Source organism: Micromonospora sp. NPDC002575 (genome assembly GCF_042889525.1).
GTDB lineage: Bacteria > Actinomycetota > Actinomycetes > Mycobacteriales > Micromonosporaceae > Micromonospora > Micromonospora carbonacea.
On sequence record NZ_JBIARA010000012.1, the window covers coordinates 153,439 to 262,361 of the forward strand.

Annotated in this window: 82 protein-coding genes, 1 tRNA gene and 2 pseudogenes; 34 read left to right on the plus strand and 51 right to left on the minus strand. The window is 73.1% G+C overall.

The genetic code is table 11. The annotated features are described in order from the left end of the window. Positions 1 to 137: 137 nt before the first annotated feature. Positions 138 to 5,192, minus strand: a complete 5,055-nt coding sequence (locus ACFYWL_RS19365) for an NAD-glutamate dehydrogenase (RefSeq protein WP_386974505.1) — start codon at positions 5,190 to 5,192, stop codon at positions 138 to 140. A gap of 288 nt (positions 5,193 to 5,480) precedes the next feature. Here ACFYWL_RS19365 and ACFYWL_RS19370 point away from each other — a divergent pair, with 288 nt between their 5' ends. From ACFYWL_RS19370 to drmC, 7 genes are all read left to right on the plus strand, one after another. Continuing rightward, positions 5,481 to 7,472, plus strand: a complete 1,992-nt coding sequence (locus tag ACFYWL_RS19370) for a penicillin-binding transpeptidase domain-containing protein (RefSeq protein WP_386974506.1) — start codon at positions 5,481 to 5,483, stop codon at positions 7,470 to 7,472. Positions 7,473 to 7,994: 522 nt separating this feature from the next. Next, on the plus strand, positions 7,995 to 11,225 hold the full coding sequence (gene drmD, locus ACFYWL_RS19375; RefSeq protein WP_386974508.1) for a DISARM system SNF2-like helicase DrmD: 3,231 nt from the start codon (positions 7,995 to 7,997) through the stop codon (positions 11,223 to 11,225). Then, positions 11,222 to 15,253 (plus strand): Eco57I restriction-modification methylase domain-containing protein, encoded by a 4,032-nt coding sequence (locus ACFYWL_RS19380; RefSeq protein WP_386974510.1) that lies wholly within the window; start codon positions 11,222 to 11,224, stop codon positions 15,251 to 15,253. Before drmD ends, ACFYWL_RS19380 begins: the two co-directional genes overlap by 4 nt. A gap of 4 nt (positions 15,254 to 15,257) precedes the next feature. Next, a complete protein-coding gene (locus ACFYWL_RS19385) occupies positions 15,258 to 17,363 on the plus strand; it encodes a DUF262 domain-containing protein (protein WP_386974512.1) in 2,106 nt (701 codons plus the stop codon). Beyond that, entirely contained in the window at positions 17,360 to 20,938 is a 3,579-nt protein-coding gene (drmA, locus tag ACFYWL_RS19390) for a DISARM system helicase DrmA (protein ID WP_386974514.1), read from the plus strand. Before ACFYWL_RS19385 ends, drmA begins: the two co-directional genes overlap by 4 nt. Further along, positions 20,935 to 22,782, plus strand: coding sequence for a DrmB family protein (drmB, locus tag ACFYWL_RS19395; protein ID WP_386974516.1), 1,848 nt, complete (start codon positions 20,935 to 20,937; stop codon positions 22,780 to 22,782). The genes drmA and drmB overlap by 4 nt, the downstream gene beginning before the upstream one ends. Continuing rightward, positions 22,779 to 23,570 carry a DISARM system phospholipase D-like protein DrmC gene (drmC, locus tag ACFYWL_RS19400; protein ID WP_386974518.1) on the plus strand — a complete coding sequence of 264 codons (792 nt, stop codon included), beginning with the start codon at positions 22,779 to 22,781 and terminating at the stop codon, positions 23,568 to 23,570. Before drmB ends, drmC begins: the two co-directional genes overlap by 4 nt. 6 nt (positions 23,571 to 23,576) lie before the next feature. Here the strand turns inward: drmC and ACFYWL_RS19405 are convergent, their stop codons facing one another. The 6 genes from ACFYWL_RS19405 to ACFYWL_RS19430 form a co-directional block, all read right to left on the minus strand. Next, a complete protein-coding gene (locus ACFYWL_RS19405; RefSeq protein ID WP_386974520.1) occupies positions 23,577 to 24,788 on the minus strand; it encodes an arginase family protein in 1,212 nt (403 codons plus the stop codon). A gap of 65 nt (positions 24,789 to 24,853) precedes the next feature. Beyond that, positions 24,854 to 25,765 (minus strand): tetratricopeptide repeat protein, encoded by a 912-nt coding sequence (locus ACFYWL_RS19410; RefSeq protein ID WP_386974522.1) that lies wholly within the window; start codon positions 25,763 to 25,765, stop codon positions 24,854 to 24,856. Positions 25,766 to 25,908: 143 nt separating this feature from the next. Next, the gene (locus ACFYWL_RS19415) at positions 25,909 to 27,597 is read right to left on the minus strand and encodes a methylmalonyl-CoA mutase (protein WP_386974524.1); all 1,689 of its coding nucleotides are present in this window, start codon (positions 27,595 to 27,597) and stop codon (positions 25,909 to 25,911) included. A 94-nt stretch (positions 27,598 to 27,691) separates the two neighbouring features. Next, positions 27,692 to 28,105 carry an Asp23/Gls24 family envelope stress response protein gene (locus ACFYWL_RS19420; protein WP_386974526.1) on the minus strand — a complete coding sequence of 138 codons (414 nt, stop codon included), beginning with the start codon at positions 28,103 to 28,105 and terminating at the stop codon, positions 27,692 to 27,694. An 88-nt stretch (positions 28,106 to 28,193) separates the two neighbouring features. Beyond that, positions 28,194 to 29,129, minus strand: a complete 936-nt coding sequence (meaB, locus tag ACFYWL_RS19425; RefSeq protein WP_386974662.1) for a methylmalonyl Co-A mutase-associated GTPase MeaB — start codon at positions 29,127 to 29,129, stop codon at positions 28,194 to 28,196. Between the two features lie 65 nt (positions 29,130 to 29,194). After that, positions 29,195 to 30,391 carry an acetyl-CoA C-acetyltransferase gene (locus ACFYWL_RS19430; protein ID WP_386974528.1) on the minus strand — a complete coding sequence of 399 codons (1,197 nt, stop codon included), beginning with the start codon at positions 30,389 to 30,391 and terminating at the stop codon, positions 29,195 to 29,197. An 81-nt stretch (positions 30,392 to 30,472) separates the two neighbouring features. Between ACFYWL_RS19430 and mce the strand changes: the two genes are divergently transcribed. From mce to ACFYWL_RS19450, 4 genes are all read left to right on the plus strand, one after another. Then, entirely contained in the window at positions 30,473 to 30,943 is a 471-nt protein-coding gene (gene mce / locus ACFYWL_RS19435; RefSeq protein WP_386974530.1) for a methylmalonyl-CoA epimerase, read from the plus strand. A gap of 406 nt (positions 30,944 to 31,349) precedes the next feature. Then, a complete protein-coding gene (locus ACFYWL_RS19440; RefSeq protein WP_386974532.1) occupies positions 31,350 to 32,603 on the plus strand; it encodes a cell division protein DivIVA in 1,254 nt (417 codons plus the stop codon). Between the two features lie 179 nt (positions 32,604 to 32,782). Next, positions 32,783 to 34,906 carry a hypothetical protein gene (locus ACFYWL_RS19445; protein WP_386974534.1) on the plus strand — a complete coding sequence of 708 codons (2,124 nt, stop codon included), beginning with the start codon at positions 32,783 to 32,785 and terminating at the stop codon, positions 34,904 to 34,906. A 124-nt stretch (positions 34,907 to 35,030) separates the two neighbouring features. Next, positions 35,031 to 36,269, plus strand: coding sequence for an AI-2E family transporter (locus ACFYWL_RS19450; protein ID WP_386974536.1), 1,239 nt, complete (start codon positions 35,031 to 35,033; stop codon positions 36,267 to 36,269). A gap of 22 nt (positions 36,270 to 36,291) precedes the next feature. Here the strand turns inward: ACFYWL_RS19450 and ACFYWL_RS19455 are convergent, their stop codons facing one another. From ACFYWL_RS19455 to ACFYWL_RS19475, 5 genes are all read right to left on the minus strand, one after another. Next, complete coding sequence (locus ACFYWL_RS19455) at positions 36,292 to 37,101, minus strand: alpha/beta hydrolase (RefSeq protein ID WP_386974538.1); 810 nt, start codon at positions 37,099 to 37,101, stop codon at positions 36,292 to 36,294. A 66-nt stretch (positions 37,102 to 37,167) separates the two neighbouring features. Further along, on the minus strand, positions 37,168 to 37,494 hold the full coding sequence (locus ACFYWL_RS19460; protein WP_043966091.1) for a hypothetical protein: 327 nt from the start codon (positions 37,492 to 37,494) through the stop codon (positions 37,168 to 37,170). A gap of 116 nt (positions 37,495 to 37,610) precedes the next feature. Continuing rightward, positions 37,611 to 39,284: a 3-hydroxyacyl-CoA dehydrogenase family protein gene (locus ACFYWL_RS19465; protein ID WP_386974541.1), complete on the minus strand. Its 1,674-nt coding sequence runs from the start codon at positions 39,282 to 39,284 to the stop codon at positions 37,611 to 37,613. Positions 39,285 to 39,464: 180 nt separating this feature from the next. Continuing rightward, positions 39,465 to 40,523 (minus strand): alpha/beta fold hydrolase, encoded by a 1,059-nt coding sequence (locus tag ACFYWL_RS19470; RefSeq protein ID WP_386974543.1) that lies wholly within the window; start codon positions 40,521 to 40,523, stop codon positions 39,465 to 39,467. Between the two features lie 120 nt (positions 40,524 to 40,643). After that, positions 40,644 to 41,072 (minus strand): FHA domain-containing protein, encoded by a 429-nt coding sequence (locus ACFYWL_RS19475; protein ID WP_386974545.1) that lies wholly within the window; start codon positions 41,070 to 41,072, stop codon positions 40,644 to 40,646. Positions 41,073 to 41,329: 257 nt separating this feature from the next. Between ACFYWL_RS19475 and ACFYWL_RS19480 the strand changes: the two genes are divergently transcribed. Further along, positions 41,330 to 42,832: an aldehyde dehydrogenase family protein gene (locus ACFYWL_RS19480; RefSeq protein ID WP_386974547.1), complete on the plus strand. Its 1,503-nt coding sequence runs from the start codon at positions 41,330 to 41,332 to the stop codon at positions 42,830 to 42,832. 44 nt (positions 42,833 to 42,876) lie between these two features. On the opposite strand, the gene nucS is transcribed toward ACFYWL_RS19480, so the two are convergent. Beyond that, positions 42,877 to 43,536: an endonuclease NucS gene (gene nucS, locus ACFYWL_RS19485; protein ID WP_043966085.1), complete on the minus strand. Its 660-nt coding sequence runs from the start codon at positions 43,534 to 43,536 to the stop codon at positions 42,877 to 42,879. A gap of 71 nt (positions 43,537 to 43,607) precedes the next feature. Here nucS and ACFYWL_RS19490 point away from each other — a divergent pair, with 71 nt between their 5' ends. After that, on the plus strand, positions 43,608 to 44,225 hold the full coding sequence (locus tag ACFYWL_RS19490; protein ID WP_386974549.1) for a DUF4126 domain-containing protein: 618 nt from the start codon (positions 43,608 to 43,610) through the stop codon (positions 44,223 to 44,225). A gap of 73 nt (positions 44,226 to 44,298) precedes the next feature. Here ACFYWL_RS19490 and ACFYWL_RS19495 read toward each other — a convergent pair whose 3' ends face one another. Next, the gene (locus tag ACFYWL_RS19495; RefSeq protein WP_386974551.1) at positions 44,299 to 44,913 is read right to left on the minus strand and encodes a hypothetical protein; all 615 of its coding nucleotides are present in this window, start codon (positions 44,911 to 44,913) and stop codon (positions 44,299 to 44,301) included. A gap of 551 nt (positions 44,914 to 45,464) precedes the next feature. On the opposite strand from ACFYWL_RS19495, the gene ACFYWL_RS19500 reads away from it, so the two are divergent. Both ACFYWL_RS19500 and ACFYWL_RS19505 read left to right on the plus strand, forming a co-directional pair. Next, positions 45,465 to 46,460 carry a polysaccharide deacetylase family protein gene (locus tag ACFYWL_RS19500; protein WP_386974553.1) on the plus strand — a complete coding sequence of 332 codons (996 nt, stop codon included), beginning with the start codon at positions 45,465 to 45,467 and terminating at the stop codon, positions 46,458 to 46,460. Between the two features lie 127 nt (positions 46,461 to 46,587). Then, positions 46,588 to 46,884: a DUF1540 domain-containing protein gene (locus tag ACFYWL_RS19505; RefSeq protein WP_386974555.1), complete on the plus strand. Its 297-nt coding sequence runs from the start codon at positions 46,588 to 46,590 to the stop codon at positions 46,882 to 46,884. Positions 46,885 to 46,959: 75 nt separating this feature from the next. On the opposite strand, the pseudogene ACFYWL_RS19510 reads toward ACFYWL_RS19505, so the two are convergent. Continuing rightward, a pseudogene (locus tag ACFYWL_RS19510) lies at positions 46,960 to 48,965 on the minus strand (protein meaA). A 96-nt stretch (positions 48,966 to 49,061) separates the two neighbouring features. On the opposite strand from ACFYWL_RS19510, the gene ACFYWL_RS19515 reads away from it, so the two are divergent. From ACFYWL_RS19515 to ACFYWL_RS19525, 3 genes are all read left to right on the plus strand, one after another. Continuing rightward, positions 49,062 to 49,910: an ABC transporter ATP-binding protein gene (locus ACFYWL_RS19515; protein ID WP_386974557.1), complete on the plus strand. Its 849-nt coding sequence runs from the start codon at positions 49,062 to 49,064 to the stop codon at positions 49,908 to 49,910. Then, positions 49,907 to 50,755, plus strand: coding sequence for an ABC transporter permease (locus tag ACFYWL_RS19520; protein ID WP_386974559.1), 849 nt, complete (start codon positions 49,907 to 49,909; stop codon positions 50,753 to 50,755). Before ACFYWL_RS19515 ends, ACFYWL_RS19520 begins: the two co-directional genes overlap by 4 nt. Before the next feature lie 189 nt (positions 50,756 to 50,944). Further along, positions 50,945 to 51,724, plus strand: a complete 780-nt coding sequence (locus ACFYWL_RS19525) for an alpha/beta hydrolase (RefSeq protein ID WP_386974664.1) — start codon at positions 50,945 to 50,947, stop codon at positions 51,722 to 51,724. Positions 51,725 to 51,821: 97 nt separating this feature from the next. On the opposite strand, the gene ACFYWL_RS19530 is transcribed toward ACFYWL_RS19525, so the two are convergent. Next, complete coding sequence (locus ACFYWL_RS19530) at positions 51,822 to 52,670, minus strand: 3-hydroxyacyl-CoA dehydrogenase family protein (protein ID WP_386974561.1); 849 nt, start codon at positions 52,668 to 52,670, stop codon at positions 51,822 to 51,824. 188 nt (positions 52,671 to 52,858) lie between these two features. Next, positions 52,859 to 54,295 (minus strand): UDP-N-acetylglucosamine 1-carboxyvinyltransferase, encoded by a 1,437-nt coding sequence (murA, locus tag ACFYWL_RS19535; protein WP_386974563.1) that lies wholly within the window; start codon positions 54,293 to 54,295, stop codon positions 52,859 to 52,861. On the opposite strand from murA, the gene ACFYWL_RS19540 reads away from it, so the two are divergent. Then, the gene (locus ACFYWL_RS19540; RefSeq protein WP_386974565.1) at positions 54,294 to 54,866 is read left to right on the plus strand and encodes a cob(I)yrinic acid a,c-diamide adenosyltransferase; all 573 of its coding nucleotides are present in this window, start codon (positions 54,294 to 54,296) and stop codon (positions 54,864 to 54,866) included. The two genes, murA and ACFYWL_RS19540, sit on opposite strands and share 2 nt — an antisense overlap. A gap of 286 nt (positions 54,867 to 55,152) precedes the next feature. Here the strand turns inward: ACFYWL_RS19540 and ACFYWL_RS19545 are convergent, their stop codons facing one another. Then, positions 55,153 to 55,851 (minus strand): response regulator, encoded by a 699-nt coding sequence (locus ACFYWL_RS19545; RefSeq protein ID WP_386974567.1) that lies wholly within the window; start codon positions 55,849 to 55,851, stop codon positions 55,153 to 55,155. Further along, on the minus strand, positions 55,848 to 57,020 hold the full coding sequence (locus tag ACFYWL_RS19550; RefSeq protein ID WP_386974569.1) for a sensor histidine kinase: 1,173 nt from the start codon (positions 57,018 to 57,020) through the stop codon (positions 55,848 to 55,850). Before ACFYWL_RS19550 ends, ACFYWL_RS19545 begins: the two co-directional genes overlap by 4 nt. A 162-nt stretch (positions 57,021 to 57,182) precedes the next feature. On the opposite strand from ACFYWL_RS19550, the gene ACFYWL_RS19555 reads away from it, so the two are divergent. After that, on the plus strand, positions 57,183 to 57,770 hold the full coding sequence (locus tag ACFYWL_RS19555; RefSeq protein WP_386974571.1) for a class I SAM-dependent methyltransferase: 588 nt from the start codon (positions 57,183 to 57,185) through the stop codon (positions 57,768 to 57,770). Positions 57,771 to 57,813: 43 nt separating this feature from the next. Here ACFYWL_RS19555 and ACFYWL_RS19560 read toward each other — a convergent pair whose 3' ends face one another. The 13 genes from ACFYWL_RS19560 to glyA all read right to left on the minus strand — a co-directional run bounded on the left by ACFYWL_RS19560 (position 57,814) and on the right by glyA (position 68,802). Next, on the minus strand, positions 57,814 to 58,269 hold the full coding sequence (locus ACFYWL_RS19560) for a DUF2550 domain-containing protein (RefSeq protein WP_386974573.1): 456 nt from the start codon (positions 58,267 to 58,269) through the stop codon (positions 57,814 to 57,816). Positions 58,270 to 58,281: 12 nt separating this feature from the next. Continuing rightward, positions 58,282 to 58,566, minus strand: a complete 285-nt coding sequence (locus ACFYWL_RS19565; RefSeq protein ID WP_077938542.1) for a F0F1 ATP synthase subunit epsilon — start codon at positions 58,564 to 58,566, stop codon at positions 58,282 to 58,284. Between the two features lie 125 nt (positions 58,567 to 58,691). Further along, on the minus strand, positions 58,692 to 59,837 hold the full coding sequence (locus ACFYWL_RS19570) for an LCP family protein (protein ID WP_386974575.1): 1,146 nt from the start codon (positions 59,835 to 59,837) through the stop codon (positions 58,692 to 58,694). Between the two features lie 213 nt (positions 59,838 to 60,050). Next, positions 60,051 to 61,487, minus strand: a complete 1,437-nt coding sequence (gene atpD, locus ACFYWL_RS19575) for a F0F1 ATP synthase subunit beta (protein ID WP_386974577.1) — start codon at positions 61,485 to 61,487, stop codon at positions 60,051 to 60,053. Then, positions 61,487 to 62,416: a F0F1 ATP synthase subunit gamma gene (locus ACFYWL_RS19580; RefSeq protein ID WP_386974579.1), complete on the minus strand. Its 930-nt coding sequence runs from the start codon at positions 62,414 to 62,416 to the stop codon at positions 61,487 to 61,489. Before ACFYWL_RS19580 ends, atpD begins: the two co-directional genes overlap by 1 nt. Positions 62,417 to 62,425: 9 nt before the next feature. Beyond that, on the minus strand, positions 62,426 to 64,066 hold the full coding sequence (gene atpA / locus ACFYWL_RS19585) for a F0F1 ATP synthase subunit alpha (protein ID WP_386974581.1): 1,641 nt from the start codon (positions 64,064 to 64,066) through the stop codon (positions 62,426 to 62,428). A 103-nt stretch (positions 64,067 to 64,169) separates the two neighbouring features. Beyond that, entirely contained in the window at positions 64,170 to 64,991 is an 822-nt protein-coding gene (locus ACFYWL_RS19590) for a F0F1 ATP synthase subunit delta (protein ID WP_386974583.1), read from the minus strand. Beyond that, the gene (locus ACFYWL_RS19595) at positions 64,991 to 65,530 is read right to left on the minus strand and encodes a F0F1 ATP synthase subunit B (RefSeq protein ID WP_386974585.1); all 540 of its coding nucleotides are present in this window, start codon (positions 65,528 to 65,530) and stop codon (positions 64,991 to 64,993) included. The genes ACFYWL_RS19590 and ACFYWL_RS19595 overlap by 1 nt, the downstream gene beginning before the upstream one ends. A gap of 30 nt (positions 65,531 to 65,560) precedes the next feature. After that, on the minus strand, positions 65,561 to 65,794 hold the full coding sequence (locus ACFYWL_RS19600; protein WP_386974587.1) for a F0F1 ATP synthase subunit C: 234 nt from the start codon (positions 65,792 to 65,794) through the stop codon (positions 65,561 to 65,563). A 67-nt stretch (positions 65,795 to 65,861) separates the two neighbouring features. Further along, on the minus strand, positions 65,862 to 66,659 hold the full coding sequence (gene atpB / locus ACFYWL_RS19605; RefSeq protein ID WP_282328028.1) for a F0F1 ATP synthase subunit A: 798 nt from the start codon (positions 66,657 to 66,659) through the stop codon (positions 65,862 to 65,864). Between the two features lie 11 nt (positions 66,660 to 66,670). Continuing rightward, the gene (locus tag ACFYWL_RS19610) at positions 66,671 to 66,907 is read right to left on the minus strand and encodes an AtpZ/AtpI family protein (protein ID WP_117665629.1); all 237 of its coding nucleotides are present in this window, start codon (positions 66,905 to 66,907) and stop codon (positions 66,671 to 66,673) included. Positions 66,908 to 67,088: 181 nt separating this feature from the next. Continuing rightward, the gene (locus ACFYWL_RS19615; protein ID WP_386974590.1) at positions 67,089 to 67,520 is read right to left on the minus strand and encodes a hypothetical protein; all 432 of its coding nucleotides are present in this window, start codon (positions 67,518 to 67,520) and stop codon (positions 67,089 to 67,091) included. Then, positions 67,513 to 68,802, minus strand: coding sequence for a serine hydroxymethyltransferase (glyA, locus tag ACFYWL_RS19620; protein WP_386974592.1), 1,290 nt, complete (start codon positions 68,800 to 68,802; stop codon positions 67,513 to 67,515). Before glyA ends, ACFYWL_RS19615 begins: the two co-directional genes overlap by 8 nt. Before the next feature lie 35 nt (positions 68,803 to 68,837). Between glyA and ACFYWL_RS19625 the strand changes: the two genes are divergently transcribed. After that, on the plus strand, positions 68,838 to 70,346 hold the full coding sequence (locus ACFYWL_RS19625) for an SDR family oxidoreductase (RefSeq protein ID WP_386974594.1): 1,509 nt from the start codon (positions 68,838 to 68,840) through the stop codon (positions 70,344 to 70,346). 290 nt (positions 70,347 to 70,636) lie between these two features. Here ACFYWL_RS19625 and ACFYWL_RS19630 read toward each other — a convergent pair whose 3' ends face one another. The 4 genes from ACFYWL_RS19630 to prmC form a co-directional block, all read right to left on the minus strand. Continuing rightward, the gene (locus ACFYWL_RS19630; protein ID WP_386974596.1) at positions 70,637 to 72,757 is read right to left on the minus strand and encodes a transglycosylase domain-containing protein; all 2,121 of its coding nucleotides are present in this window, start codon (positions 72,755 to 72,757) and stop codon (positions 70,637 to 70,639) included. 157 nt (positions 72,758 to 72,914) lie between these two features. Beyond that, positions 72,915 to 73,526, minus strand: a complete 612-nt coding sequence (locus ACFYWL_RS19635) for a phosphotyrosine protein phosphatase (protein WP_386974598.1) — start codon at positions 73,524 to 73,526, stop codon at positions 72,915 to 72,917. After that, positions 73,527 to 74,177, minus strand: coding sequence for an L-threonylcarbamoyladenylate synthase (locus ACFYWL_RS19640; RefSeq protein ID WP_386974666.1), 651 nt, complete (start codon positions 74,175 to 74,177; stop codon positions 73,527 to 73,529). A 122-nt stretch (positions 74,178 to 74,299) separates the two neighbouring features. Further along, complete coding sequence (gene prmC / locus ACFYWL_RS19645; protein WP_386974600.1) at positions 74,300 to 75,289, minus strand: peptide chain release factor N(5)-glutamine methyltransferase; 990 nt, start codon at positions 75,287 to 75,289, stop codon at positions 74,300 to 74,302. A gap of 77 nt (positions 75,290 to 75,366) precedes the next feature. On the opposite strand from prmC, the gene ACFYWL_RS19650 reads away from it, so the two are divergent. Then, positions 75,367 to 76,917 (plus strand): diguanylate cyclase, encoded by a 1,551-nt coding sequence (locus ACFYWL_RS19650; RefSeq protein ID WP_074472762.1) that lies wholly within the window; start codon positions 75,367 to 75,369, stop codon positions 76,915 to 76,917. A 106-nt stretch (positions 76,918 to 77,023) separates the two neighbouring features. On the opposite strand, the gene prfA is transcribed toward ACFYWL_RS19650, so the two are convergent. From prfA to thrB, 4 genes are all read right to left on the minus strand, one after another. Beyond that, on the minus strand, positions 77,024 to 78,112 hold the full coding sequence (prfA, locus tag ACFYWL_RS19655; protein WP_386974602.1) for a peptide chain release factor 1: 1,089 nt from the start codon (positions 78,110 to 78,112) through the stop codon (positions 77,024 to 77,026). A gap of 113 nt (positions 78,113 to 78,225) precedes the next feature. Next, complete coding sequence (rpmE, locus tag ACFYWL_RS19660) at positions 78,226 to 78,450, minus strand: 50S ribosomal protein L31 (protein ID WP_043966028.1); 225 nt, start codon at positions 78,448 to 78,450, stop codon at positions 78,226 to 78,228. Between the two features lie 361 nt (positions 78,451 to 78,811). Further along, positions 78,812 to 80,962: a transcription termination factor Rho gene (rho, locus tag ACFYWL_RS19665; RefSeq protein ID WP_386974604.1), complete on the minus strand. Its 2,151-nt coding sequence runs from the start codon at positions 80,960 to 80,962 to the stop codon at positions 78,812 to 78,814. A gap of 296 nt (positions 80,963 to 81,258) precedes the next feature. Next, positions 81,259 to 82,212 (minus strand): homoserine kinase, encoded by a 954-nt coding sequence (gene thrB / locus ACFYWL_RS19670; protein ID WP_386974606.1) that lies wholly within the window; start codon positions 82,210 to 82,212, stop codon positions 81,259 to 81,261. A gap of 98 nt (positions 82,213 to 82,310) precedes the next feature. On the opposite strand from thrB, the gene ACFYWL_RS19675 reads away from it, so the two are divergent. Beyond that, positions 82,311 to 82,727, plus strand: coding sequence for a hypothetical protein (locus ACFYWL_RS19675; RefSeq protein WP_386974608.1), 417 nt, complete (start codon positions 82,311 to 82,313; stop codon positions 82,725 to 82,727). Here ACFYWL_RS19675 and ACFYWL_RS19680 read toward each other — a convergent pair. The 7 genes from ACFYWL_RS19680 to argS form a co-directional block, all read right to left on the minus strand. Beyond that, complete coding sequence (locus ACFYWL_RS19680) at positions 82,646 to 83,887, minus strand: MFS transporter (protein WP_386974610.1); 1,242 nt, start codon at positions 83,885 to 83,887, stop codon at positions 82,646 to 82,648. The two genes, ACFYWL_RS19675 and ACFYWL_RS19680, sit on opposite strands and share 82 nt — an antisense overlap. A gap of 11 nt (positions 83,888 to 83,898) precedes the next feature. Then, positions 83,899 to 84,720: a polysaccharide deacetylase family protein gene (locus ACFYWL_RS19685; RefSeq protein ID WP_386974612.1), complete on the minus strand. Its 822-nt coding sequence runs from the start codon at positions 84,718 to 84,720 to the stop codon at positions 83,899 to 83,901. Between the two features lie 157 nt (positions 84,721 to 84,877). Continuing rightward, positions 84,878 to 88,129 carry an efflux RND transporter permease subunit gene (locus ACFYWL_RS19690; protein WP_386974614.1) on the minus strand — a complete coding sequence of 1,084 codons (3,252 nt, stop codon included), beginning with the start codon at positions 88,127 to 88,129 and terminating at the stop codon, positions 84,878 to 84,880. A 162-nt stretch (positions 88,130 to 88,291) separates the two neighbouring features. Continuing rightward, positions 88,292 to 89,341 carry a threonine synthase gene (thrC, locus tag ACFYWL_RS19695; protein ID WP_386974616.1) on the minus strand — a complete coding sequence of 350 codons (1,050 nt, stop codon included), beginning with the start codon at positions 89,339 to 89,341 and terminating at the stop codon, positions 88,292 to 88,294. 174 nt (positions 89,342 to 89,515) lie between these two features. Continuing rightward, on the minus strand, positions 89,516 to 90,823 hold the full coding sequence (locus tag ACFYWL_RS19700) for a homoserine dehydrogenase (RefSeq protein WP_282328548.1): 1,308 nt from the start codon (positions 90,821 to 90,823) through the stop codon (positions 89,516 to 89,518). Between the two features lie 8 nt (positions 90,824 to 90,831). Beyond that, positions 90,832 to 92,217 carry a diaminopimelate decarboxylase gene (gene lysA, locus ACFYWL_RS19705; RefSeq protein ID WP_386974618.1) on the minus strand — a complete coding sequence of 462 codons (1,386 nt, stop codon included), beginning with the start codon at positions 92,215 to 92,217 and terminating at the stop codon, positions 90,832 to 90,834. A 114-nt stretch (positions 92,218 to 92,331) separates the two neighbouring features. Further along, on the minus strand, positions 92,332 to 93,996 hold the full coding sequence (gene argS / locus ACFYWL_RS19710; RefSeq protein ID WP_386974620.1) for an arginine--tRNA ligase: 1,665 nt from the start codon (positions 93,994 to 93,996) through the stop codon (positions 92,332 to 92,334). 100 nt (positions 93,997 to 94,096) lie between these two features. Between argS and ACFYWL_RS19715 the strand changes: the two genes are divergently transcribed. The 5 genes from ACFYWL_RS19715 to ACFYWL_RS19735 all read left to right on the plus strand — a co-directional run bounded on the left by ACFYWL_RS19715 (position 94,097) and on the right by ACFYWL_RS19735 (position 98,449). Continuing rightward, on the plus strand, positions 94,097 to 94,912 hold the full coding sequence (locus ACFYWL_RS19715; protein ID WP_386974622.1) for a DUF3105 domain-containing protein: 816 nt from the start codon (positions 94,097 to 94,099) through the stop codon (positions 94,910 to 94,912). A gap of 34 nt (positions 94,913 to 94,946) precedes the next feature. Further along, positions 94,947 to 95,624 (plus strand): DUF305 domain-containing protein, encoded by a 678-nt coding sequence (locus ACFYWL_RS19720; protein WP_386974624.1) that lies wholly within the window; start codon positions 94,947 to 94,949, stop codon positions 95,622 to 95,624. A gap of 191 nt (positions 95,625 to 95,815) precedes the next feature. After that, complete coding sequence (locus tag ACFYWL_RS19725; protein ID WP_386974668.1) at positions 95,816 to 96,508, plus strand: winged helix-turn-helix domain-containing protein; 693 nt, start codon at positions 95,816 to 95,818, stop codon at positions 96,506 to 96,508. A 66-nt stretch (positions 96,509 to 96,574) separates the two neighbouring features. Continuing rightward, positions 96,575 to 96,646: transfer RNA gene (locus tag ACFYWL_RS19730), tRNA-Arg, on the plus strand. 1,530 nt (positions 96,647 to 98,176) lie between these two features. Beyond that, on the plus strand, positions 98,177 to 98,449 hold the full coding sequence (locus ACFYWL_RS19735) for a hypothetical protein (RefSeq protein ID WP_386974670.1): 273 nt from the start codon (positions 98,177 to 98,179) through the stop codon (positions 98,447 to 98,449). On the opposite strand, the gene ACFYWL_RS19740 is transcribed toward ACFYWL_RS19735, so the two are convergent. Next, positions 98,376 to 99,164 (minus strand): helix-turn-helix domain-containing protein, encoded by a 789-nt coding sequence (locus ACFYWL_RS19740; RefSeq protein WP_386974626.1) that lies wholly within the window; start codon positions 99,162 to 99,164, stop codon positions 98,376 to 98,378. The two genes, ACFYWL_RS19735 and ACFYWL_RS19740, sit on opposite strands and share 74 nt — an antisense overlap. 143 nt (positions 99,165 to 99,307) lie before the next feature. On the opposite strand from ACFYWL_RS19740, the gene ACFYWL_RS19745 reads away from it, so the two are divergent. Next, positions 99,308 to 100,063, plus strand: coding sequence for an SDR family NAD(P)-dependent oxidoreductase (locus ACFYWL_RS19745; protein ID WP_386974628.1), 756 nt, complete (start codon positions 99,308 to 99,310; stop codon positions 100,061 to 100,063). 225 nt (positions 100,064 to 100,288) lie between these two features. Here ACFYWL_RS19745 and ACFYWL_RS19750 read toward each other — a convergent pair whose 3' ends face one another. Continuing rightward, positions 100,289 to 101,035 (minus strand): SDR family oxidoreductase, encoded by a 747-nt coding sequence (locus ACFYWL_RS19750; RefSeq protein ID WP_386974630.1) that lies wholly within the window; start codon positions 101,033 to 101,035, stop codon positions 100,289 to 100,291. A 133-nt stretch (positions 101,036 to 101,168) separates the two neighbouring features. On the opposite strand from ACFYWL_RS19750, the gene ACFYWL_RS19755 reads away from it, so the two are divergent. The 3 genes from ACFYWL_RS19755 to ACFYWL_RS19765 all read left to right on the plus strand — a co-directional run bounded on the left by ACFYWL_RS19755 (position 101,169) and on the right by ACFYWL_RS19765 (position 103,759). Next, positions 101,169 to 101,732, plus strand: a complete 564-nt coding sequence (locus tag ACFYWL_RS19755; protein WP_386974632.1) for a TetR/AcrR family transcriptional regulator — start codon at positions 101,169 to 101,171, stop codon at positions 101,730 to 101,732. A gap of 68 nt (positions 101,733 to 101,800) precedes the next feature. Further along, positions 101,801 to 102,487: a TetR/AcrR family transcriptional regulator gene (locus ACFYWL_RS19760; RefSeq protein ID WP_386974634.1), complete on the plus strand. Its 687-nt coding sequence runs from the start codon at positions 101,801 to 101,803 to the stop codon at positions 102,485 to 102,487. Between the two features lie 105 nt (positions 102,488 to 102,592). Next, positions 102,593 to 103,759 (plus strand): FAD-dependent oxidoreductase, encoded by a 1,167-nt coding sequence (locus ACFYWL_RS19765; RefSeq protein WP_386974636.1) that lies wholly within the window; start codon positions 102,593 to 102,595, stop codon positions 103,757 to 103,759. 61 nt (positions 103,760 to 103,820) lie between these two features. Here ACFYWL_RS19765 and ligD read toward each other — a convergent pair whose 3' ends face one another. Then, complete coding sequence (ligD, locus tag ACFYWL_RS19770) at positions 103,821 to 104,786, minus strand: non-homologous end-joining DNA ligase (protein ID WP_386974638.1); 966 nt, start codon at positions 104,784 to 104,786, stop codon at positions 103,821 to 103,823. 127 nt (positions 104,787 to 104,913) lie between these two features. Further along, entirely contained in the window at positions 104,914 to 105,696 is a 783-nt protein-coding gene (locus ACFYWL_RS19775; protein WP_386974640.1) for an isocitrate lyase/phosphoenolpyruvate mutase family protein, read from the minus strand. Between the two features lie 189 nt (positions 105,697 to 105,885). Between ACFYWL_RS19775 and ACFYWL_RS19780 the strand changes: the two are divergent. Together ACFYWL_RS19780 and ACFYWL_RS19785 are read left to right on the plus strand one after the other, a co-directional pair. Continuing rightward, positions 105,886 to 106,422 (plus strand): annotated as a pseudogene (locus ACFYWL_RS19780) (TetR/AcrR family transcriptional regulator); the annotation flags it as partial. 139 nt (positions 106,423 to 106,561) lie between these two features. After that, entirely contained in the window at positions 106,562 to 108,793 is a 2,232-nt protein-coding gene (locus ACFYWL_RS19785; protein WP_386974642.1) for an MMPL family transporter, read from the plus strand. The last annotated feature ends 130 nt before the right edge of the window (positions 108,794 to 108,923 follow it).

Genomic DNA, 108,923 nt, shown 5'->3' on the forward strand with positions numbered 1-108,923 from the left:
GGCCCCCGGGGGGGGGCCTCCTTCCGGCACCGCCCCCGGGGGGGGCCCCCGGGGGGGGGGCCCCCGGGGGGGGGGGGCGGGGGGGCGGGGGGGCGGGGGGGGGCCCCCCCCCCCCGCGTCCCGCACCGCGTACGGCGTCAGGCCGCCGAGGTGCGTACCAGCGTGCGGATCTGGCGCAGCAGCACCGACAGCGCGGCGAGGTCCCCCCGCGACTCGTCGAACTCTCCCATCGCCCGCCGGGCCCGGTGGATCGACGTCGCGTTGGACTGCTCCCACTGCTCCACCCGCTCCAGCGGCGGCAGCGAGTCCGGCGTGGAGCCGAGCACCTCCGCGGTGAGCGCGGCAAGCGCGGCGTACAGGTCGTAGCGCAGCGCCATCCGGGCCAGGGTCTGCCAGCGGTCCGCCCGGGGCAGCAGGGAGATCTTCGACAGCAGCGAGTCGACCCGGAACCGGTCGGAGAGCACGAAGTAGACCGAGGCCACCTCGCCGACGTCCCGCCCGCTGGTCGCCGCCGTCTCCACCACGTCCAGCAGGCCGAAGCTGTACATCAGCCGGGTCGCCTGCTCGGCCAGCCCGCGCGGCAGCCCCCGCGACGTCATCGCGTCGATGTGTGCGGCGATGCCCTCCCGCTCGCTGCCGTAGAAGAGGTTCTCCAGGCCGGGCAGCAGCCGGGCCACCCCGTCGCGCAGCCGGGCGATCTCCGCCGGCACGTCCAGCGGCGAGCGCCGGTTGGTCACCAGCCAGCGCACCGCCCGGTCGAGCAGCCGCCGGGTGTCCAGGTAGACGGCGGTCTGCACCTCCGGGTCGACCTTGCTGTCGAGCGCCTCGACCGCGTCCCACAGCTCGCGCAGCCCGAACACCTCGCGGACGACCACGTACGCCCGGATCACGTCCGCCGCCGACGCCGCCGTCTCCTCGACCACCCGGAAGACGAACGTGATGCCGCCCCGGTTGATCGCCTCGTTCACCAGGACGGTGGTGACGATGTCGCGGCGCAGCCGGTGCTGACCCATCCGGTCGGCGAACCGCTCGCGCATCGGCGTCGGGAAGTAGTTGACCAGGACGTCGGTCGTCCACTCCTCGTCCGCGAGGCCCTCGGCCAGGATCTCCCGCTCCAGCACGATCTTCGTGTACGCGAGCAGCACCGCGAACTCCGGCGCGGTCAGCCCGTTCTCGGTGCGGGCCGCCAGCTCCTCGTCCGGCGGCAGCGCCTCCAGCGCACGGTTCAGCGCGCCCGAGCGCTCCAGCTCGTTGATCATCCGGCGGTGCACCGGGAGCAGCGAGGCGGCCTGCGCCTGCGAGTTGTTGATCGCGCGGGCCTGGTCGTAGTTGTCGCGCAGCACCAGCTCGGCGACCTCGTCGGTCATCCCGGCCAGCAGCTCGTCGCGCTCCGGCACGGTCAGTTCCCCGTCGGCGACCGCCGTGTTGAGCAGGATCTTGATGTTCACCTCGTGGTCGGAGCAGTCCACCCCGGCCGCGTTGTCGATGAAGTCGGTGTAGATCCGCCCGCCCGCGAGGGCGTACTCGATCCGGCCGAGCTGCGTGCAGCCCAGGTTGCCGCCCTCGCCGACCACCCGGCAGCGCAGGCTGCGGCCGTCGACCCGGATCGCGTCGTTGGACTTGTCGCCCACCTCCACGTTGGTCTCCGAGGACGCCTTGACGTACGTGCCGATGCCGCCGTTCCAGAACAGGTCCACCGGGGCCGTCAGGATCGCCTTCATCAGGTCCTGCGGCGAGAGCTGGGTGACGTCGTCGTCCAGCCCCAGCACGGCGCGGACCTGCGGCGACACCGGCACCGACTTCGCGGTACGCGGGTACACCCCGCCGCCGTCGGAGATCAGCTTCGCGTCGTAGTCCTCCCACGACGACCGGGGCAGGTCGAACAGCCGCTTCCGCTCGGCGTACGAGGCGGCGGCGTCCGGGTCCGGGTCGAGGAAGATGTGCCGGTGGTCGAACGCGGCCACCAGCCGGATGTGCTCGCTGAGCAGCATCCCGTTGCCGAACACGTCGCCGGACATGTCGCCGACGCCGACCACCGTGAACTCCTGGGTCTGGGTGTCGTGCCCCAGCTCCCGGAAGTGCCGCTTCACCGACTCCCAGGCGCCCCGGGCGGTGATGCCCATCTTCTTGTGGTCGTAACCGGCGGAGCCGCCCGAGGCGAACGCGTCGCCCAGCCAGAACTGGTGCCCCGCCGAGATCTCGTTCGCGATGTCGGAGAACGTGGCGGTGCCCTTGTCCGCCGCCACCACCAGGTACGGGTCGTCCGCGTCGTGCCGGACCACGTCCTCGGGCGGCACGATCTCGCCGGCGACGATGTTGTCGGTGACGTCGAGCATCGCGCCGACGAACTCCTGGTAGCAGGCGACCGCCTCGTCCCGGTCCCCCGGCTTCTGCTTGAGCACGAAGCCGCCCTTCGCGCCCACCGGCACGATCACGGCGTTCTTCACCATCTGCGCCTTGACCAGGCCGAGCACCTCCGTGCGGAAGTCCTCCCGCCGGTCGGACCAGCGCAGCCCGCCCCGGGCCACCGGCCCGTAGCGCAGGTGCACGCCCTCGAACCGGGGCGAGTAGACGAAGATCTCGAACCGCGGGCGCGGGGCCGGCAGGTCCGGGATGGCCTGCGGGTCCAGCTTGAACGCCACGTACGGCTTCGGCCGGCCGCCGACCGGCCTCGCGTAGAAGCTGGTGCGCAGGGTGGCCTGGATCAGCGTCAGGTAGGACCGCAGGATGCGGTCCTGGTCGAGGCTGGCCACGTCGTCCAGCGCCGCCTTGATCGCCGCCACCAGCTCGCCGCCGCGCTCGCGGCGCTGCTCCACGCTCGCCTCGCCGGGGGCGAACCGCACCTCGAACAGCTCCACCAGCAGCGCGGCGATCCTCGGGTACGCGATGAACGTCTGCTCCATGTAGTCCTGCGAGAAGACCGTCCCGGTCTGCCGCAGGTACTTCGCGTACGCCCGCAGCACCACCACCTGCCGCCAGGTGAGCCCGCCGCGCAGCACCAGCTCGTTGAAGCCGTCCACCTCGGCCTCGCCCCGCCACGCCGCCGCGAAGGCGTTCTCCACGTGCGGGCGCACCTCGGCCAGCTCCTGGTGCCCCTCGGGCAGCCGCAGCCCGAAGTCGTACAGCCAGATCCGCCCGTCGACGCGCTCCACCTCGTACGGGTGCTCGTCGACCACCTTCACGCCGAGCGAGTGCAGCACCGGCAGCACCGCGGACAGCATCATCGGCTCGCCGTAGCGGTAGACCTTGAACCGCACGTCCATCGTCTCGTCGACGTCGGCGTCGCGGCCGACGCCCGGCCGCGGGGCGAGCTGCTTGCGGAACAGGTGCATCTCCAGCTGGCCGGGCTCCTCCAGCAGCTCCAGCTTCGCCAGGTCCTTCATCGCCTCGTACGGCGTGTGCCCGTCCTTGTAGCCCTCCGGGAACGCGTCGGCGTACCGGCTGAACAGGTGCTTGGCCTGCTCGTCGCCGAGCTTGCGCTCCAGCACCAGGCGGTAGTCGTCGTCCCACAGCCGGGTGGCGTCGGCCAGCTCCTCGGCGAGCAGGTCCGCGTCGATGTCCCCCGGTGGGCGGGTCGGGTCCGTCCGCACGATGAAGTGCACCCGGGCCAGCATCGACTCGGTGACCCGGGTGGTGTAGTCCACCCCGACGCCGTTCAGCTCGCGCAGCAGGATGTCCTGCATGCGCAGCCGGTTTTGCGTGGTGAACCGGTCCCGGGGCAGGTAGATCAGGCAGGAGATGAACCGCCCGTACGCGTCGCGGCGCAGGAACACCCGCAGCTGCCGGCGGCCCGCCATCCGCAGCACGCCGATCACCGCGTGGTAGAGGTCCTCGGTCTTGATCTGGAACAGCTCGTCGCGCGGGTACGTCTCCAGGATCTGGAGCAGGTCCTTGCCGGAGTGGCTGCGCTGGCTCAGGCCGGAGCGGTCCAGTACCTCGGCCACCTTGCGGCGCACCACCGGCAGCTCCCGCACGCTCGTGCGGTACGCCGCCGTGGAGAACAGCCCGAGGAACCGCCGCTCGCCGACCACCTGACCGGCGTCGTCGAAGACCTTGAAGCCGATGTAGTCCAGGTACGCCGACCGGTGCACGGTGGCCCGGGAGTTCGCCTTCGTGATGATCAGCAGGCGCTTCTCCAGCACCTTCTCGTGCGCCTCGGGCGTCATCGACGACAGCGCCCGGGCCTCCGGGGAGTCCGACCGCAGGATGCCCAGGCCCGTGCCGAGGACCGCCTCCAGCGCCGGCCCCTCGCCGCCGGGGGCGTCGACCAGCCGGTATTCCCGGTAGCCGAGGAAGGTGAAGTGGTCGTGGGCGAGCCAGCGCAGCAGCTCCACCGAGTCCGTGATGTCCTTCTCCGGCACCGGCGGGCGGCTGTCCGAGGTGCGCGCGGTGGCCAGCTCGTCGGCCAGGGCCAGGGCCCGCTGGCGCATCCGCGGCCAGTCCTCCACGGCCTCCCGCACGTCGGTGAGCACGCGCTGCAACTCGCGGCGCAGCTTCTCCCGCTCGGCGGCGTCGCGGACCGGGTCGATCTCGATCCGCATCCAGCTCTCGACCAGGTCCCCGTCGATCGAGTCGTCGGGCTCCACGTCGGCGGCGACCTCGACGAGGCGGCCCAGCGGCTCGCGGCGCACCACCACCAGCGGGTGCACCAGCAGGTGCACGTCGAGGTGGTGGGCGTTGAGCAGGGCGGTCACCGAGTCGACCAGGAACGGCATGTCGTCGGTGACGATCTCGATCACCGTGTGGTGCTGGTCGGCGTCCGGCTCGTGGATGCGCAGCTTCAGCTCGCCCGGCACCCGCTGCTGGGCGAGGTCCCGGTGGGCGCGGGCCGCGTCGAGCATCTCCTCGGCGGTGAACCCGATCAGCTCCTCGTCCGGGGCGAACCGCCAGAAGCGGCTGACCAGTGTCGCCGCGTCGTGGTCGTCCCCGGCGAGCGCGACGGCCTGGGCGACCAGGCGTTCGGCGTTCGGGACCGGCTCGTCGAGCTCGGCGTCCTCGACGTCGTCGGCCAGCGCCTCCGCGGGCAGCCCGAGGTCGTAGAGGGTGTCGATGCTCGAACCGGTCATCCCGGTCACGCCTGTGTCGAGTCGGCCGAAGCCGTCCCCGTCGGTTGCCGAATCGAAACTGTCGTCCCGGCCGTTGTCGTCCTGCCGGAGGTCGGGTCCCGGTTTGATCGCCGGACGCCGGTCCATCGGTGCCACTCCCCTCGACCCACCGCGTTGTGGGTCACTCTGCCGCTCAGCCTAGGCCCTCCCGATCGGTGCCTTCGGTCTGACCTGTCGCCGGACGTACGGTTTCGGGACTCCGTCCTTTCACCCGTTGCAGATCCCTGGTAGGCCGGCTGGGGAATACCCCGCGCGGGATGTTCATGCACCTCCCCGCGACAGGTCTTCCCGCACGTGGCGGGTCCGGCGGGGCGATGCGCCGGGGCCGGTCGTACTACGGTGACGGGCAGTCGGAGATCCGGAGGGACCGCCCGCATGCACCTGACGCACCCGATCCGTCGCGGCAGCGCCCGCACCCACGGCCGCAGCCGCAGCCGGGCCCGGCGGTCGCTCGCGGCGTTCGCGGCCACCGTGCTGGCCGCCGGCGCGCTGGTCGGCTGCTCGTCCGACGACGGCCCCGAATCGACCGTCGACGCCTTCCTGTCCGGTTGGGGCAAGGGTGACCTCCAGGCCGTCGGCTTCGTGACCCCGGCCGGGCTGAAGGTGCCCGCCGCCGACGTGACGCGCCAGCTCCGCGAGCTCGCCGGCGAGCTGGCCGACACCCCGCCGACCCTGCGCCGCACCGGCGACCCGAAGGTCGACGCGAACACCGCCACCGCCGGGATCCGGGTGGCGTGGGCCCTGCCGGGCGGCGCCCGCTGGGAGTACGACCGGCAGGTGCGGCTCACCACCGGCGGCGACGGGCAGTGGCGGGTGATCTGGGAGCCCCAGGTGGTGCACGAGCAGCTCACCGACGGCGACCGGATCGCGTTGCGCCGCGACGCCGCGCCCCGGGCCGGAGTGCTCGACGGCGCGGGCGAGCCGATCGTCACGCCCCGGCCCGTGGTCCGCGTCGGGCTGCAACCGAGCGAGGTCACCGACGCGAAGGCCGTGGCGCGGCAGCTCGACGCCGCGTTCCGGGCGGTCCGGCCCGCCATCACCCCGCCGGTCGACCTCTCCGACCTGCCCAAGCGCCTCGCCGACGCCGACCCGGGCGCGTTCGTCGAGGTGGTGACGCTGCGCGAGGAGGCGTACCGGCAGATCCGGTCCCGCATCCACGACCTGCCCGGCACGAAGTTCCGGGCCGAGAAGCTCGACCTGGCCCCGACCCGGGAGTTCGCCCGCGCGCTGCTCGGCTCGGTCGACCAGGCCCAGGCCGACGACCTGGCCGCCCACCCCGACCGCTACCGGCAGGGCGACCTCGTCGGTCACGGCGGCCTCCAGGGCCGGCACGACGAGCGGCTGCGCGGCACGCCCGGGCTCACCGTGATCAGCGAGCGGGCCGGGCCGGACGGCACCGTCGCGCCGACCGGCACGGAGCTGTTCCGGCAGGAGCCGAAGCCCGGCCAGCCGGTGCGGACCACCCTCGACGTGGCCACCCAGAACGCCGCCGACGCGGCCCTGCGCGGCGAGAAGCGCCGCGCCGCCCTGGTGGCGGTGCGCGTCGGCGACGGCGCCGTGCTGGCCGCCGCGAACGGCCCGGGGGCCGCCGGCGAGAACCTCGCGTTCACCGCCCAGGTGCCGCCCGGTTCGACGTTCAAGATGGTCAGCGCCCTCGGCCTGCTCGACCGGGGCGCGGTCACCTTGGACGGCCCGGTCGCCTGCCCGAAGACGTTCACCGTGGACGGCCGCTCGTTCAAGAACTCCGACAACTTCGCCCTCGGCACGGTGCCCTTCCGCACCGACTTCGCGAAGTCCTGCAACACGGCGTTCGCCGCGCTCGCACCGAAGCTCGGCCCCGACGGCCTCGCCCAGACCGGCCGGGCCCTCGGCCTGGAGGCCGAGTGGGACCTCGGCCTGGACGCGTTCACCGGCAAGGTTTCCGCCAACGGCTCGCCGGCCGAGCAGGCCGCCGCCGCGTTCGGGCAGGGCACCACCGTGGTCAGCCCGCTGGCCATGGCCGCCGCCACCGCCACCGTCGCCCGGGGCCGCTGGGAGCAGCCGAAGCTGGTCGTCGACCCGGCCCCGGCCAAGGCCGCGCCCGCCGGGCCGCAGCTCAGGCCGGAGTCGGTCGAGCCGCTGCGCACGATGATGCGCGAGGTGGTCACCGCCGGCACCGCCACCGCCCTCGCCGACGCCCCTGGCGGGCCGGTGCACGGCAAGACCGGCACCGCCGAGTACGACGACGACCCGGCGCACACCCACGCCTGGTTCGTCGGCTGGCAGGGCGACGTGGCGTTCGCGGTGTTCGTGGAGCGGGGCGGGTCGAGCGGGTCGAGCGCGGTACCGATCGCCGAGCGCTTCCTGCGCGCCCTGGCCACCTCCTGACGGCCGACCAGGTCCTCGGGGGCAACCCTTCCCGCTGACCCGGCCAAGGGCAGCGGCGCTGCCGCACCGACCGACGCCGCCCATCCCAGTGCCAGGGGGCGTGCGCCTAACGGAGCTACCAGCACGAACGGGACAGTCGTCCCCCGCGGTCGCCAGGCGATTCCTCGGAGTCGGTCCGGACGTACGCCGATCTGTAGTGGCAGCCCTGATTCACCGCTATCACTGATAGCGCGTCGCCACAGATTGCTTCTGTCGGAAATCCGCCACTCTTCTGTCCTTGTCGACACCTAGGGCACGAGGGACTGCCCAAATGGGTACGTATGCGAATCATTTGAACCAGCGATATCGATAGTTCCGCCTTTCATCATCCGTTCGGCGAATATGTACGCCTATTCGCCGAACTTCGAAGCGTGGCAGCAGCGCCATAGGCCCGGTAGCGTGCCGAAGCCGGGGGGCGCGAAAGGTTTTCGCAAGAGGACCGAGACTCCCCGGTGACACGTTCGGCAGTGCGGGAGGGCACGAGTGTCGGTCAGCTCGAAGAAACACCGTCTACCCCAGTCCCGGCAACAGGACTCGGTTGTCATTCCGGCCCCGCCGCCAGGCCAACTCGTCACAGTTCGCGGCCGACGCTGGGTGGTGGCCGAACGAGTCGCCAGCACCATTGCCGCCGACCGGGCCGCGGACGGCGCAGCTGAGGCCGAGCACCTGCTGAGGCTGAGCTCCATCGAGGACGACAGCTTCGACGAGACGTTGGACGTGGTATGGGAAGTCGAGTCCGGCCCCCGCGCCCACGAGTCGACCGAACTCCCCACCCTCGTCGAGGGCCGCTCGTTGGACGACCCACAGACGCTGGATGCCTTTCTCGACGCCGTCCGGTGGGGAGCGCTCACCAGCGCCGACCGGAGCCTGCTGCAGGCGCCGTTCCGCAGCAGCATCGACATCCAGCCGCATCAGCTGGATCCCCTGGTCCGCGCGTTGTCCATGCCCCGGGCGAATCTCCTGATCGCCGACGACGTCGGGCTCGGCAAGACGATCGAGGCGGGGCTGGTCATCCAAGAAATGATCCTGCGCTACCGGGCGAGGACGGTGCTCATCGTCTGCCCTGCCAGCCTCTGCATCCAGTGGCAGGAGCAAATGCAGGAGAAGTTCGGCCTGGAGTTTCGGCTGCTGGACACCGAACTCGTCCGCAGCCTGCGCCGCGAGCGGGGTGTACGGGTCAATCCGTTTACCCACTTTCCCCGTCTCATCATGAGCATCGACTGGCTGAAGCGAGACCGGCCTATGCGGATGCTGCGCGACGTGCTGCCCAAGGAGTTCCAGCTACCCCGGGCCTTCGACATGCTCGTGGTCGACGAGGTTCACTCGTGCGCACCCACCGGCCAGGGGCGATACGCGGTCGACTCGCGGCGCACGCAGGCGGTCCGTGAGCTGGCGCCACACTGCGAACACCGGCTCTTTCTCTCGGCGACCCCGCACAACGGCTATCTGGAGTCCTTCACCGCCCTGCTCGAACTCCTCGACGACCAACGCTTCGCCCGTGGCGTACCGCCGGACGAGCGGCAACTCAAGCAGGTCATGGTGCGCCGGCTCAAGTCGGAGCTGACCAGCGACTTCGACGGGCGTCCTCTCTTCCCGCCCCGCCGCATCGTCGCGCTGCCGGTCGACTACACCGCCGAGGAGCGGCAGGTACACGAGGACCTGCGCGCCTACACGGAGTCGCGGGTCCGTCGTGCCGCCGTGGACGGGGACACGGCCCGGGTGGCGGTCGAGTTCTCCCTGACCACCCTGAAGAAGCGGCTCTTCTCCTCGCCCGCCGCCTTCGCCCGCACGCTGGCCACCCACATCGCCACTCAGGGGAAGGGGCGGGTCGGCAAGGAGCGGCAACCGCGCGTCTCGGTGCTGCGCGACACGTTCGCCGCCGTGGAGGACGCTCTCGACACCGGGGCCGACGACGACAGCTCCTACGAGAACCTGTCCCGACGGGCACTGCTCGCCGCCGGTGACGTCGAGCCGGTGCTCACCGCCGAGGACCGTGCGCTGCTGGGCCGGATGACGGCCTGGGCGGAACGCGCGAAGTACCAGGCGGACAGCAAGCTGACCCTCTTCCTCGACTGGCTGGGCGAGCTCGGCGGCCCCGATCGCGACGAGCGAGTCATCGTCTTCACCGAGTACCGGGACACGCTGCGCTGGTTGCAGGAACAGTTGGAGGCGCACGGCCACGGCGTCGACAACCGAATCGAGGTGCTGCACGGCGGGTTGGACACCCACGAGCGCGACCGGATCAAGAAGGACTTCCTCGCGTCGGACTCCCCGATCCGCATCCTGCTGGCCACAGACGCGGCCAGTGAGGGCATCGATCTCCAGGAGCGATGCCACCGCCTGGTGCACTGGGAGATTCCGTGGAATCCCAACCGGCTCGAGCAGCGCAACGGTCGCATCGACCGGCACGGCCAACGGGCGAGCGAGGTGCTCATCCACCACTTCGTCGGCACCGACTACCGCGAGGGCGCCGATTCCGACGTCCGACCCGGCTCGCTCGACGGTGACCTGCACTTCCTCGCTCAGGCGGTGCGGAAGGTCGAGCAGATCCGGACGGACCTCGGCAGCGTCGGGCCGGTCATCGCCGACCAGGTCACCGAAGCCATGCTGGGACGACGACGTGCCGCGCTGGACACGTCCGTGGCGGAGCGCGACGCCGCGAAACGTGCGGTGCTCGCGGTGGAGCGGCAGCTCGCCGCCGAGCTGGGGAAGCTGGTCGGCAGGCTGCACGAGAGCCGGGCCGGGCTCCGGCTGCAACCGGACTCGGTACGCCGGGTGGTCGACGTCGGCCTGCGGCTGGGCCGGCAGCAGCCGCTGCGCCCGACCACCGCACCCGGGTTCAAAGGTGAGTTCTTCACCGTGCCGCCGCTCGCCGACGACTGGGCCCGCGCGGTGGCCGGTATCGTGCACCCGCGCACTGGACGTGCCCGGCCGGTGACGTTCGACGACGCCGCCGCCAGGCCCGTCGACGAGCGGCGCAGTCGACAGGACGTGGTCCACCTGCACCTGGGCCATCCGCTGGTGCAGCAGTGCCTGCGCCTGCTGCGGGCCGAGGTCTGGTCCGGTGGGCGGGAGGCCAAGCTCTCCCGGGTCACCGCGCGGATCGTGTCGGACGACGCGTTGGCCGAGCCCGCCGTGCTGGCCCACGGGCGGCTGGTGGTGACTGGCGGCGCCGGCACCCGCCTGCACGAGCAGATCATCACCGCCGGCGGCTGGCTTCGGGAGGGACGCTTCGCCTCCTTCGGCAGCGTGCGGGAGACCGAGGCTGCGGTGGCGGCGGCGAGGGAGAGCAGCACCCCGTGCGGCCCCGAGTTCGCCGAGCGGGTGGCGACGCTACTGCCGAAGATCCGCAAGTCGCTCATCAGGGCACTGGAACGCCGACGCGACGAGCGGCAGGGCGGCATCGGCCGGATGCTGACGGCGAACGCGGAGCAGGAGGCGAACGCCGCCGAGGAAACCTTGCGCGAGCTGGACGCCGCGATCCGCAAGGCGCTGCACGACAACCCCCACGAGCAACTGGCGCTCTTCGACCTGACCAGCGACGAGCGGATGCAGCTGCACCGGGACCGGGAGGCGCTGCGCGACCGGCTAGACCGGATCCCGGACGACATCGCCCAGGCCCGCAAGGCCGTGCGACGCCGCTACGCCGACCCGACGCCCCGGTTCTTCCCGGTGGCGGTGGAGTTCCTGATCCCGAGGAGGGCCGCCCGATGACCGGCAAGTCCCGTCGCCCCGGCAACCGGACGGGGCAGCGGATCAGCCCGCACGCCGAGTGGCTGGCGCTGGTCGAGACGGTCGAGCCCTTCCTCGACCTGGACGTGCTCGACACCGCGCTGCCGCAGGGCTGCGCCCCCGTCCGCACCGCGCTGCGGGACCGGCTGGCGCTGGCGGTCGAGGAGCTGCGCGCCGAGCCCGCCAAGGCCGAGCTCTTCGTCGAGTTCGTCCTCCGCGAGGTGCTGGAGTGGGACCTCGACGGCGACCCGGCGTACGGGGCCGCGGTGCGGGACTCCGCGATTCCGGGCGCGCTGGCCTACCGCCCGCCCTCGACCGGCGAGACCCTCCGCCCGGACGTCGTGCTGATGGCGGGCAACTCCCCCGAGGTGCTGGTCGCCCGCTGGCCCGCCGGCACCCCGCTGGACAAGGCGGTGCCGGACCGGTCCTGGGCCGCTTCCCCCGTCGACCGGATGGTGGAGCTGTGCCGGGCCACGGGGAACCCGGTCGGCCTGGTCACCAACGGCTGGCGGTGGGCGGTGGTGCACGCCGCCGAGGGCCTGCCGGTCGGGGTGGCGACCTTCGATGCGGAGATCTGGGTCGACGAACCGGTCACCCTGGCCGCGTTCGCCGACCTGCTGGGCAACGCCCGCTGGTTCAGCCGCCCCGACGACGAGCACCTGAGCGCGCTGTTGCACGAGAGCGGCAACCGCGAGGAGGCGGTCACCGGTCAGCTCGGCGCGCAGGTCCGCGCGGCCGTCGAGCACCTGGTGGACGCTCTCTCCCGCGCCGACCGCGACCTGGACGGGACGGTGCTCGCCGACGTGTCCCCGCGCGAGGTGTACCGGGGCGCGGTCACCGCCACCATGCGGATGGTCTTTCTGCTCTACGCCGAGGACCGCCATCTGCTGCCGTTGCAGGGCCTCTACGCCGAGTCGTACGCCATGCACACCCTCTTCGACCGGCTGCGCGCCGACGCCGCCCGGCTGACCGAGGACATCTTGGAGCGGCGGCACTCCGCCTGGGGCCGGCTGCTGGCCACCTCGCGGGCCGTCCACGGCGGGGCGCGGCACGACGCGCTACGGCTGCCGGCGTACGGTGGCTCGCTCTTCGACCCGGAACGGTTCCCGTGGCTGGCCCGGCTGCGGGTGGACGACCGGACCATGCTGCGGGTGCTGGACCGGCTGCTGATGCTGCGCCGGGAAGGGCGGGCCAGCATCGAGGCGATGCCGCTGTCCTACCGGTCACTGGACGTCGAGCAGATCGGGTACGTCTACGAGGGGCTGCTCGACCACTCCGGGCTGCGCGCCCGGGAAACGGTGCTGGCGCTGCGCGGGCCGGCCCAGCCGGAGATCCCCCTCTCCGTGCTGGAGGCGCTGGACGACGCCGATCGGATTCCGTACCTGGTGCGGGAGATGTCGCTGGGCACCAAGCGCAAGGTCAACGCGGCCCAGGTGCAGCGCTGGCTCGCCGACCAGCCGGACGCGGCGAGCTACGCCGACCTGCGCGCGGCCTGCGGCGGCGACGACGCGATCACCGCGCGGGTGCTGCCGTACTGGGGCCTGTTGCGGCCCGACCTACGCGGCGGCCCGCTGGTGTACGCGCCGGGCGCCGTCTACGTCACCCAGGTGGGCGACCGGCGGGCGGCCGGCGCGCACTACACGCCGAAGCACCTCGCCGAGGAGATCGTCAAGCACACCCTGGACCCGCTCTGCCACTCCCCCGGCCCCGCCGACGGGCTCGGGCCGGACGACGAGTGGCGGGTCCGCCCCGCCGACGAGCTGCTGGCCCTGCGGGTCGCCGACATCGCCGTCGGCTCCGGGGCGTTCCTGGTCTCCGCCTGCCGCTACCTGGCCGCCCGGCTGGTGGAGGCGTGGCAGCGGGACGGCCTGCCGGACGACGTCCCGGACGGCGACACCCCGGACGCCCAGGAGGAGCGGCTGCTCCACGCCCGCCGGCTGGTCACCGACCGCTGCCTCTACGGGGTGGACCGGGACGACATGGCCGTGGAGATGGCCAAGATGTCGATGTGGCTGGTCACACTGGCCAAGAACCGACCCTTCGAGTTCCTCGACCACGCGGTGCGCCGGGGCGACTCGCTGCTCGGCATCACCGACCTCGACCAGCTCCTGCACCTGCACCTCGACCCCGTCCAGGGCAAGAAGATCGCCGGTCACGTCACGTTCTTCGAGGACACCGCCGGGATGATGTCCAGCGAGGTCAAGGATGCCCTCGGATACCGGCACGAGCTGGAGCGGATCCCGGTCCGCGACGTGCGCGACGCCGACGACAAGGCCCGGCTGCTGGCCAAGGCAGACGGGCACACCGAGGCGCTGAGGCTGATCGCCGACGGCGTGGTCGCCGCCGCGCTCGCCCGGGGCCGCTCGGCCACCGAGTACGAGCAGGCCCTCGCCACGGTCCGTGAGAACACCCGGGGCGTGCTGGCCGGCAAGGCGGCGGCCACGGAGCAGCTCCGCGTGCAGACCCGCAAATGGCTGGAGGGTGGACGGCCGGAGGGTGCGCCGGAGCGGGAGTGCATCCACTGGCCGCTGGAGTTCCCCGAGGTTATGGAGAACGGCGGCTTCTCCGCCATCGTCGGCAACCCGCCTTTCCAGGGCGGGCAAAAGATCACCGGGTCGCAGGGCACCGACTACCGCGACCACCTGGTCCGCTGGGTGGGCGGCGGCAAGCGGGGCAGCGCCGACCTGGTCGCCTACTTCTTCCTCCGGGCAGCCTCGGTGGCCCCGGCGGGCCGGGCCGGGCTGATCGCCACCAACACGATTGGCCAGGGCGACAGCCGTGAGGTCGGGCTGGACCAGTTGACCGAGGCCGGGTGGTCGATCGTCCGGGCGGTGAAGAGCACCCCGTGGCCGGGCGAGGCGACGCTGGAGGTGGCCAAGGTCTGGCTCGGCCAGCGCGGCGAGTCGGAGCGGGTGATGCTCGACGACGTCACGGTCCCCGCGATCACGCCCGCCCTGGACGCGGCGAGCCGGGTCACCGGAACGCCACACCGGCTCGCCGCCAACGCCGGCATCGCCTTCCAAGGGTCGATCGTCCTCGGGCTCGGTTTCACCATGACCCCCGACGAGGCCCAGGAGTTGATTGACCGGGACCCGCGCAACGCCGAGGTGCTGTTCCCATACCTCAACGGCGAGGACCTGAACAATCGGCCGGACGCCTCCGCCAGCCGCTCGGTGATCAACTTCCGTGACTGGCCCTTGGAGCGCGCCGAGCAGTACCCGGACTGCATGGAGCGGGTACGCCGGCTCGTCAAGCCCGAGCGCGACCGGAACAACCGCAAGGTCTACCGCGACTACTGGTGGCAGTATGCCGAGAAGCGCCCAGCCATGCTGCAAGCCCTCAAAGGGCTTGATCGGGTGCTGGCGATCGCGCGCGTCAGCAAGGTAGTGCTTCCGCTCTTCGTCTCACCTGAGCAAGTTGTCAGCGAAGCTGCGGTCGTGTTTGCGACTGCGGACGCGGCCGATCTCGCGCTGTTGTCCAGTGCGCCGCACTACTGGTGGGCGATCGACCGAGCATCGACGCTGGAGACCCGGATCCGTTACACCCCCTCCGACGTGTTCGAGACGTTGGTGCGGCCGGAGTCGACCGGGCGGATGCGGGTGGTCGGGGAGCGGCTCGACTCGTACCGGCGGGGGCTGATGCTCGACCGGAACGAGGGGCTGACGAAGACGTACAACCGGGTGCACAACCCGGGCGAGAGCGCCGCCGACATCGCGGAGCTGCGGGCGATCCACGTCGAGATCGACCACGCGGTGGCCGAGGCGTACGGGTGGCAGAACCTGGCGCTGGACCACGACTTCCACGAGACCCGGCAGGGCATCCGCTACACGGTCGGCCCGACGGTCCGGCAGGAGATCCTGGACCGGCTGCTTGAGCTGAACTTCGCCCGCTTCAAGGAGGAAGAGAAGCGCGGCCTGCACAACAAGGGCAAGCCCGCACGCGGCAAGCCGGCCAAGGTGCCGAAGCCGCGCGCCGCCGCCGATTCCGAACAACTGTCGATGTGGGGATAGCCGAATGCCCGAAACCCTCTACAAGGACGCTACCTACCCGGTCTCACTGCTGGTCGAGCTGATCAAGACGGGGAAGATCGCACTGCCGGACATCCAGCGGCCCTTCGTCTGGCAGGCCACGAAGGTCCGGGCGCTGTTCGACTCGATGTACAAGGGTTTCCCCGTCGGGTACCTGCTGTTCTGGGACACCGGCGCCGAGGTGGGCGCCCGGCAGATCGGGGTGGACACGGTCCAGGCCGCGCCCCACCACCTGATCGTCGACGGGCAGCAGCGCCTCACCTCGCTCTTCGCGGTGATGACCGGCGCGACCGTGCTGCACGACGACTACTCCGAGTCGCGGATCAGGATCGCCTTCCGGCCGACCGACGCCACCTTCGCCGTCACCGACGCGGCGATCGAGAAGGACCCGGAGTTCATCCCGGACATCAGCGTGCTCTGGCAGCCCGGCGGGATCTGGGCGACCAAGAAGGCGTACCTGAAGGCCCTCGCCGCCCGGCGCGAGGTCGACGACGCCGAGGAGCAGCGGCTGGAAGAGGCGATCCACCGCCTGCACGACCTCCAGCAGTACCCGTTCAAGGTGATCGAGCTGTCGGCGACGGCCAACGAGGAGCAGGTCGCGGAGATCTTCGTCCGGATCAACAGCGAGGGCGTCGCGCTGGTCCAGGCCGATTTCATCCTCACCCTGATGTCGGTCTTCTGGGAGAAGGGCCGGCGGGACCTGGAGGAGTTCTGCCGCGCCTGCCGGATCCCGAGCCTCGGCGACGCCAGCCCGTTCAACTGGTACATCCAGCCGCAGCCGCCGCAGCTGCTGCGCGCCACCGTCGCGGTCGCGATGCGGCGGGCGGTGCTCAAGCAGATTTACGTGCTGCTGCGCGGCAAGGACGTGGAGACCGGCAAGCCGTCGCCGGAGAAGCGGGACGCCCAGTTCGCCCGGCTCGCCGAGGCGCAGGAGCAGGTGCTGAACCTGACCAACTGGCACGAGTTCCTGCTCTGCCTGGAGCGGGCCGGGTTCCGGGGCAAGAAGATGATCTCCAGCGAGAACGCGATCATCTTCTCGTACGCGATCTGGTTGATCGGTCGGGTGGACTACCAGGTCCCGCTCGCCCGGCTGCGGGAGGTGATGGCCCGCTGGTTCTTCATGGCGCACACCACCGGCCGCTACTCGGGCTCGTTCGAGAGCCAGGTCGAGCGGGACCTGGCCCAGTTCGCCGGGCTGGCGAAGGGCGACGCGGACGGGTTCGTCGCGGTGCTGTCGAAGATCGTGAACGACACCCTCACCACCGACTACTGGGAGATCCGCCTCCCCAACGAGCTGGACAGCTCGGCCGCCAAGTCGCCGGCGCTGCTGGCGTACATCGCGGCCCTGAACATCGTCGACGCCGACGCCCTGCTCTCCACCGGCAAGGTCCGTGCCCGGCTCGACCCGGCGGTCACCGCCAAGAAGGGCATCGAGCGGCACCACCTGTTCCCCCGCGCCTACCTGCGCAAGCAGGGCATCACCAACACCAAGAAGATCAACCAGATCGCCAACATGGCGCTGGTCGAATGGCACGACAACATCAGCATCTCCGACCAGCCGCCGACGAAGTACTGGCCGGACGAGGTCCGCAAGAAGGGCCTCAGCCGGGCCACGCTGGAGGTGCAGTCGCACTGGCACGCCCTGCCCGAGAGGTGGACCAAGCTGTCGTACGACGCGTTCCTGAGCCAGCGCCGCAAGCTGATGGCCGGGGTGGTGCGGGACGCCTTCAACCGGCTGGCCGACTCCGGCTACGCGCCCGTCTACCCGAAGGCCGGCAAGCCGACCGGTCCCCCGGCCCCGGCCCGCACCTGGTACGGGGTGCGGATCGTCGACCTCATCGACGCCGGGCTGCTTTCGGCCAAGGCGGTGCTGATCAACCCGGCCGACGACGTCGAGGCGCGAATCCTCGCCGACGGCCGGATCGAGTTCGACGGCGTGCGGTATGACTCACCCTCTGGCGCGAGCGACGTGGCCCACGGCGGCAGCACTAACGGCTGGGCCTACTGGCTGGCCGACACCTCGGCCGGGCTGCGCCCGCTGGCCGCACTTCGGGACGAGCTGCGCAGGACCGACGACGGGGAGGACGGATGACCGAGTCGCCCGTGCTGGCCGTACCCTCCGGGGCCGAGCTTCGCGACAAGCTGGCCGAGCTGGTCCGACGCGACCTGGTCGGGCCGACCGACGTGGCCGAGGAGATCGTCGGGCCGCCCGGTGGCCGGCAGGTCCTGCTGCGCGACCGCTACCCGGTCGGTTGCCTGGCCCCCGCCGGTCTCCTGGTCAACCCGGCGGCCCTGGACGGCCTCGCCGAGGAGGGCGACCCCTCCGGCGATGACGAGGCGGGCACCGACGCCGCTCCCGCCACCCCCTCGTTCTACCCCTCCTCGCTGGGGCTGAGCTTCGCCGTGGCCGCACCGGAGACCGAACTGGTTGTCGAGGCGGAGTGGGGTCGGTACGTGCGGGAGCACGCCAGCGCCCCGCTCGACGACGGCAGCCAGCCGCTGGTGTGGCGGCGCCAGCAGCGCGGCGGCGAGGCACGGCTGACCCTGGTCGAGGGCGAGGTCACGCCGTTCGGGATCGACCGGGAACAGCCAGAGGTGGTCGTCCGGGGCCGGATCCGCCGGCACGACAGGCAGTGGGTCGTCTCGCTGTTCCTGGTCAACACCACCGACCCCGCCGGCAAGATGATGAACGCGACCTGGATCTTCCAGTGCGGCCTACGGGTTCGCGGCGTCATCGAGGGCTCGACGCCCTTCTGCCCCCGCGAGCTGCCGCTGCCGGACGACCGCGTCGTCGACCCGGCCATCCGCGAGTTGCGTACCCTCGCCATGCGCTACCGGCACACCCCGGCCTTCGCCGTCGGGCACGGCGTCGGCGTCCAGGTCAAGACCCTCGACGACGACCCCACCCGCGCGGTGAGCGTCCGCACCGACCCGATGCCGTGGTACGAGATGCCCGCCACGGACGCCACCCGTCCCAGGGACGAAGAGCGCCTCGCCGGGGTCGAGCTGGACATGGCCGCACTGGCCGAGGCGGAGCCGGCGAGGCTTCGGCAGATGCTGGAGCCGATCCTGGTCGCCTACCAGGCGTGGATCGAGGAGCGGGCCGGGCAGGCCGCCACCGACCCGTCCCTGGACCGGTTCCGGGTCGACGCGGAGCTAGCCCTCGACGACTGCCGGACGGCGGCCGACCGGATCCGGGAGGGCATCGAGGTGCTGCTCAATCCGGCCGATTCGGAGCCGCTCGCGGCGTTCCGCTTCGCCAACCGGGCGATGCGGTTGCAGCGGCTGCACACCATGGCCGCCGCCAAGCGGCGGGCCGATCCGAAGCTCCCGCTGCCCGACGCCGTCGCCGCCGCCGAGGCCGCCGACCGGCCGGCGTGGCGCCTGTTCCAGCTCGCGTTCCTGCTGATGGGGCTGCCCGCCCTGGCGGACCCGACGCACCGCAACCGCCGCCCGGACAGCGGCATCATGGACCTGCTCTGGTTCCCCACCGGTGGCGGCAAGACCGAGGCGTACCTGGGTCTGGCGGCGTTCGCGATGGCCATCCGGCGGCGCAAGCCCACCCTGGGCGGCCTCTTCGCCGAGGACGGCGTGGCCGTGCTGATGCGCTACACCCTGCGGCTGCTGACGGTGCAGCAGTTCCAGCGGGCCGCCGCGCTGATCTGCGCCTGCGAGACCCTCCGCCGCGAGGAGCCTGCCCGCTGGGGCGAGACCCCATTCCGGCTGGGTCTCTGGGTCGGCGGCAGCGTGACACCGAATCGCACGGAGGCCGCCGCCGACGCGGTGAAGGAGGCCCGGGGTCAGCTCAAGGGGCGTCCCGGTGGCGGCCAGGGGTCGCCCCACCAGCTCACCAGTTGTCCGTGGTGCGGCACGGGGCTGACCGCCGATCACAACATCGAGGTCGACCTGGTCCGGGGCCGCACCATCGTCTTCTGCGGAGACAGCACCGGTCGCTGCCCGTTCACCCTGCGCCGTAGCTCCGGTGAAGGGCTTCCGGTGGTGGTGGTCGACGAGGAGCTCTACCGGCTGCTGCCCGCCTTCATCATCGCCACCGTCGACAAGTTCGCCCAGCTGCCGTGGAAGGGGTCGGTGCAGGCGCTCTTCGGCAAGGTCACCGGCCGGTGCACCCGGCACGGCTACCGGACGCCGGAGACCATCGGGTGCAACGCCCTCGAGCACCGGCCGGCCGGTCGCCAGCCGGCGGCCAGTGTCGATCGGGTCGGCGGGCTGCGCCCGCCGGACCTCATCGTGCAGGACGAGCTACACCTCATCTCGGGACCGCTCGGCTCCCTGGTCGGCCTCTACGAGACCGTGGTCGACGAGCTGGCGACCTGGCTGCCCGACATTCCCGGTGCGGCGCCGGTGCGACCGATGGTGATCGCGTCGACGGCCACCGTCCGGGGCGCGGCAGCTCAGGTCAACGGGGTGTTCACCCGGCAGCTGGCGATCTTCCCGCCGCCCGGGACCGACTCACGGAACTCCTTCTTCGCCCGCGCCCGAACGGTCAGCGAACTGCCCGGCCGACGCTACGTCGGCGTCTGCGCACACGGCCGGAAGTTCAAGGCGCTGCTGATCCGGCTCTACGTCGCCGGCATGGCGGCAGCCCAACTGCTGCACGAGCGGTACGGCGAGAAGGCCGGGACCGACGCGTACATGACCATGATCGGCTACTTCGGCTCCCTGCGGGAGCTGGGCGGGATGCGCCGGGTCGTCGACGACGACGTGGCGACCCGCCTGTACGACGCACGGCAGCTCGGCCTCGCCCGGCGGGAGAAACCGGACGTCGCAGAGCTCACCTCGCGGCTGCACTCCAGCGAGATTCCGGAGATCCTCCGCCGGCTGGAGGTGCCGGTGCCGGCCCACCGTGGCAAGAAGGCCCCGGAGGTGCTGCCGATCGACGTGCTGCTGGCCACCAACATGATCTCCGTTGGTGTGGACATCTCCCGGCTGGGGCTGATGGTCGTCGCCGGGCAGCCGAAGTCCGCCGCCGAGTACATCCAGGCCACCAGCCGGGTCGGGCGTGCCTCGCCGGGCCTGGTCTTCACCGCCTTCAACTGGGCGCGGCCACGCGACCTGTCGCACTACGAGACGTTCGAGCACTTCCACAGCTCGGCGTACCGGCATGTGGAGGCCCTGTCGGTGACCCCGTTCGCCGATCGCGCGCTGGACCGGGGGCTGACCGCCGTCCTCGCCAGCCTGATCCGCCAGCACGACGCCACCTGGAACGCCAACCGGGACGCCGAACGGCTCGACCGGCACGCCAAGAAGGTCGCCGATCTGGTGGATTCGGTGGTGGAACGGGCCGCGACGGTGACCGGAGATAAGGACGCCGCCAGACACGTCCGGGCGCGGCTCGACCGGACGCTCGACCGCTGGGCCGACCTGGCCAGTGCCAAGTACCAGCACCTTGGCTACCAGGCCGAGCGGGACGGCCGGACGGTGGGCCTGCTCGCCGAACCGGACACCGGGCCCTGGAGCGAGTGGACCTGCCCGACCTCGCTGCGCAACGTGGAGCCGGGCATCCGACTGCTGATCCGCGACGGCGGCGCCCCCCTCGGCAACGAACGGGACAACCCGTACCGGCGGCCGACCGACGAGGCCCCCACGCTGTTCGACACCGGGTCGTACGAGACCGACGACGAGATCGACGAGGAGGCCACCGCGTGAAGGGCAACGGTCCCCGGATCAACCGGGTCGGCGAGTTGCGCCCCAGCCAACTCCAGCACACCTTCGGCATCGGCTCGATCGTCGATCTGCCCCGCTTCTCCGCCCTCGTCATGGGACTCGACGAGTGGGACATATCGCACACCGAGCAGATCAGCGAGCCCCGGCTGCTCGCGGCGGTCCAGGAGCGGGCCGGCAAGCAGGTGAGCACGCTGCGCTTGCCCCCGTACGTGCCGGAGGAACACGGCAACATGTTCGGCGAGTGGACCCGGGTCGGCGTGCCGGTCGAGGTCTTCCCCCGCTTCCTGCGCTGCCCCTACTGCCGGCACCTGGGCCCCATCGAGAGCACGCTGTTCAAGCTTCGTGCCAATCCGAACCGCCCCGACCTCGTCCGGGTGGTGCACGAAAGTTGCCCGGTCGCCAAGGCGAAGGCACCCGCCGCCATGCCGGTACGGTTCATGCTCGCCTGTGAGGCCGGGCACCTGGACGACTTTCCCTGGGACTACTACGTACACAAGGGCGCCAGCTGCGGCAAGACGCTGCTACAGTTCGGCGAGCGCGGGGTCTCCGGCGATGCGGCCAGCGTCTTCGTCACGTGCGTCAGCTGCAACGCCCGACGCAGCATGGCACCGGCGTTCGGTCGGGACGCGGCCAAGCACCTGCCGCGGTGCCGAGGTCGCCATCCGCACCTGCGGTCCTTCGACCCGTACTGCGACGTCACGCCGAGGGCGATCGGCCTGGGTGCCTCCAATCTCTGGTTCCCGTTCAAGGTGGCGGTGGTGTCGATCCCCGAGGCGGAGGACCCGCTGCTGGTCGAGGTCGAACGGCAGTGGACCCAGCTTCGCGGTCTCAGCAGCGTGGAGCAGGTGGCGGGAGCCCGCGCGTTCGCGCCCGAGAAGTTCGTCGGCTTCGGCATCGCCGACGATGCCGAGATACTCGCGGCGATCACCCGCTTCCGGCACCGGGCGACCGCAGCGCCCTCCGCCGACGCCGCCGACGTCCTCGGGCCGGAGTGGGAGGTCCTGACCGACCATCGCCGGGCGCCCCGGGACCACCCGGACTTCCGGATCGAGCCGCGGCGCGTCGCGTCGGAGTGGCGCGACCAGCTCACCGAGGTGCTGGCGGTGACTCGGCTGCGGGAGGTCTCCGCGCTGCTCGGCTTCACCCGCATCGTCGCGCCGAACGAGCTGGGCGATGGCCGCTACGAATCGGGGCTGAAGATCGCTCCCCTGTCCCACTCGACGCATACCTGGGTGCCCTGCGCGGAGACCCGCGGCGAGGGTGTCTTCCTTCGCCTTCTGGAGGAACGAGTGGCCGACTGGGAAAGGCGGGTCACCCGCCACGGGGCCGTCCTCCGGTTGCGGCAGGGACACCGCCAGTGGTGCGCACAACGCAACGTGGACGCGGACAGCGACTGGCGTCCCCCGCGCTACACCCTGCTGCACACCCTGGCGCATGCCCTGATCCGCGCCTTCGCCCTCGAGTGCGGCTACAGCGCCAGCGGCATCCGGGAACGGATCTACGCCAGGGAAGGCATGGCCGGTCTGCTGCTGTACACCGCCGCGCCGGACAGCGAGGGCACGCTCGGCGGACTGGTCCGGCTCGCCGACCCGGAGATGCTGGCACTGGTGCTCAAGCAGGCGCTGGGGGACGCCGGCCTCTGCTCCTCGGACCCGATGTGCGCCGAACACCGCCCGGACAACGACCGGACCGTCCACGGCGCCGCCTGCCACGCCTGCCTCTTCGCCGCCGAGACATCGTGTGAACGGGGCAACCGCTTCCTCGACCGTAAGCTCCTCGTCCCCACCTTCGGGGGCGCGGAGAGCGCCTTCTTCCCGGCACCATGAAGGACCTGATTCACGCGGTCGTGGCAATCGGCCGCGCCAGCCCGCACCAGCAGGTGCTGACCGCCCTCACCGAGGCCCTCACTGCCCGGCCGACCGCCGACGCCACGACGCTCGGTGCCCTCCGCGCCGTCGTGGCGACGACACCCGCCCTGCGCCCGCTGGTGGAGCAGCTCATGCTGGCCTGGCAAGCGTCCACCGGAGTGACCGGCGCGGCGCTAGCGGGCATGTTGGCGTGCGCCTACGAGGCGGCAGCCGCCGAACGGGCCGCGCTGCGGGTCGAGCCCGTGGTGACCGGCCCGCAGAGCCGGCACGTTCCCCTCCGGGCCACCCGGCAGGCATTCGAGAGCATCACCGTGGCGGCGCGACAGGAACTGCTGGTACTCACCTACTCCGCCCACACCGACGCCCGGATCGTCGCCACGTTGGGTGCGGCCATCAACCGGGGCGTACAGGTGCGGATCCTCGTCGAAACGACCCGTGCCGAGGGAGGAACCTTGAGCACCCCGGCCCTGGACGCATTGGCCGGGCTGTCCGCCCAGTTCTACGTCTGGGATCCCGCTCGCCGGCCGCGCCGGGACTCTCCCGCGTCCATGCACGCCAAAGGGGTTGTGGCTGACGGGCACAGTGCCTTTCTGACCAGCGCCAACCTCTCTGGACACGCCTTCGAAGCGAACGTCGAAGTCGGCGTCCGGATCGTGGGCGGTGACGTGCCAGCCCGGTTGCGGGACCACTTCAGAGCCCTGATCGCTGACGCCGTCTTCGTACCCGTCACGCCGAACCCGGTCTGACGGACCTCAAGCGATGTTGGTGGCCGAGGGCGACGATCCGTCGGTCACAGGTGAAACGCTACGCTCACCCAAGTTGTCCGCCGCAGGCTGAGGGCTACGGCGCAGCAGACCCGGCCCCGCCGATGCGGGTGGCCCGACCGGCTCCACTTCGACGGCCGGACCCAGCATTGGTGCCGGCAGCGGTTCGGAGGCACCGCACGACGCCTGCGCATCGTTGGGCGTCGAGATACCGCTCACCTCGACGGGCTCCACAGAACGGACGCGCTGCGGCTGCGCCGGGAGCAGGCGGGGCGGCACCGCGCTCGGGGCGGTCACCGGGGCCAGCCCGGCCACCACCGTGTTGACGATCTCGGCGGCGTACGCGCCGTCGACGTCGTAGTCGGGGTCGAAGACGGTCAGCTCCACGCCGAGGCAGTGCGGGGTGTCGACCAGGCCGGCGAGCAGGATCTCCAGCTCGGCGAAGGCGATCCCGCCCGGGTCCGGGGCGTCCACCGCCGGCATCACCGCCGGGTCGAGCACGTCCACGTCGACGTGCACCCAGTAGCCGGCGCAGTCGGCCAGCTCCTCGTGGGCCCACTGGGCGGTGCGGGCCGCGCCCTCGGCGCGCAGCGCCGGCACCGGGCGGGTGGTGATCCCGGCGGCCTGGAGGTCGAGGCGGTACTCGTCCTGGGCGCGGATGCCGAGGACCACCACGTCGATGTCCCGGAAGTAGGGCCGCCGCCCCTCGATCGCGGCCAGGTCGGCCTGCCCCCGTCCGGTGACCAGCGCCAGGTCCTCCCCGGCCGCCGCGCCAACGTACGAGGCGTTGCCGGGGTGCCGAAAGTCGGAGTGGCCGTCGACGAAGACGAGCCCGATCCGCCCGCCGACCGCCTCGCCGAGCCGGTGCATGGCCAGCGCCGAGCCGAGCAGGATCGAGCAGTCCCCGCCGAGGACGAGCGGGAACTCCCCCCGGTCGATGATCGCCCCGATCCGGTCGGCCAGCGCCGCCGAGTACGCGGCGATCTCCGGGGCGTGGCAGACGCCGTCGCCGGGACGCCAGTCGCCCGGGTCGTACCGGGGCGGGGTGAGGCAGCCGGCGTCGCGCGCCCGCAGCCGGGCGAGCAGGCCCTGGTCGCGCAGCGCTCCCGGTGCCTTGGCGCAGCCGGGGACGGCGGTGGGGGTGGGCGGGCGCAGCCCGAGGTTGGACGGCGCGTCGAGGACGGCGATCCGGCGCATCATGGGCTCCCGTCCTCGTGGGTCGGGCGGGCCGGCGAACGCCGGCCCGCGCTGGCGTGCGGCGGAACTCAGAACAGGGCGCTGGCCAGGGCCCGGCGGGCGGAGGCGACGGCGGGGTCGTCCGGGCCGGCGACGGTGAACAGGGCGATCAGGTGCTGGCGCGCCTTGTCCCGGTCGTCGCCGGAGGTGCGGCGCACCAGGTCGACCAGGCGGGCGTACGCCTGCTCGGCCATGCCGCTGAGCACCTCGATGTCGGCGGCGAGCAACTGGGCGGGCACGTCGTCGGGGTTGGCCTCGGCGGCGGCGAGCGCCGCGCGCGGGTCGGCGCCGGCGACCCGGCGGGCCAGCCCGACCTGGGCCAGGCCGGCCTCGGCCGCGGCGTCCGCCGGCGACTCGGCGAGGATCTTCTTGTACGCCTCCTCGGCGGCGTCCAGGTCGCCGCTCATCAGGGCGTCGTCGGCCTCGTCGAGGCGGGGGTCGCCCGGTGCGGCGACGTCGACACCGCCGGCCTTGAGCACCGCGCCGATCCACTGCCGCAGCTGGGCCTCGGGGACCGCCCCGGAGAACGCGTCGACGGGCCGGCCGCCGACCACCGCGTAGACCGTCGGGACCCCCTGCACCTGGAACATCTGAGCGATCCGCGGGTTGTCCTGGACGTCGATGCGGGCCAGCGCCCACGCGCCGCCCCCCTCCGCCGCCAGCCGCTCCAGGACCGGGGCGAACTGGTCGCTCTCCGGGTAGCCGGCCGCGCCGAAGAAGACCACGACGGGCATGGTGGTGGACCGTTCGAGCACCTCGGCCTGGAGGTTGGCCTCTGTCACGTCGATCACGGCGCTGCCGGCGGCGGCCGGCAGCCCGGAGGACGGACCGGCCTGAGCCGGTGTGCTGGGGCGGGCGGCGGCCGGTGCGGTGTTGCGCAGTGCGCTGAGGTCGACCGCGCCGCGCGTGAAGATCGACGAGGTGATCCGTGGGTCGCTCATGGTTATCTAGTCTCGCACGTGTCCCGCCGAACTCAGATCAACCGCGACGGCGACAGTTGCGACTCTCACCCCCGCCCCTGCCTGCAAGGAAGGGCCCCCTCCTAACGCCTTCTGCATAGGAAGGGCCCCTTCCTAACCCACCGTCAGAAGCGGGCCGGCTCGCGGTAGGTGCCCCACTCGGCGCGCAGCGCGTCGCAGATCTCGCCGAGGGTCGCCTCGGCGCGGACGGCGTCGAGCATGGCCGGGATCATGTTCTCCCCGGTGCGGCCGACCTCGACCATCCGGGTCACCGCCGCGCGCGCCGCCGCCCCGTCGCGGGCCGCCTTGCGCTCGGCGAGCACCCGGCGCTGCTCCACCTCGACCTCGTGCGAGATGCGCAGGATCTCCAGGTCCTTGGCGATGGTGCCGGTGTGGCAGTTGACGCCGACGATCCTCTTGTCGCCCTTCTCCAGGGCCTGCTGGTAGACGAAGGCGGACTCGGCGATGTGCCCGGTGAACCAGCCGTCCTCGATGCCGCGCAGGATGCCGGAGGTCATCGGGCCGATCCGGTGCGGGCCCTCGCCGCCGAGCTGCCGGATCCGGGCGAAGATCTCCTCCGCCTCCGCCTCGATGGAGTCGGTCAGCGCCTCGACGTACCAGGAGCCGCCGAGCGGGTCGGCCACGTTGACCACCCCGGTCTCCTCCATCAGCACCTGCTGGGTGCGCAGGGCGATCTCGGCCGATTCGTCGGTCGGCAGCGCGAGCGTCTCGTCGAGGGCGTTGGTGTGCAGCGAGTTCGTCCCGCCGAGCACGGCGGCGAGCGCCTCCACGGCGGTGCGTACGACGTTGTTGACCGGCTGCTGGGCGGTCAGCGACACCCCGGCCGTCTGGGTGTGGAACCGCAGCCACTGCGCCTTCTCGCTGGTCGCGCCGTAGACGTCGCGCAGCCAGCGGGCCCAGATCCGGCGGGCGGCCCGGAACTTGGCGATCTCCTCGAAGAAGTCGACGTGCGAGTCGAAGAAGAAGCTCAGCCCGGGGGCGAAGACGTCGACGTCCAGCCCGCGCGACAGCCCCAGCTCGACGTAGCCGAACCCGTCGGCCAGGGTGTACGCCAGCTCCTGCGCGGCCGTCGCGCCGGCCTCCCGGATGTGGTAGCCGGAGACGGACAGCGGCTTGTAGCGCGGGATCTCGCGCGCGCAGTATTCCATCAGGTCGCCGATGAGGCGCAGGTGCGGCTCGGGGTCGAACAGCCACTCCTTCTGCGCGATGTACTCCTTGAAGATGTCCGTCTGGAGCGTGCCGTCCAGCGTGGACAGGTCGGCGCCCTGCCGCTCGGCGGCGACGAGATACATGCAGAACACCGGCACGGCCGGGCCGGAGATGGTCATCGACGTGGTGACGCCGGCCAGGTCGATGCCGTCGAAAAGCACCTCCATGTCGGCGGCCGAGTCGACGGCCACCCCGCAGTGCCCGACCTCGCCGAGGGACTGCGGGTCGTCGGAGTCGCGACCCATCAGCGTCGGCATGTCGAACGCCACGGAGAGGCCGCCGCCGCCCGCGCCGAGGATCATCTTGTAGCGCTCGTTGGTCTGCCGGGCGTTGCCGAAGCCGGCGAACTGCCGGATCGTCCAGGTCCGCCCCCGGTAGCCGGTGGGATACAACCCCCGGGTGTACGGGAACTCGCCCGGCCAGCCGATCCGCTCGAAGCCGGGGTAGGCAACGCCCTCGGGCGGCCCGTAGACCGGGTCGACGGGCATCCCGGAGAGCGTGGTGAAGTCGGCGTTTCGCTTCCGCGCGGCGTCGTAGCGGGCCTGCCAGCGTGCCCGGCCGGCGGCGATCTCTTCGGCGTCCATGCGCAGGGCTCCTCCTCGAGTCCTCGTCAGGGGACCGAGTGTAATCCCCAGCCTGAACGATCGCTAAGGAGTCGCGTACCGGTGGGTAACCGGGTCAGGCCGGCGGCGTGGCGGGGTCGCCGAGCGCCACGTCGTCCACCCGGATGTTGATCTCGTCGACCCGCAGCCCGTACGCCTCGACGGCCCGGGTCACCGCCGCCCGCACCCCGTCGGTCACCTGCGGCACCGGCCGGCCGGCGTCGAGCACGATGACCAGGTTGACCACGGCCGCGCCGTTCGTGACGTGCGCCGAGCAGCCGCGCCGGGCGTCGCCGACCTGGTCCAGGCCGACCCGGTCGAAGACGGCGTTGAAGAACCGGGCCACGTCGCCGCCCAGGTCGGCCACCCCGGGGACGGAACGCGCGGCGGCCACCGCGATCTTCTCCACCACCTCGTCCGAGACGTGGGTGGTCCCGCCCGCCACCGCGTCCGGCGTCACCGACAGCTCCTGCGTCGCCTCGTCAGCCATGCCCTCTCCCCCAGTACGCTCGCACCGCCCCACGCCGGCCGTGGAGCGGTGCGAGCGTACTCGTTGCCGAGGGTCCGCAGTGGACGCGTCAGGCGCCGATCTGCGCCAGCAACTCGTCGGCGGCGGCGTACGGGTCGAGCGCCCCCTCGGCCACCTTCGCGGCGAGCGCCGGCAGCTGCGTACCGTCGCGAAGTGAGCCGATCCGGGCCCGCAGCACGCCCAGCGTGATCGCCTCGATCTCGGCGGCGGCCCGCTTCTCGCGGCGGCGGCGCAGCTCGTCGTGCTCGACCAGCCAGTCGCGGTGCTTGTCGATCGCGGCGGCGATGTCGTCGATGCCCTCGCCGCGCGCGGCGACCGACCGCACCACCTGCGGACGCCACTCGCCGGGCCCCCGCTCGCCGAGGGCGATCATGCCCTGGATGTCGCGGACGGTGGCGTCCGCGCCGTCCCGGTCGGCCTTGTTGACCACGAAGACGTCGGCGATCTCCAGGATGCCGGCCTTCACCGCCTGGATCGCGTCGCCCATGCCCGGGGCCAGCAGCACCAGCGTCGTGTCGGCCAGCGAGGCGACCTCGACCTCGGCCTGCCCGACGCCGACGGTCTCCACCAGCACCACGTCGCAGCCGGCGCCCTCCAGCACCCGCACCGCCTGCGGGGTCGCCGCCGACAGGCCGCCGAGGTGGCCCCGGCTGGACATCGACCGGATGTAGACGCCCGGGTCGGTCGCGTGGTCCTGCATCCGGACCCGGTCGCCGAGGATCGCCCCGCCGGTGAACGGGCTGGACGGGTCGACGGCCAGCACCCCGACCCGACGCCCGCGCGAGCGCAGCGCCCGGACCAGCTCGTTGGTGGTGGTCGACTTGCCGACGCCGGGGGAACCGGTCAGCCCGACCACCTGGGCCTGCCCCGCGTACGGCGCGAGGGCCGCCGCCACCCGGGGCAGCACCTCGTCGCCGGACTCGACCAGGGTGATCAGCCGGGCCACGGCGCGCGGGTCGCCGGCGCGGGCGCGCTCCACGAGCATCGGCACGTCCCGGCTGCGGCGCACCGACGGCACGCCGGCGGCCGGGACCTGCTCGACGGCTCCGCTCACTGCTGCTCGGCGGGGGCGGGGACGTGGATGATCAGGGCGTCGCCCTGGCCGCCGCCGCCGCAGAGCGCCGCCGCGCCGGTGCCGCCACCGCGCCGCCTGAGCTCCAGGGCGAGGGTGAGCACCAGCCGGGCGCCGGACATGCCGATCGGGTGGCCCAGCGCGATCGCGCCGCCGTTGACGTTGACCTTGTCCTCGCCGATGCCCAGGTCGCGCATGGACTGGATGCCGACCGCGGCGAACGCCTCGTTGATCTCGACCAGGTCGAGGTCCTCCACCCCCAGGCCGCCCTTGCGCAGGGCGTGGTTGATCGCGTTGGAGGGCTGCGAGTGCAGCGAGTTGTCCGGGCCCGCCACGTTGCCGTGCGCGCCGATCTCGGCGAGCCAGGTCAGCCCCAGCTCCTTGGCCTTCGCCTTGCTCATCACGACCACGGCCGCGGCGCCGTCGGAGATCGGCGAGGCGCTGCCGGCGGTGATCGTGCCGTCGGAGGTGAAGGCGGGCCGCAGCCGGCCCAGCGACTCGACGGTGGTGTCCGGGCGGATGCCCTCGTCCTCGGTGATCACCACCGGGTCGCCCTTGCGCTGCGGGATGACCACCGGGGTGATCTCGTCGGCGAAGTGCCCGTTCTTCTGCGCGGCGGCGGCCCGCTGGTGGCTGGCGGCGGCGAAGGCGTCCTGCTCGGCGCGGGTGATGCCGTGCCGCGCGCCGTGCCGCTCGGTCGACTCGCCCATCGAGCAGCAGTCCCAGGGGTCGGTCAGCCCGTCGAGGGCCATGTGGTCGGAGATCGTCACGTCGCCGTACTTGTAGCCGGCGCGCTGGCCCAGCAGCAGGTGCGGGGCGTTGGTCATCGACTCCATGCCCCCGGCCACCACGACGTCGAACTCGCCGGCCCGGATGAGCTGGTCGGCCAGGGCGATCGCGTCCAGGCCGGAGAGGCAGACCTTGTTGATCGTCAGCGCCGGCACGGACATCGGGATGCCCGCCTCGACGGCGGCCTGCCGGGCCGGGATCTGCCCGGCGCCGGCCTGGAGGACCTGGCCCATGATGACGTACTGCACCTGCTCCGGGGGCACCCCGGCGCGCTCCAGCGCGGCCTTGATCGCGATGCCGCCGAGCTTGGTGGCGGAGAGGTCCTTGAGGTTGCCGAGCAGGCGCCCCATCGGGGTCCGCGCGCCGCTGACGATCACCGAAGCCATGTGCCTGCCTCCGAGGGGGGGTGCCGAGCAGTGAACCTTAACGATTGTTCGGTTAGACGGGTGTTCGGTCAGACTAACGCCATGGTTGAGAACTCCCCCGTCGAGCCCGCTGCCGACTTCGTCACAGACATCGGCCTGCGCCGCATCGACCACGTCGGGATCGCCGTCGCCGACCTCGACGCCGCGATCGACTTCTACCAGCGCACCTTCGGCATGCGCTGCGTGCACACCGAGACCAACACCGAGCAGGGCGTCCGCGAGGCGATGCTGACGGTCGGGCCGACCGCCGAGGGCGGCTGCGTGCAGCTACTCGCCCCGCTCACCCCGGAGTCGACCATCGCCAAGTTCCTCGACCGCTCCGGGCCCGGCGTGCAGCAGGTGGCGTACACGGTGGCCGACGTCGACGCGGCGTGCGCGGCGCTGCGCGGGCGCGGCCTGCGGCTGCTCTACGAGACGCCGCGCCGGGGCACCGCCGGCTCCCGGATCAACTTCGTCCACCCGAAGGACGCGGGGGGCGTCCTCGTCGAGCTGGTCGAGCCCGCCCAGGGGTGAAGGAGGATGCGCGGTCGAGTTGATCGACTTCAGGTCGGCGGCACGGCGGTGTCAACGGAACGCGATACCCCCATCCGGCCGGCATGAAGTCGACCAACGACGACGCCGACCCGCCGACCCCTTTCGCGCGCTGCCGGCACGGTCGACAAAGGGCGGTGGCCCCCTTTCCCCCCGCGCCCGGCCACCCGCATCCGGCGCGTTCGACGGGGTGCCTCCCGCCCACCCGACAACCCACTCGACAACCCGCCCGACAACCGGTCGGGCGGGCCGCCGGACCCGCCCGGGAGCTGCCAAGATCGCCCACCGATCGGCCCGCCCGACGGTGGCCTGTTGACCATGTAAACAGGACACGAAAGCCGCGCACCGCTCTTGCGAAGCACCCCGGGGGGTCTGCGAGTATGTCCCAATGCCCCAGCAGCAGTCCTCCCCTCTTGCGTTCTTCGATAACGCGAACTCGCAGCCAGATTTCACCGTTGGCCTGCGCGGATACAACGTCGGGCAGGTCGATGACTTCATCGGTCGGCTGACCGCCGCGCTGACCCAGTCCGAGCAGGCCCGCGCCGAGGCCGAGCAGCGGATGAACGACGCCCAGCGTCGGCTCCGGCAGGCCGAGCAGCGCCAGAGCGCGCTGGAGCAGAAGCTCGCCGAGACCAACAAGCAGCTCGAGGAGAACAGCCGGCCGACCCTCTCCGGCCTGGGCACCCGGGTCGAGCAGATCCTGCGGCTGGCCGAGGAGCAGGCCAACGACCACCGCAACGAGGCCAAGCGGGAGTCCGAGGGCATCCTCTCCGCGGCGCGCCTGGAGGCGCGCGAGATCACCGACAAGGCCCGCGCCGAGGCCGCCGCGATGAAGGCCACCGCCGAGCGCGAGGCCGGCAGCGTCCGCACCGCCGCCGAGCGCGAGGCCGCCGAGGTGCGCGTGCAGGCCCGCCGGGAGGCCGACACGCTGCGTGCCGACGCCGAGCGGGAGACCAAGCAGCTGCGCACCGTCACCGCGCACGAGGTCGCCGAGCTGAAGTCGACGGTCGAGCGCGAGGTCGCCACCCTGCGCGCCACCGCCGAGCGGGAGATCACCCAGCAGCGGGCGAAGGCCGCGCGGGAGGCCGAGGAGAAGCGCGCCGAGGCGACCAAGCTCCTCACCGACGCCCGCGACAAGCGCGACAAGGACCTCCAGGCCCTGGAGCTTCAGCTCGCCGAGCGGCGCGAGAAGGCCGAGCGCGAGGAGTCCGAGCGGCACGCCGCCCAGGTCGCCCAGACCCAGAAGCTCGTCGGCGAGGCCGAGCAGCGCGCCCGGGCGGCCCAGGAGCGGGCCAAGGAGATCGAGCAGCGCGCCGAGGCCCGCCGGGTCGAGTCCGAGCGCACCGCCAACGACACCGTCGAGAAGGCCAAGGCGCTGTCCGAGAAGACCCTCAACGAGGCCAAGGCCGAGGCGAAGCGGCTGCTCACGGAGGCCCGCACCGAGGCCGACCTGACCACGCAGGCCGCCCGCCGCGAGGTCGAGGACCTCACCCGGCAGAAGGACGCCGTCACCTCGCAGCTCGGCCAGATGCTCTCCGGCCTCGCCGGCATCGTGCCCGGCGTGCCGCCGGCGCAGGCCAAGTCGGAGCCGGCCAAGGCGGACGGCAAGGACGAGCGGGTGAACGCGGAGTCCGCCGGCTGACCGACCGCACGGCCAGGGGGCATGGACACGGCGCGGGGTGACACCGGGTAACCGGTGGGACCCCGCGCCGTATGCTTTTCCCACGCTCCGGCACGAGCGTCGGTAACGGCAGTGAATCAGCTCCCATCCGGGGCGTCCGTATCGCCCCAGCCGAGCCGGATGCGTGTGAGGATGGGGGCATGTCGCACGGCGAGGAACTGTTCGCTCTCGGCGGGGACGTGACGACGGAGCCCAGCTTCGAGTCCGCCCTGCGGGGGTACGAGAAACGACAGGTCGACAGGTACGTCGCTCGCGCGGAGCACGAGATCGCGACACTGGCGGCCGAGCGGGAACAGGCGTACACCCAGATCCACAAGCTGGCCGGCCAGGTCGAGGTGCTGCAACGCGACCTCGCCCAGGTGCGCAAGCAGGTCGGCGTGGTGGACCGGGCCTCGTTCCGGCATCTCGGCCCGCGGGTGGAGCAGATCCTCGTCCTCGCCGAGGAGCAGGCCGACGACATCCTCGCCGCCGCCAGCGAGGAGATCGAGGCGCGGCGGGCCGCCGCCGAGCACATCGTCGCGGAGGCCAAGGAGCAGGCCGCCCAGGCGCTCAAGGACTTCGAGATCGCCCTCGCCGCCCGTCGGGCCGAGGAGGAGCGGCACGGCGCCGCCCGGCGCGCCGAGGCGGACGCCACGCTGAAGGCGGCCAAGGACGAGTCCGCCCAGCTCCGTGCGGCGGCCAAGGACGAGTCGGCCCGGCTGCGCAAGGCCGCCCAGGAGGCTCTGGAGAAGGCCCAGCAGGAGGCCACCCAGCTCCGGGACGCCGCGAAGGAGATCCACACCCGGGCCCAGCAGGAGGCGACCAAGCTGCGCGAGGCCGCCAAGGAGGCCCTCGCCAAGGCCCAGCAGGAGGCCACCCAGCTCCGCGAGGCGGCCAAGGAGGTGCACGCCAAGGCCCAGCAGGAGGCGAAGCGGCTCACCGACAACGCCACCGAGGCCAGCCGGGCCACCCACGCCAAGGCGTTGCAGGAGGCCAAGCGGATCACCGACGACGCCGAGGGCGCGGCGAAGGCCACCCGCGAGCGGGCCCGGCAGGAGGCCGAGCGGCTCACCGCCCAGGCGGCCGAGGCCAGCAAGCGCCAACGCGCCGACACCGAGGCGTACGTGCAGCGGATGCGCACCGAGACCGAGGCGTACGTGCAGCAGACCCGCGCCCAGACGCAGCAGGAGCTGGGTGCCTGGCGGGCCGGGGTGGAGAAGGAGGTCAACGGCCGGCGGGAGGCCGCCGACCGGGAGCTGGCCCAGCGCAAGGAGGCCGCCGAGCGGGACTACTCGCAGCGCCGCGACGAGCTGGACCGGCAGCACGCCGCCCGGCAGGGCGAGCTGGAGCAGCAGTTCACGGCCCGGCAGACCGAGCTGGAGCAGCAGTTCACGGCCCGGCGGGCCGAGATCGAGGACGGTGCCGCGGAGATCCGGCGCGCCGCCGAGGAGGACGCCCTCACGATGCGCCGGCAGGCCGAGGAGGAGGCCGCCGAGCTGCTGGGCCGGGCCGAGGCCGACGCGACCGACAAGCGACGCCGGGCCGACGAGCACGTCGCCGCGTCCCGTCGCCAGTTCGAGGAGTACGCGGCCACCACCCAGCAGCACCTGGCCACCACGCAGCAGCACCTCGCGGCGACCCAGCAGGAGGTGGCCGCCGGCCGCCAGCAGCTCGCCCAGGTGATGTTGGAGATCGCCCAGGCCCAGCAGCAACTGGCCGACCTGCGGCAGGAGACCTGGCAGTCCCGGCAGGAGTCGGACGAGCTCCAGCACCAGCTGCTCGACCTGCGGCAACAGCTGGCCGGCGTCCGCCTGTCGGCCACCGCTGCGACGCCGGGGACCGAGCCGGCCCCCGCGAAGGCGACCGGACCGGCTCCCACGAAGGCGACCGGCACGGCGAAGGCGACCGGAACGGCTCCCGCGAAGGCGACCGAGCCGGCGGCGGCGAGCGCCAAGCCGGTCGGGCCCGCCGGGGCCGGCGAGCCGGCCAAGCCCGCGCCGGTCAAGGCGACCGCCGACGCGGGGGTGGCGAAGGCCGTGCCCGCCGACGACGCCGCCCCGACCCGGGCCCGGCCGGTGGCCGAGCCGGTCACCACGGTGGACGGGGGCGCGGCGAGCGCCGGGGTGGACGGCGAGCCGACGGTGGCCGCGGTGCCCGGCGAGGGCGGCCGGGGGGCGACCCCCACGAAGATCACCAGCACCGGCGAGAACGGCAAGCGGCCGACCAAGCCGACGACCGACGAGCGCAGCGCCAAGCCGAGCAAGGTTTCCGTCGAGTCCGAGTGAGCCCGGGGTGGCCGGGCCGTCCGCCCGGCAACTACCCTCCTGTCGGCAGGACCCACGCCCGCCCGGGGCCGTGGGCGGCTGACGACGCTCCGGGCGCATTCGCCGGAGGGCGGGGGAGGTCTCGGTGGCGCACGACGGGCGGGCGGGCGGCGGGCGGGCGGAGCACACCGGTCGGGACGGCGACCCGGCGGGCCGCGACACCCCGGTCGACACCCCGCCCGACGCCACCCCGGTCGACACCCCGCCCGACGACGCCACGCCGGGCGGCACCAGACCGGGCGACGTCGACCCGCCCGGCGCGTTCGCCGCCGGCTCGGGCCGCTTCGGCGTGCCGGGGCGGCCCCTGCGCCGCAACAGCTTCCTCGTCGGCTTCACCGGCGCGCTCGGCGTGCTGCTGGCGTACGCCGTCTTCCTCGGCGTACGCAACTCGGCCGGCATCCTGGTGCTGGTCGTCATCGCGCTCTTCCTCGCCGTCGGGCTCAACCCGGCGGTGGTCCGGCTGCGCTCGTGGGGCCTGCCCAACGGGCTGGCCGTCGCGGCGGTGACGCTGACCGTGCTGCTGCTGATCGGCGGCGGCCTGGTGGCGCTGGTCCCGCCGGTGGTCACCCAGTCCGGGCAGTTCGTCGAGCAACTGCCCAGCTACGTCGAAGAGCTGCGCCGCAACGAGGCGGTCAACGACTTCGTCGTCCGGTACGACGTGATGGCGAAGGTGCAGGCCGCAGCGAACGCCGACACGGTCGGGCGGGCGCTGGGCGGGGTGCTCGGCGGCGCCCAGCTCATCTTCGGCACGGTCTTCCGGGCGCTCACCGTGCTGGTGTTGACGATCTACTTCCTCGCGTACTTCGACCGGCTGCGCCGCGTCGGGTACGCGCTGGTGCCCCGCTCCCGCCGGCACCGGGTGCGGCTGATCGGCGACGAGATCCTGGCGAAGGTCGGCGCGTACATGGTGGGCGCGCTGAGCATCGCCGTGCTGGCCGGGGTGACCACCTTCGTGTTCGCGCTGGCCGTCGGGCTGCCGTACCCGTTCGCGCTGGCCGTAGTGGTCGCGGTGACCGACCTGATCCCGCAGATCGGCGCCACCCTCGGCGCGGTGGCGGTGAGCCTCGTCGGCTTCGCCACCGACCTGCCGGTGGGGATCGCCTGCGTCGCGTTCTTCGTGATCTACCAGCAGGTGGAGAACTACCTGATCTACCCGAAGGTGATGCGCCGCTCGGTCGAGGTCAACGAGGTCGCCGCCCTGCTCGCCGCCCTGCTGGGGGTGTCGCTGATGGGCGTGGTCGGCGCGCTCATCGCGATCCCGACGGTGGCCGCCCTCCAGCTCATCCTGCGCGAGGTGGTGCTGCCCCGCCAGGACGCCCGCTGACCAGTGCCCGACCCGCCCCTGCTCAGCCGGCGGAACCGGCCTTCGGGCCCGGCACCGGGACGTCGGCGAACGAGGCGACGGTCCGGTCGGCGTACGCGCTGACGTCGCCGGTGGCCATCGGGCCGTCCCAGGTGCGCGGCAGGGGCAGCGGGGCGGCCGGGTTGACCCGGCGGACGATCTCGTCGAGCACGGTCTCGGCGTCGCCGACCCACAGGTGCTTCGCGCCGGGCACCCCGACCACCTCGGCCTGCGGCACCGCCGCGAAGCGCCGGCGGGCCTCCTCCGGGCGCAGGTAGTCGTCGAACTCCGGCACCAGGGCGGTCAGCGGCTTGCCCTCCCGCGCCCAGTGGGCGAGGTCGTCGGGGGCGGAGAAGCGCAGCGGCGGGGAGAGCAGGATCGCGCCGGCCACCGCCGGGTCGCAGCCGTACTTGAGGGTCAGGTCGGTGCCGAACGACCAGCCGACCAGCCAGACGTTCGGCAGCTCGGCGAACTCGGCGTACTCGATGGCGGCGGCCACGTCGAAGCGCTCGCCGACGGCGTTGTCGAACGCCCCCTCGCTGGTGCCCCGCACGCTGCTGGTGCCGCGCGTGTTGAACCGGAGCACGGCCAGGTCGGCCAGCGCCGGCAGCCGCCAGGCGGCCTTGCGGAAGACGTGGCTGTCCATCATCCCGCCGTGGGTGGGCAGCGGGTGCAGGCAGACCAGCGTGCCGGCCGGCTCCTTCTCGACGGGGCGGGCCAGCTCGCCGACGAGGGTCAGGCCGTCGGCGGTGTGCAGCTCGATGTCCTCGCGGTGCCCGGGCAGGATCGAGGACGCGCGGATCGGTGTGCTCACCGTCCCAGTCTCGCGCGTCCGCGCCGGCACCGCCCGCCCGGGCGGAAACAGGGTGATCCAGATCGCTCAGCCGTAGCGGGGCGCGCCCCGGCCGCGCTGGATCCCCGGCCCGCGCCGGTCCCGCGCCCGCCAGCACCCGCTGTGCCAGTGCCGGCGGTCGGTCAGGTCGCCCCGGTCGTCGGCCGGCCAGGCCACCAGGTGCGCCACCCCCGGGCGGATCTCCTGGTCGCAGCCCGGGCAGCGGTACGTCTTGACCGACGCGCCGCCGCTGATCCCGCGTACCTGCCAGTCGCCGTCGCGCCACTGCTGCACGGTGGGCACCCCGTGTCGGGCCCGATCGGCGTCGAGGTGGGCGTGCTCGTCCCGCCGGGGACGGTTGCGACGGGGGCTCACCTCGTCAAGGTTACGGTCGGTTCCCGGCCCCGGCCCGGCGAGGTGGGGCAACGCGACGGGGAGGTGGGGCAACGCGACGGGGAGGTGCGGCGGATGCCGCGCGCCGGGCGGGCCGGTCAGCGGCCGGTGTGGTCGCGGAAGCCGCGCCCGGTCCTGAGCCCCAGGTAGCCGGCGGTGACGAGGTGCTCCAGCAGCGGGGCCGGGGCGAGGCCCGGGTCGCGCAGCTCGCGGTACAGCGCGCGCTGGCTGGCCAGCGCCACGTCCAGGCCGACCGCGTCGAGCAGCTCGAACGGGCCCGTCGGGTAGCCGCAGCCGAGCTTCATCGCGTGGTCGATGTCGTCGACGGTGGCGTAGCCGGCCTCCAGCATCTTCACCGCGTCGTTCAGGTACGGGAAGAGCAGCGCGTCCACCACGAGGCCGGCCCGGTCGCCGCAGACCACCGCGGTCCTGCCGAGCGTCGCGCAGACGGCGCGGGCGGTGGCGGTGGCCTCCGCCCCGGTGCGGACGGTCCGCACGATCTCCACCAGGGGCCACGCCGACGCCGGGCCGACGAAGTGCAGCCCGACCACGTCGGCGGGCCGCCCGGTCGCCATCGCGATGTCGATCACCGGCAGCGACGAGGTGGTGGTGGCGAACACGACGCCCGGCTTGCAGATGCCGTCGAGGCTGGCGAACAGCTCCTTTTTGACGCCCAGCTCCTCCGCCACGGCCTCGACGACCAGGTCGACCTCGGCCAGGCCGGCGAGGTCCTCGCCCGGGGCCGCCCGGACCACGTCGTACCCGGCCCCGGTGAAGACCTCGTCGAGCCCGGCGGCCGTCGCGCCGACGCCGACGACGCCGACCCGGGCGACGGGGCGCGCGCCGTCGCCGGCCGCCGGCCGCGCCTGCGCCGGGGTCGACTCGTCCGGTACGACCTTCGCCGAGCCCGGCTTCTCGTAGGTGTAGAAGCCCCGGCCGGACTTGCGGCCGAGCAGACCCGCCGTGACCATCTGCCGGACGAGCGGCGTCGGGGCGTGCCGGCGGTCCCGCCCGCCGCGCCGGTACATGGTGTCCAGGATCTCGCACGCGGTGTCGAGGCCGATCAGGTCCAGCAGGGCGAGCGGCCCCATCGGCAGGCCGCCGCCGAGCTTCATGGCGGCGTCGATGTCCTCGCGGGTGGCATAGCGCGACTCGACCATCGCCACGGCGTGGTTGAGATAGCCGAACAGCAGCGCGTTGGCGATGAAGCCGGCCCGGTCGCCGATGGTGACGTCGACCTTGCCCAGCCGGGTGCAGAGCGCCTCGACGTCGGCGACCACCTCCGCGGCGGTGACCACCGTGCGGACCACCTCGACCAGCTTCATCACCGGGGCCGGGTTGAAGAAGTGCAGGCCGACGACCTGGTGGGGACGACCGGTGGCGACGGAGACCTCGGTGACCGACAGCGAGGAGGTGTTGGTGGCGAGGATCGCCTCGGGCTTGCAGACCCGGTCCAGCTCGGCGAAGATCCGCCGCTTGAGGTCGAGGCGCTCGGGGACCGCCTCGACCACCAGGTCCACCGAGCGCAGCGCGTCCAGCCCGACCCGGAAGTCGACCCGGGCCAGCAGGGCGTCCCGGTCGGCCTCGGCGAGCTTGCCCCGGGCGACGGCCCGGTCGGTCGAGCCGGTCAGGTTGGCCCGGCCGCGGTCGAGGGCGGCGTCGGAGACCTCGACCGCGACGACGTCGATGCCGTTGCGCGCGAAGACCTCGACGATGCCGGCACCCATGGTGCCCAGCCCCACAACGCCCACGCTGGTGAACTCGCGCGCCACGACCGACCTCCCCAATGCTGCGCGGGACCGCGGGCCGGGACGCCGCGGAACCGCATGAACGGTCACTAAGGTTACGCGCGCGAGTCTGCCACGTGCCGGTCCGTCGCCGGGAGGCGGAGGGGCAGCGGCTCCGGCCGGCGATGCGACGCCTCAGCGGCCCCGGCCGGCTTATGCGACGCCTCAGCCGCTCCGGTCGGTCAGCGCCAGCAGCTCGGCGACGAACTCCGCCGGCCGCTCCAGGTGCGGGCTGTGCCCGCAACCCGGCAGCACCACCTCGTGGTACGTCCCGCCGGCCGCAGCGTACCGGTCGAGCACCGCCCGGGTCTGCCCGACCATCGGCTGCGGCGGGCAGTCCCGCTCCCCCGGCCAGCCGGGCACCACCCCGAGCGCCCCGAGGTGGGCCAGGTCGAACAGCGAGGTGTCCGACACGATCACGTCGGCGTCGCCGCGTACCCAGGTGACGGGGGGCTTGCCGGCGACGGCGACGAGGTCGTCGGCGATGCGGAAGTGGGCCGGCGCGAGGGCGTTGAGCACGCCGCTGTCGCCGGCCGCGGTGCCCGGCCAGTGCGGCGAGGCGACCGCCGTGCCGGGATAGTTGCCGTCCCCGGTGGCGGTGGACAGGAGGCTGTCCAGCAGCAGCTCCTCGTCGTCGCCGAGCGACGCCGGATCGGCCACGTACGCGGTCCGCAGCACGCTGCGAGGGCTGGTCGGGCCGTCCGCGCCCCGGTCGCCGGCGGCCAGCCGGGCCACGAAATCGCCGTTCGCGGTGCCGCCGCCGGTGCCCGCGAAGTCGGGCGTGGTCGGCGTGCCGTCGAGGTCCCGGGTGCCGCCGAAGCCGTACGGGGAGACGGGCGCGGCAAGCAGCAGCCCGGCCACCCGGTCGGGGTGGTCGACCAGCAGCCGCATCGCGACGCCACCGCCGAGGGAGTGCCCGACCACCACCGGCCGCGCGCCGGGGCCGAAGAGCTTCGGGGCGTCGAGCAGGGCGGCGACGTCGTCGGCGAAGTCCCGCAGGCCCCGGGTGGCGTCCACGGGGGCCCTCTCGGTGTCGCCGTAGCCGCGCAGGTCCGGGGCGACCACCCGGAGGGTGTCGGGCAGCCGCCGCAGCAGCGGCTCCCAGAACGCCGAGGACGAGCAGTTGCCGTGCACCAGCAGCACGGGCGCGCCGCCGGGCGGACCGGCCACCCGGACCCGCTGGACGATGCCGTTGGCCTGCACGGCGTGCTGCGCGCTCTCCATGCCGCGGCATGCTGCCACCCGGCGGCGGCCGGCTCCATGTGGCCGGCCCACATGAAAGGAGGGGCCCCCTGTTAACGCATGCGGTAGAGAAGGGTCCCCTTCTCACCCCGCCGGCGCGGCTCAGGCGCGGACGGTCGGCGGGGCGGCGACGGGCAGCGGCAGGGTCGGCCGGCGGTCGCGGCGCTGCGGGCCCAGTTGGGGGGCCAGCCGCAGCCCGACCGGGTCCGTCCGGGCCAGCCCCGGGTCGAAGAAGCGCAGCTCGGTGCGGCCGAGCCGGATCACGTCCCCGTCGGAGAGCAGCTCCGGTGCCTCGATCCGGCGGTCGTTGAGCCAGGTGCCGTTGGTCGAGCCCAGGTCCTCCAGCCACACCCCGCCGGCGGCCAGCCGTACGCTGGCGTGCCGGCGGCTCAGGTGCGCGTCGTCGACGCTGACCTCCACGGTCGTCGCGCGGCCGATCACCTGCGGTGTGACGCTGAGCCGGAAGCTCGCCCCACGCATCGGTCCACCCGCCACCGTCAGCAGCGGCATCAGTTCCGGAAAGTCCTCCATGGACGGTCAGCCTCCAGCCACCGGTGTCCGGCGTCAGCCTGCCACCACACCGTATCGATGCCCACCACCACCCGGACACCCCCCGGCCCCCGGGCGGACAACTCCCGTTAGCCGGTTCGGCTTTCCGGGCCACGCACCAGGGCCGTCGGCCCCGCGCCGGGGACCGACACCGGGGCCGTCGGCTCCGCGCCGGGGACCGGTTCCGGGCGGACCCCGCACACCTACCGACCAGTAGCTTCGGGGTCTAGACTTCCGCCATGACGGCTGTTCGTGTCCCGGGTGCCCCGATCATCTCAGACGGGCGGCTGGTCTCCACCAGCCCCGCCACCGGGGCCGAGGTGGGCCGGTTGCCCGTCGCCGCCGGGGCCGACGTCGCGCGCGCGGTCGAGCGGGCCCGCGAGGCGGCCGGCTGGTGGGCGGGGCTCGGCTTCACCGGCCGCCGGGCACGGCTGCTGCGCTGGCGGGGCGTCCTCGCCCGGCGGATCGAGGAGCTGGCCGAGCTGATGCACGCCGAGGGCGGCAAGCCCGTCCCGGACGCGATCGTCGAGGTCCTCACCGCCATCGAGCACGTCGACTGGGCCGCCCGCAACGCCGGCCGGGTGCTCGGCCCGCGCCGGGTGCGCTCCCGGCTCATCCTGGCCGAGTTCTCCGGCCACCTCGAATACCAGCCGTACGGGGTGGTCGGCGTCATCGGCCCGTGGAACTATCCCGTCTTCACCCCGATGGGCTCCGTCGCGTACGCGCTCGCCGCCGGCAACGCGGTCGTGCTGAAGCCCAGCGAATACACCCCGGTCGTCGGCCAGTGGCTGGTCGACAGCCTCGCCGAGGTGGTGCCCGAGCAGCCCGTCCTCGCCGCCGTGCACGGCCTCGGCGACGTCGGCGCGGCCCTGTGCCGCTCCGGGGTGGACAAGCTGGCCTTCACCGGCTCGACGGCCACCGCCAGGAAGGTGATGGCCGCCTGCGCCGAGACCCTCACCCCGGTCCTGCTGGAGGCGGGCGGCAAGGACGCGATGATCGTCGACAGCGACGCCGACCTGGACGCCGCCGCCGAGGCGTGCGTCTGGGGCGGGCTCACCAACGCCGGCCAGACCTGCATCGGCATCGAGCGGGTGTACGCCGTCGAGCCCGTCTTCGACGCGTTCGTCGGCAAGGTCGTGGAGCGGGCCGGCCGGCTGACCGTCGGCGCCGACGGGTCCGACATCGGCCCGATCACCATGCCCGGTCAGCTCGACGTGATCCGCCGGCACATCGACGACGCGCTGGCCCGGGGCGGGCGGGCGGTCCTCGGCGGCGTCGACGCGGTGCAGCCGCCGTACGTGCGCCCGACCATCCTGGTCGACGTGCCGGAGGACTCGCTCGCCGTCCGCGAGGAGACCTTCGGCCCGACGCTGACGATCAACCGGGTCCGCGACGCCGAGGAGGCCGTCACCCGCGCCAACGCGCTGCCGTACGGCCTGGGGGGTTCGGTCTTCGGCCGGCGACGGGCCGTGGCCATCGCGCGGCGGCTGCGCTCGGGGATGGCCGCGGTGAACTCCACCCTGACCTTCGCGGGGATGTCCACCCTGCCGTTCGGCGGGGTCGGCGAGTCCGGCTTCGGCCGCATCCACGGCGAGGACGGGCTGCGCGAGTTCGGCCGCCCCAAGGCGGTCACCCGCCGCCGGGCCCGGTCGCTGCTGCCGGCGATGACCTTCGAGCGCACCCCCGCCGACGTCGCCCGCCTGGTCAAGGTCACCAAGCTGCTGTACGGCCGCAGGCGCTGACCCGGCGGCGCAGCCGCCCGCCCGCTCCCGCTCAGAGCTCCCGCTCAGAACAGAGTCAGCTCGTCGCGCTCGATGCCGCGCAGCTTGTCGTAGTCGACGACCACGCACCGGATCCCCCGGTCCGTGGCCAGGACGCGGGCCTGCGGCTTGATCTCCTGGGCGGCGAAGACGCCGGTGACCGGGGCGAGCAGGGGATCCCGGTTCATCAGTTCGAGGTAGCGGGTGAGCTGCTCCACCCCGTCGATCTCGCCGCGCCGCTTCACCTCGACGGCGACGGCGCCGAGGTCGGCGTCCCGGCAGAGCAGGTCCACCGGCCCGATCGCCGTCATGTACTCCCGGCGCACCAGCGTGTAGCCCTCGCCCAGCGCCGTCGGGTTGGCCGCCAGCAGCTCCTGGAGGTGCGCCTCGACGCCGTCCTTGCGCAGGCCGGGGTCGACGCCCAGCTCGTACGAGGTGTCCTGGAAGACCTCCTCCAGGGTGATCCGCAGCTCCTCGCCCGCCTTGTTGACCACCCGCCACACGCCGGGGGCCTCCTCCAGCCGGCAGGGCGGGCTCATCCAGTTCAACGGCTTGTACGCCCGGTCGTCGGCGTGGATCGACACCGACCCGTCCGCCTTCACCATCAACAGGCGTGTGGCCAACGGCAGATGCGCCGAGAGCCGTCCCACGTAGTCCACCGAGCACTTCGCAATCACCAGCCGCACCCGACGAGGGTAGCCCAGACCCCGGCGTCCGCCGCCGAGCGGCACTGGCGCGCCGGTGCCATGCTGAGACGGTGTTCGAAGTCCTCACGGGTACCGGGCTGGCCGCGTCGGCCGGCCTGAATGCCTACATCCCCCTGCTGACCATGGGACTGCTGGCCCGCTACACCGACCTGATCGACCTGCCCACCGGCTGGCAGTGGCTCGGCAACGGCTGGGTCGTCGCCATCCTCGCGGTGCTGCTCACCGTCGAGGTCGTCGCCGACAAGGTGCCGGTGCTCGACCACGTCAACGACGTCGTACAGACCGTGGTCCGGCCGACCGCCGGCGGCCTGGCCTTCGGCGCGGGCGCCACCTCCGAGACGGTCACCGTGAGCGACCCGGGCAGCTTCTTCTCGTCCAACGACTGGGTGCCGGTGGTGACCGGCGTGCTCATCGCGCTCGGCGTCCATCTGCTCAAGTCCGCCGCCCGCCCCGTGATCAACGCGACCACCGCCGGCTTCGGCGCGCCGGTCGCGAGCACCGCCGAGGACGCCACCAGCGTCGTCATGTCCCTGGTGGCGATCGTCCTGCCGGTGCTGGTGCTGGCCTTCCTGCTCGGCCTGGCCGCCTTCACCGTCTGGTTTTTGCGCCGCCGCCGGGACCGCCGCCGCGAACGCCAGGCCGCCCGCGCCGCCGGCTACCGCGTCTGATCGGGTACGCCCCGCGCAACCGCCGCCGGCCGGGCCCCGTCATCGGGGCCCGGCCGGCGGCATGTGCGGTGTGTCAGCTGTTCCAGTGCTGCGTGACGAGGTCGGCGGCCTGCTGCTCCCACTGCGCGTACGCGTCGGGGTACGCCGACACCTGCACCGTCTGGGCGGCGTCGGTCAGGGCCATGTCCTGCCAGCCGTCGACCTGCCTGAGGCCCTTGAGGAACGCCGTCGTCGCATACTCGGGGTCGGTGATCTGCTCCGGGCTGCCCCAGCCGCTGGACGGGCGCTGCTGGAACAGGCCCAGCGAGTCGTGGTCGTTGCGGTCACCCAGGTGACCCAGGTTCTCCAGCTTCGACTCCTGCAGGGCGGTGCCGATCGAGATCACCGCGGCCCGCTCGTCCAGGCCGGCCTTCTTCGTGGCGGCGATGATCGCCTTCACGTTGGCGGTCTGCTCGGCGTCGAGGTCGATGCGCGACTGCGCGCCCTGCACACCGTGCGGGATCAGCTTGCCGCTGTCCACGCCGGCGGGCTTGTCGGCCTGCGTGACGGCGACCGACCGCGCGTCGACAGCACCAGCGTCGGCACCGGTGTCGGTGGTGGTGTGGTTCAGGGGGCCAGCGGCGAGGCCGCCAGCGAAGGCGAGTCCGGCGATGCCGAGGACGCTCTTGCGCAGGATGGTCGTGTTCATGGGGGTGACTCCAATCCGGGGGTTCGACACCGGCCCGCGGGGGGGGCGGGCGGGTGTGAGCACCACGTCGAGGCGCCCGAACAACAAAGCAAGAGGGGGGAAGAAGGGGGACGGCCGCCCTTGCGGCGGCGGGCCAGGGGGACCGGAGGCCGGCGGGTCCGGGATGTGGCAACCGGGGGCTGGCCGGTCCGGGTGTAACGACCGGGGGCCGGCCCGCATTCCGGGGGATGACGACACCGGGCCCGGGGCCTGCCGGATCGCAGCGATCCGGGGGCCCGCTTCGGTCGTCCCGGGGGCCCGCTTCGGTCGCCTGCTTCGGTCGTCCGTCAGGTGTAACGACCCCGGCCCCGCCGGGATTCCGGCCCCGGGGTGCCGCCGGTCACCCCCGCCCCGCCCCGTTGGGCCGGACAATCCGCCCATCCCGGCCCAGGGGTGACGGGATGTCGGGGAGATGGCGGTATCCGGCGCGCGGGATGCCCCCACCTGCCCGACATCCCACCGGGCGGCGGGGCGGGACAGCCGACGGGCACCCGCCAAGAGATCATCTTCCGGTGCCCGCACAGAACTCTCGCGTACCCCTGATCGCGACGCTCGCCGCCCTGGCCGGCGTCGCCGTACTCCTCGTCGCGCCCGCGCCGTCGGACGCGCCCGGCCACGCCGCCATCGGCCGGGTGCCCACGACCACAACACCCGCCGCCACCGACGGGGAGGACCGGCCGGGCCAGGGGACGAACCGACCGGCCCCGCCGGTGTCGGCATCCGGGCGACCGGGGGATCCCTCGCGGCCGGGCCGAGGCGGACGGACCGACGAGCCCGGCCCGGGGCCCTCGGCCACGGCCCTCCCCGGCGCGAGCCGCACCGACCGGCGGCCCCCGGTGGTCGACCACGGCCCGCGCGTCGGCGACCTGGTGGCGCTGACCTTCGACGCGGACATGACGGACGCCATGCGGTACCAGTTGCGCAGCGGGGCGGTCCGGTCGTACGCGAACCTGGCGATCATCGACCTGCTGGAACGGGAGCGGGTGCCGGCCACCTTCTTCCTGACCGGCAAGTGGGTCGAGGAGTATCCCGGGGTGACCCGCCGGCTGGCCGCCAACCCGCGCTTCGAGCTGGCCAACCACACGTACGGCCACCTCGCCTTCACCGCCGACTGCTACCAACTGCCGACGATCCCCCGGCAGCGGATGGCCGCCGACGTGGCGCGGACGTTCGACGTGATCGCCCCGTACGGCGGCCGGCAGACCCGCTACTTCCGCTTCCCCGGGCTGTGCCACGACCGCGCCGCGCTGGCCGAGCTCGCCCCGCTGGGCGTGACCGTGGTGGACGGGGACGTCATCAGCGGCGACCCGTTCGCCAAGTCCTGGCGACCGGTCGTCGACGCGGTGCTGTCCCGGGTACGCCCCGGCTCGGTCGTCGTCCTGCACGTCACCGAGGCGAACGCCCCCATGACCGACGAGGCGCTGCCGCGCATCCTGGCCGGGCTGGCCGAGCGGGGCCTGCGGCCCGCCCCGCTCTCCGAGGTGCTGGGGGCGACGCCGGCCGGCTGACCGGTGGCCCGATCACGACCGGCTGGCCGATCACGACCGGCTGGCCGGGGACGGCCGATCACCGGCGACAAAACCGGCAAAAGCCTAATATCGGATGGGAGCCCGCGAGAACCAAGAGGAGGTCGTCATGACTACGGCGATGGAGATGCCCCGCGTCCAGGAGTGCGTGGTCGCGGCCTGCGCCTACAACCACACCGGCGACTGCCACGCGTTCGCCATCACGATCGGCAGCACCGATCACGCGCACTGCCACACGTTCGTCGAGATGCCGGTCCGGGGCGGCATCGACACGATGATCGCCCAGGTGGGCGCCTGCCAGCGCTCGGACTGCCGGCACAACTCCGACCTGGAGTGTCACGCCCCGGCGATCCGCGTCGGCCCGGACAACGACATGGCCGACTGCATGACCTACGCCAGCCGCTGACGCGGCGTCGCGCGCCGGCGGGCTGTTTTGCAGGGGACCCCTGTACAACAGAATGCGTTAACAGGGGGCCCTTCCTTACAAGCCGTTGGCGTGGCGGACCACCGTCACCAGGTCGTCGACGATGCCGGTCAGCGCGAAGTCCTTCGGCGTGAAGACCCGGGCGACGCCGGCCGCCCGCAGCGCGTCGGCGTCGCCGGCCGGGATGATGCCGCCGACCACCACCGGCAGGTCGCCCCGGCCGGCGGCGCGCAGGCCGTCCAGCACCGCCGGCACCACGGCCAGGTGCGAGCCGGAGAGCACGGACAGGCCGACGAGGTCGACATCCTCCTCCACGGCGGCGGCGACGATCTGGCCGGCGGTCAGCCGGATCCCCTGGTAGATCACCTCGAAGCCGGCGTCGCGGGCGCGCACCGCGATCTGCTCGGCCCCGTTGGAGTGCCCGTCGAGGCCGGGCTTGCCGACCAGCAGCCGCAGCCGGCCACTGCCCAGCTCCCGGGCGGTCGCCGCGACGCGCTCCCGCACGGCGGCCAGGCTCGCGTCGCCGCCCGCCCCGGCGCCGCCGGCCAACCCGGTCGGCGCGCGGTACTCGCCGAGGACCCGCCGCAACGCGTCGGCCCATTCGCCGGTGGTCACCCCGGCCCGCACACACTCCAGCGTCGCCGGCATCAGGTTCGCGCTGGTCGCGGCGTCCGCGCGCAGCCGCCTCAGTGCCGCGTCGACCGCCGCGCCGTCGCGTCCGGCCCGCCATTCGCGTACGGCGGCCACGGCCGCCGCCTCCGCCGCCGGGTCGACCTGCTCGACGGCGTCGGCGCCGGCGGCGGTCAGCGGCGACGGCTCGGTCTCGGTGAACCGGTTGACGCCCACCACCGTGTCGGCGCCGGACTCCAGCCGGCGGCGGCGCTCGGCCAGCGAGGCGACCAGCGCGCTCTTGAGGTGCCCGGACTCGACGGCGGCCACCACGCCGCCCATCCCCAGCACCGTGTCCAGTTCCGCCCGCGCCCCGGCGACGATGCCGTCGACCAGCGCGGTCATCACGTGCGAGCCGGCGAACAGGTCCGGATACTCCAGCAGGTCCGACTCGTACGCGAGGACCTGCTGCATCCGCAGCGACCACTGCTGGTCGAAGGGGCGGGGCAGGCCCAGCGCCTCGTTCCAGGCCGGAAGCTGCACGGCGCGGGCGCGGGCGTCCCGGGACAGGGTGACGCCGAGCATCTCCAGCACAATGCGCTGGACGTTGTTCTCCGGCTGGGCCTCGGTCAGCCCGAGCGAGTTGACCTGCACCCCGTACCGGAAGCGGCGCTGCCTCGGGTCGGTCACGCCGTACCGGTCGCGGGTGATCTCGTCCCAGAGCACGCCGAACGCGCGCAGCTTGGCGGTCTCCTCGACGAACCGCACCCCGGCGTTGACGAAGAACGAGATCCGGGCGACGACGTCGCCCATCCGCTCGGGCGGCACCTGCCCGCAGTCGCGCACCGCGTCGAGGACTGCGACGGCGGTGGCGAGGGCGAAGCCGACCTCCTGCACGGGCGTCGCCCCGGCCTCCTGGAGGTGGTACGAGCAGACGTTCACCGGGTTCCACCGAGGCATCTCCCGCAGGGCGTACGCGACCAGGTCGGCGGTGAGCCGCAGCGACGCCGCCGGCGGAAAGATGTGCGTGCCCCGGGACAGGTACTCCTTGATGATGTCGTTCTGCGTGGTGCCGGCGCAGCGGGCCAGCTCCGCGCCCTGCTCGGCGGCGACCGCGCCGTAGAGGGCGAGCAGCCACATGGCCGGCGCGTTGATCGTCATGGACGTGTTCGTGTCGGCCAGCGGGATGCCGTCGAAGAGGGCCCGCATGTCGCCGAGGTGGGCCACGGGCACCCCGACCCGGCCGACCTCGCCGGCCGCCAGCTCGTGGTCGGGGTCGTACCCCGTCTGGGTGGGCAGGTCGAAGGCGACCGAGAGGCCGGTCTGCCCCTTGGCCAGGTTGCGGCGGAAGAGGGCGTTGCTCGCGGCGGCCGAGGAGTGCCCCCCGCGTAGGTGCGCATCACCCAGGGTCGGTCGCGCTCGGGCAGCCGGCCGGCGGGGGCCTTCTCGTCCATGACCGGAGTTTAAGTTACCGTTCAGTAAAGCGGGTTGTGCAAAACCACACAGGCCCGCGTGCCCGCCCGCTCCGCCCAGGTCGCACACTTGACGGCATGGATGACGAGCTGGCGATCTCCGTCCGGGGGCTGCGCAAGGCGTACGGCGACAACGTCGCGGTGGCGGGCGTGGACCTCGACGTCCGGCGGGGTGAGGTGTTCGCGCTGCTCGGCCCGAACGGGGCGGGCAAGACCACCACGGTGGAGATCCTGGAGGGCTACCGGCGACGCGACTCCGGCGAGGTCCGGGTGCTGGGCAGCGACCCCGCCGCCCCCGCTGCGGACTGGCGCTCCCGGGTCGGCATCGTGCTCCAGGGCACCGGCGAGTTCGACGAGCTGACCGTCGGCGAGGTGGTCCGGCACTTCTCGGGCTTCTACCCCGACGCCGACGACCCGGCGAAGGTCGTCGAACGGGTCGGCCTCGGCCCGAAGGCGAAGGCCCGCACCCACACCCTCTCCGGCGGGCAGAAGCGCCGCCTCGACGTGGCGCTGGGCATCATCGGCCGCCCCGAGCTGCTCTTCCTCGACGAGCCGACCACCGGCTTCGACCCGGAGGCGCGGCGCGAGTTCTGGGAGCTGATCCGGGACCTGGCCGCCGCCGGCACCACCATCGTGCTGACCACCCACTACCTCGACGAGGCCGAGGCGCTCGCCGACCGGGTCGGGGTGATCGCCGCCGGCCGGGTGATCGAGGTGGCCCCGCCGAAGCTGCTGGGCAACCGCCAGGAGTCCCTGGCGACGGTCTCCTGGCGTACCCCCGAGGGGTCGGCGGAGAGCGCGCAGAGCGCGACGCCGACGGCCCTGGTCGCCGAGCTGGCCGCGCGCTACGGCGGCGAGGTGCCCGGCCTCACGGTGACCCGGCCGACCCTGGAAGACGTCTACCTGACCATGATCGGACACCGATGACGACCACGACGAAGCCGGCGGCCCCGGCCACCGCCGCCGCGGCGGCCCGCCGGCCGGGCGCGGGCGCGCTAGCCCTGCGCCAGGGCCGGCTGGAGATCACCCAGTTCCTGCGCAGCCGGGAGTCCGTCGTGTTCACGATGGGCTTCCCGATCATCATGATCCTGATCTTCGCGGCGATCTTCAGCGACGAGATCGCCCCCGGGGTGAGCTACACGCAGTACTTCATCACCGGCATGATCGCGACCGGCCTGATGACGGTCAGCTTCCAGAACCTGGGCATCTGGATCCCGATCGAGCGGGACCGGGGGGTCCTCAAGCGGTACCGGGGCACGCCGATGCCGAAGTGGGTGTGGTTCGCCGGCAAGGTGATCATGGTGGTGGCGGTCGGCGTCGCCGAGACCGCCCTGCTGCTCGCCGTCTCGGTCGCCCTGTTCGACCTGGAGCTGCCCGGGACGACCGGCAAGTGGCTCACCTTCGGCTGGGTCTCCGTCCTCGGGGTCACCGCGTGCACCCTGTGCGGCATCGCGATCTCGTCGCTGGCCCGCACGGCGCGCAGCGGCTCGGCCGTGGTCACCCCGGTCGCCCTGATCCTCCAGTTCATCTCCGGCGTCTTCTTCGTCTTCACCAACCTGCCGACCTGGATGCAGCAGGTGGCGGCGCTGTTCCCGCTCAAGTGGATGTGCCAGGGCCTGCGCTCGGTCTTCCTGCCGGACAGCTTCGCCGCGCAGGAGCCGGGCGGCTCGTTCGAGCTGGGCCGCGTCGCCCTCGTGCTGGCCCTGTGGTGCGTGATCGGCCTGGTCCTCTGCCTGACCACCTTCCGCTGGACGACGAAGCGCGACGGCTGAGGCGGTGCAAGGAAGGGCCCCCTGTTAACGCATTCGGTAGAGAGGGGCACCCCTCTCACCCCGGGCCCGCAGGCGCGCGCCCCGCGCCCGAAGGGGCGTGGGCGGGGCGGCCAGGGCTGGGCGGGGCTGGGCTGGGCTGGGCTGGGCTGGGAGACTGTGCCGGTGGTGGCGCGACTGAGCCGGCGAGGGATGCTGCTGACCGGGGGCGGCGCGGTGGCGCTCCTGGCCGTGGGCGGTGCCGTGGCGGCCCGGGAGGCGACCCGCCCCCGCCAGGGGCCGGCCCCCGAGCTGCCGGACGCCCCGGCCGGCGACGAACGGCTGCTCGGGCGTCAGTCGGCGGCCCGGGGCCGTACCGTCGACTTCTGGACGGCCGTGCCCGCCGGTCACGGCGACGGGCGGGGGCTGCCCGTCTGCCTGGTGTTGCACGGCGCGTCGGCCACCCCGCGCGACTACGCGCGCTTCGGGCTCGCCCGGTTCCTCACCGACGCGGTGCGCCGGGGCACGCCGCCGTTCGTTCTCGCCGGGGCGACCGGCGGCCGGCTCTCCTGGCGGCCCGCGGGGGCCGACGACCCGCAGCGGATGGTGCGCGAGGAGCTGCCGGCCTGGTGCGCCGAGCGCGGCTTCGACACCGGCCGGGTCGCCGCCTGGGGCTGGTCGATGGGCGGCTTCGGGTCGCTGCTGCTCGCCGAGACCTTCCCCGGCTGGCTGCGCGCGGTGGCCGCCTTCTCCCCCGCCGTACGCGCCGGGGACGCCGTCTTCACCGGCGCGGCCCGGCTGCGGGGCACCCCGGTCGGGCTCTGGTGCGGCCGGCAGGACGGGCTGCTGGGCGAGGTGCAGGCGCTGGCCCGCGCCCTGCCCGAGCCCCCGGTCCGGGCCGAGTACGCCGACGGCCGGCACGACTTCACCTACTGGGGACGGGTCGTCCCGGACGCCTTCGCCCTGCTGGGCGCCGCTTTGGCCCGCCCCTGACGGCACGCCGCCACCGGCTGCCGGCCCCGAAGGCGGGCGCGCCCCGCAGGGCTGCCGGCCCCCGCAGGCGCGGGCCCGCGGGGGCGGACGTCACCCGTCAGTACGTGTAGAAGCCCTTGCCCGTCTTGCGGCCCAGGTCGCCGGCGGTGACCATGCGCTGGAGCAGCTCCGGCGGGAAGAACTTCTCGTCGGCCGTGTCGGTGTAGATGTTCTTCGAGGCGTGCATGAGCACGTCGACGCCGGTCAGGTCGGTGGTCGCCAGCGGCCCCATCGCGTGGCCGAAGCCGAGCTTGCAGGCGGTGTCCAGGTCCTCGGCCGACACCACGCCGGACTCGACCAGCTTGACCGCCTCCACGACCAGCGCGGCGATCAGCCGGGTGGTGACGAAGCCGGCGATGTCCCGGTTCACCACGACGACGGTCTTGCCGATGCCCTCGGCGAACGCCCTCGCGGTGGCCAGGGCCTCGTCGCTGGTCTTGTAGCCCCGGACCAGCTCGCACAGCTTCATCATCGGCACCGGCGAGAAGAAGTGCGTGCCGACGACCGACTCGGGGCGCTCGGTGACGGCGGCGATCTGGGTGACCGGGATGGCCGAGGTGTTGGTGGCGAGCACCGCGTCGGCCCTGCACAGCTTGTCCAGGGCCCGGAAGACCTCGTGCTTGATCTCCAGCCGCTCGAAGACCGCCTCCACGACGATGTCCGCGTCGGCCACCGCCTCCAGGTCGGTCGTCGGGGTGATCCGGTCGAGCGTGGCGTCCACCTCTCCCGGCTCGATCTTGCCCTTCTCGGCGAACTTCTCCAGCGACTTCCGGATGCCGGCCAGTCCGCGCCCGGTGGCCGCGTCGTCCAGGTCCCGCAGCGTCACCTGCCATCCCGCCTGCGCCGCCACCTGGGCGATGCCCGAGCCCATCAGCCCGGCCCCGACAACTGCGAGTCGACCCGCCATCTGCTTCTCCCTCGCCTGATTGAGTGCCTTGCAGCACCCTAGCGGCGACACTGAACGAAGACTAAGCCGAGGGCCGCGCGGGCGCGCGGGCTGGGACGCGGGCCGCGCGGCGCGCGCCGGGGCATGGGCCGCGCGGCGCGCGCCGGGGCATGGGCCGCGCGGCGCGGGCCGGGCACATCCGGGCGCGCTCAGATCTCCAGGGCCGGTTCCTCCGGTACGCTGCCCCGCTCGACCTCCACGCCGAGCGCCCGCAGGTCGGCGACGAAGTCCGGGTAGCCACGGTCGACGTGGTGCACGTGGGAGACCTCGGTGACCCCGTCCGCGCAGAGCCCGGCGATGATCAGCCCCGCGCCGGCCCGGATGTCGGTGGCCCGTACGGGCGCGCCGGAGAGCCGGTCCCGGCCCCGCACGACGGCGTGGTGGCCGTCGGTCTTGATGTCCGCGCCGAGCCGCATCATCTCGTTGGCGAACATGAACCGGCCGTCGAAGATGTTCTCGGTGATCAGGGACGCGCCGTCGCTCACCGCGGCGAGGCCGATCGCCATCGGCAGCAGGTCCGTGGCGAAGCCCGGGTAGGGCAGGGTGACCACGTCGACGGAGGTGGGCCGGTCGGCCATGCGTACCCGGAAGGCGTCGCCCCGGGTCTCCACCAGGCCACCGGCGCAGACCAGCTTGTCCAGCGCGACCTCCAGGAAGCCCGGGTCGATGCCGGTCACGGTGACGTCCCCCCGGGTCATCGCGGCGGCGAACGCCCAGGTCCCGGCGACGATCCGGTCGCCCACCGTGGCGTGCCGCACCGGCCGCAGCTCGGGCACCCCCTCGATGTGCAGGGTGGAGGTGCCCTCCCCCTCGATGCGCGCGCCCATCCGGATCAGCATCGAGCAGATGTCGACGATCTCCGGCTCCCGGGCCGCGTTGTCGATCACCGTCGTGCCCTGGGCCAGCACGGCGGCCATCACCAGGTTCTCGGTGGCCCCGACGCTGGGAAAGTCGAGGACGATGTCCGCGCCGTGCAGGCCGTCCGGGGCGGCGGCGATGACGAAGCCGTGCTCGCCGGAGATGTCCGCGCCCATCCGGGTCAGCCCGGCGATGTGCATGTCCAGCCCACGGGAGCCGATGGCGTCCCCGCCGGGGTGGGCCACCCGGACGTACCCCCGGCGGGCCAGCAGCGGGCCCAGCACGCAGATGGACGCGCGCAGCCGGCGGACCAGGTCGTAGTCGGCCTCCGCACCGGGCCGCTCGGGCACGTCGATGGTGACCGACCGGGACCGGGCCACGCCGCCCCGGGCCACCATCGGGTCGACCGGCTCGTCGGCGTCGAAACGGACGCCGCAGCCCAGCCGGCGCAGCACCTCGCCCATGATGGCGATGTCGGTGATGCGCGGGACGTTGGTGATCACGCTGCGGCCGGGGGCGAGCAGCGCGGCGGCCATCAGCTTGAGGGCCGAGTTCTTCGCCCCGACCACGTGCACCGTTCCCGCGAGGCGGGCGTCACCGGCGACGCGGATGACGTCGACGTCGTTGACCGCCGGGTCGCCGGCGTCACCGGGGCCGAGCCCGGCGGGTCGTGCCGGAGCCGGTCGGGCGGGGATCGTCAGGTCCGGTATCCGTAGGCTGTGCGTCATGGCCGTCCACCTCACGCGCATCTACACCAAGGCCGGCGACGCCGGCATGACCAGGCTGAGCAACAACGAGCAGGTGCCGAAGACCGATCCGCGGATCGCCGCGTACGCGGACGTGGACGAGTGCAACGCCGCGATCGGCGTCGCGCTCGCCCTCGGCCAGCTCGACGACGAGCTGCGGGCGGTGCTCGGGTCGATCCAGAACGACATGTTCGACGTGGGCGCCGACCTGTCCACGCCGGTGGAGCCGGACCCGAAGTATCCGCCGCTGCGGGTCACCGAGGAGTACGTGGAGCGCCTCGAAGGATGGTGCGACGAGTTCAACGCACGCCTGGGCAAGCTCGACTCCTTCATCCTCCCCGGCGGCACCCCGGGAGCGGCGCTGCTGCACGTGGCACGGACGATCGCCCGGCGGGCCGAGCGGGCGGCGTGGGCGCTGGTCGCGCACGACCCCGACCGGACCAGCACCCTCCCGGCAAAGTATCTCAACCGGCTCTCCGATCTGCTCTTCATCCTGTCAAGAACGGCGAATCCGGCGGGCGACGTGCTATGGGTCCCGGGCGGCCAACGCTGAGCGTCCCCGCCGGGGCCCCGCACCACGTCGAGGTCTGGGTGCCGGAGCTGACCGAGGTGGTCCGCCGCCGGGGCTGACTGCTGGGCGAACTGGGCCGCCACCCGGCCCAGGGCTGGGCCACCGGCCGGTCCTGGCGGCCCGACCCGACGTACGTCGTGCCGGCGGAGTTCCCACGACCACCCAGCCAAAACCACCCCACCCCTGCCCCGCCGCCACCGTCCCGAGGCCCTGAGCGGCCGACCGCGACTCTCATCGCGGCGGGTCGGGGGCGGGGGAGGAGAACGGGTCAGCGGGTGGTGGTGTCGGCGACCGGGTTGAAGTCGTCGTCGACCAGGCCGAGGCGGTGGGCGACCACCGCGGCCTGCACCCGGTTGCGCAGTTCGAGCTTCTCCATCGCCGCCGAGACGTGGGTCTTGACCGTGGTGATGCCCAGATGCAGCCTTGTCCCGATCTCGGCGTTCGACAGCCCCGCCCCGACGAGCGCGAGGACCTCGCGCTCCCGGTGGCTGAGCAGCCGCCGCGCCGGCTCCGGTGGGCGGGCCGTGGGGCGGTGCTCCCGGTCGTGGGCGGCTATCGCCCGCCGGACGATCCGTGCCAGCACGGGCGGGGCGAGCAGCGGCTCACCCCGGACAGCCCGCCGGACCGCGTCGATCAGCTCCTCCGGCTCCCCATCCTTGACCAGGTAACCGATCGCTCCGGCGCCCAGCGCGCCGTAGACGTTCGCGTCGTCGACGAAGGTGGTGAGCGCGAGCACCCGCACGCCCGGCTGCCGGTCCACGATCCGGCGGGTCGCTTCGATGCCGTCGAGGCGCGGCATCCGCAGGTCCATCAGCACCACGTCCGGGCGCAGCCGCTCGGCGAGCCGGACCGCCTCCAGGCCGTCGCCCGTCTCGCCGACCACCTCGAAGCCTCCCGCCGTACGCAGCAGCAGGCCGACCCCGGCCCGGACCAACGCCTGGTCGTCCACCACGAGCACTCTGATCATCCGTTCTCCCTGATCGGCAACGCGACCCGCACCTGCCAGCCTCCGCCCGACGTGGCCGCGGCGGTGAGCGTGCCACCGAGCAGACCAACCCGCTCCCGCATGCCGCTGAGCCCGTAGCCGGACGGGGGCAGCGCGGGCTGGGGCTGGACCGGGCCGCTGTCCCGCACCACGATCAGCAGGACCCCGTCGTCGGCGCGGACGTCGACCGAGGCGATCGCGCCCGATCCGGCGTGCTTGAGCGTGTTGGTCAACGACTCCCGCACCACCCTGGCCGCCGTGGTGCGAACCACCAACGGCGCGGCGGCGAGCGCGGCCGAGACGGTCACCCGGACGGCGATCCCCGCCTCCCGCACCCGCCGCTCGGCGTCGCGGATCATCTGCTCGGGCTCGACCTGCGAGCCGCCCGAATCGACGGCCTCCGGGTCGCGCAGCACCTCCAGCAGCTCCCGCAGCTCGTCCAGCACCTGCCCGGCGGTTTCCCGCAGCTCGCCGAGCGCAAGCACCGCCTCGTCCGTGTCGCCGGTCTGCTGCACGGCGTACCGGGCCGAACCCGCGCGCAGCGCGATGGCGGCGACGTGGTGGGCGACGATGTCGTGCAGGTCGCGGGCGAGGCCGGCCCGCTCGGCCAGCCGGGCCGCGTGGGTCTGGATCTCCTGCCGCGCCTCGGCGTCCCGGGCACGTTCCTCGGCGATCCGGGCCGTGCCGCGCACACCGCGCAGATACCGGCCGAAGGCCACCGGCGCGGCGGCAGCGCCGCCCAGCATGGCCAGCCGCAGCGCGCCCAGGCTGCCGGAGAGCGTCGCGGAGCCACCGAGGGCGCGGACGTCGGCCACGGTCGCCGCGAGGAAGAGAGTGAACGCGGCGGCGGTGGCCGGCCAGCCGGCTCGGTAGGCGACGAAGCCGAGCGCGAGCGCCGCCGCCAACTGCGCGACACCGGAGCCGTTGACGGTGACCGTGCCGGCCGCCAACATCAGCGCGCACTCGCCGAGCAGGACCAGCCACGGCAGGCGCCGCACGCCGATCAGGCCCAGCCCGGCCAGGACGGCGATCACGGGGGCCCAGCCCCCGCCCGTCGCGCCCGGCTCGCCGGACCGCGTGTTCGCCAGGCCCAGCCCGGCCGCGACCAGGCCGAGCAGCAGCTCCGGCCACCAGCCGCGTCGGTCCGTCACCCGCTCACCATACGGAGCCGGCACGCCCGAACGGTCCTCCCGATGGTCGCCCCTCCTCCTCCGGATGGCCGGCGTACCGGCCTGCCGCGTTCCTCCGGCAGGACGCCGGAGCGACCGCCGGCAGGACGCCGTCGGCGTCACCCCGCCCTAGCGTCGGGCGGCATGACAGACGCACCGACCTTCCTGCGCCAGTTCGTCCAACACCCACGCCTCGTGGGCGCGGTCCTCCCCAGCGGGTCGGCCCTGGCCCGGGACGTCACCGCCTCGGTGCCCCGGACGGGGCACCCGGTGGTGGCCGAACTGGGACCCGGCACGGGTGCGTTCACCCGGGCCGTGCAGCAGCGGCTGGCCGGACGGGGCCATCATCTGGCGATCGAGCTGAACCTGGAGTTCGCCGACCGGCTCGCCCGCCGGCACCCGGAGGTGGAGGTGGTACGCGGCGATGCCGCGGCGCTCGCCGGCCTGTTGGCGGACCGGGGCCACCCGTACGCCGACGTGGTGGTCAGCGGTCTGCCGTGGGCGGCGTTCGCGGCCGACCGGCAGCGGGCCGTGCTGGACGGCGTTCTCGCCGGGCTGGGCCCGGCGGGGGTGTTCACGACGTTCGCCTACTGGCACGCGCTGTCCATCCCGCCCGCACGGCGGTTCCGCCGGCTGCTGGAGAGCCGGTTCGAGGAGGTGGTGGTGGGTCGGACGGTCTGGCGCAACGCGCCGCCGGCGCTGGTCTATCACTGCCGCCGCCCGGTGCGCTGACGCCCCCGCGGGTCCGGCCCTCCAGGCGGGTGGCTGCCCGGCGTCAGGCGGCGGGCCAGTCCTGGGGGGCCAGACGTGGCGAGGCCGCCCCGGGCGGGGCGGCCTCTAGCCAGGACAGGAAGCCCGTGACGGTGGAGCGGGCCATGGCGATCTCCACCGGGACGTGGCGACTGGTACAGCGCAGGATCACCCAGTCGGCAGGCATGGAGAGGCGCTCCTGCCCCTCGGGCAGCCGGCGTCGCTCCACGAGCAGCGTCTTGCGGGAGAGCACCCGCTTGGGGCGCAGGGCGAAGCTGAACATCCGGTACCACCGGAGTTCGTCACCGGCGAACCGGCCGAAACCGGGCGACCAGCCCCGCCCGTCGAGCACGGTGGTCACCCGGACGCTGAGCCGGATGATCCCACCGCTGCGGGTGACCAGCGCGCGCCGGAGGAAGAGGACGAACAGGGCCACGAGCACCGCGGCGACGCCGATTCCGATCCCTTCCACGATCTGCATCGGCGGGGCGGCTCAGCGGCTCTGCGCGGCGGAGACCGGGGTGGCGCTCTCGGCCAGCACGGTGACGCCCTCGCGGCTCACCGAGAGGAAGCCGCCGGCCACCTCGTACGAGACCTGCTCGCCACCGGGAAGCTTGATGCGGACCTGGCCGGGCTCGGCGAGCTGCCCCAGCAGGGGCGCGTGCCCCGGCAGCACACCCAGCTCACCCTCGGTCGTGCGGGCGACGACCATCTCGGCCTCGCCGGACCAGACCTTCTCCTCGACGGCTACGAGCTCGACGTGAAGCTGCTGTGCCACGCTGTCTCCTTGCTGCGGCGGCGGATTGCCGAAAGTCTAGTCGCGCCCGTCGCGGGCCCCCAACGCGGGTGGCGTAAGCTGCGCCACCCGCGCCTGACGAGCGCTCCGTTCGGCCCGGGGAAACGCTACTTCGTCTTGTTCCGGAAGTCCGGATGCTCCAGCAGGAAGGCGTCGAGCTGTTCCTTCTTCAGGGCGGTGAAGAAGTCCTCGGCCTCGGGCCGCAGCCGCTCGCCCCGGTACGCCGAGCCGGTGCCGATGTTCTCCCCCGGCAACTTGATCAGCTCGACGTTGTTCGAGCGGATGCCCTTGAGGGCGATCGCGAAGTCGACCACGCTGTTGCCCCGGCCGTTGAAGATCAGCGACTGCCCGGCGGCCCGGATCACCTTGTCCAGCTTGATCGGGTTGGTCACCACGTCGGCGCTGAACGCCTGGTCGACCATCGCCTTGATGAACTGCTGCTGGTGCCGCTGCCGGCCGTAGTCGGCGTCCGGAACGCCGTTCTTCGGGTACCGCTGCCGGACGTAGTCCAGCGCCTGCCAGCCGCTGAGGTGCTGGTTGCCCTTCTTGTAGACCGCCTGCGGGCCGATGTAGCCCTCGCCGTACGGGTTGCCCTTGCGGTGCACCCCGCTCGGCTCGCGGTGCTCCGAGCGCACCTCGCGCTCGATGTACATGTCGACGCCGCCCATCGCGTCGACGATCTTCTGGAAGCCGGTGAAGTTGATGATCGCGCCCGCGTCGAAGCGGTCGATGCCGGTCACCTGCTGCACGGTCTTGGCCAGCAGCTCGAAGCCCCGGGCCGCGTCGGGATTCTGCCCCGGCACCCGGCTGCCGTACGACATGGCGGCGTTGAGCTTGTCGGTGCCGCCGTTGAATTCCGCCTTGCTGAACCTCGGGATCTCGACCCGCAGGTCCCGGGGCAGGGAGAAGAGGTACGCCCGGTCCAGCTCGCTCGGGATGTGCAGGACCATGATCGAGTCGGCCAGCGGCGGGGTCTTCACGTCGCGCGGGTCGATGCCGACCAGCAGGATGTTGAGCGGGCCCTTGATGTCGCTCTTGCGCTCCTGGGCGCCGGCGGCCTGGTCGCCGAACAGGTCGCCCTTGCCCACCGCGCCCTCGTAGCGGGCCATCAGCGCCTCGTAACCAACCAGCACCGCGCCGCTGAGCAGCATGAGCACGGACCCGAAGACCGTGCACACCCGCGCCCAGCGGGGCACCCGCGACCACGCCGAAGGTTTCTTCCTGCCGCCCTTGCCGGCCTTACCCACGAGCATCTCCGTTCGTCACGCCCACGACTTGGAGACGGGCGTACGCAGCCGAAAAGTTGCAACGATGTTCACTCGTCCGGGGGACGGCGTGAGTCGACGGTACCTCGCGTTCGACGGAGCCGCCGATCAGCAACCGGACAGCGGAGATCATAGGGCCTGCAGATGAACGAGGGCCGCCCCGGATGTTTCCGGGACGGCCCTCGACAGTGTGACGTGCGTCTAGCTCTTCATCAGCTCCGCGGCCTTGCGCTCCAGGTCCTCCAGGCCACCGCACATGAAGAACGCCTGCTCGGGGAAGTGGTCGTACTCACCCTCGCTGATCTTCTTGAACGCCTCGATGGTCTCGGCGATCGGCACCGTCGAGCCCGGCACGCCGGTGAACTGCTCGGCGGCGTAGGTGTTCTGCGACAGGAAGCGCTCGATGCGCCGCGCGCGCTGCACGGTGATCTTGTCTTCCTCGGAGAGCTCCTCGATGCCGAGGATGGCGATGATGTCCTGCAGGTCCTTGTACTTCTGCAGGATCCGCTTGACCTCGGTGGCCACCGCGAAGTGCTCGGCGCCGACGAACTCCGGGGCGAGGATCCGGGACGAGGACGCCAGCGGGTCCACGGCCGGGTAGATGCCCTTGTCGGAGATCGACCGCTCCAGGTTGGTGGTCGCGTCGAGGTGGGCGAACGTGGTGGCCGGGGCGGGGTCGGTGTAGTCGTCCGCCGGCACGTAGATCGCCTGGAGCGAGGTGATGGCCTGGCCCCGGACGGAGGTGATCCGCTCCTGGAGCTCGCCCATCTCGTCGGCCAGGGTCGGCTGGTAACCCACGGCGCTCGGCATCCGGCCCAGCAGGGTGGACACCTCGGAACCGGCCTGGGTGAAGCGGAAGATGTTGTCGATGAAGAGCAGCACCTCCTGCTTCTTCACGTCGCGGAAGTACTCCGCCATGGTCAGCGCGGACAGGGCGACGCGCAGCCGGGTGCCCGGCGGCTCGTCCATCTGGCCGTAGACCAGCGCGGTCTTGTCGATGACGCCGGACTCGGTCATCTCGGCGATGAGGTCGTTGCCCTCACGGGTGCGCTCACCCACGCCGGCGAACACCGACGTGCCGCCGAAGTTCCGGGCCACCCGGGTGATCATCTCCTGGATGAGCACCGTCTTGCCCACGCCCGCGCCGCCGAACAGGCCGATCTTGCCGCCCTTGACGTACGGGGCGAGCAGGTCGATGACCTTGATGCCGGTCTCCAGCATCTCGGTCTTCGGCTCCAGGTCCGCGAAGGCCGGGGCCTTGCGGTGGATGCCCCAGTGGTCGTCGGGGCTGAGCGTCTCGCCCTCGGTGAGGTTGAGGCACTCGCCGATGGCGTTGAAGACGTGGCCCTTGACGGTGTCGCCCACCGGCACGGTGATCGGCGAGCCGGTGTCGCGCACCTCGGCGCCGCGCACCAGGCCGTCGGTCGGCTGCATCGAGATGGCGCGGATCAGGTTGTCACCCAGGTGCTGGGCGACCTCCAGGGTCAGCGTCTTCTCGCCGCCGGAGAGGCTCACGTCCACGTTCAGGGCGTTGAACAGGGTCGGCATGGCGTCGCGCGGGAACTCGGCGTCGACGACCGGGCCGATGACCCGGACCACGCGACCGGTGGCCGTCTTGGTCTGTACTGGGGCAGTCATCACACTTCACTTCCCGACGCGGCGAGCGCGTTCGCGCCGCCGACGATCTCGCTGATCTCCTGGGTGATCCCGGCCTGGCGGGCCGAGTTCATCTCACGCGTGTACTTCTCGATCATCTCTTCGGCGTTGTCGGTGGCGCTCTTCATCGCCCGCCGACGCGACGCCGACTCGCTCGCCGCCGACTCCAGCAACGCCGCGTAGATCCGCGTGTTGATGTACTTCGGCAGGAGCGCGTCGAGCAGCGCCTCCGCCTCCGGCTCGAACTCGTACGCCGGGAGCAGGCCCTCGGACCTGGGGCGGTCCTCGACCTGCATCGGGCCGATGACCTTCGCGACCGGGGTCTGGGTCATCAGGGAGTGGAACTCGGTGTAGACGATGTGCAGCTCGTCGATCCCGCGCACCCCGTCCGGCCCGGCGGAGCCGTCGGTGTCGTCCGCGCCGGCGGTGAACGCCTTGATCAGCGTCTCACCGACCTCGCGGGCGTCGGCGAACGTCGGCTGCTCCGAGAAGCCCGTCCAGTTCGCCTCGATCGGCCAGTCCCGGAACCGGTAGAACCCGACGCCCTTGCGCCCGATGACGTAGAGCACGGGCTCCTTGCCCTCGTCCCGCAGCCGGGCGATCAGCGACTGCGCGGTCTTGATCGCGTTGGAGCTGTAACCGCCGGCCAGGCCCCGGTCGGCGGTTACCAGCAGGACGCCCGCCCGCCGCACCCGCTCGCGCGGGGTGAGCAGCGGGTGGTCGATCCGGGCGTTGGACGCCAGCGCGGTGAGCACGCCGGTGATGGCCTGGGCGTACGGCAGGGACGCCTCCACCCGGGCCTGGGCCTTGGCGATCCGGCTCGTCGCCACGAGCTCCATCGCCTTGGTGATCTTCTTCATCCCCTTCGCCGAGCGGATCCGTTGACGAAGAACGCGTACCTGGGCCGCCATGAGTCAGCCCTACTGCTTCTCGGCGTTGTCGCGGTAGCGGGTCACCGTCTCGCGGTTCTCGTCGCCCTCCAGCGGGGCGGCCGGGGCCTCGTTGATCCGGGGCTCGTCCTCCTTGCCCAGGAACGTCTGCTTGAAGCTCGCGATGGCCTGGTCGAGGGAGGAGATCACCTCGTCGTCCCACTTGTTGTCGGCGATCGCCGCGAGGACGCCCTCGTGCTTGTGCCGCAGGTACTGGAGGAACTCGGACTCGAACCGGCGCACCTCGCCGACGGGGATGTCGTCGAGCTTGCCCTCGGTGCCGGCCCAGACGGAGACGACCTGCTCCTGCACCGGGAACGGCGAGTAGTTCGGCTGCTTGAGCAGCTCGACCAGGCGGGAACCGCGCTCCAGCTGGGCCCGGGAGGCCTTGTCCAGGTCGGAGGCGAAGGCGGCGAACGCCTCCAGCTCGCGGTACTGGGCGAGGTTGAGCCGCAGCGAGCCGGCGACCTTCTTCATCGGCTTCACCTGGGCGGCGCCGCCGACCCGGGAGACCGAGGTGCCGACGTTGATGGCCGGCCGGACGCCCTGGTTGAACAGGTCCGTCTCCAGGAAGATCTGGCCGTCGGTGATGGAGATGACGTTGGTCGGGATGAAGGCCGAGATGTCGTTGGCCTTCGTCTCGATGATCGGCAGGCCGGTCATCGAGCCGCCGCCCAGCTCGTCGGAGAGCTTCGCGCAGCGCTCCAGCAGCCGGGAGTGCAGGTAGAAGACGTCACCCGGGTACGCCTCACGGCCCGGCGGGCGGCGCAGCAGCAGCGACACGGCCCGGTACGCCTCGGCCTGCTTGCTCAGGTCGTCGAAGACGATGAGCACGTGCTTGCCGCCGTACATCCAGTGCTGCCCGATGGACGAGCCGGTGTAGGGCGCGAGGTACTTGAAGCCGGCCGGGTCGGACGCCGGGGAGGCCACGATGGTGGTGTACTCCATCGCGCCCGCCTCCTCCAGGATGCCCTTGAGCGAGGCGATCGTGGAGGCCTTCTGGCCGATGGCGACGTAGATGCAGCGGACCTGCTTCTTCGGGTCGCCGGAGCGCCAGTTGTCCCGCTGGTTGAGGATGGTGTCCAGCGCGACGGTGGTCTTGCCGGTCTTCCGGTCGCCGATGATCAGCTGCCGCTGGCCCCGGCCGATCGGGGTCATGGCGTCGACGGCCTTGATACCGGTCTGCAGCGGCTCGTCGACGGACTGCCGGGCCATCACGTTCGGGGCCTGGAGCTCCAGCTCGCGGAAGCCCTCGTTGGCGATGTCGCCGAGGCCGTCGATCGGCTGGCCGAGCGCGTTGACCACGCGGCCGAGGAAGGCGTCGCCGACCGGCACCGAGAGCACCCGGCCGGTGCGCTTGACGCGCTGACCCTCTTCGAGCTTGGCGGAGTCACCGAGAACGACGACGCCGATCTCCCGGACGTCGAGGTTCAGCGCCACGCCGAGCGTGCCGTCCTCGAACTCCAGGAGCTCGTTGGTCATGGTCGAGGGCAGGCCCTCGACGTGGGCGATGCCGTCGCCGGTGTCGGCGACGGTGCCGACCTCCTCGCGGGAGACGTCGGGCGAGTAGGAGGAGACGTAGCGCTCCAGGGCGCCGCGGATCTCCTCCGTCGAGATGGTCAGCTCGGCCATCCTCTGCTTCCTTAAGTATCAGGGGCCCGGGGATACCTAGTACCGACCGGTCCGAATGGCGTCTGTCAATCCAGGCGTTCGCGGTGTGCCAGCGGGACGCCGGTCAGCGCTTGGCGAGCGCGTTGCGGGTCTCGTTGAGGCGGCGCAGGACGGTGCCGTCGTACAGGTCGGACCCGACCCGGACGCTGACGCCGCCGAGGACCGAGGGGTCGACCGTCTGCTTGACGGAGACCTCCCGACCGTACATCGCGGAGAGGCGGGCACCGAGCCGGTGCTCGTCCTCGTCGCTCAACGGGGCCGCCACGGTCACGTACGCGACCTGCCGGTCCCGCCGGTCGGCGGTCAGCTCGACCAGCCGGGTCAGCGAGCCGGTGAAGGAGCGCCCGCCGAACCCGTTCAGCGCCACCTCGACGAGGCGGACGGTGACCGGGCGGGCCTTGCCGGCGAGCAGCTCACGGGCCAGCTCGGCCCGCCGCTCGGCCGGGCCGACCGGGTCGGACAGCGCCGCCGACAGCGCGGGCTGGCCGGCGACCACCTGGCCGAAGCGGAACAGCTCGTCCTCGACCTCGCCCAGGTCCCCGGCGGCGTCGGCGCTGGCCAGCAGCGCCTCCACGCCGAGGCGCTCAGCGCCGTCGAGCAGCTCCGACGGCGCCGACCACCGGCCGGAGACCAGCCCGGTGAGCAGGTCGAGCGCGTCCGCGCCGACCTTGCCCCGGAGCATCTCCCCGAGCAGCCCGGCGCGGTCCGCGCCGGGCCGGGCCGGGTCGGACAGGGCCCGACGCAGCCGCGGCTCGCGCCGCAGCAGGCCGGCGACGGCGAGCAGGTCGTCGGCGGTGGCGGCCACCGCCGACGGCTCCGCACCCCGCGCGTACGCCGTCAGGCGCTCGGTCGCGGCCTGGTACGACTCCCGGCTGGCGGCCTGCATCAGCGGGCCCCCGCGCTCTCGAGGTCGCTGAGGAACCGGTCGACGGTGCCCTTGCGGCGGGCCTCGTCGGCCAGCGACTCGCCGACGATCTTGCTGGCCAGGTCGACCGCGATCGTGCCGACCTCCGTGCGCAGCTCGCGCACGATGGTGGCCCGCTCGGCGGCGAGCTGCTCCTTGCCGGCCGCGATGATGCGGTCGGACTCCTCCCGCGCCTTGGCGAGGATGTCCTGCCGGATGCCCTCCGCGTCGGCCCGGGCGTCGTCCCGGATCTTCGCGGCGTCGGTGCGCGCCTCGGCGAGCTGCGCGCGGTATTGCTCAAGGAGCTGGTTGGCCTCGGCCTGGGCGGCCTCGGCGCGCTTGATGCCACCCTCGATCGCGTCGACCCGGGCCTGGAACGTCTGCTCCATGCGCGGGAAGACGAACTTCATCAGCACGATGCAGAGCAGGACGAAGGCGATGCCACCGACCACGATCTCCTGCCAGATCGGGATGATCGGGTTGTGCGTCGACTCACCACCCTCTGCGGCGAGCAGGTACATGGGAGACCTCCCGGTCAAAGGGGGGCGGGACTAGAGCTGGCCCTGCCAGATGAAGCCGAAGGCGATGCCGAGCAGCGCGAGCGCCTCGATGACGGCGAAGCCGATCCAGACGTACGGCAGGGTCATCCGGGACGACTCCGGCTGCCGGGCGGTCGACTGGATGTAGGCGGCGAAGACCAGGCCGACACCGATGCCCGGGCCGATGGCCGCGAGACCGTAGCCGATGGCGGCGGTGCTGCCCTCTACCGCGGCGATGATGTCCATTAGTGGGTTCCTCCTGGTTATCACGCGTGACTCTCACGCGGGACGACAACGGGTGGTACGAGGTTGATCAGTGCTCGTCGGCGAGCGCGCCCTGCACGTAGCTGGCGGTGAGCACCGTGAAGACGTATGCCTGCAGGCAGATGACCAGGAACTCGAGGAAGGTGAGCGCGATGGTCATCACCCAGGACAGCACCGAGACCGGGGCCAGCCAGGCGTTGGCGCTGAGCATCGCGAACCCGCCGAGCGTGAAGACCAGCAGGAGCATGTGGCCGGCGAACATGTTCGCGAAGAGACGGACGGCCAGCGAGAACGGCCGGACCAGGAAGGTCGAGAAGAACTCGATCGGGATCAGCAGCGGCAGGATGTACCACGGCGCCGGCGGGATCAGGGAGTTCTTGACGAACTTGCCGAAACCGTGGTGCCGGATGCCCACCCAGATGAACATCACGTAGCTGATCACGGCGAGGAAGGCCGGGAAGGCGATGTGCGAGTTCGGCGAGATCTGGAACAGCGGCACGATCGCGAAGAAGTTGGTCAACAGGATGAAGCAGAACAGCGTCGTGAAGTACGGCGCGAACCGCACCCCCGCGTGCCCGATCATGTCGACGGCGATGTTGTTGCGCACGAAGCCGTAGATGGACTCGGCGAGCCACTGCTTCTTCGTCGGCACCAACTGCGGCTTCCGGTAGGAGGCCAGGAAGAAGATGATCAGGACGCCGACGGCGATCCAGACCATGGCCGTGATCTTGGTGAACCAGTAGGAGTCGTGCGCACCCCAGGGCAGGATGCTGGGCAGGTAGAAGTCCTCCACGCTGGGTGGGAATGCCGCCTGGCCCGCTGCCAGGACGTTCGCCTGTCCGAACACCGCGTCCCTTCCTAAGTAGGCGTGCCGAGTCGGCGGACGACCAGGATGATCCCCCCGGCCATGCCGAGCACGACGCCGATCCCGGTGGCGATGCCCCCGGTGTCGAGCCACTGGTCGACCAGCCAGCCGATGAAACCCCAGACGAGCATGCCCCCGATGAGGTACGAGAGCGCGGTCCAACCCTGGCCGGCACCGGTCGGAGTGTCGTCCGGGCCGCCGCTGGGTCGGGGGGTTTGGTCACCAGCCATGACGGGGCGAACGATATCAGTCGGAGAAACGAGGCTGTGCCTCACCCCCCGCACAACCGTGGTTGTGTGGGCGTCGGGCGGGCGCGTCGTCTGTGGGCACGCTACTCCCCTTGCGCCACCGAATGAATGACCGGTGTCGGACACAATCGCGCGTCGTACCAAAAAATGGGAAGCTGGAGCCTCAGCCCCTGCTCCGGCGCGCGTGCACCGTGCTGAGCCACCAGATGTGCGCGCCGGTCCAGACGACCACGCCGACGGCGATGCCGAGGCAGAGCGGGACGACCCCCGCCCACCCCGTCGAGGCGACCGCCACCATCACGCCACCCAGCAGGGTGAACTTCGCGACGTACAGACCCACCCCGAACGGCAGCACGAGCTGCGGGTTGCGCGCGTCCGCCCAGGCCAGGACCACGGTGGTGAGGACGTAGCTGGCCACGGTGACGGCGACGCCGGCCGCCACGCCGAGCGCCGCGTCGGCCCCGCCGAGGACGCCCCCGGCCGCCGCGCCCAGGGCCGCCACCACGGCCGAGACGGCCACCAGCACCGGCAGGTGGCGCAGCCGCCAGCCCCGGTCGTCCGCCGCCGGCTCCGCGGCCACCCCGGGCTCAGCCACGGGGGTACGCCGGGAAGGCGGCGACCAGCTCGGCCACGTCGGCGGCGACGCGGGTGAGGGCGTCGGCGCCCCCGGGCGCGCCCGGATCGGTGCGCACCGCCCGGGCGAGCAGCGCCGCGACCCGGCGCATCTCCTCCTCGCCCATGCCCTGCGTGGTGACGCTGGGCGTGCCCACCCGGATGCCCGAGGCGATCATCGGCGGCTGCGGGTCGTACGGGATGGCGTTCTTGTTCAGGGTGATGGCGGCGGCGTCGCAGCGCGCCTCCGCCTCGGCCCCGCTCACCCCGGCGGCCCGCAGGTCGAGCAGGGCGAGGTGGGTGTCGGTGCCGCCGGAGACGGGCCGCATCCCCTCGGCCGCGAGCCCGGCGGCGAGCGCGCGGGCGTTGGCGACCACCTGCGCGGCGTACGCCCGGAACTCGGGCCGGGCGGCCTCGCGCAGGGCCACCGCCTTGGCCGCGACGGCGTGCATCAGCGGCCCGCCCTGGGTGAACGGGAAGACGGCCTTGTCGATGCGCTCGGCCAGCGCCTCCCGGCACAGGATCATGCCGCCGCGCGGGCCGCGCAGCACCTTGTGGGTGGTGGCGCAGACGACGTCGGCGTGGGGCACCGGCGACGGCACGGCCCCGCCGGCGACCAGCCCGATGAAGTGCGCGGCGTCCACCATCAGGTACGCGCCCACCTCGTCGGCGATCTCCCGGAACCGCGCGAAGTCGATCAGGCGGGGGTACGCCGTCGCCCCGCAGATGATCATCTTGGGCCGGTGGGCGCGGGCGAGGTCCCGCACCTCGTCGTAGTCGATCAGCTCGGTGTCCTTGCGCACCCGGTAGCCGACCGTATGGAACCACCTGCCGGAGAAGTTCACCCGGCTGCCGTGGGTCAGGTGCCCGCCGTGCGGCAGGTCCATCGCCAGCACCGTGTCCCCCGGCTGCACCAGCGCGGCGTACGCGGCCAGGTTGGCGCTCGCCCCCGAGTGCGGCTGGAGGTTGGCGTGCTCGGCGGCGAACAGCTCCTTCGCCCGGGCGATGCCGATCTCCTCGGCCCGGTCCACCTCGGCGCAGCCGCCGTAGTAGCGCCGGCCCGGGTACCCCTCGGCGTACTTGTTGGTCAGCGTCGAGCCGAGCGCGGCCAGCACCGCCGGGGAGGTCAGGTTCTCGCTGGCGATCAGTTGCAGGCCGCCGCGCAGCCGGTCCAGCTCGCCGAGCACCACCCCGGCGATCTCCGGATCGGTGGCGCTGAGCTGCTCGAAGTCCGGCCCCCAGAAGGTGCTCCTCGCGTTCTCCACAACGAGCGAGTCTACGGAGCCGCACACTGGAGGCCGTGAGATGCCTCGTCACCGGCGCGACCGGATACATCGGCGGACGGCTCGCGCCCCTGCTGCTCGCCGACGGGCGCCAGGTGCGCTGCCTGGCCCGGCACGCCGGGCGGCTGCGCGACGTGCCGTGGGCGGCGCGGGCCGAGATCGCCGAGGGCGACCTGCGCCGGCCCGAGACCCTGCCGGCCGCGTTCGCGGGCGTGGACGTCGCCTACTACCTGGTGCACTCGCTCGGGCAGGCCGGCTTCGAGACCGCCGACCGGGAGGCGGCGGTCAACTTCGCCGACGCGGCGCGCGCCGCGGGCGTACGCCGGATCGTCTACCTCGGCGGCCCCGAGCCGAAGGCCGACGGCGAGCTCCCGTCGGCGCACCTGCAGTCCCGGGCCGAGGTCGGCCGGATCCTGCTCGGCAGCGGGGTGCCGACGGCGGTGCTCCGGGCGGCGGTCATCATCGGGTCCGGCTCGGCGTCGTTCGAGATGCTGCGCCACCTCACCGAGCGGCTGCCCGCCATGGTCACCCCGCGCTGGGTGCGCAACCGGATCCAGCCCATCGCCGTGCGGGACGTGCTGCACTACCTGGCCGGCTGCGCCGCGCTGCCACCGCAGGTCAACCGCGCGTTCGACATCGGCGGCCCCGACGTGCTCACCTTCGGCGACATGATGCAGCGCTACGCCCGGGTGGCCGGGCTGCGCCGGCGGATCATCCTGCCGGTCCGGCCGCTCACCCCGTCGCTGTCGTCGTACTGGGTCGGGCTGATCACCCCGGTGCCCAACGCGATCGCCCGGCCGCTGGTGGAGAGCCTCGTCCACGAGGCCGTCGCGCACGAGCACGACATCGCGGCGTACGTGCCGGACCCGCCCGGCGGGCTGACCACCTTCGACCGGGCGGTGGAGCTGGCCCTGGTGAAGATCCGTGACGCGCAGGTGGAGACCCGCTGGTCCACCGCGAGCGGCCCGGACGCCCCGGCCGAGCCGCTGCCCAGCGACCCGAAGTGGTCCGGCGGCACGGCCTACACGGACGTGCGGGAGCGGGCCGTGCACGCCCCGGCGGGCGCGCTGTGGCGGGTGATCGAGGGCGTCGGCGGCGAGAACGGCTGGTACTCGTTCCCCCTGGCCTGGGCGGTGCGCGGCTGGCTGGACCGGCTGGCCGGCGGGGTGGGCCTGCGCCGGGGCCGGCGCGACCCGCACCGCCTGCGGGTCGGCGAGGCGCTGGACTTCTGGCGGGTCGAGGAAATCGTGCCGGGCGAGCTGCTGCGGCTGCGCGCCGAGATGCGGCTGCCCGGCCGGGCCTGGCTGGAGATGCGCGCCGAGCCGACCGGGGACGACACCAGCCGGTACGTCCAGCGCGCGGTCTTCCTGCCGAGGGGCCTGTCCGGGCACGTTTACTGGGGCGCGGTGTTCCCGTTCCACGCGATCGTCTTCGGCGGCATGGCGAGGAACATCGCCCGAGGCGCGGAAACCACCCCGCACACTTCCCCCCAACCCTCCCCATCCCGCCCCACCCCGGGCCGATAACCACCCGGGCCGGCAACCACCCGAGCCGGCAACCACCCGAGCCGGCAACCACCCGAGCCGGCAACCACCCGAGCCGGCAACCACCCGGGCCGGCAACCACCCGGGCCGGCAACCACCCGAGCCGGCGACCATCCGGGCCGGCGACCATCCGGGCCGGTGATCAAGAGGTTTGCGTCAGGCCGGAGATCAACTCTGACGTTTTCTTCTTGATCACCGAGCCGGGGCGGGGCGGGGCGGGTGGGGTGGGCGGCGGCGGGCTGGGCGGCCGTTCCAGGGGGCGCGGCTGCCGGTCAGTTGCCGGCGCGGGGGGCCGTGGCGTGCCGGGCCACCGACTCGCTGGGCGGGACGAAGTCACGCACCGGCTGGCCCTGGAGGGACTCGTAGAGGGTGCGGCCCACCAGGTCGACCAGTTGGGCCTGGACCGCCCGGCCGACCGCGTCACGGGGGTCGTCCGGGTTGGCGGCGATCGAGGCGACGACGAGCTGCGGGGTGAACGCGACGACGGTCTCCGTGCCGTTCCCGTCCGAGCTGCCGGTCTTGCCGGCCACCGGCCGGCCCAGCCGGCCGCGCAGGTCCTGGGCGGTGCCGCCGGCGCAGCCGCCGTACATCGACTGGTCGCCGACCGGGCACCGGGCCGCGTCGGCCGCGCCCCGGGCCACGTCCGTGTCGAGCACCTGCCGGCAGTCCGGGCGTCCGGCGGCGACCTCCCGCCCGGCGGCGTCGAGGATCCGCACCACCGGCGTGGGCGCGCACCACATTCCCTCGGCGGCCACCGCCGCGTACGCCCCGGCGAGGTCGAGCGGGGTGGTGGCGGCCACGCCCAGCGTGAACGGGCCCCAGTCCCGCGCGCCATAGCGGGCTATCTTGGCGTCGGACTCGGCGCGCAGCCGGATGCCGAGCCGTTCGGCCATCTCCACGACCCGGTCCGCGCCGACGCGCTCGGTCAGCCAGGCGAAGTAGGTGTTCACCGACCGGCCGAACGCGTCCCACATGGTCCGGCGGCCGTCCATCCCGATCGGATCGGCGTTGACCGGGCACCAGCGGCCCTGGCAGTCAGCGGTGCCGCCGGTCACCGGGAAGCGGGTGACGATGCGGGACGGTGCGTCGAACAGGGTGTCCAGGGGCAGGCCCGCCTCCAGCGCGGCGAGCACCGCGAAGATCTTGAACGTCGACCCGGCCTGGTACCCGTTGATGGCGCCGCCCCCGGCGACGAGCTGGTTGACGGTGTTCGGGCGGTTGCGCAGGCCCTGCGGATTCTCCTCGACGCTGTAGTTGCGGTTCACCGCGAGGGCCAGCACCCGGCCGGTGCCGGGCTGCACCACGGCGGTCGGCGCGACGCGGGGGGCGTCGACGGCGTAGACGTCGCGTACCTGCTCGGTGGCGGTCCGCTGCACCGCCGGGTCGAGCGAGGTGACGATCCGGAAGCCGCCCCGGCGCAGGGTGCGCTGCCGCTCGTCGGCGGTGGCGCCGAACGCCGGCTGCTCGCTCCACCAGCGGGTGAACCAGTCGCAGAAGAAGCCCCAGTCGTTGTGTTCCCGCGGTACGGCCGTGCAGTCGTTCGGCGTCGCGCTGGGCTTCAGCTTGAGCGGCTCGGCCTTCGCCGCCTCGGCCGCCTCGGGCGCGACCTGGCCGGTCTCGACCATCCGGTCCAGCACGTACGCCCGGCGGGCCAGCGCCGCGTCGGCGTCGCCGTTGATCGGGTCGTCGGTGTCCGGCGAGCGGACCAGCCCGGCCAGCAGGGCCGACTCGGCGAGGGTGAGCTCCGCCGGCGACTTCGAGAAGTAGCGCTTGCTGGCGGCGCCCACCCCGTACGCGCCGGCGCCGAAGTAGGCGATGTTGAGGTAGCCGGCGAGGATCTGGTCCTTGCTCAGCTCGCGCTCCACCGCCAGGGCGTACCGCATTTCCTTGATCTTGCGGGTGAGGGTGATCTCGGTGGCCTTGGCCCGCTGCTCCTCGGTGAGGCCGGGGTCGCCGGCGAGCACGTTGCGCACGTACTGCATGGTCAGGGTCGACGCGCCCTGCCGGGGCGCGCCGTCGCGCCGGTTGGCGGTGAACGCCCGGACGACGCCGCGCGGGTCCACGCCCTTGTGCTCGTAGAAGCGGACGTCCTCGGCGGCGACGACGGCCTGGCGCATCGCCGGCGCCACCTGGGCCAGCGGCACGTCGACCCGGTCCTCGGTGTAGAAGGACGTGATCAGGGTGCGGCCGTCGTTGGCGTAGAGGGTGGACCGTTGCGCCGTGGGCGGCGTGAGCAGCGACGCCGGCAGCTCCGACCACGGCTCGGTGATCCCCCGGACGCCGATCCCGAAGACCAGGGCGGCCGGCAGCGCCGCCACGGCGAGCGCCAGCCCGGCGAGCACGCCGGCGAGCACGATGGTCATGAGCTTGTGGAGACGACGGGCCCGGATCATCAGCTCTCCCCGCAGGAGCCGGTCAGGTGCGGACCCGTTCAGAATGACCCGGACGGCGGCGAACCCCGCCGCTTTTCCCCAAAGGGGGACGAATTTCGCGAGAAAGGCACGCGACGCGCCGCCCCCCGCCCCCGCCGCGCCAGCGGGAGGAACCGACTCAGGGCAGCAGCGCGGCGGCCAGCGGGTGGACGGTCTCCTCGATCTCGTCGGCGACCCGGCTGAAGCACTGGTCGCCGCGCCCCCACGGGTCGTCGAGGTCGTCGGTGTGCAGCGGGGCCGCGCCCTCCCGGGCGGCATGCACGGCGGCGACCAGGGCCACTCCCCGGGCGTACACGGCGTCGCCGGTGGTGTCGGCCGGGGGCAGCCCGGCGGCGTCCACGGCCGCCAGCAGCCGGCCGAACTCGCCGAGCACGAACGTGCGGGACGCGGCGTCGGGGCGCAACGCCACCACGTACTCCTGCTGGTCGGCGGTGGCGGTGAGCACCAGGTCGGCCGCGTCGATGAGGTCGGAACGCAGCTTGCGGGCGGCGAAGCCGGCCACGTCGCCGCCCCGGGCGGTCACCTGGCGGGCCGCCGGTGGGTTCATCTCCTCCCCCGCGTGCCAGCCCCCGGTGCCGGCGCTGTGGCTGTGCAGCAGCGCGTCCGCGCCGCCCGGGTCGACGCCGCGCCGCGCCAGCCGCTCGCGGACGGCCAGCGCCAGCAGCCGCTCCGCCATCGGCGAGCGGCAGATGTTTCCCATGCAGACGTGCAGGACGGTGAACGGCGGCACTCAGCCCACCCGGCTCTCGACGAGGTCCGGCACGACGTCGCGCAGTTGCTCCACCGGGATCGCCCCGGCGCGCACCAGCGTCGGGGCCTCGCCGGTGAGGTCGACGATGGTGCTCGGCACCGGGTCGGGGCACTCGCCCGCCTCCAGGTAGGCCCGCACCGTGTAGCCGAGCTGCTCCCGGGCCGCCTCGGCGGTCACCGCCGCCGGCTGGCCCACCTTGTTGGCCGACGCCACCGCCATCGGGCCGGTCTCCCGCAGCACCTCCAGGGCGACCGGGTGCAGCGGCATCCGCACCGCGACCGTGCCGCTGCCGGTCTCGTCGCCGAGATCCCACGACAGGCTCGGCGAGTGCTCCACGATGATCGTGAGCGCGCCCGGCCAGAACGCCTCGACCAGGTCGCGGGCCGACCGGGGCAGTGTGAAGACCAGGCCGTCGAGGGTGTGCCGGGAACCGATCAGCACCGGGGGGGCCTGCCGGGTGCCACCCTTGGCGTCCGAGAGCGCCTTCACCGCGTACGGGGTGAAGGCGTCCGCGCCGATCCCGTAGACCGTGTCCGTCGGCAGGACGACCAGCTCGCCGTTCTTGACGGCCTCGATGGCAGCGGCGATGCCGCGGTCCCGGTCGGCGAGCGACCGACAGTCGTAGAGCATCACGAGAAGTCAGTCTGCCACGCCCCGGCCCGGTGGGCGTCCTCGGCGTGATCGGGTCCCACAGGTCCGGATGCGGGCCGCCTCCGGCGAGGCGCGGCGGCCGGCCGGTCAGCGGCGGGCGGTCACCGGCGGCGGGCGGTGGCGAACCGGGGCCGCCCGGTCAGGTCCCGGTGCTCCTCGACCGCCTCGTACCGGCCGTCGGCGGCCAGCAGCGCGGGCACCGCCGCGCCGTGCGTGTCGTCGTGCTCGACGCCGAGCACCCCGCCGGGGCGGAGCAGCCGCGCGGCCCGCGCGAGCACCGGCCGGATCACGTCCAGCCCGTCCGCCCCGCCGAAGACCGCCTCGTCCGGGTCGTGCGCCGCCACCTCCGGGGGCACCTCGACGGCCCTCGGCACGTACGGCGGGTTGCACAGCAGCACGTCGACCCGCCCTTCCAGACCCCCCAGCAGGCCCGGGTCGGTGACGTCGGCGGCGACCATCTCCACCGGCCGGTCCCCGGCGGCCGCCCGGTCGGCGGCGTTGCGCCGCAGCCACGCCAGCGCCGCCGGGGAGCGCTCGACGGCCACCACCCGGGCGGCGGGCGTCTCCTGGGCGACGGCGAGGGCGATGGCCCCCGAGCCGCTGCACAGGTCGACGACCAGCGGCCCGCCGGCGGTCGTGGGCCGGCCCGCCGACGCGGGGCCGGTGGCCGGCCCGCCGCCCGGGGCCGGCGACCCGCCGTGGGCCGCCGGCCCGCAGCCGGCCCGCAGCCGGGCCTGGTCGACGCCCCAGCCGGCGAGCAGCTCCGTCTCCGGGCGGGGCACGAAGACGCCGGGGCCGACCGCCAGCTCCAGGTGCCGGAAGGCGGCCGAGCCGGTCAGGTGCTGCAACGGCTCCCGGGTGGCCCGCCGGGCGACCAGGGCGTCGTACCGGTCGAGCTGGTCGGGGGCGAGGCCGTCGGCCAGCGCCAGTCGACCCCGGGGCACGCCCAGCACGTGCGCGGCGAGCAGCTCGGCCTCGGCGCGGGGGGCGTCGATCCCCGCCGCGGCGAGGACGCGGGCGGCGCGGGCCACCGCCACCGTGGGCCTGAGGCGTTCTGACCCTTCGGACGGGTGTTGCGGACGGGAGGTCACGACATAATCATGAAGCGTCGCGGGCCCGCGCCACGAGTTGGTGCCTCCGTGTGCACACACCGACAGGGAGGTCGCGGGTGGGGTGGCTCAACCGGGTCAACGACCAGGTTGACGTCCTGACGCGGGCGCGCGCCCTGCAGGAGGTGAGTCGCTCCGCCGAGTCGTGTCTCCTCCTCGATGGCGTGATCCGCAGCACGGACGACCAGTACGCCCGGGCCGACGCGCTCGTGCAGCGCCTCTCCGCGTTGATCAATCTCGGGCGCACCGCCGAATACACCCGGGCCATCGAGGAGGCGTCCGCCGCCGTACGGGACCTCGCCGAGCCCTACCTGCACGGGCACCTCAACGCGCTGGCCGCGCTCGCCGCCCACCACCAGGGGGCGCTCGACCGCTGCGTCACCCACCTGGTGAAGGCGGCCCGGGCGCTGGGCGCGGTCGAGGACCCGGACCGGGACACCGCCTGGGGCTGGCACGACCTGGCGATGGCCTACTCCTACCTCAGCTTCCACGGGTACGCGCTCGGCGCGATCGAGCGCGCCCGCCAGCTCGGGCTGGCCGCCGGCATCCCCGAGGAGACGTTCGCCGCGCCCGGCATCCGGCTGCGCAACGCCGTCGCCCTCGACCACAACGGCGACAGCGACGGCTGCCTGCGGGTGCTGCGGGACGTGGCCGCCGACCTGGGCCGGTTCCTGCGCGGCGGGCGCGCCGAGGAGCTGCGCCCAAGCAGCCTGGCCGCGTACGGCTACGCCGCCGCCCGCCGGGCCGCCCTGGGCGACCGGGTGGAGACCGCCGCCGACGCCGACCCGAACCGGCTGCTCGGCCACGGCGCGGACAGCGCCCGCGCCCGGGACATGCGTCAGCTCGGCCAGGTCTGCCTGGCCATCGCGGCCGGCAACCCGATCGAGGCGATCACCCGGCTCGACACCGCCCGGGTCTCCAACGAGACCCTCGGCGCGGCCGAGCCGGCGCGGCTGCGCAGCATCGCGTACGCCCGGGCCGGCGACCACGCGGCGGCCCACCGGGCCGACCGGCACGCGTTCCGCCTCGCCGCGCAGCGCAACGACCGGCTGCGGGACGTCTACATCGACGGCATCGCCGCCCGGATCGACCACGAGGAGATGCGGCGGGAGGCGGCCCGGTTCGAGGGCGAGGCGCTCACCGACCCGCTGACCGGCCTGCCCAACCGCCGCCGGCTGGAGCGCTACATCGCGGCCGTCGTGGCCGGCGGGGAGCGGGTGGTGATCGGGGTGTGCGACCTCGACGGCTTCAAGGCGGTCAACACCCGCCACGGCCACCACTCCGGCGACCTGGTCCTCCAGCGCATCGCCGGGGTGATCAACCGGGTCATGCGCCGGGGCGACTTCGTGGCCCGCTACGGCGGCGACGAGTTCGTGGTGGTGCTCTCCGGCGCGGGCATGGCCGAGGCGGCCGACGTGGCCCGCCGGATCGAGGCGGCGGTGCGCACGGAGGACTGGGAGGCGCTGGTGCCCGGCACCCCGGTCGGGGTGACCATCGGCTTCGCCGAGGTCGAGGCCAACGGCCCGGGCCTGCGCGGCGCGATCGGCGCGGCGTTCGAGACCGCCGACCGCGAGATGCTCGCCGCGAAGAACCGCCTCCGCGCCGGCTGAGCCCCTGCCCGGGGCCCTATCACCGCCGGCGCGGCACCGGGGCCGCTCCCACCGGCGGCGCGGCACCGGGGCCGCGCAGCGGCGGCCTGGCCCCGCCGGCCGCGCCTCAGCGGCGGGTCAGCTCCGGGTCGCCGGCCAGCCGCGCCGCGCGGTCCGCGTCGGCCAGGGCGTCCAGCACGCCGTCCAGCTCACCGGCGAGGGCCAGGTCGAGGTTGTACGCCGTGTAGCCGATCCGGTGGTCGGTGATGCGGTTCTGCGGAAAGTTGTACGTGCGGATGCGCTCCGAGCGGTCCACGGTGCGCACCTGGGCCTTGCGCGCGTCCGAGGCGGCGGCGTCGGCCTGCTCCTGGGCGGCGGCCAGCAGCCGCGCCCGCAGGATGCGCATCGCCTGCTCCCGGTTCTGCAACTGCGACTTCTCGTTCTGGCAGGAGACGACGATCCCGGTCGGCACGTGGGTGATCCGCACGGCCGAGTCGGTGGTGTTCACCGACTGCCCGCCCGGACCCGACGAGCGGAACACGTCGATCCGCAGGTCGTTGGGGTCGACGGTGACGTCGACGTCCTCGGCCTCGGGCAGCACCAGCACCCCGGCGGCGCTGGTGTGGATGCGCCCCTGCGACTCGGTGACCGGTACGCGCTGCACCCGGTGCACCCCGCCCTCCCACTTGAGCCGCGACCACACGCCGTTGCCGCCCTCCGGGACGCCCTTGGTCTTGATCGCCAGCGAGACGTCCTTGACCCCGCCCAGGTCGGAGTCCTGCGCGTCGATGACCTCGGTGAGCCAGCCGCGGCGCTCGGCGTACCGGGTGTACATCCGCAGCAGGTCCCCGGCGAACAGGGCGGACTCCTCGCCGCCCTCGCCGGCCTTGATCTCGACGATCACGTCCTTGGCGTCGTGCGGGTCGCGCGGGATCAGCAGCTCGGCGAGGCGCTCCTCCAGGGCGGGCAGCCCGGCCGCGATCGACTCCGCCTCGCCGGCGAAGGACGGGTCCTCGGCGGCCAGCTCCCGGGCCGCCGCCAGGTCCGCGCGGGCCTGCTCCAGCTCGCCGGCCGCCTTGTGCAGGGGCGACAGCTCGGCATAGCGGCGGCCGACCCGGCGGGCGACGCTCTGGTCGGCGTGGATCGCCGGGTCCGCGAGGCGCTTCTCCAGCTCGGCGTACTCGTCGAGGAGGGCCGCCAGCCGCTCGCTGCTCATGCTCGGGTGCTCCTTCGACGACGACTACCGGCCGGCGACATCCGGACGGGAGAGGGCAATACGGACAGCGCCCGCGCCCGGCGGGAAGCCGGACGCGGGCGCCGAACGGAGAGCTACTTGGCCTTCTTGGCCTGAACCTTGGCGTACTTCTGCTGGAACTTGGCGACCCGGCCGGCCGTGTCGAGAACGCGCTGCTTACCGGTGTAGAACGGGTGGCAGGCGCTGCAGGTCTCGACGTGGATGGAACCGCCCTTGGCGGTGCTGCGGGTCGTGAAGGTGCTGCCGCAGGAGCAGGTGACCTCGGTGGTCGTGTACTCCGGGTGGATGTTGGGCTTCATGTCGCCTCGGTCCTCTCGCTTGGTGGTCGCCGGGTCGCCCGGGCGGCCCCGACGAGGGTGCGCGTCGGGATCGGGCGTGAACCGGAACCGGTGGCCGATTGACCAGTGTGCCATGGGCGTGAGCCGACCCTTCGGGCGGGCCGCACAGCAGGTCCGGCTTCGTCAACGTGCCGGTCCCCTCCCGCATTCCCCGGATGCAAGGAAGGGCACCTTGTTAACGCATCCGGTAGAGAAGGGTTCCCTTCTCACCCCGGGTCACGGGGCGCACCGCGCCCGCAGGGGGGCGCACCGCGCACGCGGCACCGCGCGGAAGGGCACGGCCGTGGCCGGCCGTGCCCTTCCGCGCGTACTGCCTACCGGATCACTCGCCCGGTGTGGACTTCGCGATCTGCATCAGGAACTCGATGTTGGTGCGGGACTGCTTGAGCCGGTCCAGCAGGAGGTCCAGCGCCGCCTGCGAGTCCAGCGAGTGCAGCACCTTGCGGAGCTTGTGGATGATGGCCAGCTCCTCCGGCGCGAGCAGGATCTCCTCCTTGCGCGTGCCGGACGCGCTGACGTCCACGGCCGGGAAGGTGCGCTTGTCGGCGATCTTCCGGTCGAGCTTCAGCTCCGCGTTGCCGGTGCCCTTGAACTCCTCGAAGATGACCGTGTCCGCCATGGAACCGGTCTCCACCAGCGCGGTGGCGAGGATGGTCAGCGAGCCGCCGTTCTCGATGTTGCGGGCCGCGCCCAGGAAACGCTTCGGCGGGTAGAGCGCGGTGGAGTCGATACCACCCGACATGATCCGGCCGGAGGCCGGCGCCGCCAGGTTGTACGACCGGCCGAGCCGGGTCACCGAGTCGAGCAGCACGACCACGTCGTGCCCCAGCTCGACCAGCCGCTTCGCCCGCTCGATCGCCAGCTCCGCCACCGTGGTGTGGTCCTGCGGCGGCCGGTCGAACGTGGCCGCGATGACCTCGCCCTTCACCGACCGCTGCATGTCGGTGACCTCTTCGGGCCGCTCGTCCACCAGCACCACCATCAGGTGGCACTCCGGGTTGTTGTGCGTGATGGCGTTCGCGATCGCCTGGAGCACCATCGTCTTGCCCGCCTTCGGAGGCGAGACGATCAGCGCCCGCTGGCCCTTGCCGATCGGCATGACCAGGTCGATCACCCGCGTCGTCAGGATGTGCGGCTCGGTCTCCAGCCGCAGCCGCTCCTGCGGGTAGAGCGGGGTGAGCTTGTAGAACTCCGGCCGCCGCCGGGCCTCCTCGGGCTCCATCCCGTTGATCGTGTCGAGCCGCACCAGCGGGTTGTACTTGTCCCGCCGCTGCTCGCCGTCCCGGGCCGCCCGCACCGCGCCGGTGATCGCGTCGCCCCGGCGCAGGCCGTACTTCTTGATCTGGGACATCGAGACGTAGACGTCGTTGGGGCCGGCCAGGTAGCCGGTGGTCCGGACGAAGGCGTAGTTGTCGAGCACGTCGATGATGCCGGCGACCGGGACGAGCACGTCGTCCTCGCTCACCTGCGGCTCGCGACCGCCGCCGCCACCGGCGGCGCCGTCGCCCTCACCGCGCTCGCCACGGCCCCGACGGCGGTCGCGGAAGCGGCTGCGCCGGCCCCGCCGGCCGCCGCCCTCGTCGTCGTCGTCGCCGTTGTCCCGCTCCGCGCGCTGGCCCCGGTCGCTGCGGTCGTTGCGGTCGCCGCGGTCGGCCCGCTCGTTGCGGTCGCCCCGCTCGCGCTCGGCCCGCTCGCCACGGTCGTTGCGGTCACGCTCGCCCCGCTCGGCCCGCTCGGCACGGTCGCCCCGCTCGTTGCGGTCACCGCCGCGGTCGGCCCGCTCGCCCCGGTCGGTGCGCTCGGCCCGCTCGTTGCGGTCGGTGCGCTCGTTGCGGTCGGTGCGCTCGGCCCGGTCACCGCGCTCGGCACGGTCGGCCCGGTCACCGCGCTCGGCACGGTCGGCCCGGTCACCGCGCTCGGCACGGTCGGCCTGGTCCCGGCCGCCCCGCTCCCGACGCCCCTCGACCCGCTCGGCGGGCTCGGCGGCGGGAACGGTGGCAGTGGCGGCCGGCGGCTCCTCGGCCCGGGTCTCCGCCGGCCGGGTCTCCGCCTCGGCGGGCCGGGACTCGGCCGCCGCGACGGCCCGGCTGCGCCGGGTCCGGGTCCGGCCCTCGGCCGGGGCGGCGGCCGGCTCGGCCGGGGCCCGGTTCTGGTCGGCGCCCGACGGGGCCTGGGTGACCTCGGCGCGCACCTCCTCGCGGGCAGGAGCGGCGGCGGCCGCCGCGGCCTCGGCCCGTGGACGAGGGGTCCCGGCGGCGGCGCCGCCCTGCCGCTCGGAGATCGCGCTGATCAGCTCGCCCTTGCGCATGCGAGCCGTACCGGAGATGCCGAGCGACGCGGCCAGGCTCTGCAGCTCCGGCAGCAGCATCGCCGACAGGCCGGTGCCGCTACGCCGACGACGGGTGGGGGCAGCGGCGGTGGCATCGCCAGCGACGTTGGAAACATCCGACGTCACGTCGGTGGTGTCGCTCAATGGATTCCTTCCCTCGATAGGCCGGGACTGCCCGGAGTCGACAAGCAGGTGGCCGGGCGGCCTCGGTGCACCCGCCTCGCATGACGCGTCGCGGGAGACTGTGACACAGCAGCCGGCCGGTTTCCCCGACTCACCAACCTCGGTGAGCAGGTCTCGCCGTCTGCGGCGACCTGCGGAAACTGCGGTGCGGCGTGGGCCTTGGGCAGGGGTGACGGGCTGACCGCCGACAGCTTCGGGGGTGCGCCGACCCGCAGGAGGATCGCATGCTTCGCGGCTGTGCTAGGCCTAGAGCGTAATCAACTCTTCCGACCTGCGGCAACAGGGTCCCGCTCGGCGTGTTCAAGTGTACCCCGCGTGACACGCGCTCCGCGGCTGTCTATACCCAACGACCAGACCTGCCAACCGGCCCCGGGCGCGAAATGTTCCGCAGGCTCGGTGAGCGCCAGCACGGTGGGCCCGGCCCCACTGATCACGGCGGCCACACCGGCCGCACGCAGCGCTTTCACCAGGGCCGACGAGTCCGGCATGCCGGCGGCGCGGTAGTCCTGGTGCAGCCGGTCGACCGTGGCGGGCAGCAGCAGCGCCGGCTCGGCGGTCAGGGCGTGCGCCAGCAGCGCCGCCCGGCCGGCGTTGAGCGCGGCGTCGGCGTGCGGGACGGTCGCCGGCAACGCGGCGCGGGCCACGGCGGTCAGCCCGCGCTCGGCGGGCACGAAGACGATCGGGCGCACCCCGTCGGCCACGGGCAGCGAGACCGCGCGGGCGCCGGTCGGCTCCGTCCAGGCGATCGTGAAGCCGCCGAACAGGCAGGGCGCGACGTTGTCGGGGTGCCCCTCGATCTCGGCCGCCAGCCGCAGCGCGCCCGCGTCGTCCAGCCGGGTCGCGCCGTCGACGACCAGGGCCCGGGCCAGTTGCACGCCGGCCACGATGGCGGCCGACGAGGAGCCCAGCCCCCGGGCCTGCGGGATCCGGTTGACGCACTCCACCGCGAGACCCGGCGGCTGCGCGCCCAGCGCGTCGAAGGTGGCCCGCATGGCCTGGACCACCAGGTGCGTCTCGTCGTCGGGCAGCTCGCCCGCGCCCTGCCCGGACACCGCGACCCGGACGCCGTCGGGCACCACCTCGGCGGCCACGTCGTCGTGCAGGCCGAGCGCCAGCCCCAGCGCGTCGAACCCCGGCCCGAGGTTGGCGCTGGTGGCGGGGACCCGGACCTTCACCGGCCCGGCCACGAATGTCGTCGGCACGACGCTCATGCTAGGCCGCCGGACCGGCCCCGCGGCGTCCCGCCCGGCCCGTGGGACGTGACCCCCTTCGCTAGCCTGACGGCCGACGGGTCCGGGAGGGGGACGGCGTGGAATTCCTGGGGTACGCGGCCGTGCAGACGGCCACGCAACTGCCCACCGTGCTGGTGCTGGTGACCGGCCTGGCCCTGGCCGCCGTGAGCCGCCACCGCCTGCGGGGCCCCTCGCGGGCCCTGCTGCTGGCCGGCGTGGTGGTCCTGCTGGTCACCGCGCTGCTCAACATCGCCTGGCTGGTCGCCCTGCCCCACCTCTACTCCTCGGCGTGGTCGTCGCTGCCCGCCGGCACGGTGTCCCGCTACAGCGCGGCGGTCGGCGTGGTCCTCGCCCTGCTGCACCCCACCGGGCTGGGCCTGGTGATCGGCGGGGCGCTGACCGGACGCGCCCCTCACGCCCCCGCCGGCGTGGGCTCGGCGACCGGGTCGGTCAGCGACAGCCGCCGGGTGGCGACCCGCCAGCCGACCGCGTAGACCAGGGTGACCAAACCACAGCCGGCGAGCACCACGCGCTCGTCGACCAGGTCCACCACCCCGGCCACCACCAGCTGGCTCACCGAGATCGCCAGTGTGGCCAACATCATGTCGGTGGCGAAGACGCGCCCGCGCAGCCGGTCCGGCACCTCGCCCTGGAGGGCGAAGTTGGACATCACCCAGTTGCTCCCGCCCGCGAAGTGCGCCACGAACACCAGCGCCAGCACCAGCGGAAACCAGTTCGCCACCGACGTGCCCAGGTAGGCCAGGCCGTACAGCGACATCGACAGCGCGAGGCCGGGCAGCAGCCAGGCGCGGTTGGTCAGCACCCGCCGCATCAGGATCGGCCCGACCAGCGCGCCCGCGCCGCGTACCGCGAAGAGCAGGCCGACGCCGATCGCGCCCACCCCGTACACGCCGGCGAGCAGCGGGAAGACGGTCAGCACCCCGTTGCCCAGGCCGACCGCCGACTTCACCGTGACCAGGCCGAGCACCCGGGGCCGGTGCCCGATGTAGCCGAGGGCCTCCCGGATCGCCGCCCAGGTGCGCTGCGCGGGCACGGCCGCGTCGCGCGGGGCCTGCAGGGGGCGGCGGATCAGCCCGGCCAGGCCCGCCGCCAGCGTCAGGCCGCCGGCGGCCACCCAGAAGCAGGCGTACGGCCCGGCGGCGGCGCTGAGCACGCCGCCCAGCGACGCGCCGACGACGGTCATGGTGCCCCAGGCCGAGCCGGCGATGGCGTTGCCGGCGGCCAGGTCCTGCGGGTCGAGGACGTTGGGCAGGGCGGCCTGGGCGGCCGGCGAGTAGAACGCCTTCGCCACCGCCACCACGGCGATCGCCACCATCGCCAGCCAGGCGGTGCCCGCGCCCCGGACGCCGAGCAGCAGCAGCACGCCGAGCAGCGCGGCGACGTTGGCCGCCATCATGATCTTCTTGCGGTCGAACCTGTCGGCGATCGTCCCCGTGTACGGCAGCAGCAGCGCCACCACGCCGGTGTCGAGGGCGAGCACGAGGGCCCCCCACACCCCGCTGCCGGTCAGCTTCGGCAGCAGGACGAGCAGCGGCACCATGACGAACCAGTCCGCGCCGAAGACCACCAGCTCGGCGAGGAAGAGGTTGCGGAAGCTGCGGTTGCGGACCAGGACCGAGAGGGTGGGAGACACGTACGGGAAGCCTACCCGCCGGGCTGCGGCGCGCCCGCCAGCCGCAGCAGCTCGGAGACGGTGACGAAGGTGAATCCGCGGCCTCGCAGCCCGGTGATCATGTCGGGCAGGCCGCGCAGGGCGACCAGCCGGCGGGCGTCCCCGACGTCGTGGGCGAGCAGGATCGTGCCCGGCCGCACCCCGGCCACGACCCGCCGGGCGTGCCCGGCCGGATCGTCCGGGAAGCGCGCCTCGGCCATCTGGAACGACCAGAGCACGAGCCGGTAGTCCAGCCGGGCGGCGGCGTGCAGGACCGCCCCGCCGAGGTGCCCGTACGGGGGACGCAGCAGCCGGGGGGCGACCCCGACGGCCTCGCTGATCGCGTCGTGCGCCCGGCTCAGGTCGTCGTGGACCTCGGCGGCGTCGTGCCGGGCCAGGTCGTGGTGCGCCCAGCTGTGGTTGCCCACCTCGTGCCGGCCGAGCCGGCCGCGCAGCAGGTCCGCGTGCTGCCGGACGCGCTGCCCGACCAGGAAGAACGTGGCCGGCACGGCGTGCCGCTCCAGGGTGTCGAGCACCATCGGGGTCCACTGTGGCCGGGGGCCGTCGTCGAAGGTGAGCGCCACCAGCCGCTGGCCGGTGCGGACTCCCCAGACGACCGACACCTCACCGCCGCCGACCTGCTGGAGGTCGCCGCCGACGGTGGCGCTGGCCGGGCCGCCGGCCAGGGGCAGCCGCCGGTCGGCGATCCAGGTGGTCTGGACCGTGGCGCCGGCCCCGACGAGCGCTCCCCCGGCGAGCAGCCCGGCGCGGCGCAGCACGGTCCGCCGCCCCCACCGGCCAGCGCCGTCCGCCATGGCCCGCTCCCGCGCAACAGCAGGCCACCCGGAGCGGCCCGATACCGTCAGTATGCGACCTCTGACTCACCGTACCCGGTCGGATGCCCGACGCGGCCGGACGCGCGAACGCCCCCGCCGGAGTGGGACCCGGCGGGGGCGTTCGCGGTCGCGGCGGCTACTCGGCCGGCGGCGGCAGCGGCGACTGCCGGCTCTTCGGCAGGCGCAGCACCTCGAACTGGTCGGTGCCGTCCACCAGGGCCGCCGACGGCGCGGGCCGGGCGGCAGCGGCCGGCGCGGCGGCGGGCACGGGCTCGCCGGCCGGCGTCGGGCCGTCGCCGGTGGGCTCCGCCGGCGGTACGCCCCGGCGGCGCTGGCGGCGGGCCCGCAGCGACTCCTTGGTGTTCTCCACCATCGTGTACAGGGTCGGGACCAGGATCAGGGTGAGCAGGGTGGAGCTGAGCAGGCCACCGATCACCACGATCGCCAGCGGCTTGCTGATGAAGCCGCCCTCGCCGGTCAGGCCGAACGCCATCGGCAGCAGCGCGAAGATCGTCGCGACGGCCGTCATCAGGATCGGACGCAGCCGACGCCGGCCGCCCTCGACCACCGCCTCGCCGACGCCCATGCCCTGCGCCCGGTACTGGTTGATCAGATCCAGCAGCACGATCGCGTTGGTGACCACGATGCCGACCAGCATCAGCACGCCGATCAGCGCCGGCACGCCCAGCGCGGTGCCCGTGGCCAGCAGCAGCCCGATCGCGCCGGTCGCCGCGAACGGCACGGAGATCAGCAGGATCAGCGCCTGGGTCAGGCTGCGGAACGTCGCCACCATGATCAGGAACACGATCGCGATGGCCGCGAGCACGGCCAGCCCCAGGTCGGCGAACGCGTCCGCCTGGTCGGCGCTGACGCCGCCGATGCTCATGGTCGCGCCGGGGACCTCGATGGCGTCCAGCTTCTTGCGCAGCTCCTCGGTGGTCGCGCCGAGGTTGGCGCCGGTCGCCGTGCCGGTGACCGTGACGCTGCGCTCCCCGTCGATGCGGGTCACCTGCTGCGGCCCCTCGGCCTGGGTAATGTCGGCGATGTCGTCCAGCTTGACCGGGCCGACGCGCAGCCCTCGCAGCTCCTCCACCGTCAGCGGCGGCTGCGCGCCCGAGCGCAGCACCACGTCCTGCTGGCCGCCCTCGACGGTGACCTGCCCCAACGGGGTGCCCCGGTAGACCTGGGCGACGAGCTGCCCGACGGCCGCCTCGGTGAGCCCCGCCCTCGCCGCGGCCAGCCGGTCCACGGTCACGTCCACCCGCGGCACCCGCTCGGCCAGGCTGGTCGAGACGTCCTCGACGTCGGCCGTGCCGGCCATGGCGGCCCGCGCCTGCTCGGCCGCCCGGACCAGCACCTCGGTGTCGGCCGCCTGGACGACGACCTCGATCTGGTTGGTCGACCCGCCGGCCTCGGCCCCGCCGAAGCTCAGCTCGCCGACGGAGGCGCCGAGGGAGTCGAACTCGCGGCGCAGCACCCGCTTCACCTCGGCGACATCGGTCTCGCCGTCGAGCGTCACGGAGAAGGTGGCGGCGTTGTTGCCGCCGCCGCCCCCCCACGGCTGGTCGCTGCCCCCGGCGCTGACCTGGTACGTCTCGACGCCCTCGGCCCGGTCGAGCACCGACTCGACCTGGCGGGCCGCCTGGTCGGTGGCGGCCAGCCCGCTGCCGGCCGGGAGCTGCTGGGTGATGGTCAGGGTGTCCTGGCCGGAGTCGTCCAGGAAGTTGGTCTTCAGCGCGCCGGAGAGGACGAACGTGCCGAGCAGCACCACCAGCCCCAGCCCGACCGTGATCCAACGGGTCCTCCGGGTGCGGGTGGCAAACCCGATCACCGGAAGGTAGCCCCGCTGCAAGGGGCTGCGCAGCTCCTTCTCCTCGGCGGCCAGGCGCGCGGCCTCGTCGTCCGCCCCGCCCTGCTTCGGCTTGAGGAACCAGTAGGCCAGCACCGGAATCACCGTGAGCGAGACCAGCAGCGAGGCGAGCAGGGCCACCGTCACGGTGATCGCGAACGGCGCGAAGAGCTGCCCGACGAAGCCGCCGACCAGCGCGATCGGGGCGAACACGGCGACCGTGGTCAGCGTCGACGCGGTCACCGCGCCGGCCACCTCGCGGACCGCCGCGAGGATCGCCTGCCGCTTCGGCTCGCCGTACTCCAGGTGGCGTTTGATGTTCTCCAGCACGACGATCGAGTCGTCGACCACCCGGCCGACCGCGATGGTCAACGCGCCGAGGGTGAGCAGGTTGAGCGAGTAGTCGCCGATCCAGAGCGCGATGAGCGCCACCAGCACCGACAACGGGATCGACACGGCGGTGACCACGGTGGAGCGCACCGACAGCAGGAAGACCAGGATGACCACGACCGCCATGACCAGGCCCAGCAGGCCCTCGGTGGTGAGGCTCTCGATGGACTTCTCCACGAACGGGGCCTGGTCGAACACGACGGTCAGCTCCGCGCCGGAGGCCGAACGCAGGTCGGCGAGGCGGTCGCGGATCTCGTGGGAGATCTCGACGGCGTTGCCGTCCGGCGCGGCGGTGACGGCGATGCCGAGGCTGTCCCGGCCGTTGGTGCGGGTGAACGAGGTGGGCGGGGCGAGCTGCTGCTCCACGGCCGCCACGTCGCCGAGCTTCACCGGGGCCGCCTTGGGCGCGGTCGGGGTGAGCACGATGCCCTTGAGGTCGTCGACGGAGCGGATCGGCGTACCCACCTGGACGGTGAGGGCCCGCGATCCGTCGCTGACCGCGCCGGCCGGCACGGCGACGCCGTTGGTCTTCAGGGCCGTGCCGATGGCGGTCGGCGCGAGCTTCGCGGCGGCCAGCTTCGCCGGGTCCGGGGTGACCGTGACGACCTGCTGCCGGGTGCCGGTCACGGCGACGGTGCGGACCCCGTCGATCGCCTCCAGCTCCGGCACGACGGTGTCACGCAGCCGGTCGGCCAGCGCCCGCTCGTCGCCGCCGCCCGACGCGGCGAGCACCACGGCCGGGAGGTCGTCGGTGGTGCCGGTGAGGACCTGCGGGTCGACGCCCTCGGGGAGCTGGCTGTCGATCCGGTTCAGCGCGGTCTCCATCTTGTTGACCACGTTGTCCAGGTCGGTGCCGAACGTGAACTCCACCTGGACGGTGGCCGAGCCCTCGCGGGAGGTGGAGGTGACCTTCTCCAGCCCGGGAATGCCCTGGATGCTGTTCTCGATCGGCTCGGTGACCTGCGACTCGACGATCTCGGGCGCGGCACCGGGGTAGACCGCCACGACGAACGCGCCCGGAAACTCCAGCGACGGCAGGAGTTGCTGCTTCAACGACGGCACGGCGAACAGGCCGAACAGCGTCGTGACCAGCGCGATGAGGGCGACCAGCCCTCGGTTGGCGAGGCTGAATCTGGCGAGCAGCGACATCGGCGTGGCTCACTCCTGGGAAGAAAAGGCGGGACAGCTCGGTAACGAAGAGTGTGCCCGATGCAATCATCCCGTCCGGGCCAGGGGTCGCGTCGCCCCGCCCCGGCGGCGTGTCGCGCCCGCCGGCGGGGGCGGGAGGTGGACCGCCGGGCCGGCGCGGGGTCAGGCCAGATCGAGGGAGCGCGCGGCGGCGAGGGCGTCGTTGCCGATGGTGATCGGGGCGGGGGCCGTGGAGATCGCCCACTCCGGGTCCTTCAGGCCGTGCCCGGTGACCGTGCAGACGACCGTCGAGCCGGCCGGCACCTTGCCGGCGGCGGCCTGCTGGAGCAGCCCGGCGACGCTGGCCGCGCTGCCCAGCTCGACGAACGCGCCGACCTCGCGGGCCAGCAGCCGGTAGGCGGCCAGGATCTCCCGGTCACTGACGGCGGCGATCAGGCCGCCGGAGGCGTCCCGGGCGTCGACGGCCTTCGTCCAGCTCGCCGGGTTGCCGATCCGGATGGCGGTGGCGATGGTCGACGGCTCGTGCACCACCTGGCCGGTGACGATCGGGGCGGCACCTGCGGCCTGGAAGCCGTACATCTTCGGCGCCTTCGTGGCGTTGCCGTCGCGCAGGTCCTCCGAGTAGCCCATCCAGTAGGCGGAGATGTTGCCGGCGTTGCCGACCGGCAGGCAGTGGATGTCGGGCGCGTCGCCGAGCGCCTCGACGATCTCGAACGCGGCCGTCTTCTGCCCGTGCAGGCGGTCGGGGTTGACCGAGTTGACCAGCGCGACCGGGTAGTCCTGGGCGAGCTTGGCGGCCAGCGCCAGGCAGTCGTCGAAGTTGCCGGTGACCTGGAGCAGCCGAGCCCCGTGCACCAGCGCCTGGGCCAGCTTGCCCAGCGCGATCTTGCCCTGCGGCACCAGCACGGCGCAGGTGATCCCGGCGCGGGCCGCGTACGCCGCGGCGGAGGCGCTGGTGTTGCCGGTCGAGGCGCAGATGATCGCCTTGTCGCCGTGCTCGACGGCCTTGGAGACCGCGACCGTCATGCCCCGGTCCTTGAACGAGCCGGTCGGGTTGGCCCCCTCGACCTTGAGGTAGACGTCACAGCCGAGCCGGGCGGAGAGCACCGGCGCGGGCAGCAGCGGGGTGTTCCCCTCGTGCAGGGTGACGACCGGGGTGGCGTCGGTGACCGGCAGCCGGTCCCGGTACGTCTCGATCAGACCCCGCCACATGTCGCTCTCCTCACCTCTACCGCCCCGCCGACAGACCGGGCACACCCAGCGTGGACCAGCCCTGCCGGCCGGCCCACGCCGCACCTGAGCGTAACCACCAGGCGAGACGCGAGCGCGCACGCAGCGGCGGGCGCGCCGCCCGGCGGGGCGAGCAGGGACGGCGGACCAGCCGCGTCAGGCCCCGCCCTCGACCCGCAGGACGCTCGCCACCGACCGCACGATGTCCAGCCCGCGCAGCTCCTCGACCGTGGCGGCGAGCGCGGCGTCCGGCGCGACGTGGGTGACGATGACCAGCTCGGCGTCGCCGGAGCCGGCCGGGCCGTCCGCCGAACCCTGCCGGACCGTGGCGATGGACACGTCGTGCCGGGCGAACACCCCGGCCACCGCCGCGAGCACGCCCGGACGGTCGGCCACGTCGAGGCTGATGTGGTAGCGGGTCAGCGCCTCCCCCATCGGCCGCACCGCGAGATCCGCGTACGCCGACTCGCTGGGCGCGCGTACCCCGGCGAGCCGGTTGCGGGCCACCGCCACCACGTCGCCGAGCACGGCGCTGGCGGTCGGCGCGCCGCCCGCGCCCCGGCCGTAGAACATGAGCTGCCCGGCCGCCTCGGCCTCGACGAACACCGCGTTGAACGCGTCGCCGACGCTGGCCAGCGGGTGGGTCAGGGGGATCATCGCCGGGTGCACCCGCACGCTGACCGTCTCCCGGCCGGCGGCGTCGCGGCCCCGGGCGGCGATGCAGAGCAGCTTGATCGTGCACCCCATCGCCTTGGCGCTGGCGACGTCGGCGGCGGTGACCTCGGTGATCCCCTCGCGGTGCACGTCGGCGGCGGTGACCCGGGTGTGGAACGCCAGCGAGGCGAGGATCGCCGCCTTGGCCGCCGCGTCGAAGCCCTCCACGTCGGCCGTCGGGTCGGCCTCCGCGTAGCCCAGCTCGGTGGCCTCCTCCAGGGCCTCCGCGAAGCCGGCGCCGGTGGCGTCCATGGCGGAGAGGATGAAGTTGGTGGTGCCGTTGACGATGCCGGTGACCCGGTTGACCCGGTCGCCGTGCAGCGAGTCGCGCAGCGGGCGCAGCAGCGGGATGGCCCCGGCGACCGACGCCTCGTAGTAGAGGTCGGCGCCGCCCTCGGCCGCCGCGTCGTGCAGGGCCGGGCCGTCCTCGGCGAGCAGCGCCTTGTTGGCGGTGACCACGCTCTTGCCCGCCCGCAGCGCCTCGACGAGCCAGCCCCGGGCCGGCTCGATCCCGCCGACGACCTCGACCACCACGTCGACGTCGTCCCGCTTGATCAGGCCGAGCGGGTCGGTGGTGAACAGCGCCTCGTCGACCGGCAGGTCGCCCCGGTCCCGGCCGAGCCGGCGCACGGCGATGCCGGCGATCTCCAGGGGCGCGCCGATGCGGGCCGCGAGGTCGGCCGACTGCTCGTGCAGCAGCCGCACCACCTCGCTGCCGACCGTTCCGCAGCCGAGCAGCGCCAAGCGCACAGGTGAGATCATCCGACGTCCAATGCGAGCAGGTCCTCTTCCGTCTCCCGCCGGACGATCAATCGCGCCCGGCCGGCGCGCACCGCCACCACCGCGGGGCGGGGCACGTGGTTGTAGTTGCTGGCCATGCTCCGGCAGTAGGCGCCCGTCCCGGGCACCGCGACAAGATCTCCGGCCTGCACGTCAGCGGGCAGGAATTCATCCTTCACCACGATGTCCCCGGACTCACAGTGCTTTCCCACCACGCGGGCGAGCAGCGGCTCGGCGGCCGAGGCCCGGGAGGCCAGCGTCGCCGAGTACGAGGCGTCGTAGAGGGCGGTGCGGATGTTGTCGCTCATCCCCCCGTCCACGCTCACGTAGGTGCGCAGGCCGTCGACGTCCTTGACCGTGCCGACCTCGTAGAGCGTGAACACCGCCGGGCCGACGATGGCCCGGCCGGGCTCGATGGACAGGCGCGGCACGGCCAGCCGCTCGGCGGCGCACTCCCCGTCGACGATCTTGCGCAGCCGCTTGGCCAGCTCCTGCGGGGTCGCCGGGTCGTCCTGGGTCGTGTACGCGATGCCGAAGCCGCCGCCGAGGTCCAGCTCGGGCAGCTCGACGCCCCGGGCGTCGCGGATCTGCGCCTGCAGGGCGAGCACCCGGCGGGCGGAGACCTCGAACCCGCTGGCGTCGAAGATCTGCGAGCCGATGTGCGAGTGCAGGCCGCGCAGGTCCAGCACGCCCTCGTCGACGACCTTGAACGCGGCGGCGGCAGCCGCCCCGCCGGCCAGCGAGAAGCCGAACTTCTGGTCCTCGTGCGCCGTAGCGATGAACTCGTGGGTGTGCGCCTCCACGCCGACGGTGACCCGGATCAGCACGCCGGGGCGGACCCCGCGCTCGCGGGCCAGCGCGGTGAGCCGGTCGATCTCGGTGAACGAGTCGAGGACGATCCGCCCCACCCCCGCGTCCAGGGCCCGGGTCAGCTCCGCCACCGACTTGTTGTTGCCGTGGAAGCCGATTCGCTCCGCCGGCATCCCGGCCGACAGCGCGGTGGCCAGCTCGCCGCCGGTGCAGACGTCGAGGAACAGGCCCTCCTCGGCGATCATCCGCACCACCGCCCGGCACAGGAACGCCTTGCCCGCGTAGTAGACGTCGGCGTCGGGGAAGGCCGCCCGGAAGTCGCGGCAGCGCGAGCGCAGGTCGTCCTCGTCGAGCACGTACACCGGGGTGCCGAACTCGGCCGCGATCTCGCGCACGCCGAGCCCGCCGACGGCGAGCGCGCCGTCGGCGGCCCGGGTCACCGTGCGCGGCCAGAGCGGCGGCACCAGGGCGTTGACGTCGACCGGGGTACGCAGCCACGCCGGCCCCCGGCTGCCGATGTCGCCGTGCAGCGCACCGGCCTCGTGCGCCCGCATCAGCAGTCTCCGCTTCGCGACTGCGGGGCTCGCAAGCTCACTCCTCGCGCTCGCATGCACCGGTCTCCGCTTCGCGACTGCGGGGCTCGCAAGCTCACTCCTCGCGCTCGCATGTCACATCCTCTCCGGGGCGGACACGCCGAGCAGCCGCAGCCCGTTGGCGATCACCGTGCGGGTGGCGTCGTTGAGCCAGAGCCGGGCCCGGTGCAGGTCGGTGACCTCCTCGTCGCCGCGCGGCAGGATCCGGCAGTTGTCGTAGAACCGGTGGTACGCCCCGGCCAGCTCCTCCAGGTAGCGGGCCACCCGGTGCGGCTCCCGCAGCTCGGCGGCGGTGGCGACCACGGCCGGGAACTCGGCGAGCGCCTTGAGCAGGTCGTTCTCCTTGTCGTGGGAGAGCAGCTCGGGGCGGAACGCCTCGGCGTCGCCCCGGGTCAGGCCCACTTCGGCCGCGTTGCGGCCCACGCTGGCGGTGCGCGCGGCGACGTACTGCACGTAGTAGACCGGGTTGTCGCGGGTGGCCCGGGTCCACAGCTCCACGTCGATGTCGATCGGCGAGTCGCTGGAGTAGCGGGCCAGCGCGTACCGGGAGGCGTCCACGCCGATCGCGTCGACCAGGTCCTCCAGGGTGACCACGGTGCCGGCCCGCTTGCTCATCCGCACCGGCTGCCCGTCGCGGACCAGGTTGACGAGCTGGCCGATCAGGATCTCCAGGTTGACGGCCGGGTCGTCGCCGAAGCAGGCGGACATCGCCTTCATCCGGCCGATGTAGCCGTGGTGGTCGGCGCCCAGCATGATCACCACGCGGTCGAAGCCGCGCTCGCGCTTGTCGAGGTAGTAGGCGCAGTCGGCGGCGAAGTACGTCCACTCGCCGTTGGACTTGCGCAGCACCCGGTCCTTGTCGTCGCCGAAGTCGGTGGTGCGCAGCCAGGTGGCCCCGTCGGCCTCGTAGAGGTGGCCCTGCTCGCGCAGCCGGGCCAGGGCGTGGTCCAGCTCGCCCCGGTCGTGCAGGTCCTTCTCGTTGAAGTAGGTGTCGAACTCCACCCCGAAGTCGCGCAGCGAGGACCTGATCTCCTCGAACATCAGCTCGACGCCCTCGACCCGGAACACCTCCTGGGCGGCGGCGTCGTCCAGCTCCAGCACGTCGGGCCGGCGGCTGCGGACCTCGGTGGCGATCTCCGCGATGTACGCGCCGCCGTAGCCGTCCTCCGGGGCGGGCTCGCCCTTGGCGGCGGCCAGCAGGGACCGGGCGAACCGGTCGATCTGGGAGCCGGCGTCGTTGAAGTAGTATTCCGTGCCCACGTCGGCGCCGGTGGCGCGCAGCAGCCGGCTCAGCGCGTCGCCCACGGCGGCCCAGCGGACCCCGCCGATGTGCACCGGGCCGGTCGGGTTGGCCGAGACGAACTCCAGGTTGATCTTCTGGCCGGCGAGGGCCGTGCCGGTGCCGTACGCCGGGCCGGCCTCGACGATCGACCGGGCGAGCTGGCCGGCGGCGGCGGCGTCGAGCCGGATGTTGAGAAAGCCCGGCCCCGCGATCTCCACCGACTTGACCCCGGGGGCCCGGCCGAGCTGCTCGGCGAGCGCCGCGGCCAGCTCCCGCGGCGGCACGCCCACCTTCTTGCTCAACTGGAGGGCGAGCGTCGAGGCGTAGTCGCCGTGCTCCGGGTTGCGCGGTCGCTCGACGGCGGTGCGCCCCGGGAGCGCGGAGCTGTCCAGGCCCCGGTCGGCGAAGACTGCGTGGGCTGCGGAGAGGACGACCTCGGCCAGTTCTGCGGGAGTCACCGAACCATGTTATCGGGGGTAGACTCGGTCACTCGGCGGCGACCCTGCGCGTGAAGACCGGCCCGCCACCCACTCTGACCGACCGACCTGACGAGGCACGATGAGCATCAGCACCCCGGGCGGCCCGGAGCGCCGTCCGACCGTGGTCACCACCGGCAAGAAGCCGGCGGCGGGCCGGCCGGCGCCCGGCGCCAAGGCCGGGGCCGGCAAGTCGACGGGCGACGCCCCACGCCCCTCGGCGGGCGGCAAGGGCAAGGGCCCCCGCAAGCCGATCGCACCGGTGAAGGTGAGCCAGGGCCGCTCGTGGGGCCCGATCGCGCTGTTCACCGCAGTCGGCGTGCTCGCCGTCGCCATCGTCGGCTTCGGCGCCTGGGCGACGTTCCAGGGCTCGAAGCCGTGGGAGGACCGGGCGGCCGACATCAGCGGCATCGTCAACTTCCGCAAGACGGACCCGGATCTGGTCAAGGGCAGCAACCACCAGCAGGGCTCGATCAAGTACGCGCAGTCCCCGCCGGTGGCCGGCCCGCACAACGCGACCTGGCAGAACTGCATGGGCGACGTCTACGACGCCCCGATCGCCAGCGAGCACGCGGTGCACAGCCTGGAGCACGGCGCGGTGTGGATCACCTACCGCCCCGACCTGCCGGCCGACCAGGTGGCCAAGCTCAGGGAGCGGGTCCAGGGCCAGGAGAAGCTGATGCTCAGCCCGTACGAGGGGCTGGACAAGCCGATCTCCCTCCAGGCGTGGGGCTACCAGCTCAAGGTCGACAACGCCGACGACAGCCGGATCGACGAGTTCATCAAGACGCTGCGGGTGAACGCCTCGATCGAGGGCCCCACCGCCAACTGCGGGCAGCCTGGCATCACCGCCACCGGCACCACGCCGCGTGACGGCGCCCAGATGCCCACCCAGTGATCCGGGCCAGTCACCACCGAGGACGAGGACGCCGATGACCGCACCCACGACGACGGAACCCGACACGGCCGAGGCCCCGGCGACCGGCGACGCCGGCGCGGCGACGGGCGCGCGCCGGTTCGGCACGCTGGCGGTGGTCGCCGCCGTCGTGGTCGGCCTCCTCCTCGGGTACGCGGGCGGCCTGCTCACGCCGAAGCTCACCCGCCCGGGTGACGCGTCGGCCGAGGCGGGCTTCGCCCGGGACATGACCACCCACCACGCCCAGGCGGTGGAGATGGGGCTGATCGCGTTCCAGCAGGGCACCGACGCCGAGGTGGTCAGCATCGGAGGCGACATCGCCACCGGCCAGCAGGGCGAGATCGGCACCATGCAGACGTGGCTGCGCTCCTGGGGCCTCGACCCGACCGGGTCGCAGCCGCGGATGGCGTGGATGCCCGACGGCGCGGCGTCGATGAAGAACGGCCTGATGCCGGGGATGGCCACCCCGGAGCAGATGGCGAAGCTGCGGGACACCCCCCGGGGCCGGGAGAAGGACGTCCTCTTCCTGGAGATGATGATCCAGCACCACCTGGGCGGCGTCCACATGATCGACGGCATCCTGGACGTCAGCGACGATCCCGAGGTCGTGCGGGTGGCCCAGACGATGAAGAACACGCAGCAGACCGACCTGACCAATCTCACGGCCGCGCGCGACCGGCTCACGAAGGGCTGATCCGCCGGGCCCCGGCACCGGGAGGCCCGCGCCCCGCCGAACCCGGCGACGGCGCGGGCCTTTCCCGTGTCCGCTCCCGTGCCCGCCGGCGAGTCATGTCCGTTTAGCGGCAATCCGACCCTTTGGCGGATTGAGAGAGTTTTCTACCCACATATCGTGACCAGTTGCGATTCGAGCTCGTTGCGCAGGACGTGGGGGTTGCACTCAGAGACGCACGGCGGTCGGTCACCAGCTGGTGCCGACGCCACACCATCGGCGGTGACGGGACGGTGGCAGCCGTCCGTCGCGGACAGCGGCAGGGCGAGCCGGGAGCCCTCAGCCGCGAACAGGAACTGGAGCTGATCGACGTCCTGCGCGGCGTCCACCCCGACGAGTTCGGCCTGGACGAGGAGCTGTGGACGCGGCAGAGCCTCACCACGCTCGTCCAGCGCCGCTTCGACCCCCGGGCCGACGCGGGCGCCGTCGGGGCGTACCTGCGGGCCTGGGGTCTGGGCCCGCGCGAGCCGCGCGAGCGCGCCTGCGGGCTCTGCGTCGGCGCGGTCGAGCACTGGGTACGCCTGGAGTACCCGGCGATCACCCGGGCCGCCCAGGAGCACCTCGCCGAGGTCTACTGGCTCGGCCGGGTGCGGCTGCGCGGCACGATGCCGGCGGCCGACGTGGTCTCCGCCGTGTCGTCCCGGGGCCGCGTCCGCTTCATGATCACCACGCCGTCGGTCGACCCGCCGCTGCCCCGCGACTTCGTGCTGCGGCTCAGCGGGGCCGAGGAGAACCCGGTGCACCTCATCGTCGACGGCTCCTGGCCGAAGAACGAGTGGCCGCGCCGGCTGCCCCGGCGGATCGTCCTGCACCCGCTGCCGAGCTGCGGACGGGCCATCGCGGCCTGACCCGCCGGGGCCGGATACCGATTCGGCGTTCGGTGGGGACGTTTGCTAGTCTTCTCCCGTCGCTGAGCCCCCGTAGCTCAGGGGATAGAGCACCGCCCTCCGGAGGCGGGGGCGCAGGTTCGAATCCTGCCGGGGGCACACTTGCTAGGGAATCTTTGACTAGCGCGAAAAGGCCACTGACCAGGGCAGACCCGGTCAGTGGCCTTCATCGTGTGTCCGGCTGTGCCCGGCCGTCAACGGCCCTTGGCGGGTGCCTGTGCCATATGCGTGCCAACGTTCGGCACGGGCTCAGTCGTGGCCAAGGGCCCGCTCGATGCGCCGCCGCATTGCCTCATCGCCCCCGTCGAGGCACTCGGCGTAGATCCGAAGCAGCACCTCGACCGACCGCCCGGCCCACTCCGCTACCTGAGTCGGCGGCACCCCCGTTGAGGCCAGGTCGACACGGCCGCGTGCCGCAGGTCGCACGCGCCCGGGCCAGCGGAGAGGCGTACGCCTCGGGCGTGAACCCGGCCGCGCGAGTCCAGATAGCGTGGGTTGTGATTCTTCTGGGGTAATGGCCCACCGAGAGAGATTTGATCATCCCCAAGAGTGATCAGCATCCCGCATCCTGCCCGCGCCGGCAGCCAGCGCGCCGCATGCAGCCCAGCCCATCGCGCGACAGAGGGTGATCACGCAAACGCCGCGCGGGCAGGAGTGCTGCTTCCCGATAATCAGGTCACTAAGGGGTGACTATTGGGCTGTCAAGACTGAGGGTGACATTTCCAGCACTGTCGAATGCCTTGAATCTTGCCTTGTAGTAATCAATAAACGGGTTGTCGAACGGCTCCCACTCGTACACCACCGGGGAGGACTTCGTAGAGCACTGTTGAGCACTCGTTGACAGATACTCATCCTGCTCAGCGCCATCGTATGCGACGAGGTACACGCGATAATAGCTGCAACTTCCAGTTTGGTATGAATTTAGTCTGGCATAGCCATGGACTGACTGCGCACTAGGATAGGCACAGACCTCGTACACGTACCAGTTGCCAAAGACATACGGTTGCCTACAGCCTCCGCCCGACCCGGCGGCAGAGGCAGGAGTGGGCGTCATGGTGATTGAAAGAAGGGCAGCGCCAAGAACTGCCGACATCTTTCTCCGAATGTTCACTGAAAGTTCCTCCTCGGGGCAACACGATCGCCGCGGCGGCTGCTTTCCGGTGAAAGTAGTCGCTTCCGATGGATCTCGCTGCCCGCCCGATCAAATCACCCAATTGACCCAAAGCGACACGAGGCACGCTGGCGCGGGGTGGATCGCCAAGGAGGTGCAGCAAGTGGGGGCCGAATACGTGTCGAAGTGGCCTTGCCTCTCCTGTCCTTCCGGTGTTTGGCCAGGTCACACGCATATGTCGTACGGGTAGGACACATCCCTCCCGAGGCGGGGGCCCAGGTTCGAATCCTGCCGGGGGCACACTTGCTACAGAGTTTGAAGGGTCAGAGTTAGGGCGAGGTCGGTGCGGCGTGTCGACGTGACGGTGGCCGATGGCTTACGTATCTGGTTCGGGTGCGCTATCCCGATGGTGGTGGGCTGACGGCTGAGGGCCGTGCCCGTCGTGAGGCAGTGCGGTTGCAGGCGGCTGCGTTGTTCGGTCAAGGCGTGCGGTGCCGGAGATCGCCAGACGGTTGCGGGTGTCGCACAACGCTGTCTACGTGTGGCGGCGGCGGTGGCGGGCCGACGGTGAGGTCGGGTTGGCGTCGAAGGGCCGTCAGGGTCGGCGTGCCTGCTCACCGACGAGCAGTTGGGTCAGCTTGCCGCCGCGTTGGAGCAGGGGCCGGCCGCGCACGGTTGGGTTCAACGCGTGCCTCGAAGCTTTTCGAAGCCGTGCCTTCAAGCGATCGGAGCGTAGATCACGACCCAGTGGTTGCTCTCGGTGTCGTGCAGGATCTCGCTCTGGAAATTGAGCCGGCCGCGGGTGGGATGGTGAAGCCGCTTCACGCCGGATCGGGCGGCGGTGACTTCGCCCCGCTCCCAGTGGCTGCGGAAGCCGGCGCTGGTCGCGGCCAGCTCCACCTGCAGCGACCGGAGGTAGTCGTCGTCCGGGTAGCGGCCCATCGCCGCGCGGAGCTCGGCCGTGGCCCAACGGGCGTAGTGGTGGGCACCCTCGTCGCCGAGCACGCGCCGTGCGACGGCGTTGAAGCCGTGGTGCACGATGTTGCGGCGGAAGCGGCCCGCACCGGGCAGCGGTCCGAGGAGCTCAGCGGCCGCGGCGTTGCGCGCCACTACGTCCAGCCGCCCGTCATGCACCGTGACGGGCACCGTGTCATCGAGGTGGTGCAGCATCCGAAGGAGTCCCGGCCGGTTCGCGCTGTCGCCGGCCATCGGCTCGGGCGGCACCTCACCGGCGAGACGGAACAGATGGTCCCGCTCGGCGCCGGTCATGCCCGAGGCCCGGGCCAGCGAGCTGAGGATCTCCCGCGACGGCCGCGGCGCCCGGCCCTGTTCCAGGCGGGTGTAGTACTCGACCGAGATCCCAGCAGCCTCGGCGAGCTCCTGGCGGCGCAGCCCGGGAACGCGTCGCCGGGAGGCACGGCTCCCGACCGGCTGCTCGGGTGCCTTCATCGTGGCCCGCCGATAACGCAAATACGCTCCAAAGTCCGCCCTGATCCTCGTCTGCATGGCTTCCATTGTCCCGACCCGCCCGGCCGTTGCCTGGCCCTGCCAGGACCAGGCTCAGCCTGGTCTTCCTCCCGCTCGGCGCGATGCCCATGCTCGTAGACGTAAGCCCCGTTCCGACCGCCGCATCGAGAGGCAGGATCATCGTGCCCGCGAATCGCATCGCTCTGGTAACCGGAGCCAATCAGGGTATGGGCCGGCAGGTCGCCAAGAAGCTGGCCGCCGACGGCGTCGCCGTCTACGTCGGTTCTCGCGACCTGGCCCGGGGCGAGGAGGTGGCTGCCCGGATCGGTGCAGGCGCCACCGCGCTGCGGCTGGACGTGACCGACACGGCATCGATCGCCGCGGCCGCGGATCAAATCCGGACGGAGGCCGGCCGGCTCGACCTGCTCGTCAACAACGCCGCAATTTCGACCACGCGAACCGGGCCGTTCGCCATGGTCGACCGCCGCGCCCTGGCGAGGGTGAGCACGGCGCCGCTCGACGAGGTGCGGGGCGTCTGGGAGGTGAACGTCTTCGGCGTCCTGGCGGTGTACCAGGCCATGCTGCCGCTGCTGCGTCAGTCCCCGGACGCCCGCATCGTGAACGTGACGAGCGCGCTGGGCTCGCTGACACTGGCCGCCGACCCGCGCAGCGGGCTCCGCTCGTCCTTCGAGCCGATTTACTCCGCCTCGAAGACTGCGCTCAACGCCGTGACGCTGGCGATGATGATCGAGCTGGAGGGGACCGACATCAAGGTCAACCTCGTCTCGCCGGGCTTCGCGCGCACCGCTTTGGTGAACTTCGAGGGGACGGAGTCCGTCGAGGACGCCGCCCGCGAGATCGTTCGGGTGGCCTCGCTCGGCCCGGACGGCCCGACCGGCACGTTCACCACCTGGGACGGCGTGCCGCTGCCCTGGTAAGGCCGTCAGTAGGGCTGCGCGTGGCCCGAGCGGCGTACGCACGAGCGGGGGCTGTCAAACGAATGGCTCTGTCTCACATTCGGTGGTGACGGAGGGTGCTGCTACGTGGGGAATCTTCGACCAGCACGAAAAGGCCGCCGACCAGGGGAAACCCGGTCAGCGTCCCGACCCGATGCGCCGTGAACGCGTAGCCGACCTGCCCTGCGCCCTCACCGTGGCGGCTGCTCAGTCCTGGATCGTCGGCCGGATCGTCAGCGACCCGATCTCGACGTCGTGCGGCTGCTCCAGGGCGAAACACACCGCCCGGGCGACGGCGACCGGATCCAGGCCAAACGCGCGCATCCCCGCTTGGATCTGTTCACGGGAGACCTCATCCATGCCATCGGCGAGCTCGGTCCGGACGAAACCAGGCGAGATCTCCGTGGTGCGGACGACCCCGTCCGTCGACTCGGCCCGCAGCGCCTCCATCACCGTGCGGGCGGCGTTCTTCGTCGCCGCGTACACGCCCATGGTCGGAGAGATCTTGATCCCGGACGTCGACACGACCGCTACGACGTGTCCGTGCCCCTGTCGGCGGAACACCGGCAGCACGGCGGTCAGACCATGCAGCAGCCCACGGAGGTTGACGTCGACCATCGCGTTCCAATCCGCGGCGTCCCCGTCCTCCAGACGCGCCAGTCGCGCGACGCCCGCGTTGCTGACGAACGCGTCGATGCCGCCGAAGGACCGCACCGACTCGTCGACGAGCGCCTGCACGCTGTCGGCGTCCGAGACGTCGACGGTGATCGCCGTCGCCCGCGCGCCGCCGTCGCGCAACACGGACGCGAGCGCCGCGATCCGGTCCGTACGCCGGGCCGCCAGCACGACGTTCGCGCCACGTTGCGCCAGCAGTTCCGCCGTCGCCAGGCCGATGCCGCTGCTCGCTCCCGTGACGACGATCGTCTTTCCCTGCAGAGCTGCGCCGTCGTGCACCAGGGTCCCCCTCCAGTAAAGTGACACGTGTCCGCTTCTGAGCGTAAGCGGACACGTGTCCGATTGCAAGGAACTCACACGCGAGCGATCGACGTGCGCCTGGAACAGGCGGCACCGAACGACCGGAGGACCCATGGCCGATGCCGGAACCGAGCCGGGGCGACGCCTGCGCGCCGACGCGGAGGAGAACCGGCGACTACTGCTGACTGTCGCCCGGGCGGCCCTGGACGCCGACGGCGACGCGACGATGAAAGCCGTCGCCCGCGCGGCCGGCGTCGGACAGGGCACCCTCTACCGGCACTTTCCCACCCGAGGCGCCCTGCTCGTAGCGGTCTACAAGGACGAGTTCGCGGACCTGCTCGCCGCGTCCGAGGCGCTCGCCGCCGCGCACCCTCCGGTGGAAGCGCTCCGGGCGTGGCTGGACAACCTCGCCGCCTTCGGCCGGAAGAAGCGCGCCCTGGCCCACGTGCTGGACGCCGCCACCCAGGCCGGCCTGCACCAGCAGCAGTATGACGAGACCTTGTCCGCGATCGACGCCCTGCTCTCGCGAGGGATCGCGTCCGGCGACATCCGCGAGGACGCCCGCCCCGAAGACCTGATCACCCTCGCGAGCTTCCTGTGGCACCTCGAGACACCAGGCGAGCGTCGCGTCTCCAGACTCCTCGACCTTGTCGTCGACGCCTTCCGGAGTCGCTAACGCAGAAGGCCACGTCGGCCTGCGGGCGCGCCTTGCGGCTGACGAACACGTTCGTTACGATCGCGTTCATGAGCCCTCGGCGCGTTCCCGTGAGTCGCCGCGACCGCCCCGCCAAGCCGCCGCTGAGCAGGGACGGCGTGGTGGGCGTCGCCCTGCGCGTCATGCGCGAGGAGGGCCTGGAACGGGTCACCATGCGCCGGCTGGCGGCGGAGCTCGACACCGGCCCGGCGTCCCTGTACGTCTACGTCGACAACCTGGCCGAGATGCACGCCGCCCTACTCGACGCGCTGATCGCGGACCTTCCGCTGCCGTCCGGCGACGACGCCGGTCACTGGCGCGCGGACGTGATCGGCCTGCTCGACGCGTACACCCGGATCCTGATGGGTTATCCGGGCCTGGCCCGGTCGGCGCTGGTGCTGCGCCCCTCCGGGCCGCACTACCTACGGCTGGTCGATGCGGTGCTGGGCCTGTTGCACGCGGGCGGCATCCCCGTGCGGCAGGCGGCATGGGGCGTCGACCTGCTGTTGCAGCACGCCACGGCCACGGCCGCCGAACAGGGCACCCGGCACGAGTCGGCCGACGGCGAGGGCGAGGCACGCCAGCAGGTGTCGGCCGTGCTCGACGCCGATCCGGCCGACCATCCCCACCTCCACCGCGCCCGCGGCGAGCTGTTCTCCGGCACGGGCGAGCAGCGGGTGCGGTGGGCGTTCGGCACACTGCTCGACGGCCTCGCCGCCGGCCGGGGCGGCGACTGACCTCCCCCGGCCGCGCGGGCACCTTTCCATGACCACGTCGAACGCGTTCGTCAGGAACGCGTTCGTCGACCGGAACCAGCAACACCCACACCTGAAGGAGACCCCGTGCGCACACCAGCGATCGGCATCGTCGGCGGCGGACTGGGCGGCCTCACGCTCGCCCGCGTCCTGCACGTCCACGGCATCCCCGCCACCGTCTACGAGCGGGACGCCGCACCGGACGCCCGCACCCAGGGGGGCATGCTCGACATCCACCAGCACGACGGCCAGGTCGCCCTGCGGGCCGCCGGCCTGCACGAGGAGTTCCTGCGCCTCGTCCACCCCGGCGGGCAGGCCGTGCGCGTGCTCGACCGGCACGGCACCGCGCACCTGGACGAGGCCGACGAGGGCGACGGCGAGCGCCCCGAGGTCAACCGGGGCCACCTGCGCAGGATGCTGCTGGACTCCCTGCCCGAGGGCACCGTCCGCTGGGGCGGCGGGGTCACGGCCGCCCGCGCCCTCGGGGACGGACGGCACGAGCTGAGCCTCGCCGACGGCGGCACCGCCACCGTCGACCTGCTCGTCGGCGCCGACGGCGCCTGGTCCCGGATCCGACCGCTGCTCTCCGCCGCCACGCCCGCGTACTCCGGGTTGTCGTTCGTCGAGATCACCCTGCGCGACGCCGACCGCCGGCACCCGGCGCACGCCGCGCTCGTCGGGCCCGGCATGCTGTTCGCCCTCGGCCCCGGGCGGGGCTTCCTGGCCCACCGGGAGACCGATGGCAGCCTGCACGTCTACGTCGCACTGCGGGTGCCCGAGGACCGGCTCGCCGGGGTCGACCACGCCGGCGCGGTCCCGGGACGCCGGCGGCCGGGCGACGACCCGGCCCGGTCCTTCCTGCTCGACCAGTTCGCCGGCTGGGCACCCGAACTGCGGGCACTGATCACCGACGCCGACGCCCCCCTGGTCCCGCGCGCCATCCACGCCCTGCCGATCGGGCACCGCTGGGACCGCGTGCCCGGGGTCACCCTGCTCGGCGACGCCGCCCACCTCATGTCGCCCTTCGCCGGGGAGGGCGCCAACCTCGCCATGCTCGACGGCGCCGAACTCGGCCGGGCCCTCGCCGCCCACCCCGACGACGTCGAGGGCGCGCTGGCCGCGTACGAGCAGACGGTGTTCCCGCGCGCCGAGGAAGCCGCCCGGGAAGCCGCCGCGAACCTGGAGATCTGCTTCCGCGACGACGCACCGCACGGCCTCGTCGACCGCTTCGCCGCGTGGGCCGAGGCCCGCTGACGGCCGCCGCCGGCCGGCCCGGGCCCGGCGGTGGGGGCGCCACCCTCCGGCCGCCCGGCCGCTACGGCGACTGCGCGGCGCGGCGGGCCCGCGCCCGCCGGCGGCCCTCGTGCATCGCCTGCACGCGGGCGGCCGGGATGCCCCGCCCCTGCTCGACCAGGTCGGCGGGGAGGCGCTGCGGCGGCGGCAGCAGCCCCGCCCACGGGTCGCGGTCGGCGACCAGCGCGGGAACGGTCCGCACGGTGAAGTCGGCGGGGGCGACCGCGTCGAGGACATCCCAACCCACGGGGTACGACACGGGCAGCCCCGGGCGCAGCCGGGGGCTGAAGGCGGCCACCAGGCTCGCCCCGCCCGCCCGGGTCGAGTCGACGAACACCCGGCCGCCCCGGTCCTCGCGGATGAACGCGGTGGTGGCGAGCGCCGGGTCGAGCCGCTCGGCCCGGACGGCGAGGGCGCGGGTGGCGGCGGCGGCCTCCTCGGCGCTCGTCGCCCCGTCGACCGGGACGAGGACGTGCAGCCCCTTCGCCCCGCTGGTCTTGACCGCACCGGCGAGCCCGGCGTCGGTGAGCGCCTGCCGGACCAGCCGGGCGGCGGCCACGGCCACGCCGAAGTCCGCCCCCTCCGGCGGGTCCAGGTCGAGCACCAGGTGGGTCGGGTGCCCCGGGCGGTCGGCCGTGGCCAGGGTCGGGTGGTATTCCACCGCGCGCTGGTTGGCGAACCACAGCAGCGTCCGCCGGTCGTCGCAGAGCGCGTACGACACGTCGCGGTGGGACGCCTCGGCCCAGACCGACGTGCGGCGTACCCAGTCGGGGGTGTACTTCGGCAGGTTCTTCTGCATGAACGACGCCTGCCCGCGCAGCACCCGGATCACCGACAGCGGCCGGCCCCGCAGCCACGGCAGCAGCCGCTCGTGGACGGCGTCGAGGTAGTCGACCAGGTCCCGCTTGCTCGCCCCCGCGTCGGGGGCGATGGGCTGGTCGAGGTTGGTCAGCGGCACCCCGTCACGGGTCTGCTCCGCGCTGCTCATCCCCCCACCCTCGCGCCCCGCCGGCCGCCAGGCAACCGGAACGGGTCCACCGGGCGGGCGGGCCGGCTGGCCGGCTGGTTAGGAAGGGACCCTTCCTATACCGAAAGCGTTAACAGGGGGCCCTTCCTTACGCGTACGGGTTGGCGCCGGAGCGGACGGCGTCGAGCAGGCCGGCGATCCGCGCCTGGCTGACCCGGTACGGGCCGGGGCCGAAGCTGACCCGGGACACGCCCAGCCCGGCCAGCTCGGCCAGGCTCGGCCCGCCCGGCTTGAAGCCGACGTTCACCGGGGCGTGCACGGCCGGCACGAGTTCCGCGATCCGCTCCGGCTCGGCGAGGAAGATCGGGTAGACGCAGTCCGCCCCGGCGGCCCGGTAGAGCCGCCCCCGGCGGATCGCCTCGGCGGTGCGGCCGTCCGGGTCGCCGGCCCCGCGCAGGTAGAGGTCGATGCGGGCGTTGAGCACCAGCGGCACGCCGGCCGCGTCGGCTGCCGCCCGCACTGCGGCCAGCAGGTCGGCCTGCTCCTGGGCGTCGTACAGCGCGCCGGTGCGTGGGTCGGAGTCCTCCAGGTTGCACCCGACGACCCCGGCGGCGAGCATCCGCTCGACCAGCTCGGCGGGGCTCAGGCCGTATCCCCGCTCCAGGTCGGCGGTGACCGGGACGGGCACGGCGCGCACGATCCGGGCGACGGCGGCGAACATCTCCTCGACCGGGGTGGCCTCGCCGTCGGCGTACCCGAGGGACTCGGCGACGGCGGCGCTGCTGGTGGCGACGGCGGCGAAGCCGGCCGCGACGACCGCCCGGGCCGAGCCGGCGTCCCAGGCGTTGGGCAGCACCAGTGGGTCGCCGGGCTTGTGCAGGGCGCGCAGCGCGTCCGCGCGCTCGACGGGAGTCGATGGGTTCTCGGTCATCCCCGCATCATGGCAGTCCCGGGGCGGCCCCGGTTCTTCGAGCGGGCCGTGTCCGGCGTCGCTCGCGGGCCGGTTCCGGTGACTCTCCCCAACGGACGTGGCTGTGGCCAACGCCACCCGATTCCTCTGACCGATCGGTCAGGGTCTGACCGATCGGTCAGGCATGCTGGTGGGCGGGAGGTGGCCGGCATGGCGCGGGCGGTACCGGAGACACACGCGGAGATCCTCGCGGCGGCGGGACGGCGGTTCGCCGTCACGGGGTACAAGGGCACCTCGTTGCAGGACATCGCCCGCGAGGTCGGCGTCTCGAAGGCCACCGTGCTCTACCACTTCGCCAACAAGGAGGCCCTGCTCTGCGAGCTGATGGCCCCGGAGCTGGCGGCGGTGGTCGAGCTCGGCCAGCGGATCGCCGGGCTCGGCGGCGACCGGGCCCAGCGAGTGGCCGCCGACGGCTTCGTCGACCTCGCGGTGCGCTTCCGCCGGCAGATCGCGCTGCTGCGCGGCGAGTTCCCCGTGCTGCTCCAGCAGCCGGCCTTCGCGCACGTGCAGCAGATCTCCGAACGGCTGGTCGCGGCGTTCGCCGGCCACTCGACCCACCCGGCCGCCCGGGTCTCCGCCCTGGTCGTGCTCGCCGGGATCGCCGAGACCTGCGGCGAGTTCGACGACCTCGGCGACGACGAGCTGCGCGACGCGCTGCTCGGCCTGGTCCGGCGCGCGCTGGTGCCGCCGACCGACCCGCCGCAGGCCGGCCCGCCGCAGGCCGATCCGACGCCGCCCGGTCGACCCGGCGGCTCACCCCGCGACGACTCCACCACCACGTTTTGACCCACGACAGACTCCACCCACGACCGAGGACAAGGATCTGATGGCGACCCTGTTGTACCGGCTCGGCCGGGCCTCGCTGCGCCACCGGCGGCTCGTCGCCGTCGTCTGGCTCGTCGTGCTCGTCGGCCTCGGCATCGCCGCGGCGACGCTGCGCGGCCCGACGGCGAGCAACTTCACCATGCCCGGGACCGAGTCCCAGCGCGCGATCGACCTGCTCGCCGAGCGGTTCCCGGCGGCCAGCGGGGCCACCGGCACCATCGCCGTGAAGGCGCCCGCGGACGGCCAGCTCGCCACGCCCGAGGGGCAGGCCCTGGTCAAGCAGGTGACCCAGGAGGCGGCCACCCTGCCCGGGGTGGTCGGCGCGGTCGACCCGTACCAGTCCCAGGCGATCTCCCCGAACGGCCGGTACGCGCTGATCCAGGTGCAGTTCGCCGGCCGCGCCGACGACGTCACCGACGCCCAGCGCGACGCGTACGAGAAGGTGGGCGCGCAGGCGGAGGCGCAGGGCTGGCAGGTCGCCCCGGGCGGCGAGGTGCTCGGCGGCGAGCCGGAGGTCGGCTCCACCGAGGCGCTGGGCGTCCTCGTGGCGGCGATCGTCCTGGTCATCACGTTCGGGTCGCTGGTCGCGGCCGGGATGACCATGCTCAACGCGCTGATCGGCGTCGGCGTCGGCATGGCCGGCCTGTACGCGCTCTCCGGCGCCATCGAGCTGACCAGCACCGCGCCCATCCTGGCCCTGATGCTCGGCCTCGCGGTCGGCATCGACTACTCGCTGTTCATCACCTCCCGCCACCGCCAGCACCTGATCGAGGGGCTGTCCCCGGAGGAGGCGGTCGGCCGCGCCGTCGGCACCGCCGGCTCCGCCGTGGTGTTCGCCGGGGCCACCGTGGTCATCGCGCTGGCCGGTCTCGCCGTGGTGGAGATCCCGTTCCTCACCGTCATGGGCCTGGCCGCCGCCGGCACGGTGACCGTCGCCGTGCTCGTCGCCATCACCCTCGCCCCCGCGCTGCTCGGCTTCGCCGGCAACCGGGTCCTCCCCCGCCGGCTGCGCCGGGCCGGGAGCACCGCAGCCGCCGCGCCGGCGAACGGCGTCGCCGCCGGTGAGCACACCGGACCGGAAGGGGCCGGGGCGTCCGCCGAGGACCGGTCCGGTTTCGGCTTCCGCTGGGCCCGCCTGGTCACCCGGCTGCGCGTACCGGTGATCCTGGTGGCCCTGCTCGGCCTGGGCCTGCTCGCGGTGCCCGCCCCCGACATGCGGCTGGCCCTGCCGGACGCCGGCACCGCCGCCGCGGGCTCGCCGGCCCGGGTGAACAACGACCTGGTCCGGGAGGGTTTCGGCCCCGGCTTCACCGGCCGCCTCGCGGTGCTCGTCACGTCCGGCTCCCCGCAGGCCACCGCCGCCGCGGCCCCGCAGGTCGCCCGGCTGGTCCAGGCCACGGACGGGGTGCTCGCGGTGGCCCCGCCGCAGACCGACCCGACCGGGCGGACCGCGCTGCTCGGGGTGATCCCCCGCAGCGGCCCGACCGACGAGGCGACCGAGGAACTGGTGCACGACATCCGCCGCCAGGTCGCCGGCGTCGCCGGGGCGGACGTGCTGCTGACCGGCGCGACCGCGATCGGCATCGACGTGTCGGAGAAGCTCTCGGACGCGCTGCCGGTCTACCTGCTGCTGGTCGTCGGCCTGTCGATCCTGCTGCTGATGCTGGTGTTCCGGTCGATCCTGGTGCCGGTCAAGGCGGCGCTGGGCTTCCTGCTCACGGTCGCCGCGACGTTCGGCATCACGGTGGCGGTGTTCCAGGAGGGGACGCTGGCCGGGCTGGTCGGCCTCGACACCCCGGGGCCGCTGGTCAGCTTCCTGCCGATCCTGCTCATCGGCATCCTGTTCGGCCTGGCCATGGACTACGAGGTCTTCCTGGTCTCCCGGATGCGGGAGGACTACGTGCACGGCGACACGGCGCGCCAGGCCACGATCAACGGCATGGGCCACGGCGCGCGCGTCGTCACCGCCGCCGCGCTCATCATGATCTCGGTCTTCGGCGGCTTCGTCTTCCTCGACGACCCGGTGATCAAGTCGATGGGCTTCGCGCTCGCCGCCGGTGTCGCGATCGACGCCTTCGTGGTGCGGATGACCATCGTGCCGGCGGTGATGTCGCTGCTCAACACGGCGGCGTGGTGGATCCCGCGCTGGCTGGACAAGCTCCTGCCCAACGTGGACGTCGAGGGCGAGGGCCTGCGCACCCACCTGGCCGAGAAGGAGCCGGCCCGCGTGTGAGCGGTGCAAGGAGGGGCCCCCTGTTAACGCTTTCTGCTTGGGGTCTAGCGGTCCTCGCAACGCCTAGTTCTTCTGGGGGTTGCGAGGACCGTGGTCGTTTCCGCTGAGGTCAAGGCAGAGTTCTTCCGGA

Excerpts from the sequence above, each read along its gene's own strand:
- ACFYWL_RS19365 (WP_386974505.1), bottom strand. The coding sequence starts at position 5,192 with ATGGACCGGCGTCCGGCGATCAAACCGGGACCCGACCTCCGGCAGGAC.
- ACFYWL_RS19370 (WP_386974506.1), top strand. The coding sequence starts at position 5,481 with ATGCACCTGACGCACCCGATCCGTCGCGGCAGCGCCCGCACCCACGGC.
- ACFYWL_RS19380 (WP_386974510.1), top strand. The coding sequence starts at position 11,222 with ATGACCGGCAAGTCCCGTCGCCCCGGCAACCGGACGGGGCAGCGGATC.
- ACFYWL_RS19385 (WP_386974512.1), top strand. The coding sequence starts at position 15,258 with ATGCCCGAAACCCTCTACAAGGACGCTACCTACCCGGTCTCACTGCTG.
- drmA (WP_386974514.1), top strand. The coding sequence starts at position 17,360 with ATGACCGAGTCGCCCGTGCTGGCCGTACCCTCCGGGGCCGAGCTTCGC.
- drmC (WP_386974518.1), top strand. The coding sequence starts at position 22,779 with ATGAAGGACCTGATTCACGCGGTCGTGGCAATCGGCCGCGCCAGCCCG.
- ACFYWL_RS19405 (WP_386974520.1), bottom strand. The coding sequence starts at position 24,788 with ATGATGCGCCGGATCGCCGTCCTCGACGCGCCGTCCAACCTCGGGCTG.
- ACFYWL_RS19410 (WP_386974522.1), bottom strand. The coding sequence starts at position 25,765 with ATGAGCGACCCACGGATCACCTCGTCGATCTTCACGCGCGGCGCGGTC.
- ACFYWL_RS19415 (WP_386974524.1), bottom strand. The coding sequence starts at position 27,597 with ATGGACGCCGAAGAGATCGCCGCCGGCCGGGCACGCTGGCAGGCCCGC.
- ACFYWL_RS19420 (WP_386974526.1), bottom strand. The coding sequence starts at position 28,105 with ATGGCTGACGAGGCGACGCAGGAGCTGTCGGTGACGCCGGACGCGGTG.
- meaB (WP_386974662.1), bottom strand. The coding sequence starts at position 29,129 with ATGCTCGTGGAGCGCGCCCGCGCCGGCGACCCGCGCGCCGTGGCCCGG.
- ACFYWL_RS19430 (WP_386974528.1), bottom strand. The coding sequence starts at position 30,391 with ATGGCTTCGGTGATCGTCAGCGGCGCGCGGACCCCGATGGGGCGCCTG.
- mce (WP_386974530.1), top strand. The coding sequence starts at position 30,473 with ATGGTTGAGAACTCCCCCGTCGAGCCCGCTGCCGACTTCGTCACAGAC.
- ACFYWL_RS19440 (WP_386974532.1), top strand. The coding sequence starts at position 31,350 with ATGCCCCAGCAGCAGTCCTCCCCTCTTGCGTTCTTCGATAACGCGAAC.
- ACFYWL_RS19445 (WP_386974534.1), top strand. The coding sequence starts at position 32,783 with ATGTCGCACGGCGAGGAACTGTTCGCTCTCGGCGGGGACGTGACGACG.
- ACFYWL_RS19470 (WP_386974543.1), bottom strand. The coding sequence starts at position 40,523 with ATGGAGAGCGCGCAGCACGCCGTGCAGGCCAACGGCATCGTCCAGCGG.
- ACFYWL_RS19475 (WP_386974545.1), bottom strand. The coding sequence starts at position 41,072 with ATGGAGGACTTTCCGGAACTGATGCCGCTGCTGACGGTGGCGGGTGGA.
- ACFYWL_RS19480 (WP_386974547.1), top strand. The coding sequence starts at position 41,330 with ATGACGGCTGTTCGTGTCCCGGGTGCCCCGATCATCTCAGACGGGCGG.
- ACFYWL_RS19495 (WP_386974551.1), bottom strand. The coding sequence starts at position 44,913 with ATGAACACGACCATCCTGCGCAAGAGCGTCCTCGGCATCGCCGGACTC.
- ACFYWL_RS19505 (WP_386974555.1), top strand. The coding sequence starts at position 46,588 with ATGACTACGGCGATGGAGATGCCCCGCGTCCAGGAGTGCGTGGTCGCG.
- ACFYWL_RS19515 (WP_386974557.1), top strand. The coding sequence starts at position 49,062 with ATGGATGACGAGCTGGCGATCTCCGTCCGGGGGCTGCGCAAGGCGTAC.
- ACFYWL_RS19520 (WP_386974559.1), top strand. The coding sequence starts at position 49,907 with ATGACGACCACGACGAAGCCGGCGGCCCCGGCCACCGCCGCCGCGGCG.
- ACFYWL_RS19525 (WP_386974664.1), top strand. The coding sequence starts at position 50,945 with ATGCTGCTGACCGGGGGCGGCGCGGTGGCGCTCCTGGCCGTGGGCGGT.
- ACFYWL_RS19530 (WP_386974561.1), bottom strand. The coding sequence starts at position 52,670 with ATGGCGGGTCGACTCGCAGTTGTCGGGGCCGGGCTGATGGGCTCGGGC.
- ACFYWL_RS19540 (WP_386974565.1), top strand. The coding sequence starts at position 54,294 with ATGGCCGTCCACCTCACGCGCATCTACACCAAGGCCGGCGACGCCGGC.
- murA (WP_386974563.1), bottom strand. The coding sequence starts at position 54,295 with ATGACGCACAGCCTACGGATACCGGACCTGACGATCCCCGCCCGACCG.
- ACFYWL_RS19545 (WP_386974567.1), bottom strand. The coding sequence starts at position 55,851 with ATGATCAGAGTGCTCGTGGTGGACGACCAGGCGTTGGTCCGGGCCGGG.
- ACFYWL_RS19555 (WP_386974571.1), top strand. The coding sequence starts at position 57,183 with ATGACAGACGCACCGACCTTCCTGCGCCAGTTCGTCCAACACCCACGC.
- ACFYWL_RS19560 (WP_386974573.1), bottom strand. The coding sequence starts at position 58,269 with ATGCAGATCGTGGAAGGGATCGGAATCGGCGTCGCCGCGGTGCTCGTG.
- ACFYWL_RS19570 (WP_386974575.1), bottom strand. The coding sequence starts at position 59,837 with ATGCTCGTGGGTAAGGCCGGCAAGGGCGGCAGGAAGAAACCTTCGGCG.
- atpD (WP_386974577.1), bottom strand. The coding sequence starts at position 61,487 with ATGACTGCCCCAGTACAGACCAAGACGGCCACCGGTCGCGTGGTCCGG.
- ACFYWL_RS19580 (WP_386974579.1), bottom strand. The coding sequence starts at position 62,416 with ATGGCGGCCCAGGTACGCGTTCTTCGTCAACGGATCCGCTCGGCGAAG.
- atpA (WP_386974581.1), bottom strand. The coding sequence starts at position 64,066 with ATGGCCGAGCTGACCATCTCGACGGAGGAGATCCGCGGCGCCCTGGAG.
- ACFYWL_RS19590 (WP_386974583.1), bottom strand. The coding sequence starts at position 64,991 with ATGCAGGCCGCCAGCCGGGAGTCGTACCAGGCCGCGACCGAGCGCCTG.
- ACFYWL_RS19595 (WP_386974585.1), bottom strand. The coding sequence starts at position 65,530 with ATGTACCTGCTCGCCGCAGAGGGTGGTGAGTCGACGCACAACCCGATC.
- ACFYWL_RS19600 (WP_386974587.1), bottom strand. The coding sequence starts at position 65,794 with ATGGACATCATCGCCGCGGTAGAGGGCAGCACCGCCGCCATCGGCTAC.
- ACFYWL_RS19610 (WP_117665629.1), bottom strand. The coding sequence starts at position 66,907 with ATGGCTGGTGACCAAACCCCCCGACCCAGCGGCGGCCCGGACGACACT.
- ACFYWL_RS19630 (WP_386974596.1), bottom strand. The coding sequence starts at position 72,757 with ATGATCCGGGCCCGTCGTCTCCACAAGCTCATGACCATCGTGCTCGCC.
- ACFYWL_RS19640 (WP_386974666.1), bottom strand. The coding sequence starts at position 74,177 with ATGCTCTACGACTGTCGGTCGCTCGCCGACCGGGACCGCGGCATCGCC.
- prfA (WP_386974602.1), bottom strand. The coding sequence starts at position 78,112 with ATGAGCAGCGAGCGGCTGGCGGCCCTCCTCGACGAGTACGCCGAGCTG.
- rpmE (WP_043966028.1), bottom strand. The coding sequence starts at position 78,450 with ATGAAGCCCAACATCCACCCGGAGTACACGACCACCGAGGTCACCTGC.
- thrB (WP_386974606.1), bottom strand. The coding sequence starts at position 82,212 with ATGAGCGTCGTGCCGACGACATTCGTGGCCGGGCCGGTGAAGGTCCGG.
- ACFYWL_RS19685 (WP_386974612.1), bottom strand. The coding sequence starts at position 84,720 with ATGGCGGACGGCGCTGGCCGGTGGGGGCGGCGGACCGTGCTGCGCCGC.
- ACFYWL_RS19690 (WP_386974614.1), bottom strand. The coding sequence starts at position 88,129 with ATGTCGCTGCTCGCCAGATTCAGCCTCGCCAACCGAGGGCTGGTCGCC.
- thrC (WP_386974616.1), bottom strand. The coding sequence starts at position 89,341 with ATGTGGCGGGGTCTGATCGAGACGTACCGGGACCGGCTGCCGGTCACC.
- lysA (WP_386974618.1), bottom strand. The coding sequence starts at position 92,217 with ATGCGGGCGCACGAGGCCGGTGCGCTGCACGGCGACATCGGCAGCCGG.
- ACFYWL_RS19715 (WP_386974622.1), top strand. The coding sequence starts at position 94,097 with ATGAGCATCAGCACCCCGGGCGGCCCGGAGCGCCGTCCGACCGTGGTC.
- ACFYWL_RS19720 (WP_386974624.1), top strand. The coding sequence starts at position 94,947 with ATGACCGCACCCACGACGACGGAACCCGACACGGCCGAGGCCCCGGCG.
- ACFYWL_RS19740 (WP_386974626.1), bottom strand. The coding sequence starts at position 99,164 with ATGCAGACGAGGATCAGGGCGGACTTTGGAGCGTATTTGCGTTATCGG.
- ACFYWL_RS19755 (WP_386974632.1), top strand. The coding sequence starts at position 101,169 with ATGGCCGATGCCGGAACCGAGCCGGGGCGACGCCTGCGCGCCGACGCG.
- ACFYWL_RS19760 (WP_386974634.1), top strand. The coding sequence starts at position 101,801 with ATGAGCCCTCGGCGCGTTCCCGTGAGTCGCCGCGACCGCCCCGCCAAG.
- ligD (WP_386974638.1), bottom strand. The coding sequence starts at position 104,786 with ATGAGCAGCGCGGAGCAGACCCGTGACGGGGTGCCGCTGACCAACCTC.
- ACFYWL_RS19775 (WP_386974640.1), bottom strand. The coding sequence starts at position 105,696 with ATGACCGAGAACCCATCGACTCCCGTCGAGCGCGCGGACGCGCTGCGC.
- ACFYWL_RS19785 (WP_386974642.1), top strand. The coding sequence starts at position 106,562 with ATGGCGACCCTGTTGTACCGGCTCGGCCGGGCCTCGCTGCGCCACCGG.